Source organism: Streptomyces asiaticus (assembly GCF_018138715.1).
GTDB classification, from domain to species: Bacteria; Actinomycetota; Actinomycetes; order Streptomycetales; family Streptomycetaceae; genus Streptomyces; species Streptomyces asiaticus.
The window spans coordinates 6,342,126-6,452,776 of sequence record NZ_JAGSHX010000006.1; the positions used below are offsets into that span (position 1 = coordinate 6,342,126).

105 protein-coding genes, 1 tRNA gene, 6 pseudogenes and 1 riboswitch (1 of these 113 only partly in view) are annotated in these 110,651 nt (G+C 71.1%); of the genes and pseudogenes, 45 read left to right on the forward strand and 67 right to left on the reverse strand.

Annotated elements, in window-relative coordinates:
* Window positions 1-354: 354 nt before the first annotated feature.
* From KHP12_RS34735 to KHP12_RS34745, 3 genes and pseudogenes are all read left to right on the forward strand, one after another.
* Window positions 355-3,177, forward strand: a pseudogene (locus KHP12_RS34735) (phosphoribosyltransferase); the annotation flags it as partial.
* A gap of 104 nt (window positions 3,178-3,281) precedes the next feature.
* Window positions 3,282-4,142, forward strand: a complete 861-nt coding sequence (locus KHP12_RS34740; RefSeq protein WP_086886190.1) for an HAD family hydrolase — start codon at window positions 3,282-3,284, stop codon at window positions 4,140-4,142.
* A 303-nt stretch (window positions 4,143-4,445) separates the two neighbouring features.
* On the forward strand, window positions 4,446-5,108 hold the full coding sequence (locus tag KHP12_RS34745; protein ID WP_211834046.1) for an O-methyltransferase: 663 nt from the start codon (window positions 4,446-4,448) through the stop codon (window positions 5,106-5,108).
* On the opposite strand, the gene KHP12_RS34750 is transcribed toward KHP12_RS34745, so the two are convergent.
* From KHP12_RS34750 to KHP12_RS34760, 3 genes are all read right to left on the reverse strand, one after another.
* Complete coding sequence (locus KHP12_RS34750; RefSeq protein ID WP_086886192.1) at window positions 5,101-5,964, reverse strand: DUF4383 domain-containing protein; 864 nt, start codon at window positions 5,962-5,964, stop codon at window positions 5,101-5,103. The genes KHP12_RS34745 and KHP12_RS34750 overlap by 8 nt on opposite strands.
* A gap of 173 nt (window positions 5,965-6,137) precedes the next feature.
* Window positions 6,138-6,371 carry an FmdB family zinc ribbon protein gene (locus tag KHP12_RS34755; RefSeq protein WP_138915872.1) on the reverse strand — a complete coding sequence of 78 codons (234 nt, stop codon included), beginning with the start codon at window positions 6,369-6,371 and terminating at the stop codon, window positions 6,138-6,140.
* A 115-nt stretch (window positions 6,372-6,486) separates the two neighbouring features.
* Window positions 6,487-7,785 carry a coiled-coil domain-containing protein gene (locus KHP12_RS34760; RefSeq protein ID WP_211834047.1) on the reverse strand — a complete coding sequence of 433 codons (1,299 nt, stop codon included), beginning with the start codon at window positions 7,783-7,785 and terminating at the stop codon, window positions 6,487-6,489.
* 333 nt (window positions 7,786-8,118) lie between these two features.
* Here KHP12_RS34760 and KHP12_RS34765 point away from each other — a divergent pair.
* Window positions 8,119-8,190, forward strand: a tRNA-Val gene (locus tag KHP12_RS34765).
* 97 nt (window positions 8,191-8,287) lie between these two features.
* On the opposite strand, the gene KHP12_RS34770 is transcribed toward KHP12_RS34765, so the two are convergent.
* The 12 genes and pseudogenes from KHP12_RS34770 to KHP12_RS34825 all read right to left on the reverse strand — a co-directional run.
* Complete coding sequence (locus KHP12_RS34770) at window positions 8,288-8,914, reverse strand: hypothetical protein (protein WP_086881335.1); 627 nt, start codon at window positions 8,912-8,914, stop codon at window positions 8,288-8,290.
* Window positions 8,915-9,187: 273 nt separating this feature from the next.
* Entirely contained in the window at window positions 9,188-10,315 is a 1,128-nt protein-coding gene (locus tag KHP12_RS34775) for a methyltransferase domain-containing protein (RefSeq protein WP_244202727.1), read from the reverse strand.
* Complete coding sequence (tgmB, locus tag KHP12_RS34780; RefSeq protein WP_211834048.1) at window positions 10,312-11,274, reverse strand: ATP-grasp ribosomal peptide maturase; 963 nt, start codon at window positions 11,272-11,274, stop codon at window positions 10,312-10,314. Before tgmB ends, KHP12_RS34775 begins: the two co-directional genes overlap by 4 nt.
* A gap of 26 nt (window positions 11,275-11,300) precedes the next feature.
* The gene (tgmA, locus tag KHP12_RS34785; RefSeq protein WP_037962185.1) at window positions 11,301-11,543 is read right to left on the reverse strand and encodes a putative ATP-grasp-modified RiPP; all 243 of its coding nucleotides are present in this window, start codon (window positions 11,541-11,543) and stop codon (window positions 11,301-11,303) included.
* 192 nt (window positions 11,544-11,735) lie between these two features.
* Window positions 11,736-11,879, reverse strand: coding sequence for a hypothetical protein (locus tag KHP12_RS34790; protein WP_167442457.1), 144 nt, complete (start codon window positions 11,877-11,879; stop codon window positions 11,736-11,738).
* The gene (locus KHP12_RS34795) at window positions 11,876-12,292 is read right to left on the reverse strand and encodes a hypothetical protein (RefSeq protein WP_086881333.1); all 417 of its coding nucleotides are present in this window, start codon (window positions 12,290-12,292) and stop codon (window positions 11,876-11,878) included. Before KHP12_RS34795 ends, KHP12_RS34790 begins: the two co-directional genes overlap by 4 nt.
* Window positions 12,289-12,489: a hypothetical protein gene (locus tag KHP12_RS34800; protein WP_211834049.1), complete on the reverse strand. Its 201-nt coding sequence runs from the start codon at window positions 12,487-12,489 to the stop codon at window positions 12,289-12,291. Before KHP12_RS34800 ends, KHP12_RS34795 begins: the two co-directional genes overlap by 4 nt.
* Window positions 12,486-12,815 (reverse strand): hypothetical protein, encoded by a 330-nt coding sequence (locus tag KHP12_RS34805; protein ID WP_246643211.1) that lies wholly within the window; start codon window positions 12,813-12,815, stop codon window positions 12,486-12,488. The genes KHP12_RS34800 and KHP12_RS34805 overlap by 4 nt, the downstream gene beginning before the upstream one ends.
* 191 nt (window positions 12,816-13,006) lie before the next feature.
* The gene (locus KHP12_RS34810; protein ID WP_086881330.1) at window positions 13,007-14,212 is read right to left on the reverse strand and encodes a helix-turn-helix domain-containing protein; all 1,206 of its coding nucleotides are present in this window, start codon (window positions 14,210-14,212) and stop codon (window positions 13,007-13,009) included.
* Window positions 14,213-15,386: 1,174 nt separating this feature from the next.
* Window positions 15,387-15,752 carry a VOC family protein gene (locus tag KHP12_RS34820; RefSeq protein ID WP_211834050.1) on the reverse strand — a complete coding sequence of 122 codons (366 nt, stop codon included), beginning with the start codon at window positions 15,750-15,752 and terminating at the stop codon, window positions 15,387-15,389.
* Window positions 15,753-15,859: 107 nt separating this feature from the next.
* Window positions 15,860-16,021 (reverse strand): SDR family oxidoreductase, encoded by a 162-nt coding sequence (locus KHP12_RS53515; protein ID WP_106969227.1) that lies wholly within the window; start codon window positions 16,019-16,021, stop codon window positions 15,860-15,862.
* Window positions 15,973-16,245, reverse strand: a pseudogene (locus tag KHP12_RS34825) (SDR family NAD(P)-dependent oxidoreductase); the annotation flags it as partial. The pseudogene KHP12_RS34825 and the gene KHP12_RS53515, both read right to left, overlap by 49 nt.
* A gap of 89 nt (window positions 16,246-16,334) precedes the next feature.
* Between KHP12_RS34825 and KHP12_RS34830 the strand changes: the two are divergent.
* Complete coding sequence (locus KHP12_RS34830; RefSeq protein ID WP_086881328.1) at window positions 16,335-17,186, forward strand: helix-turn-helix transcriptional regulator; 852 nt, start codon at window positions 16,335-16,337, stop codon at window positions 17,184-17,186.
* A 51-nt stretch (window positions 17,187-17,237) separates the two neighbouring features.
* Here the strand turns inward: KHP12_RS34830 and KHP12_RS34835 are convergent, their stop codons facing one another.
* Window positions 17,238-18,266, reverse strand: a complete 1,029-nt coding sequence (locus KHP12_RS34835) for a phosphotransferase family protein (RefSeq protein WP_211834051.1) — start codon at window positions 18,264-18,266, stop codon at window positions 17,238-17,240.
* 260 nt (window positions 18,267-18,526) lie between these two features.
* On the opposite strand from KHP12_RS34835, the gene KHP12_RS34840 reads away from it, so the two are divergent.
* The gene (locus KHP12_RS34840) at window positions 18,527-21,793 is read left to right on the forward strand and encodes an ATP-binding protein (RefSeq protein WP_211834052.1); all 3,267 of its coding nucleotides are present in this window, start codon (window positions 18,527-18,529) and stop codon (window positions 21,791-21,793) included.
* 47 nt (window positions 21,794-21,840) lie between these two features.
* Here the strand turns inward: KHP12_RS34840 and KHP12_RS34845 are convergent, their stop codons facing one another.
* The 3 genes from KHP12_RS34845 to KHP12_RS34855 all read right to left on the reverse strand — a co-directional run bounded on the left by KHP12_RS34845 (window position 21,841) and on the right by KHP12_RS34855 (window position 24,137).
* Window positions 21,841-22,605 (reverse strand): ABC transporter permease, encoded by a 765-nt coding sequence (locus KHP12_RS34845; RefSeq protein ID WP_086881325.1) that lies wholly within the window; start codon window positions 22,603-22,605, stop codon window positions 21,841-21,843.
* Window positions 22,602-23,585: an ATP-binding cassette domain-containing protein gene (locus KHP12_RS34850; protein ID WP_211834053.1), complete on the reverse strand. Its 984-nt coding sequence runs from the start codon at window positions 23,583-23,585 to the stop codon at window positions 22,602-22,604. Before KHP12_RS34850 ends, KHP12_RS34845 begins: the two co-directional genes overlap by 4 nt.
* A 123-nt stretch (window positions 23,586-23,708) precedes the next feature.
* Window positions 23,709-24,137 carry a pyridoxamine 5'-phosphate oxidase family protein gene (locus tag KHP12_RS34855; RefSeq protein WP_086881323.1) on the reverse strand — a complete coding sequence of 143 codons (429 nt, stop codon included), beginning with the start codon at window positions 24,135-24,137 and terminating at the stop codon, window positions 23,709-23,711.
* 82 nt (window positions 24,138-24,219) lie between these two features.
* Between KHP12_RS34855 and KHP12_RS34860 the strand changes: the two genes are divergently transcribed.
* Window positions 24,220-25,179, forward strand: a complete 960-nt coding sequence (locus tag KHP12_RS34860; protein ID WP_211834054.1) for an AraC family transcriptional regulator — start codon at window positions 24,220-24,222, stop codon at window positions 25,177-25,179.
* A 56-nt stretch (window positions 25,180-25,235) separates the two neighbouring features.
* On the opposite strand, the gene KHP12_RS34865 is transcribed toward KHP12_RS34860, so the two are convergent.
* Window positions 25,236-26,072, reverse strand: a complete 837-nt coding sequence (locus tag KHP12_RS34865) for a helix-turn-helix transcriptional regulator (RefSeq protein WP_211834055.1) — start codon at window positions 26,070-26,072, stop codon at window positions 25,236-25,238.
* Window positions 26,073-26,205: 133 nt separating this feature from the next.
* Between KHP12_RS34865 and KHP12_RS34870 the strand changes: the two genes are divergently transcribed.
* Window positions 26,206-27,270, forward strand: coding sequence for an aldo/keto reductase (locus KHP12_RS34870; RefSeq protein ID WP_211834056.1), 1,065 nt, complete (start codon window positions 26,206-26,208; stop codon window positions 27,268-27,270).
* Window positions 27,271-27,337: 67 nt separating this feature from the next.
* Here KHP12_RS34870 and KHP12_RS34875 read toward each other — a convergent pair whose 3' ends face one another.
* A complete protein-coding gene (locus KHP12_RS34875) occupies window positions 27,338-27,568 on the reverse strand; it encodes a cold-shock protein (RefSeq protein ID WP_211834057.1) in 231 nt (76 codons plus the stop codon).
* Window positions 27,569-27,743: 175 nt separating this feature from the next.
* Between KHP12_RS34875 and KHP12_RS34880 the strand changes: the two genes are divergently transcribed.
* Window positions 27,744-28,265 carry a cupin domain-containing protein gene (locus tag KHP12_RS34880; protein ID WP_086881336.1) on the forward strand — a complete coding sequence of 174 codons (522 nt, stop codon included), beginning with the start codon at window positions 27,744-27,746 and terminating at the stop codon, window positions 28,263-28,265.
* On the opposite strand, the gene KHP12_RS34885 is transcribed toward KHP12_RS34880, so the two are convergent.
* Together KHP12_RS34885 and KHP12_RS34890 are read right to left on the reverse strand one after the other, a co-directional pair.
* Window positions 28,229-29,035 carry a class I SAM-dependent methyltransferase gene (locus KHP12_RS34885; RefSeq protein ID WP_308016970.1) on the reverse strand — a complete coding sequence of 269 codons (807 nt, stop codon included), beginning with the start codon at window positions 29,033-29,035 and terminating at the stop codon, window positions 28,229-28,231. The two genes, KHP12_RS34880 and KHP12_RS34885, sit on opposite strands and share 37 nt — an antisense overlap.
* Before the next feature lie 118 nt (window positions 29,036-29,153).
* On the reverse strand, window positions 29,154-30,296 hold the full coding sequence (locus tag KHP12_RS34890) for an FAD-dependent oxidoreductase (protein WP_211834059.1): 1,143 nt from the start codon (window positions 30,294-30,296) through the stop codon (window positions 29,154-29,156).
* Between the two features lie 174 nt (window positions 30,297-30,470).
* Here KHP12_RS34890 and KHP12_RS34895 point away from each other — a divergent pair, with 174 nt between their 5' ends.
* Window positions 30,471-31,298 (forward strand): TetR/AcrR family transcriptional regulator, encoded by an 828-nt coding sequence (locus KHP12_RS34895; protein ID WP_211834060.1) that lies wholly within the window; start codon window positions 30,471-30,473, stop codon window positions 31,296-31,298.
* Window positions 31,299-31,590: 292 nt separating this feature from the next.
* Window positions 31,591-32,076: a MarR family winged helix-turn-helix transcriptional regulator gene (locus KHP12_RS34900; protein ID WP_086881315.1), complete on the forward strand. Its 486-nt coding sequence runs from the start codon at window positions 31,591-31,593 to the stop codon at window positions 32,074-32,076.
* Window positions 32,077-32,216: 140 nt separating this feature from the next.
* On the opposite strand, the pseudogene KHP12_RS34905 reads toward KHP12_RS34900, so the two are convergent.
* Window positions 32,217-32,592, reverse strand: a pseudogene (locus KHP12_RS34905) (hypothetical protein).
* Between the two features lie 104 nt (window positions 32,593-32,696).
* On the opposite strand from KHP12_RS34905, the gene KHP12_RS34910 reads away from it, so the two are divergent.
* Entirely contained in the window at window positions 32,697-33,365 is a 669-nt protein-coding gene (locus KHP12_RS34910; RefSeq protein WP_211834061.1) for a nitroreductase, read from the forward strand.
* Between the two features lie 104 nt (window positions 33,366-33,469).
* On the opposite strand, the gene KHP12_RS34915 is transcribed toward KHP12_RS34910, so the two are convergent.
* On the reverse strand, window positions 33,470-33,946 hold the full coding sequence (locus KHP12_RS34915; protein ID WP_086885447.1) for an RrF2 family transcriptional regulator: 477 nt from the start codon (window positions 33,944-33,946) through the stop codon (window positions 33,470-33,472).
* A 190-nt stretch (window positions 33,947-34,136) separates the two neighbouring features.
* Between KHP12_RS34915 and KHP12_RS34920 the strand changes: the two genes are divergently transcribed.
* Window positions 34,137-34,865, forward strand: a complete 729-nt coding sequence (locus tag KHP12_RS34920) for an SDR family oxidoreductase (protein WP_086885442.1) — start codon at window positions 34,137-34,139, stop codon at window positions 34,863-34,865.
* Window positions 34,866-34,919: 54 nt separating this feature from the next.
* Here KHP12_RS34920 and KHP12_RS34925 read toward each other — a convergent pair whose 3' ends face one another.
* Complete coding sequence (locus KHP12_RS34925) at window positions 34,920-36,344, reverse strand: FAD-binding oxidoreductase (RefSeq protein WP_086885443.1); 1,425 nt, start codon at window positions 36,342-36,344, stop codon at window positions 34,920-34,922.
* Window positions 36,345-36,478: 134 nt separating this feature from the next.
* Window positions 36,479-37,126 (reverse strand): restriction endonuclease, encoded by a 648-nt coding sequence (locus tag KHP12_RS34930; RefSeq protein ID WP_244203338.1) that lies wholly within the window; start codon window positions 37,124-37,126, stop codon window positions 36,479-36,481.
* A 312-nt stretch (window positions 37,127-37,438) separates the two neighbouring features.
* Between KHP12_RS34930 and KHP12_RS34935 the strand changes: the two genes are divergently transcribed.
* Together KHP12_RS34935 and KHP12_RS34940 are read left to right on the forward strand one after the other, a co-directional pair.
* A complete protein-coding gene (locus tag KHP12_RS34935) occupies window positions 37,439-38,092 on the forward strand; it encodes a ClpP family protease (protein ID WP_086885445.1) in 654 nt (217 codons plus the stop codon).
* A 1-nt stretch (window position 38,093) separates the two neighbouring features.
* Complete coding sequence (locus KHP12_RS34940; protein WP_086885446.1) at window positions 38,094-38,699, forward strand: ClpP family protease; 606 nt, start codon at window positions 38,094-38,096, stop codon at window positions 38,697-38,699.
* Window positions 38,700-38,743: 44 nt separating this feature from the next.
* Here the strand turns inward: KHP12_RS34940 and KHP12_RS34945 are convergent, their stop codons facing one another.
* The 3 genes from KHP12_RS34945 to KHP12_RS34955 form a co-directional block, all read right to left on the reverse strand.
* A complete protein-coding gene (locus tag KHP12_RS34945) occupies window positions 38,744-39,319 on the reverse strand; it encodes a helix-turn-helix domain-containing protein (protein WP_211834063.1) in 576 nt (191 codons plus the stop codon).
* A 295-nt stretch (window positions 39,320-39,614) separates the two neighbouring features.
* Window positions 39,615-40,295 carry a histidine phosphatase family protein gene (locus tag KHP12_RS34950; RefSeq protein ID WP_086885832.1) on the reverse strand — a complete coding sequence of 227 codons (681 nt, stop codon included), beginning with the start codon at window positions 40,293-40,295 and terminating at the stop codon, window positions 39,615-39,617.
* Window positions 40,296-40,413: 118 nt separating this feature from the next.
* Window positions 40,414-41,427: an MASE1 domain-containing protein gene (locus tag KHP12_RS34955; protein ID WP_086885833.1), complete on the reverse strand. Its 1,014-nt coding sequence runs from the start codon at window positions 41,425-41,427 to the stop codon at window positions 40,414-40,416.
* Window positions 41,428-41,719: 292 nt separating this feature from the next.
* On the opposite strand from KHP12_RS34955, the gene KHP12_RS34960 reads away from it, so the two are divergent.
* Window positions 41,720-43,948, forward strand: coding sequence for a pectate lyase-like domain-containing protein (locus KHP12_RS34960; protein WP_246648779.1), 2,229 nt, complete (start codon window positions 41,720-41,722; stop codon window positions 43,946-43,948).
* 168 nt (window positions 43,949-44,116) lie between these two features.
* Window positions 44,117-44,899: an alpha/beta fold hydrolase gene (locus tag KHP12_RS34965; RefSeq protein WP_086885834.1), complete on the forward strand. Its 783-nt coding sequence runs from the start codon at window positions 44,117-44,119 to the stop codon at window positions 44,897-44,899.
* On the opposite strand, the gene KHP12_RS34970 is transcribed toward KHP12_RS34965, so the two are convergent.
* The 6 genes from KHP12_RS34970 to KHP12_RS34995 form a co-directional block, all read right to left on the reverse strand.
* Window positions 44,883-45,581, reverse strand: coding sequence for a lytic transglycosylase domain-containing protein (locus KHP12_RS34970; RefSeq protein WP_086885835.1), 699 nt, complete (start codon window positions 45,579-45,581; stop codon window positions 44,883-44,885). The genes KHP12_RS34965 and KHP12_RS34970 overlap by 17 nt on opposite strands.
* A gap of 84 nt (window positions 45,582-45,665) precedes the next feature.
* Window positions 45,666-46,355, reverse strand: a complete 690-nt coding sequence (locus KHP12_RS34975) for a DedA family protein (RefSeq protein WP_086885836.1) — start codon at window positions 46,353-46,355, stop codon at window positions 45,666-45,668.
* A gap of 237 nt (window positions 46,356-46,592) precedes the next feature.
* Window positions 46,593-47,072, reverse strand: coding sequence for a DoxX family protein (locus KHP12_RS34980; protein ID WP_086885837.1), 480 nt, complete (start codon window positions 47,070-47,072; stop codon window positions 46,593-46,595).
* Window positions 47,073-47,212: 140 nt separating this feature from the next.
* Window positions 47,213-49,195 carry an FAD/NAD(P)-binding protein gene (locus tag KHP12_RS34985; protein ID WP_211834064.1) on the reverse strand — a complete coding sequence of 661 codons (1,983 nt, stop codon included), beginning with the start codon at window positions 49,193-49,195 and terminating at the stop codon, window positions 47,213-47,215.
* A gap of 456 nt (window positions 49,196-49,651) precedes the next feature.
* Entirely contained in the window at window positions 49,652-51,367 is a 1,716-nt protein-coding gene (locus KHP12_RS34990; RefSeq protein WP_211834065.1) for an alkaline phosphatase D family protein, read from the reverse strand.
* 141 nt (window positions 51,368-51,508) lie between these two features.
* Window positions 51,509-52,168 carry an HNH endonuclease family protein gene (locus KHP12_RS34995; protein WP_164430563.1) on the reverse strand — a complete coding sequence of 220 codons (660 nt, stop codon included), beginning with the start codon at window positions 52,166-52,168 and terminating at the stop codon, window positions 51,509-51,511.
* Window positions 52,169-53,623: 1,455 nt separating this feature from the next.
* Between KHP12_RS34995 and KHP12_RS35000 the strand changes: the two genes are divergently transcribed.
* Complete coding sequence (locus KHP12_RS35000) at window positions 53,624-54,205, forward strand: TMEM165/GDT1 family protein (RefSeq protein ID WP_037947190.1); 582 nt, start codon at window positions 53,624-53,626, stop codon at window positions 54,203-54,205.
* 97 nt (window positions 54,206-54,302) lie between these two features.
* On the opposite strand, the gene KHP12_RS35005 is transcribed toward KHP12_RS35000, so the two are convergent.
* Both KHP12_RS35005 and KHP12_RS52985 read right to left on the reverse strand, forming a co-directional pair.
* Complete coding sequence (locus tag KHP12_RS35005; RefSeq protein ID WP_086884394.1) at window positions 54,303-54,953, reverse strand: HAD-IA family hydrolase; 651 nt, start codon at window positions 54,951-54,953, stop codon at window positions 54,303-54,305.
* Between the two features lie 158 nt (window positions 54,954-55,111).
* Entirely contained in the window at window positions 55,112-56,173 is a 1,062-nt protein-coding gene (locus tag KHP12_RS52985) for a peptidoglycan-binding domain-containing protein (RefSeq protein WP_107471857.1), read from the reverse strand.
* Between the two features lie 164 nt (window positions 56,174-56,337).
* On the opposite strand from KHP12_RS52985, the gene KHP12_RS35015 reads away from it, so the two are divergent.
* A complete protein-coding gene (locus KHP12_RS35015) occupies window positions 56,338-58,440 on the forward strand; it encodes an MDR family MFS transporter (protein WP_211834066.1) in 2,103 nt (700 codons plus the stop codon).
* A 19-nt stretch (window positions 58,441-58,459) separates the two neighbouring features.
* On the opposite strand, the gene KHP12_RS35020 is transcribed toward KHP12_RS35015, so the two are convergent.
* Entirely contained in the window at window positions 58,460-59,014 is a 555-nt protein-coding gene (locus tag KHP12_RS35020) for a GNAT family N-acetyltransferase (RefSeq protein WP_086884391.1), read from the reverse strand.
* A 126-nt stretch (window positions 59,015-59,140) separates the two neighbouring features.
* On the opposite strand from KHP12_RS35020, the gene KHP12_RS35025 reads away from it, so the two are divergent.
* The 3 genes from KHP12_RS35025 to KHP12_RS35035 all read left to right on the forward strand — a co-directional run bounded on the left by KHP12_RS35025 (window position 59,141) and on the right by KHP12_RS35035 (window position 61,731).
* Complete coding sequence (locus KHP12_RS35025; protein ID WP_086884390.1) at window positions 59,141-59,848, forward strand: hypothetical protein; 708 nt, start codon at window positions 59,141-59,143, stop codon at window positions 59,846-59,848.
* Window positions 59,842-60,411 (forward strand): hypothetical protein, encoded by a 570-nt coding sequence (locus KHP12_RS35030; protein WP_086884389.1) that lies wholly within the window; start codon window positions 59,842-59,844, stop codon window positions 60,409-60,411. Before KHP12_RS35025 ends, KHP12_RS35030 begins: the two co-directional genes overlap by 7 nt.
* A 174-nt stretch (window positions 60,412-60,585) precedes the next feature.
* The gene (locus KHP12_RS35035; RefSeq protein WP_211834067.1) at window positions 60,586-61,731 is read left to right on the forward strand and encodes a serine hydrolase domain-containing protein; all 1,146 of its coding nucleotides are present in this window, start codon (window positions 60,586-60,588) and stop codon (window positions 61,729-61,731) included.
* Between the two features lie 933 nt (window positions 61,732-62,664).
* On the opposite strand, the gene thrS is transcribed toward KHP12_RS35035, so the two are convergent.
* From thrS to KHP12_RS35050, 3 genes are all read right to left on the reverse strand, one after another.
* Entirely contained in the window at window positions 62,665-63,915 is a 1,251-nt protein-coding gene (gene thrS, locus KHP12_RS35040; RefSeq protein WP_308036136.1) for a threonine--tRNA ligase, read from the reverse strand.
* A gap of 270 nt (window positions 63,916-64,185) precedes the next feature.
* Complete coding sequence (locus KHP12_RS35045; RefSeq protein WP_208652928.1) at window positions 64,186-65,376, reverse strand: NAD(P)/FAD-dependent oxidoreductase; 1,191 nt, start codon at window positions 65,374-65,376, stop codon at window positions 64,186-64,188.
* 84 nt (window positions 65,377-65,460) lie between these two features.
* Window positions 65,461-65,619, reverse strand: a complete 159-nt coding sequence (locus KHP12_RS35050) for an Arc family DNA-binding protein (protein ID WP_107471709.1) — start codon at window positions 65,617-65,619, stop codon at window positions 65,461-65,463.
* A 29-nt stretch (window positions 65,620-65,648) separates the two neighbouring features.
* Between KHP12_RS35050 and KHP12_RS35055 the strand changes: the two genes are divergently transcribed.
* Window positions 65,649-66,872, forward strand: coding sequence for an RNA-guided endonuclease InsQ/TnpB family protein (locus tag KHP12_RS35055; RefSeq protein ID WP_086880919.1), 1,224 nt, complete (start codon window positions 65,649-65,651; stop codon window positions 66,870-66,872).
* A 35-nt stretch (window positions 66,873-66,907) separates the two neighbouring features.
* On the opposite strand, the gene KHP12_RS35060 is transcribed toward KHP12_RS35055, so the two are convergent.
* The 4 genes from KHP12_RS35060 to KHP12_RS35075 form a co-directional block, all read right to left on the reverse strand.
* Window positions 66,908-67,105, reverse strand: a complete 198-nt coding sequence (locus KHP12_RS35060) for a ferredoxin (RefSeq protein ID WP_086880924.1) — start codon at window positions 67,103-67,105, stop codon at window positions 66,908-66,910.
* Window positions 67,106-67,161: 56 nt separating this feature from the next.
* The gene (locus KHP12_RS35065; protein WP_086880918.1) at window positions 67,162-68,406 is read right to left on the reverse strand and encodes a cytochrome P450; all 1,245 of its coding nucleotides are present in this window, start codon (window positions 68,404-68,406) and stop codon (window positions 67,162-67,164) included.
* 170 nt (window positions 68,407-68,576) lie between these two features.
* Window positions 68,577-69,422, reverse strand: a complete 846-nt coding sequence (locus KHP12_RS35070) for a sensor histidine kinase (protein WP_107471708.1) — start codon at window positions 69,420-69,422, stop codon at window positions 68,577-68,579.
* Complete coding sequence (locus KHP12_RS35075) at window positions 69,419-70,153, reverse strand: response regulator transcription factor (protein WP_037947171.1); 735 nt, start codon at window positions 70,151-70,153, stop codon at window positions 69,419-69,421. The genes KHP12_RS35070 and KHP12_RS35075 overlap by 4 nt, the downstream gene beginning before the upstream one ends.
* Window positions 70,154-70,343: 190 nt before the next feature.
* Between KHP12_RS35075 and KHP12_RS35080 the strand changes: the two genes are divergently transcribed.
* Window positions 70,344-71,381, forward strand: a complete 1,038-nt coding sequence (locus KHP12_RS35080) for an SMP-30/gluconolactonase/LRE family protein (protein WP_244202669.1) — start codon at window positions 70,344-70,346, stop codon at window positions 71,379-71,381.
* Entirely contained in the window at window positions 71,378-72,259 is an 882-nt protein-coding gene (locus KHP12_RS35085; RefSeq protein ID WP_086880916.1) for a helix-turn-helix domain-containing protein, read from the forward strand. The genes KHP12_RS35080 and KHP12_RS35085 overlap by 4 nt, the downstream gene beginning before the upstream one ends.
* A 146-nt stretch (window positions 72,260-72,405) precedes the next feature.
* Here the strand turns inward: KHP12_RS35085 and KHP12_RS35090 are convergent, their stop codons facing one another.
* Entirely contained in the window at window positions 72,406-72,576 is a 171-nt protein-coding gene (locus KHP12_RS35090) for a hypothetical protein (RefSeq protein WP_211835033.1), read from the reverse strand.
* Between KHP12_RS35090 and KHP12_RS35095 the strand changes: the two genes are divergently transcribed.
* The 4 genes from KHP12_RS35095 to KHP12_RS35110 all read left to right on the forward strand — a co-directional run bounded on the left by KHP12_RS35095 (window position 72,506) and on the right by KHP12_RS35110 (window position 76,515).
* Window positions 72,506-73,861 (forward strand): phosphatase PAP2 family protein, encoded by a 1,356-nt coding sequence (locus KHP12_RS35095; RefSeq protein ID WP_086880915.1) that lies wholly within the window; start codon window positions 72,506-72,508, stop codon window positions 73,859-73,861. The two genes, KHP12_RS35090 and KHP12_RS35095, sit on opposite strands and share 71 nt — an antisense overlap.
* Window positions 73,862-74,027: 166 nt before the next feature.
* On the forward strand, window positions 74,028-75,341 hold the full coding sequence (locus tag KHP12_RS35100; protein WP_086880914.1) for a hypothetical protein: 1,314 nt from the start codon (window positions 74,028-74,030) through the stop codon (window positions 75,339-75,341).
* A 68-nt stretch (window positions 75,342-75,409) separates the two neighbouring features.
* Window positions 75,410-75,973 carry a YciI family protein gene (locus KHP12_RS35105; protein ID WP_086880923.1) on the forward strand — a complete coding sequence of 188 codons (564 nt, stop codon included), beginning with the start codon at window positions 75,410-75,412 and terminating at the stop codon, window positions 75,971-75,973.
* Window positions 75,970-76,515 carry a GNAT family N-acetyltransferase gene (locus tag KHP12_RS35110; protein WP_086880913.1) on the forward strand — a complete coding sequence of 182 codons (546 nt, stop codon included), beginning with the start codon at window positions 75,970-75,972 and terminating at the stop codon, window positions 76,513-76,515. The genes KHP12_RS35105 and KHP12_RS35110 overlap by 4 nt, the downstream gene beginning before the upstream one ends.
* On the opposite strand, the gene KHP12_RS35115 is transcribed toward KHP12_RS35110, so the two are convergent.
* Window positions 76,505-77,122, reverse strand: a complete 618-nt coding sequence (locus KHP12_RS35115) for an NsdA family TPR-like regulatory protein (RefSeq protein ID WP_208652927.1) — start codon at window positions 77,120-77,122, stop codon at window positions 76,505-76,507. The genes KHP12_RS35110 and KHP12_RS35115 overlap by 11 nt on opposite strands.
* 90 nt (window positions 77,123-77,212) lie before the next feature.
* On the opposite strand from KHP12_RS35115, the gene KHP12_RS35120 reads away from it, so the two are divergent.
* Together KHP12_RS35120 and KHP12_RS35125 are read left to right on the forward strand one after the other, a co-directional pair.
* On the forward strand, window positions 77,213-77,791 hold the full coding sequence (locus KHP12_RS35120) for a flavoprotein (protein WP_086880912.1): 579 nt from the start codon (window positions 77,213-77,215) through the stop codon (window positions 77,789-77,791).
* A 137-nt stretch (window positions 77,792-77,928) separates the two neighbouring features.
* Window positions 77,929-78,408, forward strand: a pseudogene (locus tag KHP12_RS35125) (IS5 family transposase); the annotation flags it as partial.
* Between the two features lie 18 nt (window positions 78,409-78,426).
* Here the strand turns inward: KHP12_RS35125 and KHP12_RS35130 are convergent.
* On the reverse strand, window positions 78,427-78,801 hold the full coding sequence (locus tag KHP12_RS35130) for a MerR family transcriptional regulator (protein WP_039939597.1): 375 nt from the start codon (window positions 78,799-78,801) through the stop codon (window positions 78,427-78,429).
* Between the two features lie 67 nt (window positions 78,802-78,868).
* On the opposite strand from KHP12_RS35130, the gene KHP12_RS35135 reads away from it, so the two are divergent.
* On the forward strand, window positions 78,869-79,204 hold the full coding sequence (locus KHP12_RS35135) for an EthD domain-containing protein (RefSeq protein ID WP_009719449.1): 336 nt from the start codon (window positions 78,869-78,871) through the stop codon (window positions 79,202-79,204).
* A 205-nt stretch (window positions 79,205-79,409) separates the two neighbouring features.
* Here KHP12_RS35135 and KHP12_RS35140 read toward each other — a convergent pair whose 3' ends face one another.
* Both KHP12_RS35140 and KHP12_RS35145 read right to left on the reverse strand, forming a co-directional pair.
* On the reverse strand, window positions 79,410-79,739 hold the full coding sequence (locus KHP12_RS35140; RefSeq protein ID WP_086880911.1) for an antibiotic biosynthesis monooxygenase family protein: 330 nt from the start codon (window positions 79,737-79,739) through the stop codon (window positions 79,410-79,412).
* A gap of 99 nt (window positions 79,740-79,838) precedes the next feature.
* Complete coding sequence (locus tag KHP12_RS35145) at window positions 79,839-80,822, reverse strand: zinc-dependent alcohol dehydrogenase family protein (protein WP_211834068.1); 984 nt, start codon at window positions 80,820-80,822, stop codon at window positions 79,839-79,841.
* Between the two features lie 140 nt (window positions 80,823-80,962).
* Between KHP12_RS35145 and KHP12_RS35150 the strand changes: the two genes are divergently transcribed.
* Entirely contained in the window at window positions 80,963-81,877 is a 915-nt protein-coding gene (locus KHP12_RS35150; RefSeq protein ID WP_167442433.1) for an AraC family transcriptional regulator, read from the forward strand.
* Window positions 81,878-81,915: 38 nt separating this feature from the next.
* Here the strand turns inward: KHP12_RS35150 and KHP12_RS35155 are convergent, their stop codons facing one another.
* Entirely contained in the window at window positions 81,916-82,326 is a 411-nt protein-coding gene (locus tag KHP12_RS35155) for a DUF2000 domain-containing protein (protein ID WP_037947148.1), read from the reverse strand.
* Between the two features lie 148 nt (window positions 82,327-82,474).
* Here KHP12_RS35155 and KHP12_RS35160 point away from each other — a divergent pair, with 148 nt between their 5' ends.
* The 3 genes from KHP12_RS35160 (at window position 82,475) to KHP12_RS35170 (ending at window position 86,379) form a co-directional block, all read left to right on the forward strand.
* Complete coding sequence (locus KHP12_RS35160) at window positions 82,475-83,287, forward strand: AraC family transcriptional regulator (RefSeq protein ID WP_244202671.1); 813 nt, start codon at window positions 82,475-82,477, stop codon at window positions 83,285-83,287.
* Between the two features lie 275 nt (window positions 83,288-83,562).
* On the forward strand, window positions 83,563-85,647 hold the full coding sequence (locus KHP12_RS35165; protein WP_086880908.1) for a bifunctional glycosyltransferase 87/phosphatase PAP2 family protein: 2,085 nt from the start codon (window positions 83,563-83,565) through the stop codon (window positions 85,645-85,647).
* 99 nt (window positions 85,648-85,746) lie between these two features.
* A complete protein-coding gene (locus KHP12_RS35170) occupies window positions 85,747-86,379 on the forward strand; it encodes a superoxide dismutase family protein (RefSeq protein WP_086880907.1) in 633 nt (210 codons plus the stop codon).
* A gap of 42 nt (window positions 86,380-86,421) precedes the next feature.
* On the opposite strand, the gene KHP12_RS35175 is transcribed toward KHP12_RS35170, so the two are convergent.
* Both KHP12_RS35175 and KHP12_RS35180 read right to left on the reverse strand, forming a co-directional pair.
* Complete coding sequence (locus KHP12_RS35175) at window positions 86,422-87,021, reverse strand: HD domain-containing protein (protein WP_086880906.1); 600 nt, start codon at window positions 87,019-87,021, stop codon at window positions 86,422-86,424.
* A gap of 108 nt (window positions 87,022-87,129) precedes the next feature.
* Window positions 87,130-88,362: a cytochrome P450 gene (locus KHP12_RS35180; RefSeq protein ID WP_211834069.1), complete on the reverse strand. Its 1,233-nt coding sequence runs from the start codon at window positions 88,360-88,362 to the stop codon at window positions 87,130-87,132.
* A 249-nt stretch (window positions 88,363-88,611) separates the two neighbouring features.
* Here KHP12_RS35180 and KHP12_RS35185 point away from each other — a divergent pair, with 249 nt between their 5' ends.
* On the forward strand, window positions 88,612-89,781 hold the full coding sequence (locus KHP12_RS35185) for a steroid 3-ketoacyl-CoA thiolase (protein WP_086880904.1): 1,170 nt from the start codon (window positions 88,612-88,614) through the stop codon (window positions 89,779-89,781).
* A 296-nt stretch (window positions 89,782-90,077) separates the two neighbouring features.
* On the opposite strand, the gene KHP12_RS35190 is transcribed toward KHP12_RS35185, so the two are convergent.
* From KHP12_RS35190 to KHP12_RS35205, 4 genes are read right to left on the reverse strand one after another with little or no spacing between them, the layout of a single operon-like run.
* Window positions 90,078-90,317, reverse strand: a complete 240-nt coding sequence (locus KHP12_RS35190) for a DUF397 domain-containing protein (protein ID WP_086880903.1) — start codon at window positions 90,315-90,317, stop codon at window positions 90,078-90,080.
* Between the two features lie 4 nt (window positions 90,318-90,321).
* Window positions 90,322-90,870 carry a hypothetical protein gene (locus KHP12_RS35195; protein WP_208652926.1) on the reverse strand — a complete coding sequence of 183 codons (549 nt, stop codon included), beginning with the start codon at window positions 90,868-90,870 and terminating at the stop codon, window positions 90,322-90,324.
* Window positions 90,867-91,268 (reverse strand): ATP-binding protein, encoded by a 402-nt coding sequence (locus KHP12_RS35200; protein ID WP_086880902.1) that lies wholly within the window; start codon window positions 91,266-91,268, stop codon window positions 90,867-90,869. Before KHP12_RS35200 ends, KHP12_RS35195 begins: the two co-directional genes overlap by 4 nt.
* 8 nt (window positions 91,269-91,276) lie before the next feature.
* A complete protein-coding gene (locus tag KHP12_RS35205) occupies window positions 91,277-91,705 on the reverse strand; it encodes a hypothetical protein (protein WP_086880901.1) in 429 nt (142 codons plus the stop codon).
* A 155-nt stretch (window positions 91,706-91,860) separates the two neighbouring features.
* On the opposite strand from KHP12_RS35205, the gene KHP12_RS35210 reads away from it, so the two are divergent.
* The 3 genes from KHP12_RS35210 to KHP12_RS35220 are packed head-to-tail and all read left to right on the forward strand — an operon-like array spanning window position 91,861 to window position 94,425.
* A complete protein-coding gene (locus tag KHP12_RS35210) occupies window positions 91,861-92,961 on the forward strand; it encodes a helix-turn-helix domain-containing protein (RefSeq protein WP_086880900.1) in 1,101 nt (366 codons plus the stop codon).
* A gap of 17 nt (window positions 92,962-92,978) precedes the next feature.
* Window positions 92,979-93,644, forward strand: coding sequence for a YdcF family protein (locus tag KHP12_RS35215; protein WP_086880920.1), 666 nt, complete (start codon window positions 92,979-92,981; stop codon window positions 93,642-93,644).
* Between the two features lie 19 nt (window positions 93,645-93,663).
* Window positions 93,664-94,425 (forward strand): WbqC family protein, encoded by a 762-nt coding sequence (locus KHP12_RS35220; protein WP_281429950.1) that lies wholly within the window; start codon window positions 93,664-93,666, stop codon window positions 94,423-94,425.
* Window positions 94,426-94,540: 115 nt separating this feature from the next.
* On the opposite strand, the gene KHP12_RS35225 is transcribed toward KHP12_RS35220, so the two are convergent.
* Genes KHP12_RS35225 through KHP12_RS35235 form a run of 3 tightly spaced genes read right to left on the reverse strand, consistent with a single transcriptional unit; the run spans window position 94,541 to window position 98,816 of the window.
* Complete coding sequence (locus tag KHP12_RS35225; RefSeq protein WP_086880899.1) at window positions 94,541-95,113, reverse strand: DUF6262 family protein; 573 nt, start codon at window positions 95,111-95,113, stop codon at window positions 94,541-94,543.
* Complete coding sequence (locus tag KHP12_RS52990) at window positions 95,110-97,635, reverse strand: tyrosine-type recombinase/integrase (protein WP_211834071.1); 2,526 nt, start codon at window positions 97,633-97,635, stop codon at window positions 95,110-95,112. Before KHP12_RS52990 ends, KHP12_RS35225 begins: the two co-directional genes overlap by 4 nt.
* Entirely contained in the window at window positions 97,632-98,816 is a 1,185-nt protein-coding gene (locus KHP12_RS35235) for a tyrosine-type recombinase/integrase (protein ID WP_244202666.1), read from the reverse strand. The genes KHP12_RS52990 and KHP12_RS35235 overlap by 4 nt, the downstream gene beginning before the upstream one ends.
* A 73-nt stretch (window positions 98,817-98,889) precedes the next feature.
* On the opposite strand from KHP12_RS35235, the gene KHP12_RS35240 reads away from it, so the two are divergent.
* The 5 genes and pseudogenes from KHP12_RS35240 to KHP12_RS35255 all read left to right on the forward strand — a co-directional run bounded on the left by KHP12_RS35240 (window position 98,890) and on the right by KHP12_RS35255 (window position 103,860).
* The gene (locus KHP12_RS35240; RefSeq protein ID WP_244202665.1) at window positions 98,890-99,513 is read left to right on the forward strand and encodes a lanthionine synthetase LanC family protein; all 624 of its coding nucleotides are present in this window, start codon (window positions 98,890-98,892) and stop codon (window positions 99,511-99,513) included.
* A 22-nt stretch (window positions 99,514-99,535) separates the two neighbouring features.
* A pseudogene (locus KHP12_RS53520) lies at window positions 99,536-99,712 on the forward strand (lantibiotic dehydratase C-terminal domain-containing protein); the annotation flags it as partial.
* A gap of 71 nt (window positions 99,713-99,783) precedes the next feature.
* Window positions 99,784-101,649, forward strand: a complete 1,866-nt coding sequence (fxlM, locus tag KHP12_RS51555; RefSeq protein ID WP_344338999.1) for a methyltransferase, FxLD system — start codon at window positions 99,784-99,786, stop codon at window positions 101,647-101,649.
* 1 nt (window position 101,650) lies between these two features.
* The gene (locus KHP12_RS35250; RefSeq protein ID WP_211834072.1) at window positions 101,651-102,763 is read left to right on the forward strand and encodes a hypothetical protein; all 1,113 of its coding nucleotides are present in this window, start codon (window positions 101,651-101,653) and stop codon (window positions 102,761-102,763) included.
* 530 nt (window positions 102,764-103,293) lie between these two features.
* A complete protein-coding gene (locus tag KHP12_RS35255) occupies window positions 103,294-103,860 on the forward strand; it encodes a hypothetical protein (protein WP_244202664.1) in 567 nt (188 codons plus the stop codon).
* A gap of 111 nt (window positions 103,861-103,971) precedes the next feature.
* Here KHP12_RS35255 and KHP12_RS35260 read toward each other — a convergent pair whose 3' ends face one another.
* From KHP12_RS35260 to KHP12_RS35285, 6 genes and pseudogenes are all read right to left on the reverse strand, one after another.
* Entirely contained in the window at window positions 103,972-104,844 is an 873-nt protein-coding gene (locus KHP12_RS35260; RefSeq protein ID WP_244202663.1) for an ECF transporter S component, read from the reverse strand.
* Complete coding sequence (locus KHP12_RS35265) at window positions 104,841-106,469, reverse strand: ABC transporter ATP-binding protein (protein WP_210609220.1); 1,629 nt, start codon at window positions 106,467-106,469, stop codon at window positions 104,841-104,843. The genes KHP12_RS35260 and KHP12_RS35265 overlap by 4 nt, the downstream gene beginning before the upstream one ends.
* 413 nt (window positions 106,470-106,882) lie before the next feature.
* Window positions 106,883-108,049: pseudogene (locus KHP12_RS35270) on the reverse strand (energy-coupling factor transporter transmembrane component T); the annotation flags it as partial.
* Window positions 108,046-108,657 (reverse strand): SCO2322 family protein, encoded by a 612-nt coding sequence (locus tag KHP12_RS35275; protein ID WP_086883611.1) that lies wholly within the window; start codon window positions 108,655-108,657, stop codon window positions 108,046-108,048. The pseudogene KHP12_RS35270 and the gene KHP12_RS35275, both read right to left, overlap by 4 nt.
* 143 nt (window positions 108,658-108,800) lie before the next feature.
* Window positions 108,801-110,102 carry an SCO2321 family membrane protein gene (locus tag KHP12_RS35280; protein ID WP_086883610.1) on the reverse strand — a complete coding sequence of 434 codons (1,302 nt, stop codon included), beginning with the start codon at window positions 110,100-110,102 and terminating at the stop codon, window positions 108,801-108,803.
* 173 nt (window positions 110,103-110,275) lie between these two features.
* Window positions 110,276-110,350: riboswitch (cobalamin riboswitch) on the reverse strand.
* Between the two features lie 31 nt (window positions 110,351-110,381).
* Window positions 110,382-110,651, reverse strand: the final stretch of a protein-coding gene (locus tag KHP12_RS35285; RefSeq protein ID WP_086883609.1) for a GNAT family N-acetyltransferase. It continues 297 nt past the right edge of the window; only the last 270 of its 567 coding nucleotides appear in the window; its start codon lies off the right edge, out of view — the gene reads right to left on this strand; its stop codon occupies window positions 110,382-110,384.

Genomic DNA, 110,651 nt, shown 5'->3' on the forward strand with positions numbered 1-110,651 from the left:
AGCGTGGACAACGTGTGGTCGGGACAGTGGGTCGCGGACCGGCTGGGAGTACGGCTGGCCGGGGGTGGGGCCGGGGACGGGGCCGGGGGCGGGGACGGCGATGGCTTCAGCGCCGTGGGTGGCCGGTGCCGCCAGGGGGCCGACGGCGGCCGGGACGGCGACGGTGGACCGAACGGCGACGGCGGCCGGAATGCCCACGGCGGTCGGAATGGCGACGGCGGACCTAACGGCGACGGCGGCCGGAACGCTCACGGTGGCCGGAACGCTCACGGCGGCGGGAACGCCCACGGTGGCCGGGATGGCGACGGTGGCCGGAACGGCGACGGCGGACCGAACGCCGACGGCGGCGCGGAGCTGCGTGAGCTGCTGGGGCTGGCCCTGCGGCGCAACCCCAAGCGGGCGCATCTGCTGGTCTCCAACGTGCTCGGCAAGCATGTTCCGCAGCGCCCCGCCACCGTCCACGGCGCGGGCGTACGGCTCGGCCGCCGGGTGCGCGAGCTGCTGGGCGACGAGGCGGCGGCGCGCGCGGTGGTGCTCGGGTACGCGGAGACCGCCACCGGCCTCGGCCACAGCGTGGCCGACGGGCTCGTCCTCGCCCCGTACCTCCACTCCACCCGCCGCCCGGTCCCGGGCGTCGCCACGGTAGGCGGCTTCGAGGAGGAGCACAGCCACGCCACCTCCCACCTGCTGCTCCCCGAGGACCCCGGGTTCCTGGCCTCGACGGGCCCGCTGGTCCTCGTGGACGACGAGTTCTCCACCGGCCGTACGGTCCTCAACACCATCGCCGCCCTCCATCGCCGCTTCCCCCGCGACCACTATGTGGTGGTCGCCCTGGTGGACATGCGCTCGCCGGAGGACCGCGCCCGCCTGGACGCCTTCGCGGCCGACCTCGGCGCCCGCGTCGACCTGGTCGCGGCCGCGGCCGGAGCGGTCCATCTGCCCGACGACGTCCTGGAGCGCGGCGCGGAGCTGGTGGCCGCGTACGAGGCGGCCGCCGGGGCCCGTGAGGGCGCGACCGCCCCCACGGGGCCCCCGGCGGGCCCGGAAACCACCCGCGTGGACCTCGGCTGGCCCGAAGGGGTCCCGGACGGCGGCCGCCACGGCTTCACCCCCACCCACCGCGCCTGCTTGGAAGCGGCCCTCCCCGCCATGGCAACCCGCCTCGCGGCGGCGCTGGGGAAAACACCGGACACCTCTGCCGCGCCGGGCGGTACCGCGTCGGCCGATGCCGCACCGGCCGGTACCGCGCCCGCGGGACACACCGCGCCGGACCCGGGCCACCCGGCCGCGCCAGCCGCACCGGCTGCACCGGCTGCACCGGCTGCACCGGCTGCACCGGCCGCGCCAGACGTACCAGCCGCGTCGGCCGCGCCGGACGCACCAGTCCCGCTGGCCGCACCGGACGCGCCTGCCGACGACCCGGCGGCAACCCCGCGCCGGGCCGCGCCCGCCCCGGGCAGGCCGGGCGGTGAAGCGGGCGGGCCGGGCGGTGAAGCGGGCGGGCCAGGCGGCGACGCGGGCGAGCCGGGCGGCGCCCCGGGCGGGCCAGACGGTGCCCCGGGTGGCCCCGGCGCCGGTGGCGCCCCCGCCTCGCCCCACCCCCTCCGCCGCGTCCTCGTTCTCGGGTTCGAGGAGCTGATGTACGCGCCGCTGCGGATCGCGGAGGCGCTGGACGAGGCCCTCGACGGCGTCGAGGTGCGATATTCGACGACCACCCGCTCGCCCGTGCTCGCCGTCGACGACCCCGGGTACGCCATCAGGACCCGGCTGACCTTCCCCGCGCACGACGACCCCGCCGACGGCCCCGGCCCCCGCTACGCGTACAACGTGGCGCCCGGCGCCGGCCCGGACCGCCGCTTCGACGCCGTCGTCGCCGTCGTCGACTCGGCCGCCGACACGCCCGCGCTGCACGCCCCGGACGGGCTGCTCGCCGGCTTGAGCGCGCACACGGACCGGCTGGTGCTGGCCGTGGTGCCGTCCTACCGCCCCCAGACCCCACCCACCCCCCGCACCGTCCCCGAACGACAGGCACCGCCCATGCACCAACCGTCGTACGAGCCCCTGCGCGGGCCGGACTTCTCGTCCTACGCCCCCGAGGAGGTGGGCTGGCTGCTCCAGGACTTCTCCCACGTCACCCTCGAGGCGCCCACCGAGGAGCGGGAGGAGGCGATCCAGAGCGGGGGCGCGCACTACGCCGAGTCGCTGCCCGTGGAGTACCAGCCGAACGAGCGCTACCAGGAGCTGTTCCGGGCCGCCCTCGACACCTCCGCCGCCCGGATCGCCCGCGCGGTCGGCGCGGTCACCGAGATTGTGCTCGCCGAGCGCTCCCCGCGCCCCGTCCTCGTCTCGCTCGCCCGCGCCGGCACCCCCGTCGGGGTGCTGATGCGCCGCTGGGCGCGCCACGCCCACGGGCTGGACCTCCCGCACTACGCGATCTCCATCGTGCGCGGCCGCGGCATCGACACCGCCGCGCTGCGCTGGCTGGCGGACCACCACGACCCCTCCGACGTCGTCTTCGTCGACGGCTGGACCGGTAAGGGCGCCATCACCCGCGAGCTGTCGGACGCCCTCGCCCCGTACCCGGACTTCGATCCGCGGATCGCGGTCCTCGCCGACCCGGGCCGTTGTGTGGACACCTACGGCACCCGGGACGACTTCCTCGTCCCCTCCGCGTGCCTCAACTCGACCGTCTCCGGGCTGATATCGCGCACCGTGCTCCGCGCCGACCTCGTCGGCCCGAACGACTTCCACGGCGCCAAGTACTACCGCGAACTCGCCGGCGCGGACGTCTCCGAGTACTTCCTGGACACCGTCTCGGCCCGCTTCGCCGAGGTCGCCGAGGCCGCCCTGGCCGACGCCGGGCGGCTCGCGGCCACCGACCGCACCCCCACCTGGGAGGGCTGGGCCGCGGTCGAGCGGATCAGCCAGGAGTACGGCATCCACGACGTCAACCTGGTCAAGCCGGGCGTCGGCGAGACCACCCGGGTGCTGCTGCGCCGCGTCCCGTGGAAGATCCTCGCCCAGCGCGGCGCGGGCGCGGACCTGGACCATGTGCGGCTGCTCGCCGAGCAGCGCGGAGTGCCGGTCGAGGAGGCCGACGGCCTCCCGTACACCTGCGTCGGGCTGATCCACCCGCGCTACACCCGGGGCGCCACCGGGGCCGACGGCAAGACGGTCGGCACGGCTTCCGGAGTGACGGCCGACAGGACAGCCGACAAGGCGAACACCGCGAACACGGCGGGCAAGGCCGCCGGCAGACACGAGAGAACGGTGGCGGCACGATGAGCGTTCTGGTGGCAAGCGACCTCGACCGCACCCTGATCTACTCCGCGGCCGCGCTCGGCCTCGAGATGCCGGACGCCGAGGCCCCGCGGCTGCTGTGCGTCGAGACGTACGAGGGCAAGCCGCTGTCGTACCTGACCGAGACCGCCGCCGGGCTGCTCGCCGAGCTGGTCCGCACCTCCGTCTTCGTCCCCACGACCACCCGTACCGTCGAGCAGTACCGCCGCATCCGCCTCCCCGGCCCCGCCTCGCGCTTCGCGATCTGCGCCAACGGCGGCCAGCTGCTGGTCAACGGCGAGCCCGACGCCGACTGGCACCAGCGGGTGCGCGGCGCCCTCGACGACGGATGCGCCCCCCTTGAAGAGGTGCGCGCCCACCTCAGCGCCACCGCCGGCCCCGCCTGGCTGCTCAAGGAGCGGGTGGCCGAGGAGCTGTTCGCCTATCTCGTGGTGAGGCGGGAGCTGCTGCCCGAGGGGTACGTCAAGGAGCTCACCCAGTGGGCCGACCCGCGCGGCTGGACGGTCTCCCTCCAGGGCCGCAAGATCTACGCCGTGCCCAAGCCGCTCACCAAGAGCGCGGCCGTAGCCGAGATCAAGAGCCGCACCGGAGCCGACGAGGTGCTCGCCGCGGGCGATTCGCTGCTCGACACCGATCTGCTGCTCGCGGCCGACCGCGCCTGGCGCCCCGGCCACGGCGAACTGGCCGACATCGGCTGGTCGGCACCCCAGCTGACCGTGGTCGAGGAGAAGGGCGTCGCGGCGGGCGAGGCCATCGTCCGCGCCCTGGGCGAGCGCTCCTCCGTCACCTGGGCGCGTGCCCGCAGCCAGATCATCCGCGCCGTCTCCCGCGGCCGGGACTGACCAGCCGGCCCGATACCGGCCGGAATCGAGATCATGCCGCGGAAGATCGGCACCATGCGGCCGAAGCAGACCGCCTTGGCGCCGTGACGCCCGGACAAGCGTTCGGTCCGGCCGATATCGGCGGGCCCTGACCAGCGGCAGCCACTCCGCGATCGCGACGATCGTGCGCCGTCTGGAAAGCTGAAGCTGAACGGAATGCAGAATGCAACGGACGGGACGGGACGGGACCGGGCCGGACGGGACCGGACCGGACCGGAACCGGTCGGGGAGCCGAAGAGCCGAGGAGCCGAAAGGGAGGCCGCGATGGCCGAGAGCAAGAGCACACCGATCACGGCCGAGCTGTACGACTACGTCCTGCGGCACAACCCGCCGCTCGACCCGGTCCTGCGCGAGCTCGTCGAGGTCACCCACCGCAACCTCCCCGGCCACGCCGGGATGCAGTCCGCCGAGGAGCAGGCCCCGCTGCTGGCCTTCCTGGTCCGGCTGATCGGCGCCCGCCACATCGTGGAGGTCGGCACCTTCACCGGCTTCTCCGCGCTGGCCATGGCCCAGGCGCTGCCCGCCGACGGCCGGCTGATCGCCTGCGATGTGTCGGAGGAGTGGACGGCGTACGGGCGGAAGGCGTGGGCCAAGGCGGGCGCCGAGGACCGTATCGACCTGCGGATCGCGCCCGCGCTGGACACGCTGCGCGCGATGCCCGCCGAGCCCCATATCGATCTCGCCTACCTCGACGCGGACAAGCAGAACTACATCCCGTACTGGGAGGAGCTGGTCCCGCGGATGAACCCGGGCGGTCTGATCGTCGCGGACAACGTCTTCTACCACGGGCAGGTCATGGAGGCGGCGCCGTCGCCCGGGGGCGCCGCGATCCAGGCGTTCAACGACCATGTGGCGGCGGACGCCCGGATGGAGGCGGTCATGCTCACCGTCGCCGACGGTCTGACGCTCGCGCGCCGGGTCAGCTGAGCCGCCGGTCGCGTATCCGCCGCCGGACCCGGGCCCAGCGCCCTGGGGGCTTGGGCTGACCGGCGGGCGTGGCCCGCTCGCCGCCCCCGGGCTGATCCAGCTTGCCCCACTTGCCGGGCGGCTGACCGGACCGTTCAAGCGGCCCACCACCCGGTCCACCCGGTTCAGGTCCACCCGGGGCGCCCGGTCCACCCGGGGCGCCCGAGACCTCGGGCGTGAGCGGGGCGCCGGGCGGGACGGCCGTAGCGCCCCGTTCGGCCGCGCGCTCCCGCGCCGCGACCAGCTCACGCGCGTGGGCGGCCTCGCGCTCGGCCTGCTCGGGGTGGCGGGTCACCCAGTACGGATTGTCGTGCGGTAGCCCGCCGCTGACCCGTCCGTACATCCCGAACCACATCAGCAGCAGCCCCACCACAAAGCTGAACAGCACGTTCTGCATCCGGAACGCCAGGAAGTTGTACGGGGTCTCCAGCAGCGCCAGATTGACGAACCCGCTCAGCAGGAAGAGCAGTCCGAGCACCATGTTGAGCGACGAGGCGAAGTTGCCGCCGATGAGCATGCCGAAGAACAGCAGCAGCCCGATGACGATGGAGAGCACGCTCAGCGTGCCGTTGGTGTTGAGCCCGGCGACCGTGTTGCTGCCGGTGTCGAAGAAGCCGACCCGGTGGATCAGGCCCAGGACGCCGAAGGCCACGAGCACCAGCCCCATGAGCCCGGCGCCGACGCGATAGACCTTGCTGAGCCGGTGATCGACGGGCAGATGCTCATCGAGCGTGGTGTGCGCGCCGATCCGCTCGGGGAAGTGCCGTGCGACTCCGGCGGGATGGGGACCGATGGGGGAGGGGCGGCCCGTAGCCATCTCCGGCCTCCTTGCTGCTGGCGCCGGACCTCGGCCGCGCGCTGTCCGCGGTCGGGGCCGTACCCGTGGACCGCCACGTCACCGGCGCGCGGCGGCGTACACGACGTGCACGCGCACAACCGGGGGCGCGGCACGGGTACGCATCTCCAGGATCCGCCCCGGTCCCCCAGGGCTCAACCGCAGCAGCCGCCCCCGCAGCAGCCGCCCCCGCCACCGCCGGACGGGGGCCGGGCCGGGGAAGCGGAGGACGACGAGGACGCGGTACCGGTGACGGCCACGGTGGACAGCAGCTTCACCGTGTCGTCGTGCCCATCCGGGCAGGACGCGGGAGCGGAGGACTCGGCCATGGGCCGGTTCAGCTCGAAGGTGGTGCCGCAGGCGCGGCAGCGGTACTCATAGCGAGGCATGGCAGGAGCATAACCACCCAACCGCAGGTCAGCCCCCCGAATGACCCCTGACCCCTGACCCCTGCGAATGACCCCAGAACCCCTGAACCCCTGAACCCATGAACTCTGGGCGGCCTCAATGCCCCCCGCCCCGCTCGTCCCGGATCTCCTGGACGACCCGGCCGACGGTCTGCCGTACGGCCTCGGTCTCGGAGAGGAAGTGCCACCAGTCCGGATGCCGCCCCTCAAGACCCGCGATGGCCCGGTCGAGGCGCTCCACGGCGTCGTCCAGCGGGCGCGCGTGGCGCGGATCGGGGGTGCTGCGCCCGGCCATGGCCAGCCGCTGCGCGTCGCGGATCGCGAACCGGGTGCGCTCGATCTCCTTCTGCTGGTCGTACGACACCTCGTCCAGCCGCCGCAGCCGGTCCCCGGCCGCCGAGACGGCCTCGTCCGTACTGTTCAGCAGCGCCCGTACGGTGGCCAGCAGCGCGGTGGCATCCGGCCAGCGCTGCTCCTCGCGCGCCGCCTGCGCCTCCTTGAGCTTCTCCTCGGCCTGCGCCACATCCCGCGCCGCCTGCGCGGGTACGGGCTGGAGATCCTGCCAGCAGGCCGCGCTGTACCGGCGGCGCAGCTCGCTGAGGACGGGCTCGACCCCGGCGGCCCGGGTGGTGATCGCCTGGGCGCGGGTGCGCAGCGACACCAGCCGCTTGTCGATCTCCGCGGCCCGCTCCGGCAGCCGCTCGGCCTCCCCGCGCACCGCCTCGGCCCTGCGCAGCACATCGTCGGCGCGCCGCAGGGTCTCCTGCACACCGTGCTGCCCGGCCCCCTGGTTGAGCTTGGTCAACTCGGGTGACAGCGCCGCCAGCCGGGCCGCCAGATCATCCGCCCGCAGCCCCGACGCACGCACCGCGTCCAGCGCGTTACTCGCCGCGAGCAGCGCCTGCCGCGCCCGCTCCACCGCCGGCGCCAACCGCGCCAGCCGGGTCTCGGCCTGCTCGAGCAGCGCCCCCAACCCCTGCCCGAACCGGTCCAGATCCGCCTTCGTCCGCTCCAGCGCGTCCTTCGCCCTGGTCAGCTCGGCACGGGCCCGGGAGGCCGCCGCCGCGTCCAGATCGTCCCGGTCCAGATCATGGGCGTCCACCGCCGTGATGTAGTCCTGGCTGACCTGGTCGATCCGCCCCTCCAGCGCCGAGAAGTCGGCCGCCGTCCGGCGCGCGGCGGGCGAATCGTCCACGGCGGTGATCGTCTCGATGGAGATCCGCAGATCCCGCTGTGCGGTGTCCAGCTCATAGAACGCCGCCGCCGCGGCATCCTTCGCCGCCTGCGCCTCCGCCCGCTGACTCTCCCCCCGCCCCCCGAACCACCGCCGCCCCCCGCCCCCACCGGCGAACGACAACGACCCCACCGCGACCAGCAACGGCACGGGCAGCAACATCAGCCCGAGCACGGAGGGACCGCGCGACGGACGCGACGGACGCGACCGACGCACCCGGACGAGCCGGGCAAAAGCGATGACCGGGGCAACACGGTCGGCCGGACGACGCGGACGGCGCGCTGGACGCGCAGACTCTGCAGATGACGCCGCCACTTCCCGCTCCCGATGGATCGCCCGGTCCGAATGTCATTCTCCCACCCGACACTGACGAGCACAGCGCTCGGTTCGGTTCGCGATCTGCGGACTTCTCCGCCCCGAGCCCACCCCCTCCGTGGCCCCTTCCCCACAATTGCGGCACCACCCCGGAAACCCTGTAGGCTGACAGCCCCCCTGGGGCGCATAGCTCAGCGGTAGAGCGCTGCCCTTACAAGGCAGATGTCGGCGGTTCGAACCCGTCTGCGCCCACCCTCTGGACCAGCCCAGCGCGGATCCCGCTCCGGCGGCCCGCGCTGTTCGCCGTAGCCATGGCATTAACCATGAATAGGTTCCGCAGCCATCCCCGTCATTCGGGCGGCGGCATTGCGACGGGAAGCTGTTCGCTGTGCAGCCACGTAAAGGTGCGGTCCGGTTCGAGGCGGGCCTCTCCCCAGTGGATGGCATGGATGCCGTCTTCTGGATCGGCTGTGAAGAAGACGCACACCAGCTTCGTGGAGGCCCCTAGCTCCTCGAATGTCTCCTCCAGTTGGCGGTACTCCTCTGTGGTCAGGTCGTCGTCGAGCTCGAACAGCCCGTCCTGTGGTTCCGGCCCGTGGGCGCGGAACAGCCGACGCCGCGTGGGTGACGCGTTGGAGGGAAGCCGGGCCTGGTCAAGTGGCCTTGGCCTGTCTGCGTACTTGTAAGGGAAGACGGCGTGGTCGTTGATCACCGCGTATTCGAACCCCCGGATCTCCCGGACAGATTCGCCAAGTTCGCGGGCAGTGTCGGCCAGGTTCACGCGTACGCATTCGGCAAGGGTGGAACCGTACGGGCCTCGCTTTTTCAGCCCTGCCGTCAGGTGCACAGCGTGAGCCCGCGCGTGAGCTCGCGCCAGCTGCACCGGAACCGCCCAGGCGAGCTTGCTCGCCTGCCGACCGAACCGTTCGATAGCCCAAGCCGATGGCTTGGCGCGACGCTCACCCTGCTCAGACATGCGCAGCCCCCCTTGCCGTGTCAGCCCACCCACTAACTGTGTGACACGTAGATGGACGGTCCACAAGGGCGCGTGCGGCTACGACCTTCTCGCCGGAACGGCCGTCTTGCCGTCGAAGCCACCGCCGATGAGGGCGGTCCCAGGGGAGGGCGCAGAGGTGGAAACGGTACTCGTCGGCGTCACCACCGCGTTGGCCGCGGTCGGGGGTAACTTCTTCGCGAACTGGCAGGCCGAGCGGCAGATGATCGCGCACGCGAAGATCCCTACGGTGGCCTAGTTCGGCAGTCGCCAGCCCATGTCGTCCGGTTCGTCCAGCCACAGCACATGAGCGCCGTCCGGTGAGACCGTCAGGCCGTAGCGCTCATGCCCCGGCCGCCCGGCATCCCGCCACTGGGTGAGCAGCGGCTCCCGCTCAGCCCACAGATCACGCGGCCCGCCGTGGTCGAGCCGCGCGGTCATGACTCCGGTCATGGTGATGCGCGCCCACGACGAGCTCTCCGGGTCGAAGAGACACCGGATCTCCTGGCCCCCGTTGCCCAAGGCGAAGTCGTTGACCTGCGGGTGCAGCAACGATGCGAGGAACTGCGGTCCGGAGGTGTCCAGGACCGCGGGGAGGGTGATCTCCCGAGTCTCGCCGGACCACGTCAGCAGCGGCTCCACGAGCCGCCCCGTGGCGGTCCTCACGGTGTCAGGAGTCGGCCGGGCGTTCATGAAGGTGGCCAGGCCGTGGAGAAACCGGCCGCCGGCGGAGCGATCGCTCTGGACCACCAGGCGCACGATGCCGCAGCCGATGTTGGCCACGATCACCCCGCCCGGGCGCAGTTGATCCCGCCAGGGCGTCGGGATCCGGCCCACCCCGCACGTCGCCAGCAGCCGGTCATATGGTGCGCGCTTCGAGTAGCCAGCCATCCCGTCTCCCGCGACGAGGGTGGGTTCGTACCCGGCCGAGCGAAGGCGGGTCTTCGCCGCGGCCACGAGGTCGGGGTCGACGTCGACCGTTACGACATGGTCGGGCCCGAGGCGGTGGGAGAGCAGGGCGGCGTTGTAGCCGGTGCCCGCGCCGATCTCCAGCACGGTGTCTCCGTCCCGCACATCGAGGGCCTCGAGCATCTCGGCCATGAGGGAAGGCTGGGTGGAGGAGCTGGTGGCGGTGCCGTCCTGGTCGAACTGGGTCAGGAGGGAGACGTCCTGGTAGGCCGCGGCCAGCCATGCGGGGTCGCCCTGGCTGTACCGGTGCAGGCCGCCCTGTGCCCGGACGGTGAAGTCGGGGACGAACAGTTCGCGGGGGACGCTCAGGAAAGCAGCACGCCAGGGCTTGGACTGGATACAGCCAGTCCTCACCAGGTGGTCGGTCATGCACTGGCGCAGCTCGTCAGCGGATGGTGCGTCGGTGATGCTCACGGATGGGCCCTCTCCAGTAGGTCAGCGAGTGCTCGGGTGATGGGGGCGCGGAGGTCGGGGATGAACCCCCACTGCCCGTTCGGGTTCACGTCGATCAGGTACCAGCGCCCCTGTGGGTTAACGAGGAAGTCCAGTGCGACGTATTGGAGTCCGAACATGAGCGTCAGCATGCGGACACCCCGGGCGATGCGTTCGGGCACTTCGCACGGCTTGTAGGTGAGACTGTCGTAGTCGGCCCGGAAGTCGAGGCGGGAGGCGTCCGAGCCCGCGTAGATCTCGGCGGCGAACAGCTGGTGCCCCACCGCGGTGAGTCGCACCTCGTACGCCTTGTCCACCCACTCCTGGAACTGGTGCGCGGTGCGCCTCACCGAGTCGTTGATCTCGTCGGGCCGGACCTGCGTGGTCCACAGGGCCTGTGGACGACCGTCGTGGTCGCTGGGGTGGGTGGTGCCGAGTGCCTTGTACGCGGCTACTTGGCGGGGCAGTGCGGCGGCGAACTCACGGGCCTCGGCCGGGTCGTTGGTGATCAGCGTGCGGGGTACGGAGAGTCCGCTACGGGCGGCCGCAGCCAGGGCGACGGGCGGGAACGCGGCCAGAGCGTTTCGGTTCGGGTGGTTCACCCACAGGGCGGGCAGCGCGTACAGCAGCCCGCCGAACCCGGCCTGCGCCTCGGCCTGGGCCCATCGTGCGTCCTGCTCGGACATGTCCGGGTGGAGCCGGTGGGCGCCGGGGCGCCGGTAGTACACAGACCGGATGTCGCCAAGGGACACGTCCCGGTGCTGACCGCGTAAGACGCCTTCCCACAGTGCGCCGTGAAGGCCGATTCTCGCCGCCACCGTCATGGCCTCCGGGAAGTCCCGGGGGTCGAGGCGGCACACGGGAACGGATCGCTCGTTGAGCTCCGCTATGACCAGGTCAGCGGTCGCATCTTGGGGCCGGGTCAGCACCAGGACGGTCATGATTCAGATCCCTCTGTCAGCCGACGTCAGTCCGTGTCGTTCTCGGTGTCGGTCGCCAGCTGGCTGTCCTCCCGGGTCTGCGTCGTGGTCGTCATCTGCGTCTTCATGCTCGGCTCGTTGATGAACGGCGCCCCGGCCGCGGTGACGCTGATCTGCCGCTCGGGGCAGAGGCGCAGGGCCGGCAGGGTGAGCGTCTCGTCGGCGACGGGGACGGCCTTGGTCAGCCCGAACGGCCTCGCGGTCTGGGTGCGGTCCATGGTCAGTGTCATGAGGTGTTCTCCATTCGTGTACGGATCTTCTGTGAGGGGACTCCGGCCCTCTCGATCCCCATCTCGGGGGCCGGAGTCCCTGCCCTGCGGTAGATGGCTGTCCCGGCTGCACCGGTCGCAGGGTGCCTGGAGGGCGGGCCGCCGACGGCGAAGCCAAACCCGGGGGCCCCGGGCCGTCGGCGCCCACCCGGTCTATGGGTCCGGGGTGCCCGCGAAGCAGAGCCAGACCGCGAGCACCAGCAGCGCGGGGAGCACAGCCAGCAGCACACCCCTGCGGGTGACACGGAAGACGAGTAGTCCGGCTCGCACGGCAGGGGCCTGGCGTCGATGCCTCATGCGCCCCCCTCTGAGTGGGCCTTCCGCGTGGCCTCCTCGTAGGCGCGCAGCAGCTGCTCGCCGGTCTCGCAGCTACCGCCGGGCGTGCGGCAGGACAGGCAGCCCGCGGCGTGCTCGATGGCCTCGCGCCATGCGGTCTCGGCGGTCGGGTCGGTGGAGGTCTCCGCCTCGGCGGGGTCAGGTTCCGAGGTGTCCTGCCGGGCGGGGGTGGCGCCGCAGGTGGGGGCGCAGGCCCACACCTCGCAGGCCACACGGGTAGAGCCGCGATTGACAGTCACGGTTCCCATCGGCCGACTGGGCGCGTCGATCAGGCGCAGGCCGCAAAGGACGCAGTCCCAGCCTCCGGTCTGGGCGTGGGTGAGCGTGTCGGGGTCCACCAGGGCCGAGACGGTCGCCTGCTCGGGGGCCGTCATCGCATCCGCCTGACGGGTACGTAGCGGGTCATCAAGGTGCCGCGGTCGAACGGGTCGCGCTGGGGCGGGAAGCTGCCGGCGCATTTCCCGGGGCAGGCGTAGATGGTGCGGCCTCCGGCGCTCGCGCTGTGCTCGACCGCGACCGCGACCGGCTGGCTGGTGGTCGTCTGGCAGGAGGCGCATACCCGGGGCGTCACCGGGCGCCTTTCTGATCGTCGTTGGGCTCGGCGAGCAGGGCGCAGATCAGCGCCTTGTACAGCGGCCGCGGGTCGGTCAGCCAGCCGTCGCGGATGAAGGGGACTCGCCAGTGCGAGCCGGGCCGGGCCAGCCGATCCACCGAGGGAACGCCCAGGTAGGTCGCGGCGCCCTCGGTTTCGCCGAGGACGCTGACCCTGTGCAGGTTCCAGGAGTCTGCGGAGCGGGGTTTGATCAGCCAGTAGAGGGTGTTGCAGCGGTCCTTGATGACGGCCCCGGACTGCGCGCCGAGGATGTCCAGGGCGTACTCGCCGATGTCCTCGGGCACTCGGACTGCGTCCCACCATTTGCCTGCTGGTAAGGCCGTGGGGTCTGCCCCGGTTGGTGGTGGGGTCCACTGTTCGGCGTTGGTCGTCATCGTCGACTCCATGCACGGTCTGTGTGCTGACCGTCACATCGTGCCGACCTGCGAGGCTGACAGTGTTCCCAGATAAGGAACAATAGGGCGCCCTGGCACTGCTACATGCCGACCCACGCGGCCAACGAGGACAGGGTTTCGGGCGCCCGCCGTTGACGGCGCACCAGGACGCCAATCGTCTCCCGCACCAGCGGGTGATACCGAGCCTGCTGCGGAGCGACCTTACGCGCCCGGAGCAAGAACCGCTCAGCAGGCTCCGTCTTCCCCATCTGCGCATATGCGCGGGCCATCTCGATGTAGTACCGGCCCACCCGCATGCGGGGATGCGTCTCCGGGAAACGCAGCTTCTTGGACAGCTTCACCGCCTCGCCGAGCTCACCCAGCTCCACGTTCGTCGCAACGTCGAAGTGCTGCACGTTCGTCAGACCGAACGACGACCAATAGACGTCCGGCACATCCCGGCCGATCTTCTCGGCCATCTCGCGAGCCAGGCCCATGTAGCCCGTGACCGAGTCAGCATCGCGTGCCTGGGCGGCCGCGATGGCCGACGCGAGATGCAGACTGCCGGTCACCGCCAGGGCCTCCACAGACTCGGGCTGCTCGACCTGGCCGATGAGCCGATGGCCGCGCGTGATGACCTGTAGTGACATCTGGTTGTTCCCGCGCCGGAGGAGCATGCTCGACCGCTTATTCAGGCGGATGGCGAGCAGCAGCGGATCCTGTGCCTGCTCAGCCATCCACCCCATGCGCTCCAGCGCGATGGACGCCAGATCGTGGTAGCCGACTCGATAGGCGAACTCGTATGCCACCCAGTAGCACCAGCTCAGCGATGAGGCTGCGCGCCGGTAATCCTCGCCCGGAGACAGCAGGCTGACCATGGTGGTGAGTTCGCCGAGCAGACCAGGCAGCTTCGAGCCGATGTCCTTGTACTCGGTGGCGGAGGCCCCGCTGCACAGCGCCCGTACGTCGCTCTCTACCTGGTCGATGGGGCGGGGTGTGATGTGGGGGTCCGGCCCGAGGTCGTACATGTCGAGCGCCTCGGACAGTGGGGAGATCAGGCGGTCGAGATGGTCCTGCTGTAACTCGGAGGTGTACGGCTGGCCGTTGAGTACGGCGACGTCCACCTGTAGGACTCGGGCGATTGCGGCTACGACAGAGGGGGTGGCCGGCGCCAGGCCCCGCTCGACCTTCGCGATGGTGCTGCGGGCGAGGAACGACCGTTGTGCGAGTGCGGTCTGGGTGAGTTGGCGCAGTTTCCGGTAGTCCGCGATGCGTGCGCCGGTGTGTTCCCCATTGCTCTGTGGCATGCTGAACTCCGTTCTGACCTAGACACTCAGAACGGTACCCCCGGCTGATCTAACGGGTACGGCTGAACGGCCCCCATTTCGGTGGGGGCCGTCGCGCTTCCTTGACACGACGAAAGCCCCCTCGCCCGGCCCGCAGGCCAGACGAGGGGTGTCTTGCGTCAGAGGCGGCGCCGGTCCGGCGCGAGCGCGGCCGGCGTCGTGGGGCTCGGATCGGGCTCCGGGGCAGGTGCTCCGTTGCGGCAGCAGACCAGGGCATCGGGGTCGTCCGGCGGAGGCTGCAAGCTGTACCCGTCCGGGCAGGCCGGGCCCGGCGGTCCCTGCTCGCCGCGATCGCCCTTCTCACCCCGCTCGCCCTGCTGACCGGGCTCACCCTTCTCACCCGGTGCCCCAGGCGCTCCATCCCGGCCGGGCGCCCCGTCCTGGCCCGAGGCGCCAGATGCCCCCGGCTGGCCGTCCTTCCCAGGCTGGCCCGTGGCTCCGGGCCTGCCGGCCGCCCCGTCGCTTCCGGCTTTGCCCGGAGCGCCCGGGTCGCCTTTCTCGCCCGGGAGCGGCACCGGTACCTCGGCCCGCGCGGGGAGGTTATCCACGGTGCGTGTGGGGTCCGGCGCTACCGGGGTCTTCCCCGCGCTCTTGATCTGCGTGCGCAGCCGCCTCACGTCCGTCGCCAACGTCGTCACCGCGGCGCCGCGCCGGTCGGCCTCCGCGTGCAGCTGCTCCGCGCGCTCGGCCTCATGGTTGATACGGGCTCAGATGATGAGTGCCGCCCCAGCGAGCGCTACCAGCGAGCACGCCAGAAGCAGGCTGCGCCAGCGGCGGGCGAGGGCCCGCTGGGTGTGGGTCACGGTTGTCATCCCTCGCGGGTTGGCTGGCCTGGGACATGAACGACATCGGATCGGCCCGCACCTGGTACGGCGCAGCCATCAATGCTGCGCGTACCTCAGGCGACCGACTGCTCCTCGCCTACCAACTCGGCAGCCTGGCCGGATTCGAGGCAGACGCCGGGAATGCTCCCCAGGGTCTTGACCTCGTCCGCACAGCTCATCGCCAGCTGGGCGACGCGGCACCGGCCATCGCCACCGCGTGGCTCGGCACGATCGAGGCGCTCGCACACGCGGCTGCGGGGGATCGTCCCGCCGCGGGAAGCGCGCACGGACTGCGGCCTGGCTCCCCGCAATCAGCCCCTGACCAGGCAGAAGGGGTGCCCAGCCGGGTCCGTGAGGACCCGCCACCTGTCATTTGGCTGGTGATCCGGCTTGCCCGCGCCCAGCTCCAGCAGTCGCGCCTCGGCCTCATCCAGGTCGTCGACGGCGAAGTCAAGGTGGAACTGCTGGGGAATGCTCTGTTCGGGCCAGCGGGGAGCGCGGTAGTCGTCGACCCGTTGGAAGCCGATGAAGAGGCCGTCCTCACAGGTGAGACCGGCGAAGTCGGCATCGGATTTCGGGTGCGGTTCGAGGCCCGTGGCTTGCTGGTAGAACGTCGCCAAAGCCAGCGGGTCAGGGCAATCGAGCGTTATCGCACGCAACTTCATCTGCGGGGACATGGCACCTCCGGGGCCGATCGATGGACCTTCGGGACGCACACCCTAGAGGTGCTGCCGACGCCTGCGTCACCGCCCGCTGCGAGCGAAAGCCAGACCGCTGCCTCGGCTCACGACGCCTGCATGCCGCCGTCGACGGCGAGGACCACTCCGGTGACGTAGGAGGCGCGGTCGCTCAGCAGCCAGGCGGCGGCCTCGGCGACTTCCTCGGGCTCGGCCGCGCGGCGCGGTCGACGGCGGCGCGCACGCTTGTCGCGTCGGCCAGGTCGCACACCGCGTACTCCGCGGTGCCGCCCGCCGCCCGGATCTGGTCGGCCACCGCTTTGAGCTGGTCCTCCGTACGGGCCGCGAGGAGTACGCGAGCGCCTTCGCGGGCGAACAGCCGCGCCGCGGCGGCGCCGATGCCGCGGCCGGCGCCGCTGATGAAGGCGACCTTGCCGGTCAGCAGGCCCGAGGCGGCGGGGGCGGAGGGGGCGGTGGTCTGTGTGTTGTCCATGCCGATGAGCCTGTGTCCGGCCGCGCGCCCTCATCCAGGCACCGGCGGTACCTGGATCGGCTGTGTCGGCCCCGTGCACACTCGGGGACATGGACAGGCGAGAGCTGGGCGGCTTCCTGCGCAGCAGGCGCGAGCGGATCACCCCCGCCGATGTGGGGCTGCCCGCCGGGCCGAGGCGTCGTACCCCGGGGCTGCGACGCGAGGAGGTGGCGCAGCTGGCGTACATCTCGACCGAGTACTACACGCGGCTGGAGCAGGCCCGCGGCCCGCGCCCCTCGCGCGAGGTGCTGGCCGGTCTGACCCGTGCCCTGCGTCTGTCGGACGCCGAGCGCGTCCACCTGCACTACCTCGCCGGGGCCCCGCCCGCCCCGCCGTCGGGACCCTCCCGCGAGGTGCGCCCGAGCGTCCTGGACCTGCTGCGACGGCTGCCGCACGCCGCGGCACTCGTACTGTCCGCGGCCTATGAGGTGATCGCCCACAACGACCTGGCGGCCGCCCTCCTGGAGGACTTCTCCGCCCTGCCCCGGCACCAGCGCAACTTCCTGCGCCGTACCTTCCTCGACTCGCGAGTGGGGGAGCGGCAGTGGTACAGCCGGTCCGGCATGGAGGTTTTCGGCCGTACCGCGGCCCGGCACCTGCGGGCCGCCGCCGCCCGCTACCCCGACGACCCCGAAGTGGCCACGCTGGTGAATGACCTGCTCGCCGGCAGCCCGGAGTTCGCCCGGCTGTGGGCCGCCTACGAGATGTCGGTCGAACCCGCCCCGCAGAAGACCTTTCGGCACCCCCTGATCGGTCCCATCACCCTCAACTGCGATGTCCTGGACATCGCCGACCGGGACCAGCGAGTCGTGATCTACACGGCCGATCCCGGCTCCCCGGCAGAGGAGGCTCTGCGGCTGCTGTCGGTGATCGGCACCCAGCGCATGGACGTACCCGGTTGACCGCGCTGTATAGCTGTATAAGGGCCAGGGCTCGGGCCGCCAGGGCCAGGGCTAGGGCCGTCGCGAGGGCAGTGGCCGAAGCGCGGGCCAGCGGGTGAGCATCGCGCCGCGCATGGCCTCGGCGAGTCGCCCCAGATGCTCGAGCTCCCCGCCGTTCGCGGTCATCCGGCCGACGATCCCGAGACGGTGGACGAGTCGCTGGCGGGCCGTCGCCGTGCCCCACCGCCAGTCCCCATGGGGGACCTTGGACAGGTGGTCGGCGGTTCCCCGGTGAGCCCGTTCGACGAGCGCGTCGCCTCGGAGCAGCCAGCCCGCGCAGGCGTCGGTGAGATCGCCCTGGACATCGGCGCCTGTCGCACGGCGCCAGGCGGTGCGGTAGGCGGCCTCCGCCGCGTCCAGCAGTGGCTGGGCCGGGGCCGTGGCGCACCAGCAGGTCGGGAAGCCGATGCGCAGATAGGCGAGTTCCATGAGCCCATTGCCGAGCGCGGCCTGTTCGAAGTCGATGAATCTGACCCCGCTGCCGGTGTGGATGTCGTTGCCGGGGCAGGGGTCGCCGTGCAGCAGGGCGTGTCCGGGCGCGTGGGTCAGACGGTTCACGAGGTCGTCCAGCTCGGTCCGTACGGCGGATGGCACCGTGCGGCCGAGCGCCCGGGCGAGTCCGAGGAAGGAGCCGATGTCGTCTTTCGTGGGGCCGGACCAGACGGGGAGGAGGCCGACGTCGTCAGGGGTGGTGGCCGCGTGGAGCCGGGCCAGTGCCTCGGCATAGCCGATCACCCAGTCGTCGGCCGGTGGCTGATCGCCCAAGTCCTCCAGGATCAGCACCCGTTCATCGGGGTCGGTACCGAGGAGCCGTGGCGCGACGGGCGGGTCGACCCGGGACGCGAGGCGTAACGCGGCCACCTCGCGGGCGTATCTCCCGGCGGCCTCCGGGCCCTCGATGAGCTGCTTGACCACCACCGGTGTGCCGGACAGCTCGGCCCGCCACACCCGCGATCGCGGGCTGCTCTCCAGCCCGCGGACCCGGCGGGGCGAACCCAGTTCGGCCCGCAGCTTCTCCCCGAACGGGGGCGGTGCGCACATGCCCCGATCCTGCCATGTGGCCACCGCGACACGGGGAAGTGGACCTCGCGGGGCCTGACCTCCAGGTCGCTCAGGCCGTCGGGCGTCGTGCCCATCTCGCGGGCGAGGCCGCTCCGGTCATCGCCCGCGCAGGGGACATCATCCTCGGCCTCCCGCACGGCAACCCCGGGGATGCCCCCAGGACGTGCGTCGCTGATCCTCGCTGTTCGGCCGTTGGCGGCCCAAGCCGCCTCGCGACACGCCCGTGGCAAAATCAGCGGGTGCAGATCGGGATGCTGGGGCCACTCGAGGTTCGCACGGACGACGGCGGCTCGGCCGACGTGCCGGGGGCGCGGTTGCGCGGACTGCTGGTCGCCCTCGCGCTCAGGCCGGGGCAGGTGGTCCCGAAGGCGTCGCTCGTCGACTGGATCTGGGGGGAGCAGCCGCCCGCCGATGCGGCGAACGCCCTGCAACGCCTGGTTTCCCGGCTGCGGAAGGCGCTGCCGGGCGGGGTGATCGAGGGGCAGCCGGACGGCTATCGGCTGCTGGTGGAGCCCGATGCCGTGGATGCCGTGCGGTTCGAACGGCTCGTCGGCGCGGGCCGGGCCCGTGCCGAGGACGGGGCCCGGCGGGTGCGGCTGTTGCGCGAGGGCCTCGAACTGTGGCGCGGTGCGGCCATGCAGGACGTCGGTCCGCAGGACAGCGCCGCGTTCGAGGCCGCGGTCGTACGGCTCGAGGGGTTGCGGCTGACCGCCACGGAGGAGCGGGCCGAGGCGGAGGTCACCCTCGGGCGCGGTGCGGAGCTGGTGCCGGAGCTGACCGACCTGGTGGCGGCGCATCCGGTGCGGGAACGGCTCGTCGCCGCGCTGATGCGCGCCCTCGTCGCGGCCGGTCGGGACAGCGAGGCGTTGCAGGTGTACCAGCGCGCGCGGGAGGCGCTGGCCGACGCGCTGGGTGTCGACCCCTCGCCGGAGCTGGCCGCGTTGCACGTCGCGCTGTTGCGGGGCGAGCTGGGGCGACAGGAGGAGAGCCGTAAGAGCAACCTGCGCGCCGAGCTGACCAGCTTCGTCGGCCGGGGCGCCGATGTCGCCGCGGTCCGCGGGCTGATCGCCGAGCACCGGCTCACCACCGTGATCGGACCGGGCGGTGCGGGAAAGACCCGGCTGGCCACGGAGACCGCGCGCACGCTGCTCGGCGAAGGCGAACCGCCGGACGGGGCCTGGCTGGTGGAGCTCGCCGCCATCGGCGCGGACGGCGACGTGGCGCAGTCGGCGCTCGCCGGTCTCGGCCTGCGGGACGCCCTGCTCGGCGCGGCCCCGAACGCGGAGCTGACGGACCGGCTCATCGCCGCGGTCCGCGAGCGGGAGGCGCTGCTGATCCTGGACAACTGCGAGCATGTGATCGAGTCGGCGGCGGTGTTCGCCCACCGGGTGCTCGGGGAGTGCCGGCGGCTGCGGATCCTGGCGACGAGCCGGGAACCGCTCGGCATCACCGGGGAGGCGCTGTGGCCGGTCGAGCCGCTGGCCCTGCCGGAGGGGGACGCGGGCCCGGGGGAGATCGGGGCCTCGCCCGCCGTTCAGCTGCTGCGGGACCGGGCCGGGGCGGTGCGCCGGGGCCTCGCGGCCGACGCCCATACGCTGGCGACGATGGTGCGGGTCTGCCGGGCGCTGGACGGGATGCCACTGGCGATCGAACTGGCCGCGGCCCGGTTGCGCACCATGTCCATCGACCAGCTCGCCCACCGGCTCGACGACCGGTTCCGCCTGCTGACCAGCGGCAGCCGCACCGCGCTGCCGCGGCACAAGACGCTGCGCGCGGTGGTCGACTGGAGCTGGGAGCTGCTCACCGACGCCGAACGGATGGTGCTGCGGAGACTCTCGGTGTTCTCGGGCGGGGCGAGCCTGGAGGCCGCCGAGCGGGTCTGCGCGGGCGACGGAGTCGAGCGGGACCAGGTGTTGGAGCTGCTCACCGCGCTGACCGAGAAGTCGCTGCTGGTCGCCGAGGGCGGCGGCGCCCCGCGCTACCGCATGATCGGCACGATCAGGGAGTACGCCGGGCACCGGCTCGCGGAGGCGGGGGAGTCGGACCTGGCGCGCCAGGCGCATCTCGCCCACTTCACCGAGCTCACCGAGACCGCGGAACCGCGGCTGCGCCGCGCCGAGCAGATGGAGTGGCTGGCCACGCTCGAGGCCGAGCACGACAACATCGGCGCGGCGATGCGCGGCGCGCTCGCGGCGGGCGAGGCGGGGGCGGCGATGCGGCTCGCGGCGGGCGCGGGCTGGTACTGGTGGCTCGGCGGGCGCAGGACCGAGGGCCTGGAGCTGATCACCGCGGCCACCAGGACGCCAGGGGAGGTGCCCGACGACGTACGGGCCTTGGTGTACGCGATGATCGTGCACTTCGTGACCTCCGGGCGGGGCGATGAGCGCCAGGCCGCCGAGTGGATCCACGAGGCGCACCGGCTCAGCCTGCGCGGCCACCACCACCCGGGGGTGAAGTTCATCGCGGTGCTGGAACGCATGCTGCACACGCCCGAAGCGGCCCTGACCGCGTTCGCACCGCTGCTGGACGACGAGGACCCCTGGGTGCGGGCGCTGGCCCGGTGGCACATGGGCAAGATGCGGATCGTGTTCGGCAGGGACGGGCGGGACGGGCGAGATGGCCGTAACGGGCCGGAGGGGCAGGAGGGGCAGGACCAGGAGGGCCGGGACGGCCGGGACCGGCAGGACCAGGACGGCCGGGACAGCCAGGACCAGCAGGGCGGCCCCACCGCGGAGGCGTACCTGGAGGCGGCGCTCACCGAGTTCCGGGCGCTCGGCGAGCGGTACGGGATCTCGCTCGCCCTGACCGAGCTGGCGAACCTGCTCGCCGTACGCGGCGACTTCGCCGGTGCGTGCGAGCACTACGAGCAGGCGATCGCGGTCGTCAGCGAGGTCGGTGCCACCGAGGACGTCATCCGGATGCGGTCCCGGCAGGCGCAGCTGTACTGGCTGCTGGGCGACAAGGACGCCGGCGCGGCCGCCATCGCCGAGGCGCGGCGCTGCGCGGAGCGGGTCACCTGGCCGGACGCGCTGGCCGAGCTGGCCTTCGCGAGGGCGGAACTCGCCCGGTGGGACGGCGACGCCGAGGAGGCGCACCGGCAACTCGGCCTCGCGACGGCCATGCTGGGCGGCGACGCGGAGCGGGCGGACATCCGCGCGGTGAGGCACGACCTGCTCGGCTACCTCGCCGACGACCTCGACGAGGTGCGGGCGCACCGCGCGGCGGCCTGCGAGGCTGCGGTCGAGGTGGGACACGCGCTGCTGATCGCGCATGTGCTCGTCGGGGTCGCGGACCTGGCACTGCGGCGCGGCGAGTACGAGCAGGCCGCGCGGCTGCTCGCGGCGAGCACGGGCGTACGCGGGGTGCGGGACCGCGCCCACCCGGACCTGGCCCGGATCGAGCGGGCCGCGCGGTGCCGCCTCGGCGAAGCGGAGTTCGCCGAGGCGACGCGGGACGGGACGCGCACCAGCTGGACCCGTCTGGCCGAGGTCACGCTCGCTTCCTGAGGTCACGCTCGCTTCCTGAACGAGGTCACGCTCGCTCCTGAACCAGGTCACGCGCGCTTCCTGAACGTGGCGATCGCCCACACGTACCCGACGAGCGTGAACCCGACGGACCAGGCGACGGCCGCGAACGCGTCGCCGGTCGACGGATGGCCGCCCGACAGCAGCCCGCGCAGCGTCTCGATGATCGGGGTGAAGGGCTGGTACTCCGCGAACTGCCGCACACCGGTCCCCATCGTGTCCGCGGGTACGAACGCGCTGCTCAGGAACGGCAGCATGATCAGCGGCACGGTGGCCATGCCCGCCGACTCCACGGTCTTCGCGGCCAGACCCATGGCGACCGTGAGCCAGCTGGTCGCGAAGGCGAGCAACAGCATGAGGCCGATCACGGCGAGCCACTGGAGGAAGCTCGCATGCGGACGGAACCCCATCGCGAAGCCGACGCCGATGATGACCGCGTCGGCGATCAGACTGCGCACAGTGGTGGAGACGACATAACCGGCCAGCACGGCGCCGTGGGAGACGTCCATGGCCTTGAACCGGTTGTTGATGCCCTTCGTCATATCGCCGTTCACGGCCGCCGCGGTCGGGCCCAACCCGTAGGTGATGGCCATGACGGTCAGGCCCGGTACGGCGTAGTCGACGTACTCGCCCGTGACCTTGAAGGCGCCGCCGAAGACGTAGACGAACATCAGCATCATCACGACGGGGAACAGGACCGCCTGGAAGACCGTGACCGGATTCCTGACCGTGTGCTTGAAGTTGCGACGCAGCATGATCGCCGCGTCGCCGAACGACGTCGAGACAGTGCTCATTCCGCGATCGCCTCCGTGGTGGCGGGTGTGGGGTGTGTGGTCCGCGTGGTGTCCGCGGCCTGTGTGGCATGACCGGTCAGGGCGAAGAAGACGTCATCGAGGTCCGGTGTGTGCACCGAAAACTCTTCCGCGGTGATCGTCTGTTCATCGAGCTTGTCCAGCAGGGCGCGCAGCGACTTCGAGTCACCGTTGCTGGGCACCCGCAGCGTCAGCTCCTGATCGTCCCGCGTGGACCCGGGCAGGGCCCCCGCCGCCGCGTCGAGTTCGCGGAGACCGGCGAACCGGAGCCGGACATGGGTGCCGGGGACCTGGCGCTTGAGCTCCTCGGAGGTGCCCTGGGCGACCAGACGGCCCTGGTCGAGCACCGCGATCCGGTCGGCGAGCTGGTCGGCTTCGTCGAGGTACTGGGTGGTGAGGAAGATGGTGGTGCCGTCGGCCACCAACTCGCGGACGATGCCCCACATCGCGCGCCTGCTGCGCGGGTCAAGACCGGTCGTCGGCTCGTCCAGGAAGATGATCCGCGGGCTGCCGACCAGCGTCATCGCCAGGTCCAGCTTCCGGCGCATACCGCCCGAGTAGGTCGCCGCCATCTTGTCCGCCGACTCCACCAGGTCGAACCGCTCCAGCAGCCGCCCGACCACCTGGTCACCGGAGCGCACGCGCTTCAGATCCGCCATCAGCCGCAGGTTCTCCCGGCCCGACAGCAGGTCGTCCACGGCGGCGAACTGACCGGTCACGCCGATGACCGCGCGTACCTCCTTGATCCCGGTCACCACGTCGTGCCCGGCGACGCGCACCGTCCCGGCGTCGGCCTTCATCAACGTCGTCAGGACGTTCACCGTCGTCGTCTTGCCCGCCCCGTTCGGGCCGAGCATGGAAAAAACCGATCCCGCGGCGACCTCGAAGTCGATGCCGTCGAGCACGACTTTGTCGCCATATGCCTTGCGCAGTCCGGAAACTGCGATCGCCGAACTCTTCATGCCCAACACGGTTCCGGCTGGGCCTGACACCCGCCTGTCACGCCCCTGACACGGCCCCTGACACGGCGTTGTGCCCTTCTCGACCCTGGCCGTCGCGGAGGTCACGCGCAGTTCGAGCGGAGGTCAGAAGGTGAAGCGACTTACGGTCTCCGGGTGGATGACGAGCCGAATCTGTTCCGTGGCCAGGATCCCGGCGAGGTCATCGGCGCGGGCCGGGTCGTCGAGGTCCCAGTAGCGGGCGGCCAGGCGGGCGCACAGCTCATGTGCTCCGTCGGACTCCACCGAGACGCGGCCGGCGACCGACAGCCAGCGCTCGCGTTCACCCACGGGGGCGGCGACGACGATCGAGGCGCGGGGGTCGCGGCGCAGACGCCGCACCTTGAGCGAGTCCGGGGCAGTGAACAGCTGGATCGTGCCCTCGGCCGTGGCCTCGAACCACACCGGCCGGGGCTGCGGCGGAACCGGCCCCTCGGCCACGGACAGGAACCCGTGCAGGGGGCGGCGGAGGAACTCGAGATCCTGGGCGGTCAGCGAACTGGCGTCGTTGCTCATGACGCCGATTGAACACGGCCGACTCGGACGACCCCATAGGTGAAGAGCCGGATCACCTGTGTATTCGTCTAACCTCACTGAGGTGGACGCGTTCAGTGATCTGATCCGCGGGGTGCGGGCCCACGGCTCGTTGTTCGGCAGCTCGACCCTGTCCCCGCCCTGGGCACTGCACTTCGTGGACGGCGCGCCGCTGACCCTGTGCACCGTCCTCACCGGGTCGGGCTGGATCGTGCCGGAGCACCGTCCGCCCGAGCCGCTCCGCGCCCGAGAGACGATCGTCGTACGCGGCCCCGGGACGTTCACCTTCGTCGACGAGGTCGGCACCCGGGCCGAACCGATTGCCTGCGGCGAGCACTGCGCGACGCCTGAGCAGGGCGGGACCAGGCACCGTCGCGGCTGGCACGACGAGGACGGCGGAGACAGCCGCAACGGTGCGACGACCCTGAACGGTGCGACGACCCTGATCGTCGGCGCCTATCCCGTACGCGGCGAGATCAGCCGCCGACTGCTGGAGGCGCTGCCCGTCGTGCTGCGCGTGGACGCCGGGGGCACGTCGGACCCCGTACTGGACCACCTCGCCGCCGAGGTCGCCGTGGACACGCCGGGCCAGCAGGTGGTCCTCGACCGGCTGCTGGACTGGATGCTGGTCTGCACGCTGCGCGAGTGGTTCGACCGGCCCGGCGGCGAGCCCCCGACCTGGTGGGCCGCCCAGCGGGACCCGGTGGTCGGCCATGCGCTGCGCCTGCTGCACGCCGAACCGGCGGCGCCCTGGACGGTCGCCGCGCTGGCCGGGCGCACCGGGGTGTCGCGTTCGACGCTGGCCAAGCGGTTCGCCGACCTGGTCGGCGAACCCCCGCTGACCTATCTCACCCGCTGGCGCATGACGCTCGCGGCGGACCTCCTGGTCGAGCGGGAGGCCGCGACCGTCGCGGACGTCGCCCGCACCGTGGGCTACTCCGACCCGTTCGGGTTCAGTGCGGCGTTCAAACGGGTCCGAGGCGTGAACCCGAGCGACTTCCGCCGCACCGCGACCGCCTCCTGAAAGCTCAGGGTACGAACTCATGGCATGAACTCAGGGTGTGAATCGACGGTTCGACATCACCGTGCGCACAACCGGTCCAATGCCGACTGGCTCTCATCGTCCGCGGCGCGGTAGATCAGCAACCGCTGGTCCGGATCTTCGAGTGGCATCAGCACTTCGAAATGCAGGGCGAGTACACCGACGTCAGGATGCCGTATCACCTTGCTCCCGCGGCCGTTGACCTTCACGTCCCGCTCGGCCCACAAGCGCGCGAATTCCTCGTCATGAGCGGTGAATTCGGTGATGAGGTCGGTCAACGCCTTGTCCTCCGGATGTGCGGCCCACGCGGCGCGCAGATGGGCGATTCCCTCCCGCACGACGCGTTCACGGTCGACGTAGAACTCACGTATCCGCGGATGCATCAGACACAGCCACATCGCATTGCGCCGCGCCGGCGGCAGGGTGTCGAAATCCAGGAGCAGCCTCGCCATTTCGGCGTTCCAGGCCAGGATGTCGTAGCGGTGGTTCATCAGCATGGCCGGCAGCGGTGACAGGTCGGCGACCAGCCGGGCCAGCGGTGGCACCGCGGTGGTGGCGGGGCTGTCGGCGTTGCGGGGGCGGCGCTGCTGGGCCAGGTCGAAGAGGTAGCCGCGTTCGTCGGGGCCTAGGCGCAGCGCCCGGGACAGCGCCTCCACCACGTCCGCCGAGGGCCGCAGCCCGCGGCCCTGCTCCAGCCGCACGATGTAGTCGATGCTGACCCCGGCCAGCTCGGCGACCTCCTCGCGGCGCAACCCCGGGGTCCGCCGGGACCGCCGACGCGACGGCAGGCCGAAATCGTCCGGGTTCAGGCGTTCGCGTCGGGTCCGCAGGAACGCGGCCAGCTCCTGTGTCGCGTCCACCGTGTGGGTCGTCATGGTCGATCCAACAGCCAGGGTAGGACTGGTGTTCCCAGGAACTTTCTTCCCTTATCCCCGGCTCGCGGCGGTCACAGGCTTGTTTTCGGCAACGGATCACCAGCACAACGGATCACAATCACAGGAGGACACGATGTCGCTCACCCTCGACACCTATCGGCTGCTGGGCCGCTCCGGGCTACGGGTCTCACCGCTGGCGCTGGGCGCGGCGACCTTCGGCACCGAGTGGGGCTGGGGCGCGGAGCAGGACGAGGCGCGCAAGCTGTTCGACCTCTACGTCGAACGCGGCGGCAATTTCATTGACACCGCCAACACCTACACCAATGGCAGCTCCGAGCGGCTGTTGGGCGAATTCACCCGCGACAACCGCGAAAGCCTGGTGCTGGCGACGAAATACACGACGCTGCGCCGGTCCGGCGATCCGAATTCCGGGGGCCCGCACCGCAAGAGCCTGTTCGCGTCGGTGGAAGCCAGCCTGCGACAGCTGAATACGGACTACATCGATCTGCTCTATCTGCACGTGTGGGATTTCACGACGCCGGTCGAGGAGATCCTGCGCGGCATGGACGACCTGGTCCGGCAGGGCAAGGTTCTGTACGTGGCGATCTCCAACGTCCCGGCGTGGCAGGTGTCGCGCATGCAGGCGATCGCCGACCTGCGCGGCTGGTCACCGCTGGTCGCGCTCCAGATCGAATACAACCTGATCGAACGCACCGGGGAACGTGACTTGATCCCCATGGCGCGCGAGATGGGTCTGGGTGTGGTCCCGTATTCACCGCTGGCCGGCGGGGTGCTCACCGGCAAGTACAGCCGCGACGACCTGGCCGCGACGAACGTCGGATCCGACGACGGCACCCGTAGGAACTTCAACCTCGCCCTGGGCACGCTCACCGAACGCAACCTCGCCATCGCTGAGGTCCTGAAGGAGGTCGCCACGGAACTGGGCCGCACCCCCGCCCAGGTCGGACTGGCCTGGACCCTGCGGAACCCGAGCGTGACAGCATCGATCATCGGCGCACGTACCCCCGCGCAGCTGGAGAGCAATCTGGGTGCCCTGGAGGTGGACTTCACCGCCTCCCAACTGGCCCGCCTCGACGAGGCCAGCGCGATCGAACTCGGCTTCCCGCACCACATGCTCGCCAGTGACCACATCCGCAATGTGACCAAAGGCGGCCTGAAGATCGAAAACCGCCGCTGATATTCCGTGCCACGTGGTCCGTGGGCCGGGCCACGTGGGCCGTGCCATGTGGCCCGTGGGCGGCGGGTCAGGAGTCGGCAGGCCGAGGCACGATGCTCACCGCGCGGTAGTCGTACCCGTCCTGTTTGAAACCGGGGGCTTCCCAAGTGAGGTCCACCTGCTGTCCCGGCGACAGCGTGCGGAAGCCGGTCATCTGGATGTCGGAGAAGTGACCGAAGCAGCCGCCGGGAGTCTCGGGGGAATCGAGCACGCCCCACCCGTCGCCGTCATTCCACTCGCGGACAGTCGCCATCACCATGGGATGAACCCTATGGGCTCGGTCCGGTCTCGTCTCATTGTTTTCGAACCGCGCCCTAGGCGCCCTAGGTCCCCGGCCCTCCGCTCGGCGGACCCGAGATCGTCCGCAGGCCCGATGCCGCGTTCCAGCGGCGGGAGCCACCATGCTGGTGGAGACCCGCGAAGAGGAGCGCAGCATGTCGTATCCGGAATTCCTCGAATACCCCGAGCCCCGCTACCACGGCGAGAGGGGCGAGGTGAACGCGGCCTTTCGCCCGGCCAGTACGCCGCCCGACATCTCCTCGCCCGGCGGCGGCGCTACGCACTACATCGCCACCAATGAGTCGACCGGCGGCGAATTCGGCCTGTACAAGGTGGAGTTGGGTGCTCGGGCCGCCGGAGCGAAGACCCACTTCCACAAGGCGATGTCGGAATCCTTCTACATCCTCTCCGGCGAGCTGGAGCTCTACAACGGCGAGAGGTGGGTCACGGGCCGCGAGGGCGATTTCCTGTACGTACCGGTCGGCGGGCTGCACGCCTTCAAGAACGTGACCGACGAGCCCATGTCCATGCTCCTGCTCTTCTCCCCGGGCGCCCCGCGCGAGGAGTACTTCGAGCGGGTCGCGGAGATGTCGCAGCGCGGTGGCGAGGAGCTCAAGCGATTTCGGATCCGGCACGACAGCTATTTCGTGGAGGATTTCGAGCCCGAGGGGGAGTAGGGGAGCGTGCCACCCAGCCGTGTCGTCACCAGATGGATCATGAACGCGCAGGGGACGATCCCCTCCGGCGTCGTCATATCGCGCACCTCGGCGACGAAGGCCTCACGCAGCCGCTCCACCGTTCCCCCATCGAGCGGGCCGAGGTCATACAGGCCGGAGACGGCGGCCCATACCTCCTCCATCGGGCCGCTCAGATCGATGGGTACGGTCTCCCAGCTCACCGCGCCGAAGCCGGCCGGCCCGAGCACGTCGTCGAGTCCATCGCGGCTGCGCGTCCTTCTGTCGCCCAGCGCGGGGATGCGCCGCTCGGCGGGCACCTCCTCGATCGTCCTCCGCAACAGCCCGAGGAACCGTTCGTACGACTCGCCGCCAACGGCCCCGCCCCCCACCACGCAGGCCAGAACCCCTCCGGGGCACAGCACCCGGGCGACCTCGGCCGCGACCTGCTCGATCTCGCCCATCAGCATCAGCGCCATATGGGAAACGCAGGCGTCGAAGCTGTCGTCGGCGAAGGGGAGGGCCTGCGCGCGGCCCTCTTCCAGCCTGGCCCCGGAGAGGGCCGGCCGACGTCGTGCCAGCGCCGGCGATTGCGGAGACAGGTCCACCCCCGCCAGCTGCCTCCCGTCCCCCCGGGCCAGGAACTCCAGCAGCAGGCCATCACCGCAGCCGAGGTCCAGTACGCGACTGCTTCCGGCCACCCGGTCGCACAGGAACTCATAGCTGGACCGGCCGTCCGGAGCGCGACCGCGGCCGAACGCTTCCGCGGTCACCGCCGGACGTTCGGCGTGGAACGCCTGGAGGAATGCCTCTTGCGATGCGGTAGTCGTCACTCACTCAACCTACGGCGGTCACGCGGTCACGCGGTCACGCTCTCACGTGGTCGCGCGGTCATTGGGCGTGATCCTTTCCGATGAACTCGATGAACATGCTGACCAGGCCGTTGGGCGCGTTGTCGCCGAACATGAGCTCGTCGCTGCCGACGCCTTCGGCCGCGACCTCGGCGCTGCGGGGGAACAGGGCCTGCTCGTACTCGGCGAGCGCGGCCTCGACGTCGTCGGGGTGCGCGGCGAGGGCCTTGCCGAGTTCGGCGCCGTCGAGCATGGCCAGGTTGGCGCCTTCGCCGTTCGGGGCGGTGAGGTGGGCGGCGTCGCCGACCAGGGTCACCCCCGGCACCCGCTCCCACCGGTGCTCGATCGGCAGGGCGTAGTGGGGGCGCAGGACTGGCGGGGTGTCGCCGTGGCTGATCAGCGCGGCGAGCTCCGGCGCCCAGCCGTCGAACTCCCGCGCGATCCGCGCGGTGGCCGCGGCGGCATCGGTGAAGTCGATCTCGGCGAACCAGTCCAGCGGCCTGGGGAGCAATACGTAGGTGTGCAGGGTGTCGCCGCTTTCCCGGTGCGCGTGGATCGCCCGGCCCGGCGCGTGCGCCATCATCGAGCCGCCGCCGACCGCTTTGGCGGCGGCGGGGTGCCGGGTGTCGGCGTCGTACAGGTACGTCTCGACGAACGACAGGCCGGTGTACTCGGGTATGTCGGTGGACAGTAGCGGCCGGACCCGTGACCACGCGCCGTCCGCGCCGACCAGCAGGCTCGTGACGACGGTGCTGCCATCGGCGAACGTCACCTCGTGGCGGCCGTCGCCGAGGGCGCGCGTACCGCTCACCTTGTGCCCCCACCGGACGGTGCCGGCCGGGAGCGAGTCGAGCAGCATCTGCCGCAGCTCGCCGCGTTGCACCTCAGGGCGTCCCCCCGTGCCGTCGTCGGCCTTCTCGAACAGGACGGTCCCTTCCCGGTCGAGGACCCGCATTGCCTGGCGGCCCTCCAGGACGAGGCCGCGGAACTCGTCCATCAGATCGGCCGCCCGCACGGCCAGTTGGCCGTTGTAGTCGTGGATGTCGAGCATCCCGCCCTGAGCGCGTGCCGTCGGCGAGGCCTCCGCCTCGTAGAGGGTGGCCGGGATGCCGTGGACGTGCAGGACGCGGGCAAGCGTGAGGCCGCCGAGTCCGGCGCCGATGATCGTGACGGGAGTGCGCATGGTGACTACTCCTTCGTGAACTTGCGTGAATCCTCGTGAACCTTCGTGAATCGAGGCCGCCCGGTGCCGGTCCGGCCAACCTCGCTGGTACGTCGTTCCCGTACTGGAACGTCGCTCCATAATGGAACGTCACTCCATGTTGGAACAACATTCCAGGCATGTCAAAATGGCAGCATGGCAACACGGACACGCCGGACCCAGCGGCGCACAGAGGCGCTCTCCCGCGAGCGCATCGTCGAGGCCGCCGTCGAACTGCTCGACGCGGCCGGCGAGGGCGGCCTGACCTTCCGGGCACTGACCGAGCGCCTCGCCACCGGGCCCGGGGCGATCTATTGGCATGTGGCCAACAAGGACGAGCTGTTGGACGCCGCGACCGACGCGGTAGTCGCCACCGCGCTGGCCGCGGAGCGCGCCGGGTCTGCCGGGTCTGCCGGGCCAGCCGGACCCGCTGAGCCGACCGAGCCCGCTGAGCCGACCGAGCCCGCCGAGCGGACCGAGCCCGCCGAGCCCTCGAACTCGCCGCAGGACAAGATCCGCGCCGTCGCGTTCGGCCTGTTCGACGCGATGGAGGACCACCCGTGGCTCCCCACGCAGCTCGCCCTCCAGCTCTCCCGCAGCCCCTGGGGTTCGGTGACGCCGCAGATCTTCGAAAGCATCGGCCGTCAGGTACGCGCGCTGGGCGTGCCAGAGGGCCACTGGTTCACGGCGACCTCGGCGCTGGTGCACTACATCCTCGGCGCCGCGGGCCAGAACGCCGCGAACAGCGCGACGGCCCGCACTCTCGTGCCCGACGTGGACCGCGCCGAGTTCCTCGACGCCGCGTCAAAGGCATGGAAGGAGCTCGACCCCGACGACTACCCGTTCACCCGCGCCGTCGCGGCCCAGATGCGCGACCACGACGACCGCGAGCAGTTCCTCGCCGGGATCGACCTCGTCCTCACCGGCATCACGGCTCTCCACCTGCCCGGCGAACGGGGGCGCACCACGTCATCCGCCACCTGAGCGGGGTGCGTACGCCGTGGACCTGGGTGTGCCGCTTCCCTGCGTTGGGCACGCGCTGCCAGGCGGTCGCGATCTCGGCCTCGGTGGCCGCCGCTTGCTACCAGGTACGCACCTCGGCGTAGTCGGTGTTCGTCGACCCGTCGTCGGCGACATGGACGGAGTCCGGGCGGAGGGACTGATCGATGAAGAACTGGAGGCCGGGCGGCGGCGGAGCCGGTGCGGGCGAGGTGAGAGTCGGATTTGGTTTCGATTGATACGGTATCGAACGAATGAATGGCGGTAATGTGGCCCCATGAGCGCCGATCTCCCTCACCACACCACCGCCTCGCGGGCGACCGGCCGGGCCGGGGATGCCTCGCCGTTCGCGCTCGGGTTGCTGCTGCGTCGGGCGCACTGGCGGGCGGCGGCGGTGATGGCGGAGGCGCTTCGGCCGCTCGGCATTGAGTTGCGGCACTTTGCCGTGCTGATCGTGCTGGTCGACTGCGGGCCCACGGTGCAGCGGGACCTGGCGGCGGCTACGGGGTCGGACAAGGCGGGGATCATGCGCGTGGTGGATGACCTGGAGCGCAAGGGGCTGGTCGTGCGCAAGGCCGTGCCGGGGGATCGGCGGGTGCGGGCGGTGGAGATCACGCCTCAGGGGCTTGAGCTCTTCGACGCGGCCCATGTGGCGGCGGAGCCGCTGGCCGAGCGGCTGGTCGGCGAGCTGGGGTCCGATGATGCCGAGCGGCTGAAGGATCTGCTGACCCGGTTCGCCTATCCCGTGGAGGGTGGGGCGTAGGGGTTGGGGTTTGTGCGGCGGCCCTCGCCTCGGGTGGGGTGGGTGGGCGCCGGTGGACGCCGTGTGGCTGGCTCGGTTCGGTGAGGCGTCACGCGGCGTCCATTGCCTGAGGGGTGCGCGGCCAGGTGTTGGCCCAGGCGCTACGCCGCCAGTCGCTCCGCGAGCTCCTTCGCCTTCGTGGTCGCGTCCTCGAAGGCGCGCTTGCGGGAGGCCTCGTACAGGGGGATCAGCTCGGACATGGCCGGGTTGCGCGGGGCCATGGTGAGCTCTCCGGGACGATGAAGTCGACGTCCAGGCCGAGGGTGCGGTGGAGGGCGGCCTCCAGGTAGTTCTGTACGAAATCGAAGCCCTCGCGCGGGGTGCCCTGCGCGTAGGAGCCGCCGCGGCGTCGCGGTAGATCACCGTGCCCTCCGGGTGCTGCTCCTCCCATGACGTACGGAAGGCGGCAGCGACCGAACGGGACGCGGACGCCTCGCCCGGAAGTACGGACGAGTCGATGTGCAACAGCGTGACCACGGACTTTCTCCCAAGAGTACTCGGTGATGGTTCAGAGTAAGATGGTATCGAATGATACTGTCGCAATCGCATCGAAGTCTTGAGTCGAGGGGAGATGGGCGATCTTGGACGTCTACGAGGCCGTCACGAGCCGACGGGCGGTGCGCGGGTTCACCGACCGGCAGGTCCCGCGGGAGGTGCTGGAGCGGGTGCTGTCCGCGGCCGCTTGGGCGCCGTCCGCGTCGAACCTCCAGCCGTGGCACGCCTATGTGCTGACCGGCGGGCCGCTGGCCGAGCTCAAGAAGCGCGCCGGTGAGCGGCTGGCCTCGGGTGACGCCTGGGACGAGCCGGAGTACGAGCAGTACCCGTCCGCGCTGAAATCCCCGTACCGCGAGCGCCGAGCCGCCTTCGGTGAGCAGCGCTACGGTGCGCTCGGCATTCCGCGCGAGGACCTGGAGGCGCGCCAGCGGGCCGCCTCCGCGAACTGGCAGTGTTTCGGCGCGCCCGCCGCCCTGTTCTGCTACATCGACCGCGACCTGGGCGGACCTCGGTGGTCCGACGTCGGCATGTTTCTCCAGACCGTCATGGTGCTGCTCCGCGCCGAGGGGCTGCACAGCTGTACGCAGATGGCGTGGGCGAAGTACCACAAGACCGTCGCGGAGATCGTGTCACCGCCGGAGGGGCTCATGCTGTTCTGCGGTATGTCGATCGGGTACGAGGACGTCGCCGTGAACCACCCCCGTACGGGGCGGGCGCCGCTCGGTGAGACGGTCAGGTTCGTCGACGGCCGCTGACAAACCAGGTGTCAGGCTTGCTTCACGGCCTCGGGCCTGCTGGTGGCCTCGGGCCTGCTGACGGCCTCAGGTCCGCTTGACGGCCTCAGGTCTGCTGACGGGTCTCAGGTCTGCGGTGTGGTCAGCCATGCGCCGACGCGGGCCAGCGCGGTGGGGCCTGAGGTGGAGGCGACGTCCTGGGCCAGGTCGGCGATCGAGACCGTGCGCAGCGCCTCCCGCCAGGCCGCGTCCCCGCCGCCCATCACGCGGGCGATCGGGCACGGGGTGGTGCAAGCCTCGGCCGGAGTGGCCAGCGGGCCCCGCTGGCGGATCTCCGTGCAGGTGAACGCCGGGCTGGGGCCGTCGACCGCCTCGACCACGTCGAGCACGGTGATCGAGGCGGGCTCGCGGGTGAGGGTGTAGCCGCCCGCCTTGCCCTGGACCGAGCGGATGAGCCCGGCCCGGGAGAGCGCCTGTAGCTGTTTGGCCAGGTAGCTCGCCGAGACGTCGTGCAGTTCCGCCAGCTTGGTCGCGGGGACGGGCTCCTCGACGGATGTGAGCACGACGCAGCAGTGCAGGGCCCACTCGACTCCGCCGGACATCTTCACCCGTCCCACTCTAATCAGCCCGCTGATCGGCCCGCCGATCAGTCCACTGATGAGTCCACTGATGAGTGTGCTGATGAGTGCGCTTACTCGGACAACTTGTGTCCGAGTATTGTCTCGGACAAGATGTGTCCGAGTTTGATGGACGGCGCGGCCATATGCGCACCACCCCGACGAAAGGAATGTCATGAAGTTCGCGGTCATCGGCGGTACCGGGCTGATCGGGTCCCAGGTCGTCAAGAATCTGAACGCCGCCGGGCACGAGGCGGTACCGCACGCGCTCTCCACCGGCGTCGACATCATCAGCGGGCAGGGGCTGGACGAGGCGGTCGCGGGAGCCGACGTCGTCGTCAACCTGACGAACTCCCCGACCTTCGACGAAGCCTCCCCGGCCTTCTTCAAGACCTCGATGGACAACCTGCTGGCCGCGGCCCGGAAGGGCGGCGTCGGCCACTTCGTGATCCTCTCGATCGTCGGTGTGGACCAGGTGCCGGAGCTGGACTACTACCGGGCCAAGGCGCTCCAGGAGGAGATCCTCGCGGCCGGGCCGATCCCGTACTCGATCGTCCGGGCAACGCAGTTCATGGAGTTCATGGACGCCGTACTGTCCTGGACCGCCGACGGCGACACCGTCCGGCTGCCCGCCACGCCGATCCAGCCGATCGCCGCCAAGGACGTGGCCGCGGCGGTGACGGAGGCCGCCGCGGGCGCCCCGCTGGGGGGCATTCGCAACGTCGCCGGGCCCGAGGTCTTCCCGCTGGACGAGTTGGGCCGGATCACCCTGGCGCATAAGGGCGACCCCCGCGCCGTCGTCACCGACCCGGACGCCGGGATGTTCGCCGTCGTCCAGGGTGACGTCCTCACGGACACGGGTGCTCAGCTGGCCCCCACCCGCTACGTCGACTGGCTCTCCTGACGCGCGCGGCCTCGTCGGGCCGCGTGGAGAGCCGAGCCCCGGCCCGCCCCGGCCTCACGGCCCCGGCGGGCGGGGCTCGATGTTGTGGTTGAGCCGGAAGACGTTGTCCGGGTCGTACTGGGCCTTCACAGCGGCCAGCCGGCGGTAGTTCTCGGCGCCGAATCCCGCGACGACCCGGTCCCGGCCCTCCCTGCCGATGAAGTTGAGGTAGACCGCGCCATGGGACCACGGCCGGACGTCGGCGCGGGTGTCATGGGCCCATTGCCGGGCGCGGGCATCGTCGGCCGGGTCGTCCCACAGGCCGAAGGGGTGCACGATCCACGACGACGCGCGCCACGGCAGCGGATATTCGGAGGGCCCCTCGGTCACCGCCCCACCCTGCGGGAACAGCACATGCTGGGAGGGGGAGGGGACGATCATGTCGGAGGCGCGGCGGCAGAAGCGGTCCACGGCCTGGTCGGGGAAGGAGTCGAGGTACTCCGCCGACCAGTAGTTCCGGTAGCCGGGCGGGTCGTCGAGCAGGCACTGGAGGTCCGCGTAGGGCAGCTCGTTGATCATCTCCGCGTCGGGACCGAGACGCAGCAGGGGAGCGGCGAGGTCGCGGGCCTGCTCCTCGTGGCCGATGTACGTGATGAGCACGGCGCAGACGAGGGTCCCGACCATGTCCTCGGGGACGAACTCCTCGGGCGGGCCGGTGCAGTAGAGCAGCCCTCCGCCGATCCGGTCCGGCGCGGATTCCAGGAAGTCACGGTAGGCGCGCACCACGGTGGGGCCCGCTTCGGGGCGCCAGAGCAGCAGCATCGCCGTCATGGCGGTGAGCGGATGCAGGCGGAGGGTGAAGGTGGTGGCCACGCCGAAATTGCCGCCTCCGCCGTGGAGGGCCCAGAAGAGGTCGGGGTGCTCCTCCTCGTCGATGTGCAACCGCTCGCCCTGCGCCGTGACGAGGTCCACGGCCAGGAGGTTGTCGCAGGCCAGCCCGAAGGCGCGGTCCAGCCAGCCCGCGCCACCGCCCAGTACGAAGCCGCCGACCCCGGTGGTGGAGACCCGGCCCCCGGTCGTCGCCAGACCGTGAGCCTGCGTCCCCCGGTCGAGCTCGCTCATGATCGCCCCACCGCCGACCCGCGCCGTACGGGCATCGGGGTCGACCGTCACCGTGTTCATCCCGCGCAGGTCGATGACGAGACCGCCGTCGACGAGCGACATCCCGGCCACGCTGTGTCCCCCGCCGCGGACCGCGATCGGCAGGTCGTGATCGCGGGCGAAGCGGATCGCGCGGACGACGTCCTCCTCGTTCTCGCACCGCGCGATGGCGGCCGGGCGCCGGTCGATCATCGCGTTGAAGATCCCACGGGCCTCGTCATAGCGCGCGCCGTCGCTCGGCGTGATCACCTCACCGACCAGCTGATCGCCGAGGACAGCAAGGTCGGCGAGGTCGGTAAGGGCTGTGCCGTTGATACCGCTGATGTCACCGGGTGCCATGGGGTCCACTTTCCGGAGTGAGGGCCGGACGCCTTCCCAGGGCCGGACGTCGCGCCTCCCCCTGCCGACCCGATCGTCATCCCCCACTCCCATCGTAAGGAGCGGCCCGGCCCGGGGCGCGCCGAGAACGGCGCTCAGCGCCTACGGCCGGTGCGGCCATTGCCCGTGTTGCCTGTGCCGTTGCCTGTGCCATTGCCCGTGCCGTTGCCCGTGCCGTTGAGGGGGAGCAGGGACTCCAGGGTGGCGCCCCGCACCCAGGCGCCGAGGAGGTTCCGGTGCAGGGCGAGGATGTCGTGTTTCATCGCGAGCTTCTCCGCCTCCCGTGTGAAGGCGCAGGTGGCGACGAACACCGCGACGTCCGCGCCGTGTTCGGCCTTCGCGGTGCCGAGGAACTTCTGCATATCGCCGCTCGGCACGGTGCGATGGGGCGCGTAGTGCTTGCACTGGATCACCAGCAGGCGCCCGTCCGGCATGCGGCCGATGACGTCCGCGCCCAGGTCGCCCGACCTCCCGGAGACGACGACCTGGGTGCAGCCGTCCCGGCGGCACAGCTCCGCGACGTAATGTTCGAACCGCTGCCAGGTCATGGCGTCCACCTCGGCCATGGACCGCTCACGCGCCGCGTTCTCCTGCTCGGTCCGCCAGGCCCGGTGTTGCGCGACGGTGCGCAGATGCGTCGTCCGCAGCCACCAGCCGATGGCGCCGAGCAGACCGATGAGGACCACCCCGACGACGTACGGCCATACGGTCTTCCAGGCCAGGGCCAGCGCGAGGGCCGCCACCGCGCCGCCGCTCCAGGCCGTGCGGCGCAGCCGCGCCTTCGCCCGCCGTAATGCCGCTTTACGTCGTCGTGGCCGTGGCCGTCGCTGTCGCCCTCGCACAGTCATTGTTTGCGCCCCCCTGTCGGCTCGTTTCCCGCCCCTCCCGCAGTGTCGGGAGCGGCGGGACGCCCCCGCAAGACCGCCCCTCGCGCGGCGGCGGGGTCTGCCGCGGGCGAATCTGCTGCGGGCCGAGATTCCTTACGCAGCAGGTGAATTGAGGCGATGGTGAAAGGACCGCGGCGGTGTGGGTCGCGGTATTCACAGGGAGGTCCGATGGGAACATTCGCCACCGGCTGGGAGCCGGCAATGAATCCGCGAGCCGCGGAGGGGGATACGGCACCCACGCGGTTCGACGATCATCTGGCCGCGCAGCTGCTGACCCAGCGCATCGTCTTTCTCGGCACACAGGTGGACGAGGTGTCCGCGAACCGGGTGTGTGCGCAGATGCTGCTGCTCTCGGCCGAGGATCCGCGGTCGGACATCAGCCTCTACGTCAACAGCCCGGGCGGTTCGGTGACGGCGGGGCTGGCGATCTACGACACGATGCGGCTGATTCCGAACGACGTCTCCACGCTCGTCATGGGATTCGCCGCGAGCATGGGGCAGTTTCTGCTCACCGTCGGCACGACGGGAAAGCGCTACGCACTGCCGAATTCCCGCATCATGATGCATCAGCCGTCCGCCGGTATCGGGGGGAGCACGGCCGATATCGCTATTCAGGCCGAGAATCTGGAATTCATGAAGCGGTCGATCGAGCGGATCACGGCGGAGCACACCGGACAGAGCGTGGAGACCATTTCGCGCGACGGTGACCGCGACCGGTGGTTCACACCGGAGCAGGCGAAGGAGTACGGAATGGTCGACCGGGTCGTGGAGTCGCTCGCGGACGTACGGCCCGCCGGTACGCGGCGCAGGATGGGGATCTGACATGGGGCAGTACACGATTCCGACGGTCGTCGAACGCACCACGCAGGGGGAGCGGGCCTACGACATCTACAGCAGGCTGCTGTCCGAGCGGATCATCTTCCTCGGTACGGAGATCGACGACGGCGTGGCCAACGTCGTTATCGCGCAGCTGCTCCACCTCGAGTCGTCGAGCCCGGAGCAGGAGGTCGCGATTTACATCAACTCACCCGGCGGCTCGTTCACCTCGCTGATGGCCATCTACGACACGATGACGTTCGTGTCCGCGCCCATCTCGACGTTCTGCGTGGGGCAGGCGGCCTCGACCGCGGCGGTGCTGCTGGCCGGGGGAGACCCCGGGCGGCGGTTCGTGCTGGAGCACTCCCGGGTGCTGCTGGGGCAGCCGGTGAGCGGTGGTCAGCAGGGGACGGTCTCTGACCTCAGCCTCCAGGCCAAGGAGATGCTCCGGATCCGCTCGCAGGTCGAGGAGGTGCTCGGCCGCCATACGCCCCACGACACCGCCACGCTCCGCGCCGATATGGACCGCGACAAGGTCTTCACGGCGGAGGAGGCGGTGGCGTACGGGCTCGCCGACGAGGTGCTGAGCCGGCGGATGGCCCGGGCTTTTTGAGGGCGGGCTTTTTGAGGGCTCGGGGCCAGGGGGCGGGCGGTGCTTCAGGCGGCCAGGCGTACGTCGCCCTGCCGCCCCGCGTTCCGGACCCCCAGGGTCCCCCGGGCCGCGCGGTCCGCGACGGACGTGGCGGAGGTGACGGACGTGAGGGACGTGACCGACATCGCCGCGCCGTCGCGCCGCCGCGGGCCGGAGACGAGCCGGATCAGCTCGCCCTGGGCCATCGCGAGGAGGTCGGCCAGGCCCAGGCCGAGTGCGCGGGCGGCGGCCGCGAGGACCTCGGACGACGCCTCCTTGCGGCCCCGTTCGAGCTCGGAGAGGTACGGCATCGAGATCCGCGCCGCCTCGGCCACGTCCTTGAGCGTGCGCTGCTGGGCGAGGCGCTCGCGCCGCAGCACGCCACCGACGACATCCCGCCACAAGGGCTCCTTCACCGGCCCCCGGCCGGGCTGCTCCGGTCCGCCGGGAGCACCCGGGGCGGCCGGAACGGCGGGGGTCGCCGGGGCGGGGGCGGCCGCGGGGGCTCCGGCCCCGGCGGTGGCTCCCGCCCGGGGTGCCGGGTCCGCGGTGGCCGGACGCAGGGGAATGACGCGGGCTCGGTTCGACGCGTGGCTGCTCACCCCCTCAGGGTAGGAGCGTCGCGCCCGACGGGAAGGGGACAATGTTCTGCCCTTGGCGAATCGCTCAGGCGTTCGGCATGGGGCGGATGGCGTGAACGGGCCGCGCACACCCCGCGCATCCCCGGCGAGAAGCCCCGTTGTCAGTGCCGGGCCCTAGCGTATGGCTGTCCTTATTCACGCTTGCTGGGCTGCTTGCGTAACTCGGACACGGCGGGGGCCGGGCCCAACAGCGCGGGTCCGGCCCCCGGCGGAAAGACCGTTTGACCGCCCGGGGCCACGGGGGGTCGTGCCCGGGTCAGGAGGTGATCCGCAGCTCCGGCGGATAGCCGGTCCAGCGCAGTGGCGCGGGCAGGTGCGCCATGTCGTTGGAGAAGAGCACCGAGGGCGGCCGGCCGGGCGGGGGACAGCGGATGACGGTCAGCGCCGCGTTGCACTGGTTGAGGCCGAGCCAGCGCCACTTCGGGGCGTCGAGCACGGCCCGGACCAGCCAGCCGATGAGGAAGTTGTGCGTCACGACCAGCTCATGGCGGTCCTCGGGCCCGTCCACCGGACCCGTGAAGCGCTCCTCGGCGGCACGGGCCAGCTGCGGGCCGCGGGCGCGTTCCTCGGGGGGAAAGCGGTGAACGAATTCGAGCAGGAAGTCGGCGGAATCGGCGGGCAGTTCGTCCCGCCGGGGCGTGTACGGCACATAGTCCCCGGCCGGTTCGCAGGCATGGGCCGGTACGCCGTCGAGTTGGTCGCCGATCAGCCGGGCGGTCTCGGCCGCGCGGGGCAGCGGGCCGTGGTGGATCGCCGACAGCGGAACGCCCCGGAGCCGCTCGCCGAGCAGCGTGGCCTGGCGGCGGCCGGTGGGCGTGAGCGCGCCTTCGTCCGGCGTGGCCTCGCCGTGGCGGGTCAGATAGAGATAGCGGGTGGCGTGGGGTGTGCCGGTCGGGTGGGTTGTGTGGGGCGTGTGGGGCGTGTGGGTCGCGGTCATGGTCCCTGTCCGTCGAGAGTCGCTGGAAGGGATGGCCGGTGAGGGCGGCAGGTTCCGGTGGTGTCCCGCCCGTTCCGGCGGTGTCCCGCCTGTCCCGGAGGCGCCGCGGTACGGCCCGCTATCGCCTGTCCGGGGATCTCCGGTCGCCCTCGGGCGGACGGGGCTCGTCCGGGGTCAGACGGAAGACCACGTCGGCCAGCTGGGCGCAGACGCGTTCGATCTGGCGGCGGGTGGCGTTGCGTTCGGTGATGACCGCGGACAGCAGTAGGGCCGTCAGCGCCGTCGAGCCGTTGAACGCCTGGAGGGTGACCATCCGGGCCGTGAGCGAGTGGTCGGAGAACGGACCGGTGCCCTCCGCCGTCGAGGCGATCGCGAGGACCGTGACGATGAGCGAGCACGGGGCGGCGCCCGCGAGCTGGAAGCGCAGGGCGGCCCAGATCAGGAACGGGAAGACCAGGAAGAGCAGGCTGACCTCCGTCCGCGTGGCCACCAGCGTGACGGCCGCCGTGCCCAGCAGCAGGGCCACCGCCTCCAGCAGGCGGTACGGGCCGACGCCGCGCGGGAGCCGGGCGCGGCGGAGCACCAGCAGTACGGGGGTGATCACCAGGACGCCCATCGCGTCGCCCGTCCACCACACCGACCAGGCGGTCCAGAAGTCACCCGCCGCGAGCGCGCCCGACAGCAGAAGCGCGGCGGTGCCCACCGTGGCGCTGATCAGCATGCCCGCCAGGGCGCCGAGGAAGACCAGGCCCAGCGCGTCCCACAGCCGGTCCACGGCGGTCCGGAAGCCCACGCGCCGCAGCAGCAGATACGAGCAGACCGGGGCCAGGGTGTTGCCCGCCGCGATCGCGAGGACCGCCGGGGGCGACGGGCCGATGGGGGCGTTGACCGCGACGGCGCCGAGGGCGATGCCCGGCCAGGCCATCGGGCCCAGCGTCAGCAGACAGGCCAGGGCGATTCCGGTCGGCGGCCACAGCGGGGTGACCTGACCGCGCACCAGCTCCTGGAGCAGTCCGATCCTGGCGCCCGCGTAGTAGAGGGCGGCGACGGCCGCGAGTCGCAGCGCGGTGGCACCGTGGTGCCGGAGGCCGCTGTTCCGCCGGATCCCCGTATCGCGCGCCACAGCCGCCATGAGACTACGGGCGCCCCGGACGGTGCGGCTGACACGCGGCCACCGGGGCCGGGCTCGCCCGTACGCAGCACAGAGGGCCCCTCACAGTTCCCGTACGACTCACCTGGACACAATTTCACGGCTTGGCTTAAGGCTCGTATTGACACTGGAATCCCATGGTCATACCGTCCTCAAAGCCGCGGTACAGACCAACCAACCAGCCGGTAACGAGGGACAGTTGGCACGCGCGGCGGCCGCCCTGTGACCGCACCGGGGCGCTCTTCCCCCCACCCCACGAGGAGAGGCTTCCGTGATGCGAAGTCCGGCACGATCCGCGAAACGCCCCAGGCCCCCAAGAGCCCCCAAGCCCCGAAGAACCGCGCTCCTGGCCGTCTTCTCCCTGCTCGCCGCCCTCTGCGGCGCCCTGGCGACGGCCCCCGGGGCGAGCGCCAAGGCCGCCGCGCTGCCGACGGGCTGGGCCACCGCCGTCAACAAGGGCAGCGGCAAGTGCGTGGACGCGCGCGGCGCCGCGACGGTGAACGGCACCGCCGTCCAGCAGTACGCGTGCAACAACTCCGCCGCCCAGCTGTGGAAGTTCGAGCCCACGGGTGACGGCTACGTCCGCGTCGACAACCGCAACGACGCCGCCCAGGCGTGGGACGTGACGGACGTGTCCACCGCCGACGGCGCCGCCGTCCAGCTGTGGACCTACGGCGGCGGCGACAACCAGCAGTGGCAGGCCGTGGACGAGGGCGGCGGGGCGTATCACTTCGTCAACCGGCACAGCGGCAAGTGCCTCGACGTGCCCAGCGCCTCCACTCAGGACGGGACGCAGCTCCAGCAGTACGCCTGCAACGGCACCGCGGCCCAGTCCTTCCAGGTGGCCGAGGTCCCCGGCAATCCGGGCGGCCCCGACCTCGGCCCGAACGTGGCCGTCTTCGACCCGACGATGCCCGCGTCGACCATTCAGAGCCGACTGAACTCCATCTTCCAGCAGCAGGAGCGGAACCAGTTCGGCTCCAACCGCTATGCGGTGCTCTTCAAGCCGGGCACCTACAGCGCCGACGTCAATGTGGGCTTCTACACGCAGGTGCTCGGCCTGGGGATGTCACCGGACGATGTGACCATCAACGGCGCGGTGCACGCCGAGGCCGACTGGTTCCAGGGGAACGCCACCCAGAACTTCTGGCGCGGCGCGGAGAACCTGTCCGTGACCCCCACCTCGGGCACCGACCGCTGGGCGGTCTCCCAGGCCGCGCCGTACCGCCGGATGCATGTCCGCGGTTCGCTCCAGCTCGATGACGGCGGCTGGTCCAGCGGTGGATTCATGGCGGACACGAAGATCGACGGCCAGGTGCGCTCCGGCTCGCAGCAGCAGTGGCTCTCCCGCAACACCCAGTGGGGAAGCTGGTCCGGATCCAACTGGAACATGGTGTTCGTGGGGGCCGTCAACGCGCCCTCGGGGAACTTCCCCAATCCGCCCTTCACGGTGGTGAACCAGACCCCGACGGTCCGGGAGAAGCCCTTCCTCTACGTGGACCAGGCGGGCGCGTACAGGGTCTTCGTGCCCGCGACGCGGTCGAACTCGCAGGGCACCACCTGGGCCGGTGGCGCTCCGGCGGGGTCGTCGCTGCCCCTCGACCAGTTCTTCATCGCCAAGCCCGGGGTCTCCGCGTCGGCCATCAACGCCGCGCTCGCCCAGGGCAAGCACCTGCTCTTCACCCCGGGCGTCTACCACCTCGGCGAGACGCTGAAGGTGACCCGGCCCGACACGGTCGTCCTCGGCCTCGGGCTCGCCACCCTCGTCCCCGACAACGGCGTGACCGCGATGTCGGTCGCCGACGTGGACGGGGTCAAGGTGGCGGGGCTGCTCTTCGACGCGGGTCCGGTGAACTCCGGGACGCTGATGGAGGTGGGCCCGAGCGGGGCCGTCGCGAAGCACGCGGCGAATCCGACGTCCCTGCACGATGTGTTCTTCCGGGTCGGCGGGGCCGGGGTCGGCAAGGCGTCCAAGAGCCTGGTGGTCAACAGCTCGAACGTGATCGGCGACCATCTGTGGATCTGGCGGGCCGACCACGGTGACGGCGTCGGCTGGAACACCAACACCGCCGCCAACGGCCTGATCGTCAATGGTGACGACGTCACCATGTACGGCCTGTTCGTCGAGCACTATCAGCAGTACCAGACGATCTGGAACGGCAACGGCGGCCGGACGTACTTCTACCAGAACGAAATGCCCTACGACCCGCCCAACCAGGGCGCCTGGATGAACGGGAACACCCAGGGCTACGCCGCCTACAAGGTGGGGCCGAACGTCACCAGCCATGAGGCATGGGGTCTTGGCAGCTACTGCTACTTCAACGTGAATCCCGGTGTTGTCGCGGCCCGCTCCTTCGAGGTCCCCGACACCCCGGGCGTCCGCTTCCACCACATGGTCACCGTCTCGCTCGGCGGCACCGGCACCATCAGCCATGTCATCAACAACACGGGCGGGCCGTCCAATTCCGCCAACAATGTGGCGAACCTCGTGAACTATCCGTAGCACCCTCCGCCACACGGACGACCCCGTGCCCGCGATACGGCCCCTTCCCGGGGCGTATCGCGGGCACGCATATGCGCATCGGGCTTGCCCACCCGAAGCGGGAGACGTCACCGTTGTCCCCCACGGGCACGCGCCGCGCGCCCGTATTCGACTGGGACCGGAGGCGCCATGGGACCGATCGTTCCACCCCTCGTTCCACCGTACGAAACCGTCGGCGACGGGCCGCACCATGTGATGGCGGTGCACGGCTGGTTCTCGGACCGGGCCGCGTACGCCGCGATGCTGCCGCACGTCGACCGTCGCGGGTTCACCTATGTGCTGCCCGATCTGCGCGGCTACGGCGAGGCGCGCGACATACCCGGCGCTTACACCACCGGCGAGGCCGGGGGCGATCTGCTCGCGCTCGCCGATCACCTCGGCTGGGAGCGGTTCTCGCTCATCGGCCACTCGATGGGCGCGGCCGTCGTCCAGCGCGTCCTGGCGGCCGCCCCGGACCGGGTCCGCCGGCTGGTCGGGGTCGCGCCGGTGCCGGCCAGCGGGGTGCCGATGGAGGGCGAGCAGTGGCAGCTGTTCGCGGGCGCCGCCGACCGCCCGGAGAACCGCCGGGAGATCATCGACCGCACCACCGGCGGCCGCCACCCGGCCGCCTGGCTGGATCTGATGGTGCGGCACTCGGTGGAGCACAGCGACCCCAAGGCACTGCGCGCATGGCTGGACTCCTGGGCGCTGGAGGACTTCCACGAGGACATCGCCGGTGCCCAGGTGCCGGTCCGGATCGTGGTCGGCGCCCACGACCCCGCGCTCACGGCGGAGGTGATGCGGCAGACCTGGCTGCGCTGGTACGTCAACGCCGAGCTGGTGGAGCTGGAGTACGCCGGGCACTACCCCGCCGACGAGACACCGCAGGAACTCGTACGGGCCGTGGAGGACTTCATCACGGCCGACGCGTAGCCGCCGGTGAGGAGCCGGAGGCGGGCCCGGACGGATCGCCGGAGGGCGAGGGGGAGGCCGGTGTGGAGGGTGAGGCGGAGGCACTGCTGGTGTGCTTCGCCTCGCTCTCCTGGTACTTCTTCTCGCTCTTCCGGTACTTGGGCAGCAGCTCGTTCAAGATCTTGTCGACATACTCCCGAGTCTCGAGGATCTTCGGGATGCCGCGCGCCCGGAGCACCGCGTTGGGCCCCGCGTTGTACGCCGCGAGCGCGAGCCGGGTCGCGCCGAGCCCGGTCTTGCCGCCCGGGACCACCTTGACCACGTCGTACAGATGGCACATGTAGCGGGCCTGTGAGGGGATGGCGTCGCGGGGCTCCCAGACATCGGCCTTGCCGTCGCCGTCGCCGTCCTGGCCCCACTCCTTCCAGGTGACCGGGGAGAACTGCGAAATGCCCTGGGCGTGCCCGGAGTCCGCGTCCCGGCGCCAGCCGCTCTCCGCGTCGATCTGGGCGGCCAGCAGCGGCACGCTCAGCGGGGAGCAGGTGCGGACCGCCGCCTCCACGACGGGGCGCCTGGCATCGGGGATCACCGGCAGCTCGGGCTCCGAGGGCTCGGTGAGATGCCGTACGACCAGGACCGCGGCGACGACCAGGGCGAGGCCGGCGAGGAACGCGGCGGCCATCCCGGCGGCGCGGGTCAGCATGCCGGAACCGGCACGATGGGGGTACGCATGCAGGGACCGTAGCGGCAATCGCGGGCCGATCCGTAATCGGTCGCCGACACGGCCCTACCGCGCCTGGTGGACGCCGGGCAGCGGCTGTCCCGCCGGACCCGCGGGGAGCGGACCCGTCTCACGCTCACCCGGGCGCTTCATCACATACGCCGCACCGGCGCCCGCCGCGAACAGCGCGAGCACCGAGACCGCCGTGCCGAGCCAGGTGGCGCCGAGCCACTGGCCGCCGACATAGCCGAGGGCCACGCTGTACGCCGCCCAGGCGAGCCCGGCCACCGCCGACCACGGCAGGAATTCCTTCACCCTCCGGTGGGCCGCGCCCGCGCTCAGGCTGACGACCGAGCGTCCCGCGGGCGCGAAGCGGGCTATCACCACGAGCGGGCCGCCGCCGCGCACCAGCGCGGTGCCCAGCTTCTCCTGGGCGGAGGTGAGTCGGCGGGAGCGGGCGATGGCGCGGTCGAGCCGGTCGCTGCCGCGCCAGGCCAGCCGGTAGGCCACCATGTCCCCGAGGACGGAGGCGGTCGCCGCGCACAGCACCAGCCCGAACATGGCGGGGAAGTCGGCCGCGCCGGCCTGGCGCACCACGCCGACGGCGTCAACGGTGGTGCCGGCGGCCGCGGTGGCGGCGGTGATGACCAGAACTCCGCTGGGCAGAACGGGCAGGAAGACATCGAGCAGTACGGATGCCCCGATCACCGCGTAGATCCATGGGGTGTTGGTCAGCGACCCCAAATGTTCCAACAACGTTCTACTCCCGATCCCGGTCCCCCCGCTGCGCATGTCGCCGGGAAGCGGCAGGCGTCAGCCTGTAACAGCCATACAGCGTACGCCTGTGACTGAAGAGGATAACGGTAAGGGGTGTGATGATGTTGTTCGAATCACGCCATGCGGGGCGTTCGACCCCGCATGGCGTGATGGGTGACGTGATGTCCAATGCGTGGAACCGGTGGCCGGACGGGGTGACGTCCGGCCACCGTTCCCTCAGACCCGGGACGGCTCGCGCCGCGCTTCCGGCGCCGTCTCGCTCGCGCGGGCCGAGCCGAATATCCGGTCCAGCGCCCAGGGCCCGGGGCCGGTGAAGACGATCAGCAGCAGGGCCCAGCAGAACATCGCGGCGGGCTCGCCGCCGTTCTGAATGGGCCACAGCTTCTCGGGCTGGTGCTCGTGGAAGTACGCGTAGGCCATCGAGCCGGAGGAGATGAAGGCCGCGCTGCGGCTGCCGACGCCGAGCATCACCAGCGCGCCGCCGACGAGCTGGATGACGGCCGCGTACCAGCCGGGCCAGGTGCCGGCCTCGACGGTCTTGCCGGTGCCCATCATGCCGCCGAACCAGCCGAGCAGCGACGAGGCGCCGTGGCAGAAGAACAGCAGCCCGACCACGATGCGGAAGAGGGAGAGGACATACGGCTTGGCGTTGTCGAGCGCCTCGCCGAGGGCGCGGGGGGTGGGGGAAGAAGACATGGGAGGGGAGCTCCTTGCTCCTGGGGACGGGGAAACAGCGGAACGCCAGGTTAGGTTCCCCTCATCTTTTGTTGCAAGTTCAAGTTCCTGCCAATCCGGGTGCCCCGGAAGCCCTTTCCCTTACGGCCCGAACCCGCTCCTCAGAGCCCCACGGCGCACATCGGGGCACCTTCCTGACGCGGTTCCGGCGCGGCCGTCACGCGCAGCACCGCTCGTGCTATCGCGTCCGTGTCGCAGAGGGTGACGGAGTTCACGCCCGGCCGCGCGCCCGCGGCCGTCACCCAGTGGACCCCCTCGGTCGGCACCCCGAGGGCGAACCGCCGTGGATGCGGGCGGCCCTGGGCGTCCACCAGCCGGTAGGGGGTGGTGGTGACATCGATGCCGCCGGTCTCGTAGTCCTCCACCCGGTGCGGTCGGCACTGCCCGGTCTCCAGCAGATGGATCAGCAACTCATCGGCGGTCCGGCGCACATCCGGCTCCGGCAGCCGGGCCTCGATCAGGGTCGTGGCCGCCACCGGCGGGCCCGGCACCTCGGCCGACCGGGCGGCGAAACCGGCCTTCTCGGCCCCTTGGTCTGGACTTTCCAAGGTCACTTCAAGCCGCGGGCCGAGGACGTCCAGGACCCCCGCCTCGATCAGCGCGGCCATCTCCTCGATCCGGCGGCGCGGTGGGCCGATCGAGAGGAAGGCGTTGAGCGGGGTGTACCAGCGGTCCAGATGGGCGCGGCGGGACGCCCCCGTCAGCCCGCCGTGGTCGACGATCAGACGCACCTCGTTGCGGAGGTCGCGCAGCACGTCGAGTGCGGCCTTGACCGGGCCCTCGACATTGCCCAGCCGCGCGTGCGCCGCGTCCTGGTGGGCGTAGGCCAGCAGCCACCGCCGGAAGTCGTCACGCCCCGTGAACCGGCGTCCGCGGTGCGGCTCGGCCACCGCTTCCCAGGACCAGCGCCGCGCCTCCGGAATGCCGTACTCCGCGAGCACGGCGGCCTCTTCGGGGCTGCCGTGCTCGGTGGCCAAAAAGTGACGCCTGAAGCGTGCTGGGGTGAACGGGGCGGGGGGTCCGGAGCCGGGCGCAGGGGTCTCCGGGGCTTCCGGAGCGGCCGGGGCGTGGGTGTCGGGGGCGCGGAGGGCCAGCAGCGTCTCGTAGTAGACCGTCTCGGCCTCCTTGGCCACAAGTGGCCATATCTCGGTGAGGAAGTCCGGCGGATCGCCGGCGTCCGCGCGCTCGCGGAAGTGGCCGAGCACATCGGGGGTCAGCAGCAGCGGGGTGTGGCGGCCGCACGGCCCCTTCGCGTTGTCGCCCCGCGCGTGGTAGGGGATGCCGCGCCGCGACCCCGCGTACAGCCGTGGCTCGAGCCCCGAGGGCCGGTAGTCCAGACCGCCGCGCGCGTTCGGGACGAACGTGCCGCCCCGGCCCGCCGTCAGCAGCGCCATGTGGTCGAAGAAGTTGAGGCCGAGGCCGCGCAGCAGCACCGACTCGCCCGGCGCGATGAGCGACAAGTCGACATCGGCGGGGTTGGCAGGCGGGTAGTAGCGCAGCCCGTGCCGCTCCGCGTGGGCCGCGTACCGCCGCTCCGTGGCGTCGGTGGCCGTCGGCAAATGGCCCTGCGCCAGGACGACCGCGCGCAGCTCCTCCAGCCGGCTCCCGTCATCCAGCGTCAGCGCCTGCGTGCCGTCGGCCCGTTCCTCCAGCCGTACGGCGCGGGCCCGGTGTGTCCGGACGGTCACGGTGTCCGGCGCGCCCCGCACCACCTCGCCGAACACCCACTCCAGATAGCGGCCGTAGAGCGCGCGGCTGGGGTAGTCGTCCGGGCCGAGGCCGGGCGCCAGTCCGCGCGCGCTGACCCATTCGTACAGGCTCGGCCCGGTCCGCACCGGTCCGCCGCATTCGACGCTCGCGTCGGTGAACAGGGTGACCTGCGAGGCCACGGTGTTCATCAGCAACTCGTCCGGCTGGGCGGTGCGCCAGACCCGTCCCGCGCCGGGCGGGGAGGGGTCCACCATGTGCACGGTCAGCGGGGTTCCGGGCGCCAGCTCCGGGGCCGAGGCGCACAGGCGCTCCAGCACGCTGGTGCCGCGCGGCCCGGCGCCGACGACGGCTATCGCGTGGGGGTCTCCGGCCAAGGCAGTGTCTCCCGGGGCAGATGTGACGCAGGGGGCGCGCCCATCATGCCGCCCGCGCCACACGAATCTCCCCGGTCTCCGGCACGTACCGGTCCGTTGTGGCCTGTATCACGGACGTACGGCGCCAACACGTGACGTACGGCGTCATCGTGTGGCGTACGGCGCCATCATGTGGCGTACGGCGCCATCACGTGCGGTACGGCGCGGAACGGTGCCCAAGGGACGGCGCTCACGGGGGCGGATCTTTCCTCTCCCCGCCCCTTCCCGCTACCAGGGGCTTCGCCCCTGGACCCCGGGGTCTGGGGCGGAGCCCCGTCTTCCAGCCCCTCCGGCGTTTGAGGAGCGGGGGCTGGGGCGGAGCCCCAGTTTCGGGAAGGGGCGGGGAGGGGGAAGCACCGCTATGCGGCTCCGCCTTCGTGGCCCTGCCGCAAGGCGTCACGATCCGTCGGGCACCCGTTAGCCCGTCCAGTCCGTCTCCAGCGCCGTCACCAGCCGGGCGCCGCCGCCCGCGGGGTCCGACTGCGCCTGGTCCAGCCGCAGATGCGCGCTACGGCCCCGGAGGGTCAGCGTCATCAGCTGGTTGCCGAACCAGGGCCCACCCGTCTTGTGCCAGCTCAAGCGGGGGTGCGGCACCCGCCCATGGCGCCGGAACGCCCGGCCCAGGGCGCGGCCCGCCGCGCTCCAGCCGAAGCGGAAGCCGAGCCGTATCGAGGCGTAGATGCTGTTGTGGACCGGGGAGCAGGTCAACTGGCGCACCTGGCTGCGGGGTGGCCGGGACGGCCACCGCGACCAGTCCGGGGTGGCCACATAGGCGTGGTGCACATCGCCGGAGAGCACGCTGATCGTGGCGGGCGCCCCCGGCGCGCCGCCCACCGCGGCGATGGTGTCGGTGAGCGCGTCGAAGGACTCGGGGAACGCGGCCCAGTGCTCCAGGTCGCCGCGCTGCCGCAGGTCCTCGGCGATCCGCGCCCAGCGCCCACCGCGTCTGCCGCCGCACACCGAGGCGTTCCACGCCTCCACGTCATGCACGAAGTGCGGCAGCAGCCAGGGCAGCGAGGTGCCGAGCAGCAGATGGTCGTAAGCGCCGGAGGTCCCGGGCTCCTCCGGGTCGGCGGGGAAGCCGGGGGCGCCGCCCACCCCGTCCATGGCCTGCTCACGCACCCAGGCGAACTCCTTGTCGGTCAGCATCGCCCGCCGGCCTTCCTCGAGCACCCGCGCCGCGCGGGTGTCGACCATCAGCAGCCGGGTGCGGCCGAAGTCGCGGCGGTAGCTCCAGCGGGTGTACCCCGGATCGGCGTCGGCGCGGGCGGCGAACTCCCGCAGCGCCTCGGTGCCGTCCTCCGCCGCGCGCACCTCCGCGTAGAGCGGGTCGGCGGCCAGTTCGGCGGGGGAGAGGTTGCCCAGGTGCTGATGGACCCAGTAGGACATCAGCCCGCTCAGTATCCGCTCCCGCCACCACGGGGTGGCGCGCATCCGGCGCTGCCATGCCTCGCTGGTGTTCCAGTCGTCGATGACATCGTGGTCGTCGAAGATCATGCAGCTGGGGACGGTGGAGAGCAGCCACCGCACCTCGGGGTCCAGCCAGGACTCGTAGTAGAGCCGGGTGTACTCCTCGTAGTCCGCCACCTGCTCACCCGGCGGCTCGCTCAGATCGCGGCGCCCGGCCAGCCAGCGCCGGGTCTCGGCGGAGGTCTCGTCCGCGTACACCTGGTCGCCCAGCAGCACCAGCACATCGGGGCGCGGGGCCTCCGGGGCGCGGGCGAGCGCCTGCGCGAGGGTGTCGAGCGCGTCGGGCCCTACGGGATCGTGCGAGGCGTCGGAGGGCGGCGCGGCCCACCGGCAGGAGCCGAAGGCCACGCGCACGGGCGCGTCCGTCCCCGGGGCGGGGGTGCGGATGGTGCTGTCGGGGAAGGGAGAGTCGGGCAGCGGCCAGACCTGCTCACCGTCGAGCAGCACCCGGTAGGCGGTCTCGGCGCCCGGGCGCAGCCCGGTGACCGGGATCAGGGCGTAGTGGTGGCCGGCGATCTGCCAGGTGGGGGCGGTGCCGCCCGCACCGTCGGCGCACCGCACCTCGGCCTCACAGGGCCGGTCGGCCTCGACCCAGACGGTCGCGCCGGTACCGGTCTCCCAGTCGACATGGCGCAGCAGTGGTCCCAGGCGCAGCCCGGCCATCCGGACCTCCTCCGTCGTTCTTCGATGTGCTCGTCATGCGTACGGTACGGAACGACGGAGGAGGTGCGGCGGTTCCTCCGGCGGTGCGCCGGATGGAGCGGTGTCTCAGGGTGTCTCAGCGCGGTGTCTCGGCGCGGTGTCTCAGCAGCCGTTGAGGATGCCGCTGAGCGCGGACTTCTCGGCCGAGTCGAGGGTGAGCTTGTAGGTGTACTTCACCGAGACCCACATGCGGGCGTACATGCAGTGGTAGGCGCTCCGGGGCGGCAGCCACTCGGCGGGGTCCTGGTCGCCCTTGGACTGGTTGACGTTGTCCGTCACGGCGATGAGCTGGGAGTGGGTCAGGTCGTTGGCGAACGCCTGGCGCTGGGCGGTGGTCCAGCTGTTGGCGCCGGACTTCCACGCCTCGGAGAGCGGCACGACGTGGTCGATGTCCACGTCGCCGGAGGCGGACCAGGTCTCGCCGTCGTACTCGGAGTACCAGGTGCCGCTGGTGGCGGCGCAGCTGGAGTCGGTCTGGACGTTCTTGCCGTCGCGCTTGAGGACTTCCTCGCGGGTGTTGCAGGCGCCGCTCTGGGTGATCCAGTGCGGGAACTTGTCGCGGCTGTAACCGTCGGACGAGCCCTCGGCCTTGACGGTCAGCGAGGCCAGCTGGGTGCGGGCGGTGGCGGCGCTGGGCGGGGTGGGCGGGGAAGCCTCGGCGGCGGGCCCGCTCAACACGAGCGTGCCCAGCAGGGCGACGAACCCGCCGAAGACGGATGCGCGACGCGCGTAGACGCGACGACGAGAGGACGTGTCCGACATGCGAACTCCCTTGAGGTGGGGGGTTGTTGGCCCCTGATGCCCGGCCATGGTCGCGGCGCCGGGTTGCTGTGGGGTGGGCGCCAGGTAACAGAGTGACGACGCGGTCATGTCAACGCAAGGGGTTCCGGGCGGCAGTTGATACCACGTATCCGCCCCGGCGCGGCCGTGGTGCGTTCGCGATACGGCCGCGTATCGCGCGCGCCCGTGCCCGGGGCGTTGGCGTTGCCGCCGGTCAGCGCCGCGCCCGGGGCGGCGCCCACGGCTCCGCCGCTTCGACGCGCACACAAGCCGCCCGTGAGCCGGGCGCACGAGCGGCGACGGCGCTCCGGGCGGCCTGCGGGTCGTTCCCCACCCCGCCCCTTCCCGAAACCGGGGCTCCGCCCCGGGCCCTGGTGGGGCTCCGCCCCGGGCCCTGGTGGGGCCCCGCCCCCAGCCCCCGACGGGGCTCCGCCCTCGGGCCCCGGGTGGGGTTGCGCCCCCGGATCACGGTGGGGCTGCGCCCTCGGGCCCTGGTGGGGTTGCGCCCTCGGGCCCTGGTGGGGTTGCGCCCTCGGGCCCTGGTGGGGTTGCGCCCTCGGGCCCTGGTGGGGTTGCGCCCTCGGGCCCTGGTGGGGTTGCGCCCTCGGGCCCTGGTGGGGCTGCGCCCTCGGGCCCTGGTGGGGCTGCGCCCTCGGGCCCTGGTGGGGCTGCGCCCTCGGGCCCTGGTGGGGCTGCGCCCTCGGGCCCTGGTGGGGCTGCGCCCCGGACCCCGTCGGGGGCTGCGTCCCCAGCCCTCGACGGGGCTGCGTCCCCGCTCCCACCGAGGCTGCGCCCCCAGCCCCCGACGGGGTTGCGCCCCCCAGACCTCCGAAACGGGGCTCCGCCCCAGACCCCGGGGGCCGGGGCGGAGCCCCGGCGGGGGCTGGGGCGGAGCCCCAGATTCGGGAAGGGGCGGGGAGGGGAAAGCCTCGAATGCGGCCCGCAGCGTGGTCCGCCGGGCACCCCGGGGCGCGCTGCCGCCGGGGCTCGATGGGGCTCGGCCGGACTCCGGGCTTGTGGGGCTGGTCACACATCCCGGCGCCGCCCATCGACATGTCGACGGGCGGCGCCTTACCCATGGGGCAGGCGCGGTGCGGCTGTTCGGGCCGAGGGCGGCGAGGGCGGCGGGGCGGTGGCGGTCGGGACGGAGGCCCGGCGGCCGGGTGCGGTGGCGGTCGGGGCGGAGGCCCGGCGGCCGGGTGCGGTGGGGGTTCCCGTATCCTTGGCGGAAGCAGAAGGGGAGTAGCTCCTCGCCGGACCGTCGACATACTGCCCGCCCCTCGAGGTGCGGGCCGGCGCCCGGAGCGTACGGATCACCCGTGTGCCGCGGGGGCCGTGCGCCAGCGAGACCTTCGGCCGCAGTGTCCGACGCTGCCGTGCCGAAGCGATCCCTCCCCGGGGCCCTTGGCGCGGCCCGATCTACGAGGTATCCATTCCGTGTTCAGCATCACCGTCGCCGCCGTGGTCTTCGGCGTCGTCTTCCTCGCCGAGCTGCCCGACAAGACCGCCCTGGCCGGGCTGATGCTCGGCACCCGCTACCGCGCGTCGTACGTCTTCGTCGGCGTGGCCGCCGCCTTCGCCCTCCACGTGGGGCTCGCGATCGCGGCGGGCAGCGTGCTCACCCTCCTGCCGCACCGCCTGCTCCAGGCGATTGTCGGGGTGCTCTTCCTCGGGGGAGCGGCGATGCTGCTCTTCAAGAAGGACGACGACGAGGAAGAGATCCGCAAGCCCGCCGACCAGAGCTTCTGGAAGGTCTCCGGGGCGGGCTTCACGCTGATCCTGATCGCCGAGTTCGGCGATCTGACCCAGATCATGACCGCGAACCTCGCCGCCCGCTACGACGACCCGCTGTCGGTGGGCGTCGGCGCACTGCTGGCCCTGTGGGCCGTCGCGGGTCTGGGCATCGTGGGCGGCCGCACCCTGATGCGGTACGTACCGCTGCGGCTGATCACCAGGATCGCGGCCCTGGTGATGCTGGCGCTGGCGGGGTTCAGCCTGTACGAGGCCATCGCGGCCTGACCGGCGGGGTGAGCCGGGCCCGGGTGCCCGGACGGGTGGGCACCCGGCCGGGTGCCCACCCGGCGGCGTCCGGGTGCTCAGTCCGAGATCCGGGTGCTCAGTCCGAGAAGTGCAGCCGCATCGTGCCGTCGGGCAGGGCCTCGATCCGCACCTGCTCCAGGTCCCGCACATGCGCGTCCGGGGCGTGGGCCCCGGCGCGCGGGCCGATGCCGACCACGCGCATCCCGGCCGCCCGGCCCGCCGCGATGCCGGCCTCCGAGTCCTCGAAGACGACGCAGTCGGCCGGGGCGAAGCCCAGCTCGGCCGCGCCCTTCAGGAAGCCCTCCGGGTCCGGCTTGCTCGCGCCGACGCGCTCCGCGGTGACCCGTACCTCCGGCATCGGCAGCCCGGCGGCGCCCATGCGGGCGCGGGCGAGGGCCTCGTCGGCGGAGGTCACAAGGGCGTGCGGGAGCGCGGCCAGCGCGGCCATGAAGGCGGGCGCGCCGGGTATCGGCACGACGCCGTCGAGATCGGTGGTCTCGCGTTCCAGCATCCAGCGGTTGTCCGCCAGATTCCGCTCCACCGGGCGGTCCGGGAGCAGTACGGCCATGGTCGCGTGCGCCTGCCGGCCGTGGACGACCGTGAGGACCTGCTCGGGGTCGAGCCCCTGCTCGGCGGCCCAGATCCGCCAGTAGCGCTCGACCACGGCGTCCGAGTTCACCAGGGTGCCGTCCATGTCGAGGAGGAGTGCGCGGGCGGTGAGGGACATCGGGACTCCTGGTCGCGAGCGCGGAGTGCGGACCGCGGATGGACGCAACGGAATAGGGAAACAAGCGGCTCCGCCCGCCGGTCAGGGAAAACGGGCGGAACCACTTTGTTCCTTCACGATACAAAGCGGGGCCGCTCTGCGCCAGGGGGGTGGGCCCCCTATGGCTCGTCGGTTCTCGATTCGAGGTCGCGGCGGGTGTTCTCGCCGTAGACGCCGTCCGGGTCGCCCGTGATGTCGTGCTGGTCCTGGTAGCTGGAGACGATCCTCCGCAGCCCCTCGTCGTACTTCCCGTCCGCCACACCGATGTACTGCAACAGCTGAGTCAGCCGCTTCTGGAGCTCGACCACCTCGGGCCCGCTGTCGCCCTCGCGCAGCACCGGCGGGCCGGACGGCTCGGCGGTGTCGGAGGGGGCGGAGGTCGGCGCGTCGGACGCGCTCGGCCCGGGCTTCGTCGGCGAGCCGGTCGCGGAGGCCGACTCCGAGGGACGGGCCGAACCCGAGGGGCCGCCCTCGCCCTTCGGGGTCGCGCTTGCCCGCGCCGAACCGGACGCGGAGGGGTGGGGCGTCGCGCTCGACGAGGGGGAGCCGGACGACGCGCCGGGCCCTTCGGCCGGCAGCTCCTCCTCGGCCGGGGGGCTGACGGTGCTGTCGGCGAGCGTGCGGTCGCTCGTGCCGCCGCCGCTGCCGCTGCCGTCCTCCTTGTGGTCACCGAGCAGGCCGGTGCCGATCGCCAGCGAACTGGCCACCGCCACGGCCGCCGCGCCCGCGAGGACGGCCGCCACGACCTTGCGCTTGCTCTTGCGGTGACGGCCGGGGCCGGGGGTGTCGGCGTCGGCGTCGATCGCGCCCCCCTCGTCCCCCTCGTCCCCGCCGGGTCTCTCCTCGACGCGGTCGATCACCCGCGTCTCCTCACCGTCCCCCTTCCCGAGCACGCCGGGAAACCCGGGGGTCCCGGCGTTTTCGGCGTTCCCGGTGTTCTCCCCCTTCACCGCCGTCTCCGCCTCCGCCGCCTTCTCCGCCTCCTCGAAGAGCCGCAGATCGCGCGGATCGGGGCCGGCCGGACGCTCCTCCGGGAGCGTCACCTGGGGGTTCGGCCGGGTCTGGTCATCGGTCGCACCTGCCGTCGCGATGGACGCGGCGGCGCGTTCGGCGCACGTACAGCCGGGGCGGCCATTGGCGCGCGCCGGTGCGAAGCAGTGCGGGCAGGACTCTGCCGTCACGGAACGTTCCCTCCCTGGAGTTCGCAGCGATTATGCGCATCCGAACGCCCTCCGCGCAGGTGTTCGCCCGCCGTGCGGACCGGTCCGGCGGGCCGTAACAGGGCATAAAGGTGAGGATGGGATGAGGATGAGGAGGGGACGGAGGGGAGCGAGGAGGAGTCGCCATGGCGCGGGACGCCGGCAGCCCGGCTCCGGCCCCAGGAGGCCCGGGAGACCCCGGCGCCGTGGCCCCCGGCCCCGGAGAGGGCCGCCCGCGGCGCACGGTCCTGGTGGCCATCGGCGCGCTGCTGCTCGGCATGCTGCTCGCCGCGCTCGATCAGACGATCGTCTCCACCGCCCTGCCCACGATCGTCAGCGACCTCGGCGGCCTGGAGCATCTGTCCTGGGTCGTCACCGCGTATCTCCTCGCCTCGACCGCGGCCACCCCGCTGTGGGGCAAGCTCGGCGACCAGTACGGCCGCAAGAGGCTCTTCCAGACCGCGATCGTCATCTTCCTGATCGGCTCCGCGCTGTGCGGACTCGCCGGGAACATGGCCGAACTCATCGCCTTCCGCGCGCTTCAGGGGCTGGGCGGCGGCGGCCTCATGGTGCTGTCCATGGCCATCGTCGGCGATATCGTCCCGCCCCGCGACCGCGGCCGCTACCAGGGCCTCTTCGGCGCCGTCTTCAGCGCCGCCAGCGTGCTGGGGCCGCTGCTCGGCGGGGTGTTCGTGGACCGCCTCAGCTGGCGCTGGGTGTTCTACGTCAACCTGCCCCTCGGCGTCGTCGCCCTCCTCGTCGTCGCCTCCGTCCTGCACATCCCGGTGCGCCGCACCTCGCACGCCATCGACTACCTCGGCACCTTCCTGATCGCCGTGGTGGCCGCCGCCCTGGTGCTGATGACCTCCCTCGGCGGGGTCACCTACGGCTGGGGCTCCTGGCAGATCGTCGGGCTCGCGGTGGCCGGCATGGTGCTGCTGGCGGCCTTCGTACGGGTGGAGACCCGCGCGGCCGAACCGGTGCTGCCGCTCGCCCTCTTCCGCAGCCGCACCTTCACCCTCTGCGCGGTCATCGGCTTCATCGTCGGCTTCGCGATGTTCGGCAGCATGACGTATCTGCCGACCTTCCTCCAGATCGTGCAGGGCGTCTCGCCGACCACGTCCGGCCTCCATCTGCTGCCGCTGGTCCTCGGCACGCTGGTCTCCTCCACCGTCTCCGGCCATCTGGTCAGCCGCACCGGCCGCTACAAGGTCTTCCCCGTCCTGGGCACCGCGGTCACCGCCGTCGGGCTGCTGCTGATGCACCAGCTGCGGGAGTCCAGCGGGGTGGCCGAGATGAGCGCGTACTTCTTCGTCTTCGGTTGCGGTCTCGGCCTGGTCATCCAGGTGCTGGTGCTGATCGTGCAGAACTCCGTCCGCTACCGGGACCTGGGCGTCGCCACCTCCGGTGCGACCTTCTTCCGCTCGATCGGCGCCTCGTTCGGCGTCTCCGTCTTCGGCACGATCTTCGCCAACAGCCTCGGCCCGCACATCGCCGACGCCCTCGCCGGACGGCGCCTGCCACCCGGTGTCACCCCCGGCGCCCTCACCTCCGACCCCCGCACCCTCGGCCGGCTGCCGCCCGCGGACCAGGCCGCCGTCCGGCACGCGTTCTCCGTCTCCATCACCGACGTCTTCCTCTACGCGGTGCCGGTCGTGCTGCTCGCCTTCTTCCTCGCCTGGTACCTCCGCGAGGAGCCGCTGCGCGCCAGCGTCACCGCGCCCGATGGCAGCGAGATACTGGCCAGCAACCCCGTGCAGCGCACCTCGCGCGACGAATGCGCCCGCGCGCTGTCCCTGCTGGGCAGCCGGGAGGGCCGTCGGCAGGTCTACGTGGACATCACCCGGCGCGCCGGTCTCGACCTCGGACCCGCCGCGAGCTGGATGCTGCTGCGCATCCAGCACTACGGCTCGGTCGAGCCCGCCCTGCTCGCCGAGCGCACGCCCGTACCGCTGCGGGCCATCACCGAGGCGGTCCGCCAGATCGAGGCGCGGGGCCTGGGCCGCCGCTACGGGCCGGAGCTGTTCTTCACGGACGACGGCCGCCGGATCGCGACCCGGCTCTACCGGGCCCGCGAGGCGTCCCTCGCGGGACTCCTGGGCGACTGGTGGTCCCCCGACCGTCCGACCGATCTGACCGAGCTGGTGGACGAGTTGACGCGCGAGCTGTGCGGCTCGGACGCGGAACAGCCGAGGGAGGGCACACCCCTCCCGGACCACCGCAGACCGCCGCCGCCGCGCGGCCCCTGACCTGAGCCCGGCACTCGGATCAGCCCAGCTCCTTGGCCATCCAGACCTCGGCGTACGGCCCGTCCGTGAAGGCCGGAACCTCCCGGTAGCCGTGGCGCGCGTAGAGCCCACGGGCCTCGACCAGATCGAGGCGGGTGTCGAGCACGATCCGCCCGGCGCCCAGTTCGCCCGCCGCCGCCTCGACGGCCGCGAGCAGTGCGCCGCCCCCGCCCAGGCCCCGCTTGGCGGGCCGTACGTACACCCGCTTCAGCTCCGCCGTGCGCGCGTCCATCAGCCGCAGCCCCGCGCATCCGGCGGGTTCGCCCTCGTGGTGCGCCAGCAGGAACACCCCGTGCGGCGGGGCGAGATCGTCGCTGGGCATCTCGGCGAGGGCCTGCTCGATCTCCTCGGGGGTCGAGTCCCGCTCCTCGTGGAGCCGGTAGTAGCGGTCGGCGACATCGACGAGGTACTCGCGCAGCAGCGTGACCGAGACGGGGTCGCCGACGGGCCGCGCGGCGACGGTCCACGGGGCGACGGTCCACGCGGGGGAGGCGTCGGCGCGCGAACCGGCTTGGACAGGGGGCGTACTCGTCATGGTCCGCATCCTGGCACCCAGCACACCTGTCACGCACCGCAGTTTGAGGGCCGAAGACCGGGCTACCCGAAGAGAGGAGCCCCCCGAACGCGGAGGGGGAAGCCAGCGGGAAGGCAGAAGCAGACCATGTCAACTGTCGCGATCAGCATCGTGGTCGTCGTCGCGGTCGTCCTCGCGGCCGCGCTCATCATCCGCGTCGTCCGCGCGGGCGCCGGCCGTAGGGAACGCGTTCTGCGACGCCGCTTCGGGCCCGAGTACGAACTGAACGTCGCCCAGCACGCGGGCGACACCAAGGCGGCGGAGCGGGAACTCGAGGAACGGCTGCGGCTGTACGGCGATCTGCGGACCGAGCCCCTGTCAGGCGAACTGCGCGAGCGGTACGTGGCCGAGTGGGCCGGTATGCAGGAGATGTTCATCGAGTCTCCGGAACACGCGGTGACCGGCGCCGATCAGCTCCTGGCCCGGCTCGCCCACGACCGTGGCTACCCGTCGGGCCGTTACGAGGAGCAGGTGGCGGCGCTGTCCGTGCACCACGCCGAGCACGTCCAGGGCTACCGGCAGATCCATGACACGGCCGCCCGCGCCCGCGAGGGGCGCGCGGACACCGAGGAGCTGCGCGAGGCCGTGGTGCACGCCCGGCCGTTCTTCGAGGATCTGGTCAGGCCGCCGCACCACGGCGCCCCGACCCGCTCCGAGACCGGGCGACAGCACCACCACGGCGAGCGGCGGAGCGAGAGCGGCCTCCGGAGGTGGCTGCCAGGGAACGGGACGGGCACGGGGGCGGGCCACGGCCATACGCGGTTCGGCCACACCAGGAAGGGCGGCGCGTGGTGACGGACCCGATCGGCCCGACCGACCCGAGGGAGAACGACGGGCAGCGGCGCCATGGGCTGGAGAAGCATGAAGTGGCTCCACTGTCCCAGCGGCCGGGCAACACGGAGGCGGCGGAACCGATGACGTCCTGGCACGCGACGATGCCGAAGCACGAGCCGACGAACGGAAACCGGCCGACGCCGACGAACGGAAGTGGGCCCACGCCGACGAACGGAAGTGGGCCCACGCCGACGCACGGGTCCTCCGCCCAGCCTGCGGGTGAGCCGTCGAACACCCCGAACGGCCCCAGCTTCCCCGTGCTGCCCACGAGCGAGCACGACACGCTGACCCAGCGGCTGCGATACGCGGTCAGCGGCTTCGTGGACTCCCCACGCGGCGCCGTGGAGGAGGCCGACGCCCTGCTCGTGGAGGTGGCCAACCGCCTCACCGACCTCCTCGCCGAACGCCGCGCCACCCTCCGTGCCGCCTGGCACGAGGAGGACGCGGTCAGCTCGGAGACGGAGGAGCTGCGTCTGGCGATGCGGGGCTATCGCAATGTGCTGGAGCGCCTGATCAGCATCTGACCGCCCCAGCTGCCCCTTTGGCCGCCGCCCGGACCTCTGCCGGGCGGCGGCCAAAGGCGTACCGGACGGGGGCGTATCGGCCAGGGGCCCTCGTAAATCGCTCGTGGTGGGGGCGGGGTACGGCCTACCGTGACGCGGTTGTGATCACGCGGAGTCCACGAAGGGCCGGGGGCGATGAGGTCGTACAGCGGGTGGGTCGACGAGGGATTCGGCGGCGTCGCCGATGTGTTCGCGCGGAACTTCGAGGAGTTTCCCGAACTCGGGGCGGCCGTCACCGTCTTCGTCGGCGGGCGCAAGGTCGTGGAGCTGTGGGGCGGGGTCGCGGACGAGGGGACTGGGCGGGAGTGGGAGCGGGACACCGTCGTACCGGTGTTCTCCTGCGCCAAGGGCCTGGTGAGCGTCTGCGCCCACCTCCTCGCGCAGGAGGGGCGGCTGGATCTCGATGCCCCGGTGAGCCGGTACTGGCCGGAGTTCGGCCGGTACGGCAAGGAGGCCATCACCTCCCGGATGGTCCTCGGGCACCGGGCGGGGGTCCCCGTGCTCGACGGGGTGCTGACGTTCGAGGAGATCGCCGGCTGGGCGCCGGTGATCCGCGCCGTCGAGGAGCAGACGCCGCTGTGGGAGCCGGACACGTCGTACGAGTACCACGGCCAGGTCTTCGGCTTCCTCATCGGTGAGGTCATCCGGCGGATCACCGGGCACACCCCGGGCGCGTACTTCCGCCGGGCCGTGGGGGACCCGCTGGGGCTGCGGGCCTGGATCGGGCTGCCCGGGGCGGAGATGGACGGGCGGGCCCGGCTGGTCGAGGCCGAGGGGCGGCCCGGGATGCCGGGGCCCGAACATCTGCTGACCCGCATCGTGACCATGAACGGCGCGCTGGTCTTCCCCGGCCTCGACGAGCCGCACGGCTGGAACGACCCGGCGCTGCTCGGCATGGAGCTGCCCGGCGCGGGCGCCACCGCGTCGGCGAGCGGGCTCGCCGGGCTGTACGCGGCGGCCGTGACCGGCATCGAGGGACGTCGGCGGCTGCTGGCCCCCGAGACCGTGGCGGACGCGGTCCGCGAGGTCTCGTCGGGTAAGGGCTGGCTGGGGTTCGACATGGGGGCACGCTGGGGTTCGGGCTTTCTGCTCGACTCGCCGTCGTTCCGGCCGATGCTGGGGGAGCGGAGCTTTGGCAATGACGGGGCGGGTGGGCAGTTCGCCTTCGGCGATGACGAGTTCGGCGTGGGCTTCGCGTATGTGGCCAACCGCATGATCGGCCACGGCGATGCGCGGGCCTCGCGGCTTGTCGCCGCCGTGCGGGGTTGTTTGGGCGGCTGATCGTCCCCCACCCCGCCCCTCCCCGAAACCGGGGCCCCGCCCCGGACCCCCGCCGGGGCTCCGCCCCCGAACCCCGCTCCTCAATCGCCGGAGGGGCTGGGATGGGTTCCGCCGCAGCATCGATATGCGCCTCCGCCGCGGGGCAGGGGCTTCGCCCCCGGCCCCCCGGGGTCTGGAGGCGAAGCCCTGGCGGGGTTGAGGGCGAAGCCCCTGCGGGGTTTGGGGCGAGGCCCCGCGGGGGTTCGGGGCGGAGCCCCAACGGGGCCCGGGGCGGAGCTCCTGTGGGGTCCGGGGGCGGAGCCCCTGTGGGGTTCGGGGGCGGAGCCCCTGCGGGGTCTGGGGGCGAAGCCCCTCCGGAGCCCGGGGCAGAGCCCCGCCGGGGTCCAGGGCGAGGCCCCGCCGGGGTCCGGGGGCGGGGCTCCTGCGGGGTCCGGGGCGACGTCCCGCGGGGGTCCGGGGTGGCGCGCTCCTGTGGGGTCCGGGGTGGAGCTCCCGCAGGGCCCGGGGGCGGAGTCCCTGCGGGGCCAGGAGCGGAGCCCTGGTGGAGTCCGGGGCGAGGCCCCGCCGGGGTCCGGGGGCGGGGCTCCTGCGGGGTCCGGGGCAGAGCCCCGCCGGGGTCCAGGGCGAGGCCCCGCCGGGGTCCGGGGGCGGGGCTCCTGCGGGGTCCGGGGCGACGTCCCGCGGGGGTCCGGGGTGGCGCGCTCCTGTGGGGTCCGGGGTGGAGCTCCCGCAGGGCCCGGGGGCGGAGTCCCTGCGGGGCCAGGAGCGGAGCCCTGGTGGAGTCCGGGGCGAGGCCCCGCGGGGGTTCGGGGCGGAGCCCCAACGGGGCCCGGGGCGGAGCCCCGCCGGGGTGCTGGGGCGGAGCCCCAGTTGTGGGAAGGGGCGGGGAGGGGAAAGGAGCCCGCCGCAGGCGGCGCGGGCCCTCGGCACCCTCTACGCCGCGTCCCACAGGTCGGGGCTGTGCGACGTCACCAGCGCGTCGATCCGCGCCAGCGCCTCGTCGACCGGCCGCGGATCCAGCCGGCGGCCGTCCCGCAGCCGTAGGGCCACCCGGCCGTCCGCGGCCTCCCGGGCGCCCAGCACGGCCTGGTACGGGACGAGGCGGGCCGCCCGGATGCGGGCGCCCAGGGTGCCGCGGTCCGGTCCGGCCAGTTCCGCGCGCAGGCCGAGTTCATCGCACCCCCGGACGAGCTCCTCGGCCCGCCCCAGCTCGGCCTCGGAGACCGGCAGGACCACCAGCTGAGTGGGGGCCAGCCAGGCGGGGAAGGCCCCGCCGTGCTGCTCGATGAGATGGGCCACGGCCCGCTCCACACTGCCGATGATGCTGCGGTGGACCATGACCGGGCGGTGCCGGGCGCCGTCCGGGCCGATGTAGTGCAGATCGAACCGCTCGGGCTGGTGGAAGTCCACCTGCACGGTGGACAGGGTGGACTCCCGCCCCGCGCCGTCGGCGACCTGCACATCGATCTTCGGGCCGTAGAACGCGGCCTCGCCCTCCACCGCCTCGTACGGCAGCCCGGAGCGGTCCAGCACGTCGGTCAGCAGGGCGGTCGAGCGGCGCCACATCTCGGGCGCGGCGACGTACTTGCCGCCGGGGCCCGGGAGGGAGAGCCGATAGCGGGCCGGGGCGATGCCGAGTGCCTCGTACGCCCGGCGGATCATCTCCAGGGCGGCCGACGCCTCGTCGGCGACCTGGTCCAGGGTGCAGAAGATATGGGCGTCGTTCAGCTGGATGGCCCGCACCCGGGTCAGCCCGCCGAGCACCCCGGACAGCTCCGAGCGGTACATCCCGCCCAACTCGGCCATCCGCAGCGGGAGTTCGCGGTAGCTGTGGCCGCGGGAGCGGTAGATGGCCGCGTGGTGGGGGCACAGGCTCGGGCGCAGTACGACCTGCTCCGCGCCCAGGTCCATCGGCGGGAACATGTCGTCGCTGTAGTGCTCCCAGTGCCCCGAGAGCTCGTACAGCTCCCGTTTGCCGAGCACCGGCGAGTACACATGCCGGTAGCCCGCCCGCCGCTCGGCGGCGCGGATGTACTCCTCCAGGGTGTGCCGTACGGTCGCGCCGTCGGGCAGCCAGTACGGCAGGCCCGCGCCGATCAGCGGGTCGGTGTCGAACAGGCCCAGTTCACGGCCCAGCTTGCGGTGGTCGGACATCGCGGTCTCCTCGTCAACGTCGGTGGACATCGGGCGAGTGACCGCACGGCGAAGCCCCGGGGCACTCGCCCCGGGGCTTCGGATCAGAACATCGATCAGCGCGCCGGGACACTCTCCGGCGTCGTCGTCATCGCAATTGTCATCGCGGCGCGCTTCATGCCGCTCAACGTAGCAAGGCCCGGCGCGGCCCGCCCGGTGATTTTCCGGGCGTACGCCACGCCGGGCCACGGCCCGCACGTTCGCCCGCCCGCACGCACGCATGCACGCACGCACAACGCACAACGCGGCACGCGGTACCCGCTACGCCCCCTCCGGCAGCAGCTCCCCCACCGCGTCCCGCCACGCCGCCCGCGTCGCGACCGCCTGCCGCCACGTACGCACGGCCTTCGGCGGCATCCCGACGGCCAGCACACCGGCCACCCGGTCCCCGGAGCGGTAGACGGCCAGGAACTTCCGCTCCTCCAGCTCGCCCTCCACCACCGCGACCTCCTCATGGCCGCGCAGATACCCGTGCGCCTGGATCCGGAAGTCGTACTGGTCGGACCAGAAGTACGGCACCGGGGCGAACGGCCGCCGCTCCTCCGGGCGGAGGAGGTTGCGGGCCACGGCCATGCCCTGCTCGGTGGCGTTGGTCCGGTGCTCGATCCGCATCGCCGTGCCGAACAGCGGATTGTGCCAGCGGGCCACATCCCCCGCGCCGTACACCCCCGGCGCGGCGGCGCTGTACTCATCGCACTCCAGGCCGTCGCCCAGGGTGAGCCCACTGCCCTGCAGCCAGCCGGTGTTGGGCACCGAGCCGATCGCGACCAGCACCTCGTCGGCCTCGACGAGCGTGCCGTCCGTCAGCCGCACCCCGCCGTCGGCCACCTCGGCCACCGCGACTCCGGTGCGCAGATCCACGCCGTGGTCGTGGTGGGCCTGGGCGAGCATCCGGCCGACCCGCTCGCCGACCGCCGGGGCCAGCGGCACCGGCGCCGGTTCCAGCAGCGTCACCTCCGCGCCCAGCCCTCGCGCGACCGCGGCCGCCTCGGCGCCCAGGAACCCGGCGCCGACCACCGCCAGCCGCCGCCTCGGGCCCAGCCGGTCCCGCAGGGCCAGGGCGTCGTCCAGGGTGCGCAGCACATGGGCGCGCTCCCCGCCGTCGCCGGGCAGCCGGCGCGGGCGGACGCCGGTGGCGATGACCAGGCCGTCGTACGGCACCCGCGCCCCATCGGCCAGCGCGACCGTACGGCCCGCGAGGTCGAGCCCGGTCGCGGCGACGCCGAGGCGCAGCTCCAGGCCGAGCGCGTCCAGATCGGCGGGGGCGCGCAGCGGCAGCCGGTCGGGTTCCCACTGACCGCCGAGGATCTGCTTGGACAGCGGTGGCCGGTCGTACGGGTGGTACGGCTCATCGCCGATGAGCGTGAGCGTGCCCTCGTAGCCCTCCCGGCGCAGCGTTTCCGCCGCCGCCAGACCGGCGGCGGAGCCACCGACCACCACGAGCTGTTTCACCGGGTACCTCCGAGGATGCCCCGGCCTTCGAGCCGGGAAGGAATCGGACCCCTGCGGAGCAGGGCAAGGAAAGTGGAATCGCTGTCAGGGCGATTCGTTGTCTGCCGAGATGTCGCCGCGTCCGGCCTCAAGCCGGTGCAGGATCTCAGAGTTGAGGGACCTGCGGGCGCGCTTAGCCTCGGCGACCAGCCACGCGTGAAGGTCGGCGGGTAGGCGGAGCGTGATGCGTACTTCATGGTCCATGCAACCGAGCATAGTGGTAAAATGGTGTCATGACGACACTGAAGAAGGGTTCGGGTGATGCCGGGCATGTCCGGCACACCTACCGGCTTCGCATGTCGTCGACCGCCCGCACGGCGCTGTGGGCCGAGTGGGACCGGTGTCGGTGGGTGTGGAACGAGTGCGTGGCCAAGTCCCGCCAGGTACACGTACACAACCGGCAGCACCCCGAGAAGCAGACCTGCGGTCCGGCGCAACTGGACAAGATGCTGACCGAGGCCCGCGCCAAGACGCCGTGGCTTTGCGAGGGCGCCTCGGTGCCGCAGCAGCAGACCATCCGGGACTTCGCCAAGGCCCGCTCCAAGGCACTCAAGGACATCGAGAAGCGACTGCCGGTCTGGCAGCGTGCGGGCATGCCCCGGCCGAAGAAGAAGCGGGAGGCGTTGCCGACCCTGAACTACACCACCCGGGGCTTCCGGCTGAAGGACGGCCGTCTGCACTTGGCGGGCGGCATCGTTGTGACGGTGGTGTGGTCGCGGGATTTGCCGTCGGCACCGTCCTCGGTACGTGTGTACCGGGACAGCCTCGGGCACTGGTACGCCTCGTTCGTCGTCGCCGCCGAGACGCGTCCGCTCCCCGCCACCGGTCGAGTGATCGGCGTGGACTGGGGCGTCAAGGAGACCGCCACTACCACGTCTGACGATCACGACCTTCCGCACGTCCAGCACGGGAAGACCGCGGCACAGCGCCTCGCCCGCTATCAGCGGATGATGGGCCGCCGGAAGCCCGCTCGTGGGCAGGCCGCGTCCAGGGGCTACCGCGAGGCGCAGCGGCAGGCCGCGAAGATGCACAAGAAGGTCGCCCGCCGGCGGCAGGACACCGCACGCAAGTGGGCGAAGAAGGTTGTCCGCGACCACGACGCCATCGCCGTGGAGGACTTCCAGCCGAAGTTCCTCGCCAGAACCACTATGGCCCGCAAAGCGGCCGACGCGGCGATAAGCGCCACCAAGACGACCCTGATCGAGATGGGCCGCAAGCACGGGCGGGACGTCCGCCTCGTGCACCCCGCGCACACCACCATGGACTGCGCGTCGTGCGGAGCGAGAACCAAGCACGCACTTCCTCTTTCGGAACGTACCTACACCTGCACCGCGTGCGGAGTCATGTCCCCAAGGGACAAGAACTCCGCACGTGTGATGCTGGTCCGGGCTGGTCTCATCCCGGCTGGTGTTGAGGGCGTAAGACCTCCTGGAGCGCTGCTCCAGGAGGCAGCCTGAGTCAGGAATCCCTCTCCTTCAGGAGAGGGAGGACGTCAATTCTCGATCACCCGTATCGCCGCCGCCGGGCAGACCACCGCGGACTCCCGCACATCGGCGTGGAGTTCGGGCGCGGGCTGTTCGTCCAGCAGGACCACGATGCCGTCCTCCTCCCGCTGGTCGAACACATCGGGTGCGATCATCACGCACTGCCCCGACGCCACACACTTGGGCACATCGACTTCCACACGCATGGTGACTCCCTTGCCTTCGCCGCTGCCGTCCCCGCTGCCTTCGTCGCCTTCGCCGCTCATGACGTCCAGGTGACGGGCAGTTCGTAGACGCCGTAGACCAAACCGTCGTGTTTGAACGGTAGTTGGTCGATTCCGGTGGCCAGCCGCAGGGTGGGGATACGGCGGTAGAGCGTGCCGTAGACCACCTGGAGCTCCATCCGGGCCAGCGGCTGGCCCAGGCACTGGTGGACGCCGAAGCCGAACGCCATGTGGCGGCGGGCGTCGCGGCCGATGTCCAGCCGCTCCGGCTCGGCGAAGACCTCCGCGTCCCAGTTCCCGGTGCCGGTGTTGATGATGATTCCCTCACCGGCGCGGATGGTCTCACCGCCGATCTCGATGTCCTCGAGCGCGACCCGGCGGCGGCCGTTGTGCACGATCGTCAGATAGCGCAGCAGCTCCTCGACGGCCCGGGCGATCACCTTCGGGTCCTCGGTCTCCCGCAGGACGGCGAGCTGGTCGGGGTTCTCCAGCAGGGCCACGGTGCCGAGGGCGATCATGTTGGCGGTGGTCTCATGGCCCGCGATCAGCAGCAGTACGCCCATGTTGGCGGCGTCGCGCTGGGTCAGCTCACCGGCCGTGACCCGGGCGGCCAGCTCGGAGAGCATGTCGTCGGCCGGGTCGGCGAGTTTGGCGGCGACCAGCCCGTCCAGATAGTCGATCAGCGCGTCGTTGGCCCCGGCCACCTCCTCGACCGAGGAGTGCCGGTTGATCAGTTTCGAGCTGTTCCGCTGGAAGAAGTCGTGGTCCTCGTACGGCACCCCGAGCAGCCGGCAGATCACCAGCGACGGCAGCGGCAGCGCGAGCGCCTGCACCAGGTCCACCGGGGTCGGCCCGGCCAGCATGGTGTCGATCAGCTCGTCGGTGATCTTCTGGATCTCGGGCCGCATCGCCTCGATCCGCTTGATGGCGAACGGTCCGGTGACCATCCGGCGGATCCGGGCGTGCTCGGGGTCGTCCATGGTGACGAAGGACCGCCGCCGCCCGGCGTTCTCGCGGAAACCGGCGCTCGAGTGCGGATATCCGGGCCGCGTGTTCTCGGCGCTGACCCGCGGATCGGCGAGCAGGGCACGCTGGTCGGCGTACCGGGTCACCAGCCAGGGGGCGCTCCCGTCCCACAGCCGTACGCGCGCCACCGGTCGTTCGGTGAGCAGCGCCCGTGCGGTCGGGGGAGGGTCGAACGGGCAGCCGGTCGCTCGCGGCATCGGAAACTCCGGAAGCGGCTCTTCCGCCTCGGGCGCGGTCTCTGCCAGCGTCTCGGTCATGTCTCTCCTCGGGTGGGGGTTCCGACGGGAGCGGAGCGTGAACCTTCGGGTGGGTGGGGACGGCTGTCTTGGTGTTACGGGGACGCGGACCTTCGCGTTACGGGGGACGCGGACGTTCGCGTTCCGGGGACGTGATGACCAGCGAACCCGCTCGACCTGACGCCCCCCGGTCAGTTTCCTGACGAAACGCTGACAGTGGGGAAGGCCACGGTGACCGTGGTGCCGTGGCCCGGTGCGCTGCTGACGCTCACCTCCCCGCCGTGCCGCTCGACCACCAGCCGCACGATGGTGAGGCCGATGCCGCTGCCCGGCTCGATCCGGCCGTCCTCGTCGTGCGGGGAGGTGAGCCGGGCGATGTCCCGCGAGCCCATGCCCGGCCCCTGGTCGCTGACGGAGAGCTCGACGCGCCGCGTTCCGCCGGTTCCGGCTCCGGCTCCGGTCCCAGTCCCGGCTCTGGCCCCGGTCCCGGCTCCGGCTCCTGTCCCGGCCCCGGTCCCGGTTCCATCCCCGGCTCCTGTCCCGGCCCCGGTCCCGGTCCCATCCCCGGCTCCTGTCCCGGCCCCGTCCCCGGCCTCCGGGCCGCGTACCGCCACGATCACCGGGGACCCGGCGGGGGTGTGGCGCAGCGCGTTGTCCAGCAGATTGCGGACGGCGTGCCGCAGCATGCGGTTGTCGGCGACGACGGTCGCCCGGCCGGAGTTCTCGCGGCCGATGGGACGTTCGGGATCGAGCAGCCCCAGATCCGCCACCGCCTCGTCCGCCACGTCCCGCAGATCCACCGGCTCCATCTCCAGCGGCCGTACCCAGGAGGCGTCCGCGCGGGGGAACACCTGCTGGACCGCCTGGTGCATATGGTCGGCCTCGTCCTGGATCCGGCGCAGGGCGCGGACCATCAGCTCGGGGTCGTCGCTGAGCCCCTGGAGCGGGAGTTCGGCCCAGCCGCGGATGGTGGTGAGGGAGGTGCGCAGCTCGTGCAGCAGGACCTCCAGCCGCTGCTGGCGCTCGTGCATGCTCATCCGGAGGCGAGTCCGCCGAGCCAGTAGCCGAAGCCACGGCGGGTGTGGATCAGGGCGGGCCCGGCCTCGTCGACCTTGTGACGGAGGCGGGAGACCAACTTCTCGATGGCGTTGTCCCCGTAACGCCGGTGGTCCGCCACCCACAGATGCTCGCCGATCTGCTCCTTGGACAGCACCTGTCCGGCGTTGACCAGCAGATAGCGCAGCAGCCTGAACTCCGCCGGGGTCAGCTCCAGCGCCCGTCGCCCGCGCCGCGCCTGACGGGTCGTCTCGTCCAGCACCAGATCGGCGTAGTGCGGCGAGGGCTCCTCCCGCCGCCGGTTGCGGGTGCGCAGCAGGGCCTGCACCCGGGCCAGCACCTCGGCGATCCGGAACGGCTTGGTGACGTAGTCGTTGCCGCCGATACCGAGGCCGGTGACCAGCGAGTCGAGCGAGTCGCGGGCGGTGAGGAAGAGCACCGGCGGATGGTTCTCGTCGGCCGCCACCAGGCGTCGGCACACCGTGAAGCCGTCCAGATCCGGCAGCATCACATCGAGGATCACCAGGTCGGGCCGGTCCCGCCCGACCCGGTCGAGCGCCTCCCCGCCGGTGGCCGCGGTGCCGACCCGGTAACCGGCCAGCTCAAGGGTGGTCGAGAGCAGTTCGGCGATTCTCGATTCATCGTCGACGACCAGGATGCGCTGCCCGTTGCCACGGGCCGGCGCTGGTTTCTCGCTGACACTCCCGTACACGCCATGACACTACGTGAACCGACGGTTCCGGGGCACGGGGCCTTGACCGCGACCGATGAGATCCGGACAGGGCGGGGCCGCAGCATGGTCAGCATGGTCCTGCGGTTCCATGGATGAGCCGGGTACTGGCTGGGCCACGCGGATGCGCTGAAGCTGCTCTCCGCAGCCCAGTTCACTCCCGGAGGCGACCATGCCGAAACACCTTGTCTTCCGCCTGGCGGTGATCACCGCGAGCGCGGTGATCGGACTCACCGCGGTCTCGTCAACAGCCGAAGCGGCCGCGCCGCCCCTCTCGCACCCGCGGATCGTCGCCCACTTCGACCGTCCGGCCGGTCAGGTGGCGGAGAGCGTCGTCGTGCGGCCGAACGGGTCGGCGGATGTCGGCCTCATCCTGTCGCGGCAGGTGGCCCACGTCACGCTTGGCGGACGTGTTGAGGTATTGGCGACCATGCCGCTCCCCGCGGATGGGGGCGTGCACACCCCGGGCCCCGGGGCCGCTTCCGTGACGGGAATCGAACGGACTGAAGACGGAACCCTCTACTTCCTCTACTCGGCAGGAGACGAGCACCTCACCGGCCTGTGGAAACTGTGCCCAGGGGGCAAGCCGGAACGCGTCGCCGCTCTGCCGGCCGCGAGCTTCCTCAACGGACTTGCCAGGGACGACCGTACGGGGGACTTCTACCTCACCGACTCGACACAGGGCAGGATCTGGCGGGTCGGATCGCACGGCGGAACCGCCGAGCTCTGGGCCGCGGGGGAGGATCTCGCCCCGGTTCACTTCTTCGGCGCCAATGGCGTGAAGGTGCACAACGGAGCCGTATGGGTCTCCAATATCGACCGGGGAACGATCCTTCGTATACCGCTGACGGGCCGCGACGGAACAGCCGGTCCCCATCAGGTCAGGGCATCCGGACTCGACAGCGTCGATGATTTCGCCTTTACCGGTCGCGGCGATCAGCTGCTGGCCGCACTCAATATCCCGAGTCAGGTGGTCCTCATCACTCCGGGCAAGGCTGACCGTGTAGTGCTCGATGAGCGCGATGGTCTACAGAACACCACATCATTGGCGGTCGACGGCCATACGGTCTACGTCGCCAGCGGCGCGCTCACCACCGGCGGGGACGCGAATCTCCTGACGGCCCGTCTCGATCGCCTCGGCCGTCCCATTCATCCCAGGAACGGCAGTCCCATGGTATCGACCGCAGGGTCGACGACAATGGGACCATGAGTCGTCCAGAGAGCTCGCTGGGTAACACGCTGCGCGCATGGCGTGCCCGCATCACGACTGAGGACGTTGGACTGCCCGCCACCCGACGGCGACGCACCGCCGGTTTGCGCCGCGAAGAGCTTGCTCTGCTGGCCGGAATATCCACGGACTACCTTCTCCGTCTTGAACAGGGCCGGGCCCTGCGCCCATCGCGGGACGTCGTGGCCGCGCTTGCCCGCGCGCTGCGACTGAGTACGAATGAAACCTGCCACTTCCATCTGGTGGCCGGGCTTCTTCCGCCGACACCCAAAGGCATCCCGCAGCAGATGCCGCCTGGTGTGCAACGGCTCGTCAGTCGCTGGGGGAACATTCCGGTGGGAGTGTTCTCCGCCTCATGGACCTTGCTGAGTTGGACGTCGATGTGGGCGGCCTTGCTGGGGGATCCGGCCCTGCGACCGCCAGAAGAACGAAACCTGGTGCGCGCGGTGTTCAAGGAACCGTCGGACAAGGAGCCGTCGGATATGGGCCATCCGCTCTTTCCTATCGAGCAGAGCACCGCCGAATTCAAGGCCGCGCTCGTCGCAGACCTTCGGATCACACACGGAGCGTATCCCCATGATGAGGAATTCAGGGCTCTGGTGGGTCAGGTCATGAGTAACAGCGAAGAGTTCCGAGACCTGTGGAGTGCCCCGGCGCTCGGCTCGCGCCTGGGTGGCCACAAACGCCTGCGGCATCCCCTGGTGGGGGAGATATTCCTCGACAACGATGTGCTGAAGGTGCCGGACCACGATGTGAGGATCGTGACCTATACGGCAGAGCCGGGTACTCCGGATGAGGAGAAACTGGAGTACGTGCGAGTCGCCGCCGCCCAGACCGCGCTGCCGCTGTCGCCCGGCTGAGCCGTCGCCCGGCTGAGCCGGGCGACGACACGACACCCGCGCCCACGCCCGCGCCAAGAGCCGCTGTCCGTCCTGGGTGGAGCCCCACCCGCGCCGCTCGGATAGCATGATCCGAACTCACGACGAGCGCCCCCATCGCCCACCCTTCACCAGAATACAGTGAAAACCGTGCTATCCGGCGCGAAGAGTGACTTACCACCCGCATCGAGCAAATCGGCCAAACAATTGATACCTATGGCATCGCGGATGTTTTCGCGAATAAACAGCAGAATACCGTTCGCTGCGTGGCGTCGACCACGGGCGGTGCTGTGGGCCACGGCTGGTGTGGCGGTCCTCGGGTTCCTCGTCGCGCTGGAGATCGCCGCCCGACACTACGGCCTGCCGGGGCCGATGACCACTCAGGCGCAAGAGATTATTTTTGCGCCTAAATCGGGCTTTCTGCTGTACGCCGGTATGGGCTTGATGATGGTGGTGCTCACCTGGCGGGAGCGGCTCATCGCGGCCGGTGCCGCCATCGGCATCGACATCGTCATCTTCCTGGTGCGGTGGGTGGCCGACGCGAGGGTGACCGAAGGGCACCCTTTCGGCAACGGCGCGCTGTGGGTGATGCTGGGCTGTGTGGTCATCGCGGTCACGCGCCGCACCGGCCCGGAACGCGCCCTGCTGCTGAAGGGCGTGGGGCTGGGGCTGCTGCTGGTGGCCGGCCGTAAGACCGGCGACACCTGGCTGCTCATCACGGCGAAGTCCCGCCCGACGGTGCTCGACCCGTACTTGGCGGCCGCCGATCACGCGCTGGGCAACCCGTCGTGGGTGGCGGGCCGGATTGTCGATGCGATGGGCCCGGTCGGCGCCCATGTTCTCGACTACGTCTACATCCAGCTTCCGGTGGCCGCGGTCATCGTCTCGATCTATCAACTGCGCAAGGTGGCGGACGAGCGCCGCTTCCCGCGTCACCATCTGGTGCGCACCTTTCTGGCCATCGGCCTCCTCGGACCGGCCATCTACATGATCTTCCCCGTGGTCGGACCGGTCTTCGCCTACGGCGGGGGCGCCTTCGGCACCGGCGGCGCGCACTGGGCGCTGGCCAACCTGTGGCCGCACACGCCGCCGCCCATCAGCGCCCCGCACTCGATGACCTTCGACGACGTCACGCCACGCAACTGCATGCCCAGCCTGCACACGGCGTGGGCCACCGCGATCTTCATCCACTCCCGCCAAGGCCCGCGGATCCTGCGGTTCGCGGGAACGTTCTGGCTGGTCGCCACGCTCGGCGCGACGCTGGGATTCGGCTACCACTACGGTGTGGATCTCGTCGCGGGCGTGGTGTTCGCACTCACCATCGAGACGGCGCTGCGCTCGCTCGCGCGTGGCTGGGACCGTTCGGGGACCCAACTGGTCGCCCACGGCGCGGCGGTCTTCGCCGCACTCCTGGTGGCCTATCGCTATCTGCCGGTGGAGATGGCCAGGCATCCGTGGGTGTTCGGACCCCTTCTCCTGTTGGCGATGGGCTCGGTGATCCACGGCTATGTACGGACCACCAGGCTGTGGGAGCCGAAGGCCGCACCGCCGCTGCAACCGGAACCGCAGCCCGAAATGGTGTGAGCCCTGTTGACAGCCTGTTGACCGTAAGGCGGTCATGAGGCGGCCGAGGCGGTTAGCGACGCGTTAGCCGATCGGCAGGGGATCATCAGCGGCGTCGGACAGCCTTGGTGTCACGGGCCCCCGAAGGACAGGGACGGGGGCCACCCACGACACAGGGGGGAGTCTCATGTCACGCCGCCGCACCGGACATCACCACGCTCGTAAGGTCGCCGCCGCGGCGGTGGCCGCCGTCGCCGCGTTCGGGCTGACCGCCTGCCAGGGCAACGGCGACACCAAAGCCGGGACCTCCACCGCATCCGACTCCCGGGAGTCCGGCTCCGGCGAGTCCGGCTCCCAGGGCTCCGGCTCCCCCGACGCCGAGGCGAAGAATGGCGAGGGCGGCGCGGCGGCCCTGCGGAAGACGGACCCCAAGCCGCTGCGCGACGGCGCGGGCCTCTACCCCCGGGCGATCCGTCTGGCACACAGCGGGAAGGACAACGGCCGCGTGCTCGCCTCCACCGTCGTCCCGGGCGGCGGCAACGGCATCGGCGCCGTTCAGGAGAGCACCGACGGCGGAGCGAACTTCAACCAGGTGGGCACCATCGCCGACCCCGCGTCCGCCGACGGCAAGGGGCTGTGCTGCTCGGTCCTCTACGAACTGCCGCAACAGGTCGGTGACATGCCGGCCGGCACGCTGCTGTGGGCGGCCTCCTTCGGCCAGGACGTACCCAAAGCCGACCGCCACATGTCGATACGCGTGTTCAAGAGCACCGACGTGGGACGCAGCTGGACCTATCTCTCCACGGTCGCCTCGGCGCCGAACGCGAACGGGCTGTGGGAGCCGGAGTTCTCCATCGACGCCGAAGGCAACCTGGTCTGCCACTACTCCGACGAGACCGATCCGCGCCACAGCCAGAAGCTCGTCGCCGTACGCTCACGAGACGGCGTCTCATGGGACGGCCCGCATGACACCGTCGCCAGTGCCCCGGTCTCCGACCGCCCCGGGATGGCGGTCGTACGGAAGGTGCCGAACGGCACGTACGTCATGACGTACGAGATCTGCTCCGACGACCCCAAGTTCTCGTGCGTCGTGCACTACCGCACCTCCTCCGACGGCTGGGACTGGGGCGACCCCGCCAACCTCGGCACCCGGCCCCAGACGGCGGACGGCAAGTACTTCAAGCACGCGCCGACCCTGGCCTGGGCGCCGGAGGAGGGAAATCCGCAGGGCAAGCTGTTGCTGGTCGGACAGGTGATGTACAACGCGGACGGCAGCAAGGCCGAGGGCAGCGGGCGCACGGTCTGGACCAACAGCAAGGGCGGAGAGGGCGCCTGGAAGGAGATCCCGGCCCCCGTCGCCGTGAAGTCGGACAAGATCGACTTCTGCCCCAACTACAGCCCCAGCCTGCTGCCGTCGGCCGACGGGCACCAGCTGCTGGAGATCGCGACCGACTACGACGGCGGAGTGTGCCGCCCATACCACGCCACGGACGGCATATGACCCGGCCGCTGACCGCTCCCGCCGATATCCGCTGTACCGGCCGCCCATGGGTCGGAAGACTGCCGGGCATGGAGTTCTTCTGCTACCACCGCGACCGGCCCGGCTCGCTCGCTCTGCGCCAAGAACTGGTCGAACAGCACTGGTCCTACATGGATCGGTACGCGTCGGAGATGATCGCCCGAGGGCCGACCCTCTCCGCCGCCGACCGGACCCCGACCGGCAGCGTCCACATCGTCGACCTGCCCGGCCCGCCCGCCGCCCGCTCCTTCGCCTTCGACGAACCGGGCTACCAGGCCGGTGTGTACCGGGACGTACTGCTGCGGCGGTGGCGCAACGTGCTGGGGCGCACGATGTGGGAATTCCCCGGGGGCCGGACCGGGGGCACCCGATTCCTGGTGCTCGGCCTGGGCCCGGGCCTGGGCTCTGGCGAGCCCGCCGACCTGACCCTGCCCGCCGACCGGGACGAGCTGATCGCCTACGGACCACTGCTGTCCGACGACGAAAGCACCTGGCTGGGTACGGCGGCACTGGTCCGAGCACCCGACCCGGAGACGGCCCGCGCCGTCCTGACCCCGGACCGGTACGCGGACATCGAGGTGCACCACTGGCAGTTCGGCGGGCGGCCGTCATGACCCGCGCACTGGGACCCGTTGCCTGGCCACCCGCCCCGATAAGGACCGAACGCCTCGTGCTCCGCGCGTCCGAGGCCCGGGACCGTGCGGCGTTCATCGACCTGCTCGCCTCACCGGAGGTGCATACCTACCTCGGTGGCCCTCGACCGCGTGATGAGCTCGACCGCGCGCTGCCCGAGATACCCGGGCGGCGCCCTGGCCTTTTCGTGATCGAGCTCGACGAAGCGATGAGCGGCACCATCGAGTTCAAACGGCACGACGCGGAGAGTCCGGGCCACATCCGTCCGGATATCGGGGAGGCCGAGCTCGGCTACCTGTTGCTGCCGGAGGCGTGGGGACGCGGGTACGCCGCCGAGGCGTGTGCGGCGGCCCTCGACTGGTTCGTCGACGCGCTTCCCGGCACGTCGGTGGTGCTGCGCACCCAGACCGCCAACGAGCGCTCGATGCGCCTCGCGGCAAAGCTGGGATTCACCGAGGTGGAACGGTACGAGGCCTACGATGCCGAGCAGTGGTTCGGCGTGTGGTCCCCGGTCACAGCGTGAAGGGGGCCTCGTCGAGCTTTTCCGCCAGGTGTTCAAGCGTGTCCGTAAGGCTTGACGGTGCACCGTTCAGCCTTTCGCGCTGCTTGGCGACGTGACCGATGACGCGGAGGGTCCGCCCCGACGAGATTCCGGGCGCGGCGGTGACCAGGGACCTGACGACGCCTTCCGCGTCGCGCCAGGCATTGACGTCCAGTAGGCATTGTGCGAGCCGTGCGGATGACAAACGTGCGTAGCCGGTTGCGACGCCACGCCCTGGTTGTACGGATTGCAGTAGCAGCTCGGTGGCTTTCTCTACGTCTCCTGCGATCTGAAGTGTGTGACCCCAGTGGTCGTCAATTTCCCTATGGGTCACCCACCATGCCCAGTCCGGTTCGCCGACATCGTCACCGTCCTCGATGAGCGACCGGGCGCGTTGAAGCGACTCGACGGCATCCGACGTACGTCCCGTGCCGACCAGTCCCTTGGCTTCACGGAAGCGGAACATCGCCTCGACGCGTGGGGACAGCCGTCTACGGTTGAGCACCGACCGGACGATGGCCAGCGCCTCTTGGTTCCGTCCACGCCATTGATCGAGGGCTTCACGGATCGGGCGGACCAGCGCGGCCAACCGGTCCTGGGTGGAAGACGGTGAACGTCGATCTCAACCCTGAGCGGGCAGGGTTTGCGGAGGGAGGGTGCCGCGCGGTGGACTGCCCGCATGACCGCGAACCGTGTCCTCTACCTGTTCGGAAGCGCCGCCCCGCCCGTGCTGAACATCGCCGGGGTCATCGAACGTGCGCAGGCGGCCGGCTGGGACGTGTGCCTCGGATTGACCCCCACGGCCGCACGCTGGCTTGACGACGAGCTGCCGGCGTTGGAGGAGCTGACCGGACACCCTGTGCGCAGCCAGTACAAGCTGCCCTGGAAGCCGGACGCCTGGCCTCCCGCGGATGTCGCCGTCCTGGCACCCGCCACCTTCAACACGATCAACCAGTGGGCCCTGGGGATCACCGAAAAGTTCGTGGTCGGATTCGTAGCAGAGGCCATCGGCAAGGGCATCCCCACCGTGACCATGCCGTGCGTCAACGCCGCCTATGTCCAGCACACCCAGTTCGACGCCAGCGTCGCCACGCTTCGCGCGATGGGGGTGCGCGTGCTGTACGGGGAAGGCGGTTTCGTACCGAACAAGCCGGGCCAGGGTCGACCGGAAAGCTATCCGTGGCACCTGGTCCTCGAAGCCGTCGCTTCGGCCGTCAGCGGGCGGATCATCTGGTCGTTGGTCCGGCTGTGCCGTTGACTCATGCGCCGTGGGCGCGGATCGAGCCGTTGCTTCCGGATCGGACGCCGAAGCGGGGTGGTCGCTGGCGGGATCACCGTGCGGTGATCGACGCCGGCCCGCTAAAAGGGGCCCCGGACTGGGAGCCGGACGACCACGCCATCGGCCGCAGCCGCGGCGGACCGTCCACGAAGATCCACCTCGCGGCCGACGGCCGGTGCCGGCCACTGGCGTTCGTCCTCACCGCCGGGCAGGCCGGCGATGCACCCGTCTTCACCGACGTGATGGACCGCCTGCGCGTTCCCCGCCGCCGTGGACGACCCCGCACCAGGCCGGACATGGTATTGGCCGACAAGGCGTACTCCTCCCGCGAGATCCGAAACCACCTGCGCAGGCGCGGTATCCGCGCGGTGATCCCGGAACGGGCCGACCAGCGGGCCAACCGGATGCGCCGCGGACGGGCCGGTGGCAGACCGCCTGCCTTCGACCGGGCGGCGTACAAGCAGCGCAACACCGTCGAGCGGTGCATCAACCGCTTGAAGCAGTGGCGCGGCATTGCCACCCGCTACGAGAAGACCGCGACCATCTACCTGGCCGGACTCCACGTCGCAGGTGTCTTCCTCTGGTCCGCACGCTGATCCAAACGCCGCCCCGGTTCACGCCTCGTCGTCCGCCGACCGTGTCAGGTACGCGTGGTTGTCCTCGATGAGGTGGTCCAGCGCGGCCCTGGCGGCGGCGAGGCCGTCGATGGCCTCGGACAGCCGGGCCCGCTCGCGGCCCATGATCTCCAGTGCCTGCCGCGCCCTGTCCTCGCTCGGCTCGGTCATGCAGGGCACCATCTCGACGATGGTGCCGCTGGACATGCCCGCCGCCAGGAACGCCTGCACCAGGCGTACCCGCTGGACGTGCTCGTCCTCGTAGTGGCGCTGTCCGCTGGGCGAGCGGGAGCTGACGAGCAGGCCCTGCTCCTCGTAGTAGCGCAGCGACCGGCGGCTGGCTCCCGTCCGGGCGGACAATTCACCGATCCGCATGCCGAACTCCTCCCATGCTCCTGGCTCACTTGCCCCTGACATTGATGTGAGCTTTTAGGTTAACTCCATGCTGAAGCTCATCTTCATGATCAACCGTGTCGAGGGAATGTCGTACGAGCGTTTTGTCGAGCACCACCGGGATCGGCACGCGCCGCTGTTCACCTCCATCCCGGAGGCGGAGCGCTACGTGCGCAAGTACACCGTGTCCCACCCGGTCCCCGCCGAGAACTACCCGCCCCGGGCCTACGACGGCCTGACGGAAATCTGGTTCGAGGACTGGGAGGACCACGACGCCTTCTTCGCCTCCGACAACTACCGGACGCTGGTCAACCCCGACGAAGCACGCTTCATCGACATGGACTCGGTGGCCGTGATGGTCACCGAGGAGAAGGAGGTCATCTGACGGACCGACTCGACGGGCGGATACGAACTCAACTCTTGCGGCCGACCCGCGTACACGTTGATGTCCGCGCCGCCACATCGTTGACGTCCCGGGCCCAGGGCGCATCAGTCAACGGCACACCCGAACCCAGGATCAGATGATCCGAACGAAACGGCCTAGCCCCCTGGCCTGGCCAGGGGGCTAGCGCTGGTTCCAAGGGCCCGGGTCAGCCCTGCTTGGGCGCGGCCTGCTGGACGACCTCGAAGGACCACAGCGTGGAGCCGGACGCGGCGGGCTTCTGCTGCGGGGCGTCCTCGCCGCCGCGCTGGTGGGCCGCCTTCATCGGGCCCTCCATCCACGCCTGGAAGTCCTCCTCGCTGCGCCAGCGCGTATAGACGAGGTACTGGTCGGTCCCCTCGACCGGGCGCAGCAGCTCGAACCACTCGAAGCCGTCGGAGCCCTCCACGGCCCCGGCGCGCGACGCGAAGCGCTTCTCCAGCACCTCGCGCTGTTCCTCCGGCACGGTCAGCACATTGATCTTTACAACGCTGGGCACTGGACACCTCTCACGCGGCGGACGCCGGGTAGGCGCCCTGGTCTCGACTCTGTGCGCAGTCTGCTACATCCGGCGGTCAAGGACGTGTGAAGACGGCGCTCAGTGGCTGATGACGACCTTGCCGAAGCGTGGGCCCTTCTCGAAGTGCGCGAACGCCTCCAGGGCCTCCTCGAAGGGGAAGACGCGGTCGATGACGGGCCGGAGCCGGTGCTGGCCGATGGCCTTGTTCATCCGTTCGAAGTCGCTCCGGCTGCCGACGCTGATCGACCGGAGGGTCGCCGCGCGACGGAAGAACCGCGTCACGTCCATGCCGCCGCCCGCCGCCAGGTTGCCGACAAGGGCGATCTGGCCGCCCTGGGCGACGGCGTCGATGGACTGGGAGAGCGTTCCGGCGCCGCCGATCTCGACGACGCGGTCGGCGCCGCCGCCGGTGAGTTCCCGTACCCGCGCGCCCCACTCCGGTGTGCTGGTGTAGTCGATGACGTCGGATGCGCCAAGAGCGCTGAAGCGTTGGGTCTTGGTATCGCTGGATGTCGTGGCCAGGACGCGTGCGCCGGCCAGGCGGGCGAACTGGAGTGCGAAGACCGATACCCCGCCCGAGCCCTGGACCAGGAGAGCGTCCCCGGGGCCGACGCCGCTTACGGCCGACCACGCAGTGAGCGCGGCGCACGGAAGCGTGGCGGCTTCCTCGAAGGACAGTTGGTCCGGCACGGCGACCAGGCTCTGCTCGTCGAGGGCGAGGTATTCGGTGAGCCAGCCGTCGCGGTGGGTGCCGCGCAGCTGCCCCCACTCGGGGAACGGACCGTACAGCCAGGTCGGGTGGAAGGTGCCCACGACGCGGTCCCCGACGCGGAAGCGCGAGACTCCCTCCCCGACCGCCTCCACGACGCCCGCGCCGTCGGAGAGCGGGATGCGTCCGGGCGGCACGTCGACGGCGTACCGGCCGGTGACGATGAGCAGATCGCGTGCGTTGAGGGAGCTGGCCTTCACCTGTACGAGCACTTCGCCCGCTGACGGGCTCGGCACCGGGCGCTCCGCCGAGGCGATCAGACCACCGCCAGTTCCCATCTGGAATGTACGCATTTGCCACCCTTCGTTCGTGTGTCGCCTCCACGATAGGCGCGCTCGGGTGGACGATCTGTATCTTGGCGTCCATGGTTTGGCGCAGATCGTCCAGGGGCAGATCGTCCAGGGGAGGTCAGGGGAGACCCAAGGGAGTGGAGATGGATCCGATCGATGACCTTCTCGCCACGATGAAGATCGAGGACGCGCGGTATGTGCGAGTGGATGCCCGTGCGCCCTGGGGAATCTCGTTCCCTCCCCGGCACCTCGCTCGGCTGGTCCTGATCTCCCGTGGTGCGTGCCGGCTCGTCGCGGACACGCTCGCCGGGCCGCAGCGGCTGGAGACGAACGACTGCTTCCTGGTCCGGGCGGGGGTGAGATTCACGCTTCAGGACGAGGCGGGCAGCGAGGTCGTGGACTGCGACGGACTGGTCTCCCAGGTCCCCGGCGACTCGGCGCGAGTCGGGGGCGACGGTGAGCTCACGCAGATCGTCTCCACCCGGTTCGCCTTCGACGCCGTGGCGGCAGAACCGCTCTTCGCGCTCCTGCCGCCGGTGTTCCGGCTGAATCTGGACGACGCGTCCAGTCAACTGCTGCGCACCACGTTCGACCTCATCGCGCGGGAGAGCGCGGCGGGCGGGCTCGGCGGTGGCTTCATCATGAGCCGTCTGTCCGATGTGCTCTTCGTCCAGGCGCTGCGGACCTGTTGTACGGATGTCGGCGGCGGGACCGTCGGCTGGATCGCCGCGCTGCGGGATCCGCGACTGGCGGTTGCCATGGAGGAGTTGCACGCGGACCTGGCCCATCCGTGGACGGTCGACGAACTCGCCCGCACGGCGGGGATGTCACGCTCGGCGTTCGCCGCCCTGTTCAAGGAGAGGACGGGGGACACCCCGCTGGGCTACCTCACGGCATGGCGCATGTACCGGGTCAAGGTCCTGCTCCGCGAGACGCGGCTGAGTGTCCAGGAGATCGCTGTCCGCGTCGGATACGACACCGGCAGCGCGTTGAGCCGTGCCTTTTCGGGCAGGGAGGGCGTCACCCCCGGCGCCTGGCGGAAGCTGACGGGCCATTGAGCCGTCACCGTCACTGCCATGGCCTTTGCGCCGGGCCCTCAGCCGTGCAGCCGCAAGCCCTTCGTCACCTTGTCCACCTGGCCGCGCGGCCCGTAGACCGCGAGGCCCACCAGGTTCAGGGCGTCGGCATCGACGGCGCGGACCGTGGCGCGGTTGTCGTCCTCGTTGTCGGTGGCGAAGAGGTCCTCGGTGTAGAGGGACATCGGCAGGTCGCGGGAGAGGGCACGGGCGTGGGTGCGGGTGAGGGCGGGGGCGTCGGCGGCGTAGACGAGGACCGGTTCGCGGAACATCGGCAGGTAGACATTGCCCGAGGCGTCCTCGTACGGCTTGCCGACGATCTCGTCCGAGGCGTGCGCCAGGCCGCTGGAGAGGAAGGCGGTCACGTTCAGCTTCTGCCAGTCGGCGAGGTCGGTACGGACAATGACGGCGATCTTGGTGTCGAAGCGCATGCCGTCACTCTCGCCACTGCGGCGACCTGCGGTCTTGAACGCTCGTGCGCCACGGCACAATGGATCCGTGGTTGCCGTCGGAGAAGGGGAGCGGGGCCGGGAGGACTGGGCCCGGTACTGGCGCGATCCCGACCGGCCCGTGGAGGCCATGCACGCGCACTTTTTCAGCCACCGTTTCCATCCCCACAGCCATGACACCTACTCCTTCGCCGTGACCGAGGTCGGCGCCCAGCGCTTCCGGTGCCGGGGGGCGCTACGGACCAGCGGGGCGGGGATGGTGATGGTCTTCAATCCCGACGATCCGCATGACGGGGAGGCGGCCGCCGAGCTCGGCTACAAGTACCGCATCGTCCACATAGGTCCCGATGTGGTGCGGAACGTCCTCGCCGATGTGGCCGACAGCGCGGACGGCCGGGCGGCGCTGCCGCTGTTCGACCGGCCCGTGGTCTCCGATCCGCTGCTGCCCCGCGCCCTGCTGCGGCTGCACACCGCGCTGGTCGGCGGCGCCGGTCCGCTGGTGCGGGACGAGCGGCTGACCACGGCCGTCGGGGCGATGGTGCGGCGCGGGGCCACCGGGCCGCTGTGGGCCCGGGAGCTTCCGGACGGGAGCGGGGAGCAGGTCCGGGCCGCGCGGCGGGCCAGGGCGCTGCTGGAGGAGGCGTACGCGGAGGAGATCCCGGCGGCGCGGCTCGCGGAGGCCGCCGGATGCAGCCGCTTCGCGCTCTACCGGGCGTTCCGCGCCGCGTACGGGATGGCGCCGAGCGACTTCCAGCGGCAGCTCCGGCTGCGCCGGGCGCGCGGGCTGCTGGTGGCGGGCAGCAGCGCGGCGGAGGCCGCGGCCCAGGCGGGGTTCGCCGACCAGGCCCACTTCCACCGCTGGTTCGTACGGTGCTTCGGTGTGACGCCGGGAACATTTCAGCGCGCGGCGAGTGCCGATTCGCGGCGCACCCCGCGGCCCTGATGAAATTGGCCCGGACCATACGGACCCTCGCGGAGCGCAAGGACCCTGCCAAAGCCTGACATCTTTCGGACAACCCCGGACGACAGTCAGGTGAAGAGGGGGTGTTCGGCGTCTGAGTAGTGGGCTCAGTAGGGTCTCCAAACATCCGGGACAGTTGAAGAGGGCGAGTGGGGGAGCGGCACGGCGTGGCGAACGTGGAGCGGAGCGGACTGGGGAGAAGCCCGGACACGGGGCCGGCCCCCGGCGCCGTAGGGGCGCGGACGTCGCGGACCAGAATGGGGCTGGTGGCCCTGTGGCTCCTGGCGGGCGTGCTGGCGGTCCGTCAGGCGGCGGCGGTGCTGCGGCTGCCGCCCGATGAGCGGCTGACCGATCTGGAGACCTGGATCGGCCACCAGGGTGTGCTGCATGTCAGCGGGTCGCTGTACGACGGGGACTCCTTCACCGGCACCCCGTTCTCCGGGCTCGTCCTCAAACCGCTGACGCAGGCCGCCGAGCAGAGCCTCGGGGTCGCCTGGACCTTCGGCACCCTGCTGCTGGTCGTGGTCCTCGGGCTGGTCGTGGCCCGGTCGCTGCCCGGCCCGGTCTCCCGCCGCACCTCGCTGATCGCCGCACCGCTGGCCATCAGCCTGCTGGTGCTGTCGCTTCCGGTGCGCAACACCTTCACCCTCGGCCAGACCAGCATCATCCCGGTGCTCCTGGTCGTCCTCACCGTGCTGCCCAGAACCTCCGGACGGCAGGCCGGTGTGCTCATCGGAGTGGCCGCGGCGCTCCAGCCCTCGCTGCTGCTGTTCGCCGTCGTGCTGTGGCTGATCGGACGGCGCCGGGCCGCCGCGCTCGCGGGTGCCACGTTCGCCGTGTGCACCGCGCTCGCCTGGGCGGCCATGCCGCGCGACTCGTGGACGTACTGGGGGCACCACATCGGCGGCTTCGGGCTCGGTGCCCCCGCCGACAGCCTGGCCAACCAGTCGCTGCACGGGCTGCTGCTGCGCATCGGCCTCGAGGGCCCGGCGGAGCTCGCGCTGCTGACCGTGCTCGCGGTCGTGGTCGCGGTGATCGGCCTGCGGCGCGCGGTGCGCTATGCGAGGGACGGGCAGCTGCTGCTCGCCGCCGCCATCACCGGGAGCGTGGCGCTGGCGGTCTCGCCCACCTCCTGGCAGCACCAGCAGCTGTGGATCCTGCTGGCCGTGGTCGGCCGGGTGGGGCGGCGCGGCTCCGACCGGCTGGTGTGGCCGGTTCTGGTCGTACTGGCGATGTCGCTCAACCGCACCGCGCTGCTGCCCGACATCGAGATCCTCGGTCATATCGGCTACAATGCGCCGCTGCTCGCCGCGCTCGCCGCCGCCTGTCTGGTGCCGTTCCTCTCCCGCACCTCGCCGCGGTGGGACGACCCCGAGCCGACGCCGGTCGCCGAACCGGCCAGGAGCCGCTTCGCCTGGGTGCCGCTGCTGCGCGTCCTCAAGCGGCCGCTGTCCCGCCCGAACCTGATGCTCGAGCTGATGCTGATCCGCGTCGGCTACTTCGCCTACTCCTGGATCCGCGGCCACGCCCCGGACGAGCGCAGCGTGGCCGAGGGCCACGGAGACCAGGTGCTCACCCTCGAGGGCTGGCTGCACATCGACATCGAGCACTGGTTCAACGCCATCGTGGCCGACACCGGATGGCTCAAAGACTGGATGAACTGGTACTACAGCACCTTCCACTTCCTGATTCCGCTGTCCCTGCTGGGCTGGCTGTATCTGCGCCGCCCCGCGACGTACCGCTGGGCCCGCACCCCGCTCGCCTTCGCCACGCTGCTCGCCCTCGTCGGCTTCTGGCTCTACCCGCTGGCCCCGCCGCGGCTGATGGGGCTCGGCTACGTGGACACCGCGCACGGCCCGCAGGACCTCGACAACCCGGACTTCGGCGCGCTCACCAAGCTGTCCAACCAGTACGCGGCCATGCCGTCGCTGCATGTGGGGTGGTCGCTGTGGTGCGGGGTGGTCATCGCGATCGTGGCGCCGTACGTCTGGGCGAAGGTGCTCGGCATCCTGTATCCGCTGCTGACCACGGCGGTCATCGTGGGCACCGCGAACCACTATGTGCTGGACGCGATCGGTGGCGCGGTGATCGTCACGGCCGGGTTCGCGTTGCAGTACGTGTTCCTCGGCGTGGGCCGGCGCCCGCACGAGGAGGCGCCACCGCTGTCGGCGACGATGGGCGCCGCGGTCGCCCGGGCCAGAGGGCTGGTCCCGGGTCTGGTACGGCAGCGCGGCGGGCAGCACGACGCCGCCGAGGCCGGGGAGAAGGACCGGTCAGGGGGCGGTGAGTCCCCCGAAAAGGGGGCTGGGGCTCGCGTTGAGCGGCATGACCAGCGGGTCTAGCGTGGTGAGAAGGGGGCGGAAAGGCGTGAAAACGCGTTAAACGGGGGGATCCGGGAATCGAGACGGGGAGCGGGGACCCCGACCGAGGAGGGATCAACGATGTCCCTGGTGAAGGCAGTAACCGCGGCGGTCGCGATGGGCGCCTCAATGGCTATCGCGACACCCGCGGTCGCCGCGCCGCCGCACCCCTTCGTCGTCGTCCACGACAGGTTCCAGCCGGCGTCGGAGGCGAAGCACGCCGGTGCGGTGACGTACGACAAGTCGCTGGTGCCCACGTCCGCGACGGTGTTCATCGCGGAGGCGCGGCTGAGCGGCGAGGGCATGATGAACCACCACGAAGGTGGCGAAGGCCACGGCCACTACAAGATGCACAAGGGCACGTTCGTGTTCATCAGCGTGCGTGGCCTCGCGGCCGACCACCACTTCGGGATCCATGTCCATACGAAGCCGTGTGGCACCAAGCCCGACTCGTCGGGGCCGCACTACCAGAACAAGCGGGACCCCAAGCAGCCCTCGACCAACCCGAAGTACGCCAACCCGCACAACGAGGTGTGGCTGGACCTCACCACCAAGAGCGACGGCAAGGGCTGGGCCAAGTCCTGGGTGAAGTGGAACTTCCGGTCCGGTGAGGCCCGTTCCGTGGTGATCCACAAGCATGCGACGGACACCACGTCGGGCAAGGCAGGGCAGGCGGGCGCCCGGGTGGCATGTGTGAACGTGCCGTTCAAGTAGTTCCGTCGGCGTCCACGGCGCTCGGTGGAGGGCGGGCGGGCCTCACGGCGGCAGCAGTCCGCCCTCCACCGAGGCGTCCCTGATCTCCTCGTACAGCGCGCGCAGCGTCTCGCTCACGGCCACCCGCGGCAGATTCAGCCCGTCCAGCGCCTCGGCGTCCACGGGGGCGTGGCTGTCGGTGGCCATGTCGCCCCAGCCCTGGCCGGTCAGACAGCGCATCAGGGTGGGGTTGAGCCGGTCCACCCCGCGCACCAGGCACGCCTCGGCCGTACGGCCCTCCTCGTACTCCCGCCACAGCGCGAGGAGTTCGGCCCCCAGCGGTGCGGGGAGCGAGGCGAAGCGCGGCGGTTCACCGCCCGCGGCGCCCCGCTCCACCGCGTCCATCTCGACGAGGTCGTGCATCAGGCACAGCTTGAGCATCTTGGTGAGGTCGAGCCGCCGCCCGGCCTCGCGCTCGAACTCGGCGTGCAGGATCCAGCTCACCATCGCCAGGTGCCAGGAGTGCTCCGCGACGCTCTCCTTGCGCTCCGGGGTGGCGTTGTTGGGGCGCTCGGTCTCACGGAGGCGGGCGGTGAGGGCTATGAAGTCGAAGAGTCTTCGACGGTCGCCCGCCGCGCCGTGCGGGCCGTACATCTCGCTCATGGCGGTCAGTGTGCCCCCGCCCGGTGGGTTGTGGGACTCCTGGCGCGGCACGAACAGCTTACGTGTAGGTCACTCCGAGCCCCCTACATGTAGGTCATCCTGAGCCGCTTACGTGTAGGTCACCCTGAGCTCCTTGATCCCGTTCAGCCAGGCCGAGCGCAGCCGCCGGGGCTCACCCGCGAGCCGGATGTCCGGCAGGGTGTCCGCGATGGCGTTGAAAATCAGCCGGATCTCCAGCTCCGCCAGGCTCTTGCCGAGGCAGAAGTGCGGTCCGCCGCCGCCGAAGCCGAGGTGGGGGTTGGGGTCGCGGGTGATGTCGAAGACCTCGGGGCCGTCGAAGACCTCGGGGTCGTTGTTGGCGGACGAGTAGAACACGCCGACCCGCTGCCCCGCCTCGACGCGCTGCCCGCCGAGTTCGGTGTCCTGGGTGGCGGTGCGCTGGAAGGACATCACGGGGGTGGCCCAGCGCACGATCTCGTCGGCGGCGGTGGCGGGGCGCTCGGCCTTGAACAGCTCCCACTGGTCGGGGTGGGTGAGGAAGGCGTGCATCCCGTGGCTGATGGCGTTGCGCGTGGTCTCGTTGCCGGCGACGGCGAGCAGCAGTACGAAGAAGCCGAACTCGTCCGAGCCCAGATTGCCCTCGTCCTCGGCGGCCACCAGCCGGCTGACGATGTCCTCGGCCGGGCACGCCTTGCGGTCGGCGGCGAGGTTCATGGAGTACGAGATCAGCTCCATGGCCGACTCGGCGCCGATCTCCTCGGTGATGGCCAGTTCGGGATCGTCGTACGCGACCATCTTGTTGGACCAGTCGAAGATCTTGGACCGGTCCTGCTGGGGGATGCCGATCAGCTCGGCGATCGCCTGAAGCGGCAGTTCGCAGGCCACATCGGTGACGAAGTCCCCGCTGCCGCTCTCCCTGGCCCCGGCCACGATGCGGGTGGCGCGGTCGCGCAGGGCGTCCTCGAGGGCGCGGATGGCGCGCGGGGTGAAGCCGCGCTGGACGATCTGGCGGACCCGGGTGTGCTCGGGCGGATCCATGTTCAGCATGATCAGCTTCTGGACGTCGATCTGATCGCGCTGGATGTGCTCGTTGAACCGGATGATCGCGGTGTTGGCGTGGGAGGAGAAGATCTCCGGCCGGGTGGAGACCTCCTTGACATCGGCATGGCGGGTGACGGCCCAGTAGCCGTCGTCGTCGAAGCCGGCCACGCCGTGTGGCTGGGGGATCCAGCACACCGGGGCCGTCTGCCGCAGCTGGGCGAGCTCCGGGAGTGGCACCCGATGCTGATGGAGGTCGGGGTCGGTGAGGTCAAAGCCTTCGGGGAGCGCTGGACAGGACATCGGCCACTCCAGAGATCTGACGGCCTATCAGAAGTGTCCGCAAGGTAGTAACGGGTTCTACAAGTAGCAAGAGAAATCGCGGCCATTGTTTCGGGGGATCGGTGCCCCCGAGGTCCGCTCAACCCCTGCACAACCCTTGCGCCGCCGGGCCGGGCCTCAGCAGACTGAGTCGAAGAACTAGAACGCGTACTAGTTCTGACGCGGGCGCTGCCGGGAGCCCCGCGGATGCGATGAGAGGACGAGACAGCCATGGCCGCCGAACCCGTCATCGTCGAAGCAGTCCGCACGCCCATCGGCAAGCGCGGAGGCGCGCTCGCCAACCTCCACCCCGCCTATCTGCTCGGCGAGACCTACCGCGAACTCCTCGCCCGCACCGGCATTCAGCCCGACTGCGTCGAGCAGATCGTCGGCGGCACGGTCACCCACGCCGGGGAGCAGTCGATGAACCCCGCACGCACGGCCTGGCTGACGATGGGGCTGCCGTACGAGACCGCGGCGACGACGGTGGACTGTCAGTGCGGCTCTTCGCAGCAAGCCAATCATATGGTGGCCAACATGGTCGCCACCGGTGTCATCGACATCGGCATAGGGTGCGGCGTCGAGGCCATGTCGCGGGTGCCGCTGGGCAGCGGCTCCAAACACGGCCCGGGCAAACCGTTCCCCGAGGAGTGGAACGTGGATCTGCCCAATCAGTTCCAGGCCGCCGAACGGATCGCCCGCAACCGCGGCCTGACCCGTGAGAACGTCGACGCCCTCGGGCTGATCTCCCAGGAACGGGCGGCGCGGGCCTGGGCCGAGGAGCGGTTCAAGCGCGAGACCTTCGCGGTGCAGGTGCCCACGACGGAGGAGGAGCAGACGGCCGGCGAGGGCATGTGGCGCGCCGTCGACCGGGACGAGGGGCTGCGCGACACCAGCATGGAGGCGCTGGCCGGACTCAAGCCCATCATGCCCACCGCCGTGCACACGGCGGGCAACTCCTCCCAGATCTCCGACGGCGCCTGCGCGGTCCTGTGGGCCTCCAAACGCATGGCCCGCGCCCTCAAACTCCGCCCCCGCGCCCGCATCGTGGCCCAGGCCCTGGTCGGCACCGATCCGCACTTCCACCTGGACGGGCCGATCGACGCCACGAAGGCGGTCCTGGGCAAGGCCGGGATGACCCTGAAGAACATCGACCTGATCGAGATCAACGAGGCGTTCGCCTCGGTGGTGCTCTCCTGGGCGCAGGTCTTCGAGCAGAACCTGGAGAAGGTGAACGTGAACGGCGGCGCGATCGCCCTGGGGCACCCCGTGGGGGCCACGGGGGCCCGTCTGATCACGACGGCGCTGCATGAACTGGAGCGCGCGGACAAGGAGTTCGCGCTGATCACGATGTGCGCGGGCGGGGCGCTGGCCACGGGCACGATCATTCAGCGGCTGTAGGGGGGCGGGAGCGAACTCTCGCCGTCCGTCGGCGGGCGGGGGCCTTCGGGAGCGCACCCGGTGCCGCCGGGCGTGCCAACGCCCTCATCCGGGATACTGAGCGCGTCGAGGAGGCCGACGCGGTGGACGTCGACCTGTGTGCGCGTCGCGTCCAAGGTGAACGGCCCGGACGTCGCCGTCTCACGGCGGGGGCGGTCTCCTCGTCGGCTCCGTCGAGAAGGACCAGCGCGGTCGATGGTCCTCACCCCGCGGCCGGAGGAGGACCATCGCCGTGCTGCTGGGGACTCAGTACGTCATCAGGTCGTGTCCGGCCCGACCTTGCTCGAACGCACGAGTCCCACGAATGAAGACCACCCGGCCGGGCTGAACAGCAGGGCCGGGCCACTCGGATCCTTTGAGTCGCGCACAGCGATCCGCCCGCAGGCAGCGATCACATGGGCGACCTCGACGCAGCTATTGCCCGAGCCGCCGCTGTACGACGACTTGTACCAGGCGTCTTCGGGTGCCAGCTCAGAGGCTGTTATGTGAGTATTGATGGCTCTACAACTCTCGTGCTAGTCGTTGCATGAACTCTGGCGTTTCCTCGGATGGGAGCGCCGAGGCGATCATCTGGTTGAACCTACGGTTGAACCGTGCCACCTCCTTCGGCTTATCCGAAGTAGAGACCCCACCCCATGCGTTGTCGACCTGGGCGGCGTCGGCGGTCTGCGGCAGCGGATCCAGTCCGAGCAGGAGAACGGCCCCGCCGGTGCGGATGACCAGGGCCGTCCAGTCGGGGCGGGTCGGCAGTCTCAATCGACGGGAGGCGCCCGGGAAGTGCAGCAGCACCTGGCCGCCGATGATCTGCAGGCATCGGCCGGCGTCCGGGACCGCGTCCCTGGCCCCGGCCAGTCCGCCGAGGCTGTCGGCGAGACGCCGCATGCGGGCCTCGGTTGCGTCGGCAGCGTCGGGGACGGTGAAGGCCGGGCTGTGGGTGATCAGGATGTGGGCGACCTCGCGGCCGTCCGGGCCGGTGCCGGGCCAGGTCCAGGCGGCGAGTAACACCAGCAGCCGAAGCTCGGGGCCGGGCGGGGTGATGATGATGCTCATACTGTTGTCTCTCCCGTGGCCTTGAAGCAGGACCAGACGATCTTCCCGAACGGGGTGCGGTTCTGAACTCCCCAGTCGTCGGACAGCGCGGCGACAAGTGTCAGCCCGCGTCCGGAAAGGTCGGTGTCGGCGGCCTGGCGGGCCTCGGGGTGCTGGCGGCGGCTGTCGTGCACTTCCAGGCGTACGACTTCCTCGTCGACGTCGAGTTTGACCAGGAAGCCGTGTCCGGGGGCGGTGCCGTGGACCAGGGCGTTCGTCGCGAGCTCGGAGACGCAGAGCCGGACGTCCTCGGCGCGACCTGTCAGGCCCCACTCAGCCAGGGCGTCGGCGGTGAACGCCCGTGCCCTGCCGATCGATTCGGGCCGGGCGTCGAAGAACCGCTGGATCGTGTCGCTCATCGTGGCCCTCATGACTCGGCGTCCAGGACGCGGGTGATTCCAGGACTGCGGCGGCGGACGGGGCCGCTGCGGGAGATGGACGGGTGCGTGAGGCGAGGACCGCGGACCAGCAGAAGCCGGGAGCCGGCCGCCTCGATCCGGCGCCCGCGCTCGGCGGCTATGACCTTGGGGCCCAGGTGCGACATGGCCGGGGCGATCACGCCATAGACGTCCGGCAGGGCCAGCACGTCCAGTAGCCCGGTGAACGCCGCCGAAGACGGGTCGACGCTCACCTCCCGGTCAGTGAAGAGGCCGGACAGTTGCAACTCATGGCTGCGGCAGTACTCCGCGAGCGACGCGGTCAGCGCCGCTTGCCGGGCCGCGGAGACCCGCACCAGCCGCAGGAATCCGTAAACCACCGGGCCGCTGACCTGGCGATGCTCCGTGAGGGGTTCCATGCTGAGGACCGTCCAAGAGACTCGAGAAGTGGTGACGCTCTTGAGCGTGGTCTCATCCCAGCTCCGAGCCAATCACCGGCCGTTCTACTTCCGTTCCACTTCCGTCCCGCCGCCTCATCGCATCTGCTTCGATGACCGGTGGAAGGGAGTGACGCGTGGCGACCGTGCACCACTGGACCGGGCTGGAGGCCAAGGCCCTGCGGCTCGCCCTGCGACTGAGCGTGCGGGCCTTCGCCCAGCACCTCGGCCTGGCGGTGGCGACCGTCTCCAAGTGGGAGGGCAAGCTCGCCGACACCGAGCCCAGACCCGACACCCAGGCCATCCTCGACACCGCACTCGGCCGCGCTGACGCCTCCGTCCACCTGCGCCTCGAAACTCTCCTGTCCGAGATGACCAGCGCGGTGACCACCGCCCGGCGACGTGTCACCGCCTCCGGGCCCAGGGCCTGGGAGTACGAATCCTGGGCCGATGACCTGGACCGGGTCGTGGTCGCCCTGTCCCGGCAGAACTTCGCCTTCGCCGACAGCCTGCTCAGCCGCTGGCTCGGCCGCTTCAAGGCCCCCGAACTGGACGAGAAGGGCCTGTATCTGTTCGCCCGCTCGACCGCCCTGCTCGGCGACCTCAAACGCGACCGGGGCGCTGTGCTCGGACCGCTCTCGGCCCAGCACTCCTATGCCGGTGCCCGCGCGGTCTTCACCCAGCTCGACATCCCCCGCCGCGTCGCCCAGCTCGACCTGTCCCTCGCGGTGGTCACGGAGATGTCCGGGAAGCTGGAGATCGCTGCCCGCAACTACGAAACCCTCGCTGTCGACGACCGGCTCTCCCGCCGCGACCGCGCAAGGGCCCGGCTGTGGGTGGGGACCGCGCTGAGCAAGGACGGCGACCATGACTATGCGACCCGCGTCATGCAGGCCGCGACCCGGGACTTCGAAGACCTCCAGGAACCCGACGACTGGTCGGTGGCCCACCAGAAACTCGCCCTCGCCCGCCGCGGCGCCGGCGACCTCACCCAGGCCCTGCACTTCATCGACATCGCCCGCAGCAGCGGGACCACCGAATCACCGATGCAACGCGTGCGACTGGACACAGCCCATGGCCACATCCTGCTCTCCGACACAGCGACCCGGGATGATGGACTCCTCGTCCTCGACCAGGCCGCCAAGGCGGCCGCGCAGTACGGACTCGTGCACCAGCTGCGCAGTATCGAGGGCATCAAGGCCATGAGCGAGGGGCCGGCCGGGCCCCGGCAACGGTGACCAGGGAGAACACACGCGTGAGTGACAACCAGCAGGGCATCACCGAAGACCAGTGGCGGCAGGCCAAGCTGATCTGGGACTACCACCAGATGAGCCATGACGTGCGGCCGGTCGACGCCGCGATCGGCCTGGGCAGCCACGACCTCGGCGTCCCCGCTTTCTGTGCCGAGCTGTATCGAGCCGGGCTCTTCACGACCCTGGTCTTCACCGGCGGGCCCAACCCCACCGCCCCGCAACGGTTCCCCCGCGGCGAGGCCGTGCACTTCCGCGAGCACGCCATCGAGCTCGGCGTCCCCGCCGAAGCGATCCTGCTGGAGCCCACGGCCCGCAACACGGGCCAGAACCTCACCCTCTCCCGCGACGTCCTGGCCGCCGCCGGGATCGTCCCCAAGACCGTGCTGCTGGCCTCCATGCCCTATATGGAGCGACGCGCATTCGCCACCGCCCGCAAGGTGTGGCCCGAGGTCGAGGTGGTCTGTGCCTCGGCGCCACTGGAGTTCGACGACTACCTCAAGACGATCGGCGACGACAAGCACGTCGTCGACCAGCTCGTCGGCGACCTCCAGCGGGTCATCGAGTATCCGAAGCTCGGATTCGCCATCGAGCAGGAGGTCCCGGAGGACGTGCATGCAGCGTACGAATCCCTCATCCGCAACGGCTTCACCAGCCGCCTCATCTCCTGAGCTGCCCGCCCCCGGCGGACTGTGCGCCATCCACCAGCCCAATGTGTTCCCGAGGTTGACCACGCTGGCCAAGCTGTTCGCGGCGGACTACTGGATCGTCCTGGACGACGTGCAGTTCACCCGCCGCGACTACCAGCACCGGGCCCGCCTCGCCGCCCTCGACGACCCGGCCCGCGAGCGGTGGCTTTCCATCCCCACCCACTTGCCCCACGGACGGCCCACCCTCATCCGGGACGCTCTGATCGACGACCCGGACCGGGCCCGACGACGGACCGCCGGGATGCTGCGGCAGCACTTCCGCCCCAGCCCTCACTGGCCCGCCCTCGCTGAGGCCCTGGACCCGGTGCTGGACGCCTTCACCACCGGCAAGACCGCCGCCGTCGCCGCCGCATCCACCCGCGTCCTGCTGGACCTGCTCGGCTGGCGGGGCCAGATCCTCACCAGCAGCCGACTGCCCTCCCGACCAGGCCGGTCTCAGCGGCTCGCCGACCTCGCCGCAGCGACCGGCGCCCGCGCGTATCTGTGCGGGACTGGCGGCATGACCTATCTCGACCAAGCCCCGTTCGCGGCCCGGAACATCGCCGTGACACCATTCCGGCCGCCGACAACCGGCATCTGGCCCTCCGGCCGCCGACTCAGTGCCCTGTGGGCCCTCGCAGCCCTCGGCCCGCAGGCCGTGGCCGCCCGCCTCCAGCCCCTCGCCGCCGACCACACCGTGCTGCGGGCCGCCGCCTGGCCTCAGCCGTCCCCCTCCTCGAGGAAGGGGGGGACGTACCACTGAACGTCCCCAGTCGCGTACGACTCGGTGAGCGACGTCCACTGTTCAAGACTCGGGGGCCTGGCACGTTCACATGACTCCCCTGTGCAGCACAGCCTTGCCCCAGAACGCCGCCGCGTCAGTCGTGCGCTCGGTTCTGATCGCGCATCATGTTGCGCAGGGCCTGCCGGGCGGCGATGAGGTCGTCCTGGGCCTCGGTGAGCTGGTTCTGCAGCCTGTCGCGGTCGGTTTCGGTGCGGGAAAGCTTGCTGGCGAGATTCTGGTTGGCCGTCGTGAGTTCGTCGATCCGGGCGACGAGCTCCGTTTGGGTGGTCTGTCCGACCTGCTGGCCGAGGCTGCGCTGGACTGCTGCCTTGAGCCGGTCTCTCTCTTCCCGCAGGGTCCGGAGCTCGCTGCGGGCAAGTTCCAGGTCGGTGGCGATGCTCGCCGCGCTGGCGGCGGCACCGGCCTTGCGCTCCAGTTTCTCCTTGCCGGCTTGGCTCTTGCGGGCGGCCTCGATGTGCTCGCGCACGCCCTCGGCGTAGACGAGCCAGTTCGACACCCCGGCGGCCTTGGCGACGCCGAGGAAGGTGATCGGCTCGCCCTTGGCCTTCATCTCGTCCACGACCGCGAGGACCCTGGTCCGTTTGGCCAGGCTGTCTTGTTTCCTGGCTTCGCGGAGCACGTCGGCGGGGGTGCGCTTGGCGGTCACGCGCTGGCCTCGTCGGCGGGGCGGATCGTGGGCATGGGCAGGGCCACAGGCCCGGAACCGGTGGATCCTGCGCGCAGACGCCGCAGGACCTTGCTGGCCTCTTCGACCTCGTGGCGTTCCTCGTCGGACATGGACTCCATCTTCGCCTTCATCTTCTTGATCACGTTCTGGTAGTCCGCGATCTCGCCCTCCATGCCCTTGATCGTGTAGTCCGCGGCGCCCATCGCGCGGGCCGCTTCCAGGTTGGCCTTCAGGCTTCGGACCTGGTCCTCGATGGCGGGAAGGTGCGACGGGTCGGGGCGATAAGATCCGCAGCCTGCGCACTGGAAGCGGATCGGGCAGGCATTGCCTCCGGCCTTCACGTTGGACGGCTCGACGCAGTTGCCCCAGAGGACGGCGACCGATCGCATCTCGTAGGCTGTGGCTGAGCCCATGGGTGCGGAGTCGCCCTGCCGGTCGACCGTGAGGACTCTCAGCGTGTCCACCGCCTCGCGCTTCATCTTCTTCGATACCTGGTAGTACGCGGCGGTGGTGTTCGCCGATCTGTGGTCCATGAGGGCTTGCAGGACATGCAACGGGACGCCGGCGTCCGCGTATCGCTGGCAGAAGGTGTGCCGGAAGGCGTAGGGGAAGACCTTGTCCCGGTCGAACGGCAGCGGCGTGCCGTCACGGCCCAGTTCCTCCGAGTCCAGGACGGGGATCGAGTCGGCCCACGCTCGGATGTACCGTGCGAGGTTTCCGGTGTCGAGATGCCGGTGGCGATTGGTGATGGCGGGGAAGAGGTGGCCCGCGCTGTTGACCGGCAGGTCCCACCGGGCCCGAATCTCCTGCCAGTCCTTGATCGCGTCGGCGGTCTGCTGGTGGACCGGCAGGCGTCGGCGCCGTCGTCGGCCTTTCATGTTGTGCCAGACCAGCTGGTACTCGCCCTTGTCGAACTCCAGGCAGTTCAGGTCGAGGCCCGCGATCTCGGCGGGCCGCCGCCCGGTGTCCCGCAGCACCACGTATGCCGTGCGGAGCATTGCGCTGACGGCCTCGGCGGGTAGATCTCCGTAGGGGATGCCCTGGCCCAACAGATGAATATTTTCATCAAGTTGGCGGATCACCACATCGGGGAGGGCCTTGCCGATCTCTTCGTCGTTCTCGTCGACCTTCTTGATCGTGTGGTGGTTCGGGTGACGGACAAAGCGGGGAGACAGGCCGTCCAGTATTCCCTCGCGGCGCCCGAAGTCCAGGAGGTTGAAGAACTGGGCGGCCCTCTTGATCTGGGTGGTCGAGGAGTAGACGTCGCCTTGTCTGCCCCGGGCGGTCCGGAACGCGTCAACGACGGCGGTCACGTCCGAGAACTGGAGCTTCCCCGGATCTTCGCCGCCTCCAGAGCGCAGCTGAAGGGCCCGTGAGGCGATCACGCACGCCCAGTGGTGTTCGCGCAGCTCCTTGCTGTCGGGGTTCGTGGTCCGGGCCCAGTGCATCACGAGTTCCCGCAGCCATCCCTGCCGGATCTGACCGAAGTCGAGAGAACTGGGATTGCGAAGCGCGCTCTCGGTCTTCTTGAGAGAAGGAAACTGCTGGCTGACGCTCCGCAGGTCCCAGACCAGCGTCTGTGCCGGATCGACACCCCGGAACCGGTCGAAGCCCGTGACGATCTCCCACCGCAGCCCCCGCAGGAAACTGACGGTCCCGGTGTTCCCCGCCTGGGCAGGATCCGGCAGCGACTCACCTGCCAGGGCGATGCTCGGCAGCTCGGCGAGCAAGTCGACGGCGCCCCGTACCGCTTGGGGGGAGAGCGTCTGCCCGCGTGCGTCACGCTGCTGGAGAACATAGAGCATTTCCAGCCGCGCGAGCGGCGACAGTGGAGCGAGCGAGAACATGTGAGCAGCCAGAAACGGCGACTGCCGCTCGGCCCACCGCTCAGCAGCCGCCGCTTCGTCTCCAGCGAGGTCGGCCGGGTTCGCCTCAAGCCGCCACTTCCGATGATGTGTGCGACACAGGCCGTTGTTCTGGGCCTTCTCCCTTGAACACCCCGGCACCCGGCACGGCTCTGCGGCAGCCAACGGCTGCTGACGCGCCACCCACGCCGCCTTGTCGGCACCGGGCCGCTTCTTGGCCTTCGCCCACCCACGGTAGTGAACCTGGCAGAGCCCCAGGGAGAAAGCGTTCCTGGGACAGGAGGACACCGCGCAGGAGGCAAGAGGTCGATGTGCGGCGACGCGTCGGAACTCCCGCGTGTAGGTGGCCTCGTACTCCTCCTTGGCCAGGCCGCTGTCGCGGTAGGCGTCCCGGCAAGGTTTGCAGTAGCCCGGCGACGTGACCACGGTCCCGCACCCGGTGACCGGGCAGACCGAAACAGCGGTGTGCGGACTGTCCGGGTCACCGACGAACAGCAGCACTTCCGCGTTCCATTCACTCGGGCGCCAGTTGGCGTTGAGCTCTCCACGCAGCCACTCGGCCCAGGCTCCGGCAAGGTCAGTGTCCTCCGGGCGGTGATCCGGCTGCCGCTGAGCCGGAAAGACGGCGACGGTCACGACCGGGCCTCCCCGAGCGCGGCGACGTGGTTCACGGCGTCGCGCTTCTCCTGGTCGCTGGCGTGGGTGTACTGGTCCATGGACTGCCGCGACACATGCCCGGCCATATCCATGATCAGGTAGTCGGGCTTGCCCTCGCGGCGCCAGCGAGTGATTGCGGAATGGCGCAGCATGTGGGGGCGGGTGGGGAACCCTGCCTTCTTCGCCAGCCGCTGGAACAACTCGTAGGTGCTCGGGTACTTCATCGGCTGCCCGAGCGGGGCGGCGAAGAGGTTGACGAACACCATGTCGCAGTCCGCCGCTTCACGCACTCGGTCCCGCTCCCACTGGTAGTCGGCGTACAGACCGCCGATGTCCTCACCGACCGGGATCCAGCGAGGCTTGCGAGTCTTGGCCAGGGCCCCGTTGGCGTTCTGACGCCGCCGGACATGGATGTGCGGCCCGGCGACCGAGCAGCCCAGCACCTTGGAACTGGCCAACAGGTGCATGTCCTCGCGGCGCAGCCCCAAGGCCTCCCCGATACGGATGCCAGTGACGGCCAAGAGCGCGACTAGCAGACGGTCGCGGGCGTGCACGGTGCAGTCCAGCACCTTCCTGATCTCCTCACCCGTCAGGTACTCGTAGCCAGGGACCACGACCTTGAACTTGATCGTCTTGACATCGACGGTCGAGAACTGGCCCTCTTCGCCGCAGTCGTAGCCGGGCGGTGCGTATCGCAGCTGCTTCGGCTCGTACAGCTTCGCGGCCAGGTCGGCCGACACAGGGTCATCGTCGAGCAGCGCGCAGTACCGAAGGAACCGGAAGACCGTACCGACGACGGCGTTGGCCGTGCTCTTGGACCGGTGCTTCGGTTCCGCGCTCGCCCGGCGCCCTCTGGACGGCATCGGCTCGTCCACAAGCCAGTTCAGAAAGCCGGCGAGCTGCCGCATCGACGGGGCGGCCCAGTCGATGCCGTGATCCACGCAGTAGCACAGGTACAGGGCGATGCGACCGGCATAGGTGCGTCCGGTGTTCACCGAGGCGTCCTCGGCGCCGCGCAGCGAGTCGAGGTACGCCGACGCGTGATGGTGCAACTGGTAGTCAGGGTCCACCACGACCCACATGGGCGAGCCGTCGACGGGGGAGAGCGCCTTCTCGGAACGGAACGGTTGAGGTAGCGAGCTGATAGCTCCGTACGTCACTTGAACCCCGATGATATGTGTGAGGCACGTTGGCCTTCACCATACATGCCTCACGTGCCAGAGACTGTTTCAGATGCCCAAGATAATCGCCGGTCCGCTCGCTCTGCTCGCCATCGCCGCCCGCGACGGCATCTTCGTGAGCGGCCACCTCAACGCGATCGAACGGATCTGTGCCTGGTTCGACCGCTGGAGGCAGGAGAGCGCGGCCGGTCCCTGGTGGCCCCACTTGATCACCCGCGCCCAGTACCGCGGCGAGCAGCCGCCCGCCGCCCAGCCGTCCAGGCCCTCCTGGTGCTACGGCACAGCGGGGCATGCCAGGTCGCAGCAACTCGCCGCCCTGGCGGTCGGCGACACTCCACGTCAGCAGGCAGTCGAAAGCGCGCTGGCAAAGGCACTCACCAATCCTGAGCAACTCGCCGCAACAACTGACAAGAGCCTGTGCCACGGGTACGCCGGCATGGCCCACATCGCCGCGCAGGCAGCCGCCGACGCGCTCACCCAGGACCTCGACGTCTGTATCCCCCAGCTCCTCTACGAGATCGGCACCGACCCGGACGCTGTGGCCACCTCCCTGACACAAACAGATGGCAGTGACATCGGGCTTCTGGAAGGGGGAGCCGGAGTCGCGCTGGCTCTCCTCACGGTCGCAACCGGTGCTCCGCTCTCCGGCTGGGACGCATTCCTCCTGATGAACTGATGACCCCAGGGAAGGCAGTGCCATGCAGATCACGCAGGAGTGGCCGCAGTACGGCATCGAGTGCACCGATCGCCACGTTGCCGAGCAGGTGGCAGCTCAACGCCTCAACCCCCAGCTGGCGACCTTGGTCGCCGACGGCGCGATCACCTCTTGGTGGTTCATCCGCAAGCCGCCCGGCCTGCGGCTCCGCTATCTCCCTGCCGACGGCCGGGCCCACCGACAGCTCAAGGCCCTTCTCGATGCCCTGACCGCTGAGGGCAGGATCATCCGGTGGACCCGGGCATCTACGAACCCGAGGTCCACGCCTTCGGAGGACCCGCCGGTATGGACGCTGCCCACCGCCTGTTCCAGCACGACAGCCGCAACATCCTCGACTATCTGGCACGGTCGGAATCCGCCGCCGGAGCCGTACTCGGGCGGCGCGAGCTGGGAATCCTGCTGTTCAGCGTTCTCATGCGAGGCGCCAGGCTGGACTGGTACGAGCAGGGCGACGTGTGGGCCCGGGTCGCCGACGAACGACCGGCCAGGAGCGCGGCTCCTGCCTCCGAGCGGCTGAGGAAAGCCATACATCGGCTGATGACCGTCGACGTCGGGCCGACCAGCAGCCTCGTCAACGAGGGGCCACTGACTGCGCTCACCGACTGGGTCACATGGTTCGAGCGCACCGTGCAGCAACTCGTGGAACTGGACCGACGCGGAGTCCTGGAGCGTGGACTCCGCGCGGTCATAGCCCATCACGTGATCTTCCAATGGAACCGTCTGGGCCTGTCGGCCGCAGACCAGAGCACCTTGTCAACCCTGGCAAAAGAGATCGTCTTGGGAACGAGGGAAGGCGCCGCGTCGGCGCCGGAGACCAGCACCGACAGCACTACTTTCAACGAAGTGAGCACTCAGATGACCGATGACATCCGTACCGCCGAAAGCCTGCGTGAGGAGCTGGCAGACCGGCTCCGCCAACAGGGAACGGTGACAACTGGCTCGGTGGACGCGGCGGTACGGACCGTGCCCCGTGACATTTTCGTACGCCAGTTCAAGCCCGGTGCCTCCCTGGAAGAGTCGTACGCCGACCGGCCCGTCCACACAAAGTTCAACGACTCAGGCGAGTCCATCAGCGCGGTGTCCCAGCCGACGGTGAACGCGCTGATGCTCGAACTCATCGATGCCCGGAAGGGCCACAAGATCGAGGAAGCTGGCGCGGGCAGCGGCCTGTTCGCTTCCTACCTCGGGCATCTGGTTGGTCCCGAGGGCCACGTCGTCACGCTCGATGTCGACCAGGACCTCGTCGACGGGGCTCGCGCCGCTGTAGAGAAGGCCGGAGTGAGCAACGTGAGCGTCATCCTCGGCGATGGTGCGGTCGGCCACCCCGAGGGAGCCCCCTACGACCGGATCGTGGCGACCGTCGGCGCCCACGGCATCCCCCGGGCGTGGCTGGACCAGCTCGCCCCCGACGGCCGACTCGTCGTGCCGATGCGACTGCGCGGCAGCGTCTCGCGCGCCGTCGCCTTCGAGCGTGACGAAACCGGCCGCTGGCGAAGCGTCCGAAGCGAGATGTGCACGTTCATGCCGCTGCGAGCAGGAGTGGCCGATGACCCTCGCCGCATCGTCTCGCTTACCGACGACGACTCCGTCAAGCTCCAGTTCAGCGGGGAGCAGCAGGCGGACGAGGCGGCGCTGCACGGAGTGCTCGAACAGCCGGGTACCGAGGCATGGTCGGGGGTGACGTTCCGAGGGCAGGAGTCTCCGGAATTCATGTGGCTGTGGCTGGCCTGCGCGCTGGACAACGCCTTGAGCCGGATGGAAGTCGATCGCAAGTCCCCCGCTGCCGACAAGCTCAGCCCCATGTTCCGCCCCGTGGCGGTGGCAGAGCAGGGCGACCTCGCCTACCTGACCCTGCGCAAAGCTGACCTCGACCAGCAGGGCAACCAACTCTACGAGGCGGGCGCCGTCGGCCACGGGCCTGCGGGCAAGGAGCTTGCCGACCGTGTGGCCGAGGAGATGGCCATCTGGGACCGCGGCTTCCGGGGGCACGACGTGACATTTGAGATCCAGCCGCTCGCCGCCGCCCCGCTCCACTCGAGGCCTGGCCGCTTCGCCTTCGACAACCCGATCAACCGGATCGTCATCGAGTGGCAGTGAGGTGGACACCAGCCAGGTAGTTCGAAGGTTCCCTCTGGTCGCTCGCCCTCGCCCCGTATGTGCTCCCCTCGACGAACGGGTTCGGGAGATCGGCGCCCTCGCGCGGGAGGCTGAACACGAAGGGGGCCTGGCACTGGCCGCCGCGGCGTTCAACAAAGCCGCGCTGCTGGCCAGCGACTGCGGCCTGCCGGAACTGGCCCGGACTCTGTGCTGGCGACATTCCGAGGCGTACCTGCACACCCAGCCACTGGGTGCGCAGGTCGCCCGATATGGTCTTGAGCCCTTGGTCAACCTCGCCCGGTTACTGATCCGCTCCGGCGACGGCAAGGCCGCTTACGCCCTCCTCGACTCCATGTTCGAAGCGGTGAAGTCCCGCTCGGACACCGTTGTCGACGGACGAACGGTGGCCTTCGAGCACATCACCGGATCAGACGAAGACCGTCGTGAGCTGCACCAGTGGCTGTGGGCCGTATTGCTCGCCGACGGCACCCGCGCTCTGACCGGCGCGGGCCGGTGGACGGATGCGCTTGCCCAGCTCAAGCGCCACAAGGGAATCGGCAAGCGGATGTTCGACGGCCGCCAAGTCGCCGTGATCGCTGATCTCATGGAAGACAACGCATTCGGCGCCATGGCCCTCCTGGCAGACACCGTCCCCGGCGAGCCGTGGGAGAACGCCGTGACCGCTTGCCTGAAGGTGATGTCCCGACGGCAGGCCGGCTTGCCGGTCGATCGAGAAATCACCGAGATGCTGCACTGCTACCAGCAACTCGACCACACGCCGGAGTTAGCCGCCTTCCACACCCGATTGATGCTCTCTGTCATCGATGTCGCCGACGGTGTTGACGAGATGGTTGCTCATCGTGTCGCGGCGGACCTCATTGGCCCAACTACGGCGGCAGCAGATGGATACGCGGCCCGTGACGTGCTGGCCCACGTGGCGTGCTCTGCATTCCTGACGAGCTCCCAAGCCCAACAACTCGGCCACATCGTGGAAGCCTGCGCCCTTGGCCGAGGCCACATTCCGGCAGAAGCGCGAGCCGACTTGATGGCTGCACTCGACATCAGCGAAGGGGTGCTCAGGCAAATGTTGGCCGCAACATCTACTCCCTCCTAGGGACCTCGGTCGCGGTCGAACTCCCGCCGTCCGCCCGGCGGGCCGTGTCATCCGAGGCGAGTCCCACGGCGAGTTCGGCACTGTGCGGTGAATGGGAGAACCTCCAGTCCGTCAGGCGTGCCGATCCAGAGGACATCGAGCGCGCGGCTCTCGGCCGCCAGCTGGGCCTGCCGCGCACCCTACTGGCCCGGCCGCAGCCCGGAGGACGATTCCAGCCGCGCCCCGCCATCGGCGAGAGTGTGGCTATGGTCGAGCGCTGATCGACCGGAATCCCGGGCTTGGATTTCGGCGGTAACGATTCCTCGGCGGTGCCCCTTGGGGTGCCGCCGTTTTCGTATGCCTGGAATCGTCAATCCACGGTGACCGCCCTCGCCGTCACGGGGGCTACGTCGTATATGAGTTCATGTAGTACGAGCAGATGAAAAGTATGGAAGGGCAGCTAATCTCTGGGATGTCATCGGATTGGCCACTTGAGGTGATTTTGCCACCAATTGCACCTTACGTGGCCGGAGTCGAAGGGAAGCGACGACATGTCAGCTCGCCGAATGCTCACCGGTACGTTCCTGGGGCTGGGAGCCCTGGCCCTGGCCGCCACGGCGGTCGCCCCGGCGGCCAACGCCGCGCCCGTCCCCGTGACCGGCCTCAACTGCGATGGCGATACCTACAAGTGCACGGCCAACCTGCGGTTCGGCGACGGCAGGTGGGTCGCGCAGTGGAATGTGAACGTATTCCACCAGAGCGCGGCGAGCCATCAGCGGGCCGCCCGGTCGGCGGCCGCGCCGCGCGGCGCCGCGGCCCCGGTCCCGGTGACGACCCTCACTTGTGACGGGGACACCTACAAGTGCACCGCCGGACTGCAATTCGGTGACGGCAGGTGGGTCGCCCAGTGGAACGCCAATGTGTTCCACCAGGCCATGGCCAGCGCCGTGCCCGCCACGTCGGTGAAGACGGTCAAGGCTCCGCGGGAAGCCGCCGCCCCGGTGCCGGTGACGGCCCTGAACTGTGACGGGGACACCTACAAGTGCACGGCCAACCTGCGGTTCGGTGACGGCAGGTGGGTCGCGCAGTGGGACGCCAGCGTCTTCCACCAGAACTGACGCTCCACCGGCAGTAATCAAGGACAAGGGGGCCATTCAGGGACGAGGGACCCAGGGGCCAGGACCCAGGACGGGCGGGCCCGGTGCGGACAACGCGCCGGGCCCGTTCGGTTACCTGTCCTCGAACGCCACCGGGGCCTCGAAGGCCGCGCGGCGGGTGGCGCGGCGGAGGGCCTTGAGGATGGGGTTGCCGAGGGTGAGGGTGAGCACCATCGTGACCAGGGCGCGCGGCAGGTCCCAGCCCAGCGAGGTGGCCAGGCAGTACGCCACGAAGCGGGCGAGGTTCTCGCCGAGTGGGTCGCCGGGGACGTAGGAGATCCCCGAGGCCATGCCCTGCATCAGGGTCCAGCCCTGGAGGTTCATGACCGTTCCGTAGGCCACGGAGGCCACCGCCCCGTACCCCGCGAGCAGCAGCGACTCCGCCCGGCCGGGCGGCCGGGCGGCGCCGGGGAGCAGCCCCGCGCCCATGGCCACCCACCCCATCGCCAGCATCTGGAACGGCATCCACGGGCCCACCCCGCCCGTGAGCAGCGCGGACGCGAACATCGAGACGGCGCCGAGGACGAAGCCGAAACCGGGGCCCAGCACCCGTCCCGACAGCACCATCAGGAAGAACATCGGCTCGATCCCGGCCGTCCCCGCGCCCAGCGGCCGCAAGGCCGCCCCCGCCGCCGCCAGCACCCCGAGCATCGCGACGGCCTTGGCGTCCAGACCGGTGTCCGCGATGGTCGCCACGACCACGGCCAGCAGGAGCGGGAGCAGCGCGGCGAACAGCCAGGGCGCGTCGGCGGCGTGGGTGGTGATCCCGGAGTCGCCCGGTGCGAACAGCGGCCAGCCGAAGGCGACGACACCGATCGCGGAGACGAGCGCGAGCGCCGCCACCGAGCGCGGGCCGAGGCGTATGGCCTTCGTCCCGCCGCCGTGTTCCGGCTCCGTCCGGTGCGGCCCGTTTGGTGCTGTCCCGCTCGGTGCTGTCCCGCTCATGGCGCTTCTTCCAGAGCCAGTGCCTCGCGTACCTGCGGCACCGTCAGCCACGGCAGTGGGGCCAGCACCTTGGCCACCTGTGGGGCGAAGGCGGGGGAGGAGACCACCACCTCCGCCGTGGGGCCGTCCGCGACCACCTCGCCCTCGGCCAGGATGACGACGCGGTGGGCGAGTTCGGCGGCGAGTTCCACATCGTGGGTGGCCAGTACGGTCGCGTGGCCGTCCGCGGCCAGCCCGCGTACCACCTCCACCAGGCGCGCCTTCGCCGCGTAGTCGAGCCCGCGCGTGGGCTCGTCGAGCAGCAGCAGGGGCGGGCGGGCGGTGAGGATGACGGACAGGGCCAGCGCCAGCCGTTGCCCCTCCGACAGATCGCGCGGGTGGGCGGTGTCCGCCACCTCCGGCAGCAGCCGGCCGACCAGCTCACGGCAGGTGCCGGGCGCCGCGCCCGCGTCCTGGTCGGCCGCCGCGCATTCGGCGGCGACCGTGTCCGCGTAGAGCAGATCGCGCGGCTCCTGCGGTACGAGGCCCACTTGGCGCAGCAGTTGGGCGGGGCGGGTGCGGTGCGGTACGACCCGGTCCGGGCCGACCCGCACCGAGCCCGAGGCGGGTTCGTACAGCCCGACCAGGCTGGCCAGAAGCGTGGACTTGCCCGCGCCATTGCGCCCCATCAGCGCCACCGTCTCGCCCGGCCGCACCGTCAGGTCCACCCCGCGCAGCGCCGCCACCCGGCCGTGGCGTACGGACAGCCGCGCCACCTCGCCCACCGGCCCGCCCGGCGGCGGGTCGGCCACCGGCCGCGGGGCGAGCGGCGCCAGTCGCTCGCGCAGCGGTCCCGCCTTGCGCCGGGCGTCCCGCACGGACAGCGGCACCGGGGCCGGCCACCCCGCGAGGGCGCCCAGCGCCACCACGGGCGGCTGGACGGGCGACACCGGCAGCAGTTCGGCCGGTGCGCCGGTCAGCGGGGCGGCGCCGGGGGAGGGGAGCAGGATCATCTGGTCCGCGTACTGCGCCACGCGCTCGAGGCGGTGTTCGGCCATCAGGACCGTGGTGCCCAGGTCGTGCACCAGCCGCTGAAGCACGGCCAGCACCTCCTCGGCCGCGGCCGGGTCCAGCGCGGAGGTCGGCTCGTCGAGCACGAGGACGCGGGGGTGGGTGGTGAGCACCGAGCCGATCGCCACGCGCTGCCGCTGCCCGCCGGAGAGCGTGGCGATGGGACGGTCCCGCAACTCGGCGAGGCCCAGCAGGTCCAGCGTCTCCTCGACCCGGCGGCGCATGGTGTCCGGCGCGATGCCGAGCGACTCCATGCCGTACGCCAGCTCGTCCTCGACGGTGTCGGTGACGAAGTGCGCGAGCGGATCCTGGCCCACGGTGCCGACGACGTCGGCGAGTTCACGCGGCTTGTGGGTACGGGTGTCCCGGCCCGCGACGGTGACGCGGCCGCGCAGGGTGCCACCGGTGAAATGCGGTACGAGGCCGGAGACGGCGCCGAGGAGTGTCGACTTGCCGACCCCGGACGGGCCCACGAGCAGACACAGCTCGCCCTCGGGAACGGTCAGATCCACCCCCGCGAGGGCGGGCCGCGCCGCGCCGTCGTAGTGGACCGACACCTGCTCGAAGCGGATCACTGCGTGGCCTCCTCGGACCCCGCCCCGGCTCGCTCGTCCTCTCGCTCGCCGGGTGGGGTTTGTGCGGTGGGGTTGCTTGGGGGCGGCTCCGTGGCCGCGTCGTCGGGTTGCGGGTGCGGCTCGATGGCGGGCCGGGCGCCGGGGTACGGGGGTTCGGGGCGTCGCCGGTCCCGGGCGCGGGCCGGTTTGGTGGGGGCGTCTTCCGGCGGGGCCGGTTCGCGGCTCGTGGCTGGGGGTGGTACCGGTGCGGGCGCGGTGTCCGGGGGCGGCGCCGTGGCCGCGTCGCCGGGTTGCGGGTGCCGCTTGGCCGCGGGCCGGGTGTCGGGGCCGGGGGATTCCGGGCGCTGCCGGTCCCGGGCGTGGGCCGGTTCGGTGGGGGCCTTGTGCGGCGGGGCCGGTTCGCGGGCCGGAGCCCGTGTTGGTGCCGGGGCCGCGAGAGCCGGGAGCAGGCCCAGGAGCACCGCCGCCGCGGGCCACAGCGGCAGGGTCGGGGTGGTGAGCGGGACGACCGATGGCTGGAGGGCCTCGGGGGCGTAGGAGGCGGCCCGGATCATCAGGGCCGCGACCGCCGCCCCCGACCCCGCCACCAGCCACGCCCGTACGCCCCAGCGGTCCGGGCGGTAGCGGCTGCGCACCGAGCGGCGGCCGCCCAGCCACAGACCGCCGAGCGCGGCGGCGAGCCCGGCGAGCAGCAGCGGCAGACCGTAGCCCGCGCCCTCGGCCGCGAGCAGGCCGTACGTACCGCAGCAGACGCCGAGCAGCCCGCCCAGCGTCAGCGCGGTGGTGGTACGGGCGACGGCGGGCGGGACCTGGGCGGTGCGGCCGTACCCGCGCGCGTCCATCGCCGCCGCCAGGGCCACCGAGCGTTCCAACGCGCCCTCCAGCACCGGCAGTCCGACCTGGAGCAGCGCCTTCACGCCGCGGTCGGGGCGGCCGCGCAGCCTGCGGGCGGAGCGCAGCCGCTGCACGTCCGCCACCAGATGGGGCGCGAAGGTCATCGCCACCACGACCGCGACCCCGGCCTCGTAGAGCGCGCCGGGCAGCGACTTGAGCAGCCGCGCCGGGCTGGCGAGGGCGTTCGCGGCGCCGACGCAGATCAGCAGGGTGGCCAGCCGCAGCCCGTCGTACAGCGCGAACACCAGCCCCTCGGCCGACACCCGGCCGCCGATGCGCACTCCCTGCGCCCAGTGGGGCAGCGGGACCTCGGGGAGCGTGAAGAGCACCCGCGTCCCCGGGATCGGCGAGCCGAAGAAGACCGCGAAGAACAGCCGGATGGCCAGCACGACGAGACCGAGCGTGAGGAACGCCGTGTACGAGCGGGCCCATGGCGCGTCCGTGCGGCGTACGGCCACCACATAGCCCGCGACCGCGATCAGCAGCCCGAGCAGCAGCGGGTTGGTGGTCCGGGACGCGGCCGTGGCCAGCCCGAGCGCCCACAGCCACCAGGCCCCGGCGTGCAGGGCGCTTCCGCCGCGCGGGGCACTACCCGTTGGCCGGACGCGGAACCCGACGCCCCGGTGGCGCGGGGCGGTGGCCTCGGGCGTGGTGCGCGCTGCCATGGCGGTCTTCCGTGCGCTCATCCGCGACGGCGGCGCGCCTGCCAGACCGCCGCGGCGCCGAGCAGCACGACGGCGGCGAGCCCGCCGATCAGCCCGGCCGAGGGGCCCGAGCCGCCGTCGCCCGCCTTGCCGCCGTCACCCTTCGGGGCGGCGTGGGCGTCCACGGAGGTGCTCACCTTGTCCCCGCAGCCCGTCTCCGGGTAGCCGGAGATGGCGCAGAGCAGCGCGGCGGAGTTGTAGCGCAGCGGCTTCGCGACGGCGGCGAGCGCCTCCCCGGCGGACGCGTCCTCGCCGACCCGTGCGCACTCGGTACGGGGCGCGGGCGGCGTCCGGCGGTCGGGTGCGTCGGTGGCCGTGCCGAAGTCGATGACCACCGCGACGCGTTTGGTGCCGTCCGTGGCCGGGGTGTCGGCGCAGACGGCGGCGAAATCGGCCATGCCGCGCGGCCGGGTGGCGTCGTCGGAGTCCGCGCTGACCGCGAAGCGGAAGCCGATCATGTCGCCATCACCGGGCCGTGCCGAGGAGGGCCCCTGCGTGGCATAGCTCCAACTGCCGTCGTCCCCGCCCCGCTGCCAGAACGACCAGTAGCGGTACCCGTCCGCGGCCTGCGCGGGCGCCGCGCAGGCCATCGCGAGAAGGGCGACGACGGGCAGCACCGAGGCGACGGCGCACAGCAACAACCGGGCCGCACGGCCGCACCAGGCGAAACGCGCGCGGGTGCGCGGGACCGAAGCCGCCCCGGTGCGGACCGGTGCCACATCTGTGCGCGGGGTCAAAGCTGTCGCCTCTTCCGGCCGCTCAGCAGGAAGCCGATGCCCATGCCGGCGACCGCGCAGACGCCGACCGTCCACCAGACGCCGCCGACCCCGCCGCCGTCGTCCTTCTTCTCCTCGCTCTTGCCGTTCCCGTCCGACTCCGCGCCCGGGGCCGCCGCCTCGGGCTTCGGGCCGGTGGCGTTGAGCTGCTGGACGAGGTCGGCGCCGCCGAAGTCGCGGGGGTTGGCACCGGCCGCGTGGGCCGCGAGGATCAGTTTGGCGAGGGCGCCGGGGTCGCCCTTGGCCCAGGCCGCCGTGCCACTGTCCTTGCTCTGGAGCCACTGGAGGGGCTTGCCCGCGGCCGCGCTGTGCTCCCCGGCGGCGAGCGCCACCACCGCGTCGGCCGTGCCGCCGAGGTCGGGCTGGTCCTTGGCGCCGGGCATCGCGGACTTCAGGTGCATACCGGTGTCGGACATGACGCGGGTGAGGTGGGCCAGGGCGGCCTCGGCGGCGTCCTTCGGGGCGTCGGCCCCGTCCTTCCCCTTCTCGCAGCGCAGCGGCTTCGGCTCGGCGCCGCCGTCCTTGCCGACGGTCTCGAAGACGAAGCCCTTGCCCTGCGCGGCCAGCGCGGCGCTCGCGGTGGCCAGCTCATTGGCGACGGGCTTGCCCTTGGCCGCGGTGTACGCGAACGCCCCGCGCTCCTCGGCCTTCGCCGAGCAGTCCAGTTGCAGGCCGAGCAGTGCGTGGTACGGGGTCTTGCCGCCCTTGCCCGAGGCCCCCTTGCCCGCGGCCCTCTTGCCCGAGGCCGACGTCACCTTCGCCGGATCCTGGCCGGTGGCGGCGAAGGCGCCGATCGCCGCCGCGGTGGAGTTGGCGTCGCTCGGGCCGCCCGGGTTCATGCCCCAGCCGCCGTCCTCGTTCTGGTGGCGCTTCAGCCAGCCGATGCCCTTCTCCACGGTGCCGGAGCGGCCGCCCACCGCGGCCAGCGCCTGGACCGCCGCCGCCGTCGCGTCCGTGAACTCGCCCTTCTTCGGGTCGCACGCCTTGGACGTATCCGCGCGGTACGCCGCGAAGCCGCCGTCCGCGCACCCCTGTCCGGCCAGCCAGTCGATGGCCGACTTCGCCGGGGTGACGCCCACCGCGTCCTGGGCCAGCAGCGCCAGCGACTGCCGCCACACCCCGTCGAACTTCGGGTCCTTGGCGCCGTAGAGCCCCTCGGCACGCCCGGCCTGGCCGTCGTCGGCCACGGCGGCAGGCGCGGCGGCCGCGCCCAGTGCGGCGCAGAGGGAAAGAGCCGCCACGCTGCGGCGAATGTTCATGGCTGTGGTGCCTCTCGGTCGGTGGACGGGCGCACGCAGCCGCGCACGGCCGTCCAGCCGCGCCGCACGCGGAACGCTCCGCGGCACGCCTGGCACCCGGCTCAGCTCCGCATACCTCGACGGTGCCGCCACCGGTCGTCCGGCGGCGGGAGCCTGCGTCGTCGCGCCCGCCCGGGTGTTCCGGCTCGTACGCCCCACGGGGCGTGCTCACGGTTGCGGGTCAGCGCCGGAATCACACCGGCTTCCCCCGATCGGACGCGTATGAAGTTTACGGACAGCTTATCCGCCGACTTGTCGGGCGCCGTCAGCCGCCCACCGCTCACGGTCCCCGAAACGACCGTCGTCCCGGACGACCGCGAGACAGCGCGTCGTCGTGCCGTCCTCCTCCTCGATATCACGTCGGTGCGTGAAACCGAGCCGGGTGAGCAGGGTCAGCGACGCCTCGTTGGCCGCCATCACCGTGGCGTGCACCTCGCTCAGCCCGAGCGTGCCGAAGCCGTGGCCGACGATCGCCCCGGTCAGCTCGGTCCCCAGGCCGCGTCCCCACGC

What these genes read in the sequence shown, in the direction of transcription:
- KHP12_RS34740 (WP_086886190.1), top strand. Translation starts at nt 3,282, where the DNA reads ATGAGCGTTCTGGTGGCAAGCGACCTCGACCGCACCCTGATCTACTCC.
- KHP12_RS34745 (WP_211834046.1), top strand. Translation starts at nt 4,446, where the DNA reads ATGGCCGAGAGCAAGAGCACACCGATCACGGCCGAGCTGTACGACTAC.
- KHP12_RS34750 (WP_086886192.1), bottom strand. Translation starts at nt 5,964, where the DNA reads ATGGCTACGGGCCGCCCCTCCCCCATCGGTCCCCATCCCGCCGGAGTC.
- KHP12_RS34755 (WP_138915872.1), bottom strand. Translation starts at nt 6,371, where the DNA reads ATGCCTCGCTATGAGTACCGCTGCCGCGCCTGCGGCACCACCTTCGAG.
- KHP12_RS34760 (WP_211834047.1), bottom strand. Translation starts at nt 7,785, where the DNA reads ATGTTGCTGCCCGTGCCGTTGCTGGTCGCGGTGGGGTCGTTGTCGTTC.
- KHP12_RS34770 (WP_086881335.1), bottom strand. Translation starts at nt 8,914, where the DNA reads ATGTCTGAGCAGGGTGAGCGTCGCGCCAAGCCATCGGCTTGGGCTATC.
- tgmB (WP_211834048.1), bottom strand. Translation starts at nt 11,274, where the DNA reads ATGACCGTCCTGGTGCTGACCCGGCCCCAAGATGCGACCGCTGACCTG.
- tgmA (WP_037962185.1), bottom strand. Translation starts at nt 11,543, where the DNA reads ATGACACTGACCATGGACCGCACCCAGACCGCGAGGCCGTTCGGGCTG.
- KHP12_RS34790 (WP_167442457.1), bottom strand. Translation starts at nt 11,879, where the DNA reads ATGAGGCATCGACGCCAGGCCCCTGCCGTGCGAGCCGGACTACTCGTC.
- KHP12_RS34795 (WP_086881333.1), bottom strand. Translation starts at nt 12,292, where the DNA reads ATGACGGCCCCCGAGCAGGCGACCGTCTCGGCCCTGGTGGACCCCGAC.
- KHP12_RS34810 (WP_086881330.1), bottom strand. Translation starts at nt 14,212, where the DNA reads ATGCCACAGAGCAATGGGGAACACACCGGCGCACGCATCGCGGACTAC.
- KHP12_RS34820 (WP_211834050.1), bottom strand. Translation starts at nt 15,752, where the DNA reads ATGTCCCCGCAGATGAAGTTGCGTGCGATAACGCTCGATTGCCCTGAC.
- KHP12_RS34830 (WP_086881328.1), top strand. Translation starts at nt 16,335, where the DNA reads ATGGACAGGCGAGAGCTGGGCGGCTTCCTGCGCAGCAGGCGCGAGCGG.
- KHP12_RS34835 (WP_211834051.1), bottom strand. Translation starts at nt 18,266, where the DNA reads ATGTGCGCACCGCCCCCGTTCGGGGAGAAGCTGCGGGCCGAACTGGGT.
- KHP12_RS34845 (WP_086881325.1), bottom strand. Translation starts at nt 22,605, where the DNA reads ATGAGCACTGTCTCGACGTCGTTCGGCGACGCGGCGATCATGCTGCGT.
- KHP12_RS34850 (WP_211834053.1), bottom strand. Translation starts at nt 23,585, where the DNA reads ATGAAGAGTTCGGCGATCGCAGTTTCCGGACTGCGCAAGGCATATGGC.
- KHP12_RS34855 (WP_086881323.1), bottom strand. Translation starts at nt 24,137, where the DNA reads ATGAGCAACGACGCCAGTTCGCTGACCGCCCAGGATCTCGAGTTCCTC.
- KHP12_RS34865 (WP_211834055.1), bottom strand. Translation starts at nt 26,072, where the DNA reads ATGACGACCCACACGGTGGACGCGACACAGGAGCTGGCCGCGTTCCTG.
- KHP12_RS34870 (WP_211834056.1), top strand. Translation starts at nt 26,206, where the DNA reads ATGTCGCTCACCCTCGACACCTATCGGCTGCTGGGCCGCTCCGGGCTA.
- KHP12_RS34875 (WP_211834057.1), bottom strand. Translation starts at nt 27,568, where the DNA reads ATGGTGATGGCGACTGTCCGCGAGTGGAATGACGGCGACGGGTGGGGC.
- KHP12_RS34880 (WP_086881336.1), top strand. Translation starts at nt 27,744, where the DNA reads ATGTCGTATCCGGAATTCCTCGAATACCCCGAGCCCCGCTACCACGGC.
- KHP12_RS34890 (WP_211834059.1), bottom strand. Translation starts at nt 30,296, where the DNA reads ATGCGCACTCCCGTCACGATCATCGGCGCCGGACTCGGCGGCCTCACG.
- KHP12_RS34895 (WP_211834060.1), top strand. Translation starts at nt 30,471, where the DNA reads ATGGCAACACGGACACGCCGGACCCAGCGGCGCACAGAGGCGCTCTCC.
- KHP12_RS34900 (WP_086881315.1), top strand. Translation starts at nt 31,591, where the DNA reads ATGAGCGCCGATCTCCCTCACCACACCACCGCCTCGCGGGCGACCGGC.
- KHP12_RS34915 (WP_086885447.1), bottom strand. Translation starts at nt 33,946, where the DNA reads ATGTCCGGCGGAGTCGAGTGGGCCCTGCACTGCTGCGTCGTGCTCACA.
- KHP12_RS34920 (WP_086885442.1), top strand. Translation starts at nt 34,137, where the DNA reads ATGAAGTTCGCGGTCATCGGCGGTACCGGGCTGATCGGGTCCCAGGTC.
- KHP12_RS34925 (WP_086885443.1), bottom strand. Translation starts at nt 36,344, where the DNA reads ATGGCACCCGGTGACATCAGCGGTATCAACGGCACAGCCCTTACCGAC.
- KHP12_RS34935 (WP_086885445.1), top strand. Translation starts at nt 37,439, where the DNA reads ATGGGAACATTCGCCACCGGCTGGGAGCCGGCAATGAATCCGCGAGCC.
- KHP12_RS34940 (WP_086885446.1), top strand. Translation starts at nt 38,094, where the DNA reads ATGGGGCAGTACACGATTCCGACGGTCGTCGAACGCACCACGCAGGGG.
- KHP12_RS34950 (WP_086885832.1), bottom strand. Translation starts at nt 40,295, where the DNA reads ATGACCGCGACCCACACGCCCCACACGCCCCACACAACCCACCCGACC.
- KHP12_RS34955 (WP_086885833.1), bottom strand. Translation starts at nt 41,427, where the DNA reads ATGGCGGCTGTGGCGCGCGATACGGGGATCCGGCGGAACAGCGGCCTC.
- KHP12_RS34960 (WP_246648779.1), top strand. Translation starts at nt 41,720, where the DNA reads ATGCGAAGTCCGGCACGATCCGCGAAACGCCCCAGGCCCCCAAGAGCC.
- KHP12_RS34965 (WP_086885834.1), top strand. Translation starts at nt 44,117, where the DNA reads ATGGGACCGATCGTTCCACCCCTCGTTCCACCGTACGAAACCGTCGGC.
- KHP12_RS34970 (WP_086885835.1), bottom strand. Translation starts at nt 45,581, where the DNA reads ATGCTGACCCGCGCCGCCGGGATGGCCGCCGCGTTCCTCGCCGGCCTC.
- KHP12_RS34980 (WP_086885837.1), bottom strand. Translation starts at nt 47,072, where the DNA reads ATGTCTTCTTCCCCCACCCCCCGCGCCCTCGGCGAGGCGCTCGACAAC.
- KHP12_RS34990 (WP_211834065.1), bottom strand. Translation starts at nt 51,367, where the DNA reads ATGGCCGGGCTGCGCCTGGGACCACTGCTGCGCCATGTCGACTGGGAG.
- KHP12_RS34995 (WP_164430563.1), bottom strand. Translation starts at nt 52,168, where the DNA reads ATGTCGGACACGTCCTCTCGTCGTCGCGTCTACGCGCGTCGCGCATCC.
- KHP12_RS35005 (WP_086884394.1), bottom strand. Translation starts at nt 54,953, where the DNA reads ATGTCCCTCACCGCCCGCGCACTCCTCCTCGACATGGACGGCACCCTG.
- KHP12_RS35015 (WP_211834066.1), top strand. Translation starts at nt 56,338, where the DNA reads ATGGCGCGGGACGCCGGCAGCCCGGCTCCGGCCCCAGGAGGCCCGGGA.
- KHP12_RS35020 (WP_086884391.1), bottom strand. Translation starts at nt 59,014, where the DNA reads ATGACGAGTACGCCCCCTGTCCAAGCCGGTTCGCGCGCCGACGCCTCC.
- KHP12_RS35025 (WP_086884390.1), top strand. Translation starts at nt 59,141, where the DNA reads ATGTCAACTGTCGCGATCAGCATCGTGGTCGTCGTCGCGGTCGTCCTC.
- KHP12_RS35035 (WP_211834067.1), top strand. Translation starts at nt 60,586, where the DNA reads ATGAGGTCGTACAGCGGGTGGGTCGACGAGGGATTCGGCGGCGTCGCC.
- thrS (WP_308036136.1), bottom strand. Translation starts at nt 63,915, where the DNA reads ATGTCCACCGACGTTGACGAGGAGACCGCGATGTCCGACCACCGCAAG.
- KHP12_RS35050 (WP_107471709.1), bottom strand. Translation starts at nt 65,619, where the DNA reads ATGGACCATGAAGTACGCATCACGCTCCGCCTACCCGCCGACCTTCAC.
- KHP12_RS35055 (WP_086880919.1), top strand. Translation starts at nt 65,649, where the DNA reads ATGACGACACTGAAGAAGGGTTCGGGTGATGCCGGGCATGTCCGGCAC.
- KHP12_RS35060 (WP_086880924.1), bottom strand. Translation starts at nt 67,105, where the DNA reads ATGCGTGTGGAAGTCGATGTGCCCAAGTGTGTGGCGTCGGGGCAGTGC.
- KHP12_RS35065 (WP_086880918.1), bottom strand. Translation starts at nt 68,406, where the DNA reads ATGACCGAGACGCTGGCAGAGACCGCGCCCGAGGCGGAAGAGCCGCTT.
- KHP12_RS35070 (WP_107471708.1), bottom strand. Translation starts at nt 69,422, where the DNA reads ATGAGCATGCACGAGCGCCAGCAGCGGCTGGAGGTCCTGCTGCACGAG.
- KHP12_RS35080 (WP_244202669.1), top strand. Translation starts at nt 70,344, where the DNA reads ATGCCGAAACACCTTGTCTTCCGCCTGGCGGTGATCACCGCGAGCGCG.
- KHP12_RS35085 (WP_086880916.1), top strand. Translation starts at nt 71,378, where the DNA reads ATGAGTCGTCCAGAGAGCTCGCTGGGTAACACGCTGCGCGCATGGCGT.
- KHP12_RS35095 (WP_086880915.1), top strand. Translation starts at nt 72,506, where the DNA reads ATGTTTTCGCGAATAAACAGCAGAATACCGTTCGCTGCGTGGCGTCGA.
- KHP12_RS35100 (WP_086880914.1), top strand. Translation starts at nt 74,028, where the DNA reads ATGTCACGCCGCCGCACCGGACATCACCACGCTCGTAAGGTCGCCGCC.
- KHP12_RS35105 (WP_086880923.1), top strand. Translation starts at nt 75,410, where the DNA reads ATGGAGTTCTTCTGCTACCACCGCGACCGGCCCGGCTCGCTCGCTCTG.
- KHP12_RS35110 (WP_086880913.1), top strand. Translation starts at nt 75,970, where the DNA reads ATGACCCGCGCACTGGGACCCGTTGCCTGGCCACCCGCCCCGATAAGG.
- KHP12_RS35120 (WP_086880912.1), top strand. Translation starts at nt 77,213, where the DNA reads ATGACCGCGAACCGTGTCCTCTACCTGTTCGGAAGCGCCGCCCCGCCC.
- KHP12_RS35130 (WP_039939597.1), bottom strand. Translation starts at nt 78,801, where the DNA reads ATGCGGATCGGTGAATTGTCCGCCCGGACGGGAGCCAGCCGCCGGTCG.
- KHP12_RS35135 (WP_009719449.1), top strand. Translation starts at nt 78,869, where the DNA reads ATGCTGAAGCTCATCTTCATGATCAACCGTGTCGAGGGAATGTCGTAC.
- KHP12_RS35145 (WP_211834068.1), bottom strand. Translation starts at nt 80,822, where the DNA reads ATGCGTACATTCCAGATGGGAACTGGCGGTGGTCTGATCGCCTCGGCG.
- KHP12_RS35150 (WP_167442433.1), top strand. Translation starts at nt 80,963, where the DNA reads ATGGATCCGATCGATGACCTTCTCGCCACGATGAAGATCGAGGACGCG.
- KHP12_RS35155 (WP_037947148.1), bottom strand. Translation starts at nt 82,326, where the DNA reads ATGCGCTTCGACACCAAGATCGCCGTCATTGTCCGTACCGACCTCGCC.
- KHP12_RS35160 (WP_244202671.1), top strand. Translation starts at nt 82,475, where the DNA reads ATGCACGCGCACTTTTTCAGCCACCGTTTCCATCCCCACAGCCATGAC.
- KHP12_RS35165 (WP_086880908.1), top strand. Translation starts at nt 83,563, where the DNA reads ATGGGGCTGGTGGCCCTGTGGCTCCTGGCGGGCGTGCTGGCGGTCCGT.
- KHP12_RS35170 (WP_086880907.1), top strand. Translation starts at nt 85,747, where the DNA reads ATGTCCCTGGTGAAGGCAGTAACCGCGGCGGTCGCGATGGGCGCCTCA.
- KHP12_RS35175 (WP_086880906.1), bottom strand. Translation starts at nt 87,021, where the DNA reads ATGAGCGAGATGTACGGCCCGCACGGCGCGGCGGGCGACCGTCGAAGA.
- KHP12_RS35180 (WP_211834069.1), bottom strand. Translation starts at nt 88,362, where the DNA reads ATGTCCTGTCCAGCGCTCCCCGAAGGCTTTGACCTCACCGACCCCGAC.
- KHP12_RS35185 (WP_086880904.1), top strand. Translation starts at nt 88,612, where the DNA reads ATGGCCGCCGAACCCGTCATCGTCGAAGCAGTCCGCACGCCCATCGGC.
- KHP12_RS35195 (WP_208652926.1), bottom strand. Translation starts at nt 90,870, where the DNA reads ATGAGCATCATCATCACCCCGCCCGGCCCCGAGCTTCGGCTGCTGGTG.
- KHP12_RS35200 (WP_086880902.1), bottom strand. Translation starts at nt 91,268, where the DNA reads ATGAGCGACACGATCCAGCGGTTCTTCGACGCCCGGCCCGAATCGATC.
- KHP12_RS35205 (WP_086880901.1), bottom strand. Translation starts at nt 91,705, where the DNA reads ATGGAACCCCTCACGGAGCATCGCCAGGTCAGCGGCCCGGTGGTTTAC.
- KHP12_RS35240 (WP_244202665.1), top strand. Translation starts at nt 98,890, where the DNA reads ATGCCCAAGATAATCGCCGGTCCGCTCGCTCTGCTCGCCATCGCCGCC.
- KHP12_RS35255 (WP_244202664.1), top strand. Translation starts at nt 103,294, where the DNA reads ATGTCAGCTCGCCGAATGCTCACCGGTACGTTCCTGGGGCTGGGAGCC.
- KHP12_RS35260 (WP_244202663.1), bottom strand. Translation starts at nt 104,844, where the DNA reads ATGAGCGGGACAGCACCGAGCGGGACAGCACCAAACGGGCCGCACCGG.
- KHP12_RS35275 (WP_086883611.1), bottom strand. Translation starts at nt 108,657, where the DNA reads ATGGCCTGCGCGGCGCCCGCGCAGGCCGCGGACGGGTACCGCTACTGG.
- KHP12_RS35280 (WP_086883610.1), bottom strand. Translation starts at nt 110,102, where the DNA reads ATGAACATTCGCCGCAGCGTGGCGGCTCTTTCCCTCTGCGCCGCACTG.